General features: G+C 57.1%; 103 protein-coding genes, 2 tRNA genes and 1 pseudogene (2 of these 106 running past the window's edge). 46 read left to right on the forward strand and 60 right to left on the reverse strand.

The window, feature by feature from the left end; translation table 11 throughout:
- From RB602_RS01095 to RB602_RS01140, 10 genes are all read right to left on the reverse strand, one after another.
- Positions 1 to 309 carry the start of an efflux transporter outer membrane subunit gene (locus tag RB602_RS01095; RefSeq protein WP_317082159.1) on the reverse strand. Its footprint begins 1146 nt before the window's first position, so 309 of the gene's 1455 nt are visible here — the first part of the coding sequence; its start codon is at positions 307 to 309; its stop codon lies off the left edge, out of view.
- Positions 306 to 3380, reverse strand: a complete 3075-nt coding sequence (locus tag RB602_RS01100; protein WP_317082161.1) for an efflux RND transporter permease subunit — start codon at positions 3378 to 3380, stop codon at positions 306 to 308. The genes RB602_RS01095 and RB602_RS01100 overlap by 4 nt, the downstream gene beginning before the upstream one ends.
- A 22-nt stretch (positions 3381 to 3402) precedes the next feature.
- Positions 3403 to 4455 (reverse strand): efflux RND transporter periplasmic adaptor subunit, encoded by a 1053-nt coding sequence (locus RB602_RS01105; protein ID WP_317082163.1) that lies wholly within the window; start codon positions 4453 to 4455, stop codon positions 3403 to 3405.
- Positions 4456 to 4970: 515 nt separating this feature from the next.
- A complete protein-coding gene (locus tag RB602_RS01110; protein WP_317082165.1) occupies positions 4971 to 5609 on the reverse strand; it encodes a CoA transferase subunit B in 639 nt (212 codons plus the stop codon).
- Positions 5609 to 6310 (reverse strand): CoA transferase subunit A, encoded by a 702-nt coding sequence (locus RB602_RS01115; protein WP_317082167.1) that lies wholly within the window; start codon positions 6308 to 6310, stop codon positions 5609 to 5611. The genes RB602_RS01110 and RB602_RS01115 overlap by 1 nt, the downstream gene beginning before the upstream one ends.
- Positions 6307 to 6576 carry a nitrate/nitrite transporter NrtS gene (gene nrtS / locus RB602_RS01120; RefSeq protein WP_317082169.1) on the reverse strand — a complete coding sequence of 90 codons (270 nt, stop codon included), beginning with the start codon at positions 6574 to 6576 and terminating at the stop codon, positions 6307 to 6309. The genes RB602_RS01115 and nrtS overlap by 4 nt, the downstream gene beginning before the upstream one ends.
- On the reverse strand, positions 6573 to 7787 hold the full coding sequence (gene pcaF, locus RB602_RS01125) for a 3-oxoadipyl-CoA thiolase (RefSeq protein ID WP_317082171.1): 1215 nt from the start codon (positions 7785 to 7787) through the stop codon (positions 6573 to 6575). Before pcaF ends, nrtS begins: the two co-directional genes overlap by 4 nt.
- Complete coding sequence (locus tag RB602_RS01130; protein ID WP_317082173.1) at positions 7784 to 8848, reverse strand: maleylacetate reductase; 1065 nt, start codon at positions 8846 to 8848, stop codon at positions 7784 to 7786. Before RB602_RS01130 ends, pcaF begins: the two co-directional genes overlap by 4 nt.
- On the reverse strand, positions 8845 to 9540 hold the full coding sequence (locus tag RB602_RS01135; RefSeq protein WP_317082175.1) for a dienelactone hydrolase family protein: 696 nt from the start codon (positions 9538 to 9540) through the stop codon (positions 8845 to 8847). Before RB602_RS01135 ends, RB602_RS01130 begins: the two co-directional genes overlap by 4 nt.
- A gap of 132 nt (positions 9541 to 9672) precedes the next feature.
- Complete coding sequence (locus tag RB602_RS01140; RefSeq protein ID WP_317082177.1) at positions 9673 to 10455, reverse strand: dioxygenase family protein; 783 nt, start codon at positions 10453 to 10455, stop codon at positions 9673 to 9675.
- Positions 10456 to 10731: 276 nt separating this feature from the next.
- On the opposite strand from RB602_RS01140, the gene RB602_RS01145 reads away from it, so the two are divergent.
- Positions 10732 to 11877, forward strand: coding sequence for a muconate cycloisomerase family protein (locus tag RB602_RS01145; RefSeq protein WP_317082178.1), 1146 nt, complete (start codon positions 10732 to 10734; stop codon positions 11875 to 11877).
- 26 nt (positions 11878 to 11903) lie between these two features.
- On the opposite strand, the gene RB602_RS01150 is transcribed toward RB602_RS01145, so the two are convergent.
- Positions 11904 to 12812: a LysR substrate-binding domain-containing protein gene (locus RB602_RS01150; protein WP_317082179.1), complete on the reverse strand. Its 909-nt coding sequence runs from the start codon at positions 12810 to 12812 to the stop codon at positions 11904 to 11906.
- 289 nt (positions 12813 to 13101) lie between these two features.
- Between RB602_RS01150 and RB602_RS01155 the strand changes: the two genes are divergently transcribed.
- From RB602_RS01155 to RB602_RS01180, 6 genes and pseudogenes are all read left to right on the forward strand, one after another.
- Positions 13102 to 14904 (forward strand): FAD-dependent oxidoreductase, encoded by a 1803-nt coding sequence (locus RB602_RS01155; RefSeq protein WP_317082181.1) that lies wholly within the window; start codon positions 13102 to 13104, stop codon positions 14902 to 14904.
- A gap of 78 nt (positions 14905 to 14982) precedes the next feature.
- Entirely contained in the window at positions 14983 to 17355 is a 2373-nt protein-coding gene (locus tag RB602_RS01160) for a TonB-dependent receptor (RefSeq protein WP_317082183.1), read from the forward strand.
- Positions 17356 to 17418: 63 nt separating this feature from the next.
- Entirely contained in the window at positions 17419 to 17799 is a 381-nt protein-coding gene (locus RB602_RS01165) for a DUF427 domain-containing protein (RefSeq protein ID WP_317082185.1), read from the forward strand.
- Between the two features lie 183 nt (positions 17800 to 17982).
- The gene (locus tag RB602_RS01170; protein WP_317082187.1) at positions 17983 to 18873 is read left to right on the forward strand and encodes a hypothetical protein; all 891 of its coding nucleotides are present in this window, start codon (positions 17983 to 17985) and stop codon (positions 18871 to 18873) included.
- Positions 18874 to 18975: 102 nt separating this feature from the next.
- Positions 18976 to 19918, forward strand: a protein-coding gene (locus RB602_RS01175) for an IS630 family transposase (RefSeq protein ID WP_317080531.1) whose coding sequence is annotated in 2 segments (ribosomal slippage) — positions 18976 to 19311 and positions 19313 to 19918 — 942 coding nt in all. Because the reading frame shifts where the segments join, the coding sequence is not laid out codon by codon here.
- Positions 19919 to 20264: 346 nt separating this feature from the next.
- Positions 20265 to 20531, forward strand: a pseudogene (locus RB602_RS01180) (transposase); the annotation flags it as partial.
- Positions 20532 to 20661: 130 nt separating this feature from the next.
- Here the strand turns inward: RB602_RS01180 and RB602_RS01185 are convergent.
- The 5 genes from RB602_RS01185 to RB602_RS01205 are packed head-to-tail and all read right to left on the reverse strand — an operon-like array spanning position 20662 to position 26141.
- Positions 20662 to 21849 carry a CaiB/BaiF CoA transferase family protein gene (locus RB602_RS01185; RefSeq protein WP_317082189.1) on the reverse strand — a complete coding sequence of 396 codons (1188 nt, stop codon included), beginning with the start codon at positions 21847 to 21849 and terminating at the stop codon, positions 20662 to 20664.
- Positions 21846 to 22778: a hydroxymethylglutaryl-CoA lyase gene (locus RB602_RS01190; protein WP_317082191.1), complete on the reverse strand. Its 933-nt coding sequence runs from the start codon at positions 22776 to 22778 to the stop codon at positions 21846 to 21848. The genes RB602_RS01185 and RB602_RS01190 overlap by 4 nt, the downstream gene beginning before the upstream one ends.
- Positions 22775 to 23392, reverse strand: coding sequence for a 3-isopropylmalate dehydratase small subunit (gene leuD / locus RB602_RS01195; protein WP_317082192.1), 618 nt, complete (start codon positions 23390 to 23392; stop codon positions 22775 to 22777). The genes RB602_RS01190 and leuD overlap by 4 nt, the downstream gene beginning before the upstream one ends.
- Positions 23392 to 24771 (reverse strand): 3-isopropylmalate dehydratase large subunit, encoded by a 1380-nt coding sequence (locus RB602_RS01200; RefSeq protein ID WP_317082194.1) that lies wholly within the window; start codon positions 24769 to 24771, stop codon positions 23392 to 23394. The genes leuD and RB602_RS01200 overlap by 1 nt, the downstream gene beginning before the upstream one ends.
- A complete protein-coding gene (locus tag RB602_RS01205; RefSeq protein ID WP_317082196.1) occupies positions 24768 to 26141 on the reverse strand; it encodes an alpha/beta fold hydrolase in 1374 nt (457 codons plus the stop codon). The genes RB602_RS01200 and RB602_RS01205 overlap by 4 nt, the downstream gene beginning before the upstream one ends.
- A 93-nt stretch (positions 26142 to 26234) precedes the next feature.
- Between RB602_RS01205 and RB602_RS01210 the strand changes: the two genes are divergently transcribed.
- From RB602_RS01210 to RB602_RS01225, 4 genes are read left to right on the forward strand one after another with little or no spacing between them, the layout of a single operon-like run.
- Positions 26235 to 26915, forward strand: coding sequence for an isochorismatase family protein (locus tag RB602_RS01210; RefSeq protein ID WP_317082199.1), 681 nt, complete (start codon positions 26235 to 26237; stop codon positions 26913 to 26915).
- Positions 26916 to 26928: 13 nt separating this feature from the next.
- Entirely contained in the window at positions 26929 to 27804 is an 876-nt protein-coding gene (locus RB602_RS01215) for a polysaccharide deacetylase family protein (RefSeq protein ID WP_317082201.1), read from the forward strand.
- Positions 27758 to 28714, forward strand: a complete 957-nt coding sequence (locus tag RB602_RS01220; protein WP_317082203.1) for a polysaccharide deacetylase family protein — start codon at positions 27758 to 27760, stop codon at positions 28712 to 28714. Before RB602_RS01215 ends, RB602_RS01220 begins: the two co-directional genes overlap by 47 nt.
- Positions 28714 to 30141, forward strand: coding sequence for an aldehyde dehydrogenase family protein (locus RB602_RS01225; protein ID WP_317082204.1), 1428 nt, complete (start codon positions 28714 to 28716; stop codon positions 30139 to 30141). Before RB602_RS01220 ends, RB602_RS01225 begins: the two co-directional genes overlap by 1 nt.
- 7 nt (positions 30142 to 30148) lie before the next feature.
- On the opposite strand, the gene RB602_RS01230 is transcribed toward RB602_RS01225, so the two are convergent.
- The gene (locus RB602_RS01230; protein WP_317082206.1) at positions 30149 to 30877 is read right to left on the reverse strand and encodes a hypothetical protein; all 729 of its coding nucleotides are present in this window, start codon (positions 30875 to 30877) and stop codon (positions 30149 to 30151) included.
- 98 nt (positions 30878 to 30975) lie between these two features.
- Here RB602_RS01230 and RB602_RS01235 point away from each other — a divergent pair, with 98 nt between their 5' ends.
- The gene (locus tag RB602_RS01235; protein WP_317082208.1) at positions 30976 to 31668 is read left to right on the forward strand and encodes a hypothetical protein; all 693 of its coding nucleotides are present in this window, start codon (positions 30976 to 30978) and stop codon (positions 31666 to 31668) included.
- 89 nt (positions 31669 to 31757) lie between these two features.
- Here the strand turns inward: RB602_RS01235 and RB602_RS01240 are convergent, their stop codons facing one another.
- The 6 genes from RB602_RS01240 to RB602_RS01265 are packed head-to-tail and all read right to left on the reverse strand — an operon-like array spanning position 31758 to position 38219.
- Positions 31758 to 32117 carry a hypothetical protein gene (locus RB602_RS01240; RefSeq protein WP_317082209.1) on the reverse strand — a complete coding sequence of 120 codons (360 nt, stop codon included), beginning with the start codon at positions 32115 to 32117 and terminating at the stop codon, positions 31758 to 31760.
- Positions 32118 to 32122: 5 nt separating this feature from the next.
- Positions 32123 to 33355: a class I SAM-dependent methyltransferase gene (locus RB602_RS01245; protein WP_317082211.1), complete on the reverse strand. Its 1233-nt coding sequence runs from the start codon at positions 33353 to 33355 to the stop codon at positions 32123 to 32125.
- The gene (locus tag RB602_RS01250) at positions 33352 to 34407 is read right to left on the reverse strand and encodes a nitrilase-related carbon-nitrogen hydrolase (protein WP_317082213.1); all 1056 of its coding nucleotides are present in this window, start codon (positions 34405 to 34407) and stop codon (positions 33352 to 33354) included. The genes RB602_RS01245 and RB602_RS01250 overlap by 4 nt, the downstream gene beginning before the upstream one ends.
- A complete protein-coding gene (locus RB602_RS01255) occupies positions 34404 to 35960 on the reverse strand; it encodes an FAD-binding oxidoreductase (protein ID WP_317082215.1) in 1557 nt (518 codons plus the stop codon). Before RB602_RS01255 ends, RB602_RS01250 begins: the two co-directional genes overlap by 4 nt.
- On the reverse strand, positions 35960 to 37240 hold the full coding sequence (locus tag RB602_RS01260) for an MFS transporter (RefSeq protein WP_317082217.1): 1281 nt from the start codon (positions 37238 to 37240) through the stop codon (positions 35960 to 35962). The genes RB602_RS01255 and RB602_RS01260 overlap by 1 nt, the downstream gene beginning before the upstream one ends.
- Before the next feature lie 52 nt (positions 37241 to 37292).
- The gene (locus RB602_RS01265) at positions 37293 to 38219 is read right to left on the reverse strand and encodes a DUF1838 family protein (protein WP_317082219.1); all 927 of its coding nucleotides are present in this window, start codon (positions 38217 to 38219) and stop codon (positions 37293 to 37295) included.
- A 115-nt stretch (positions 38220 to 38334) separates the two neighbouring features.
- On the opposite strand from RB602_RS01265, the gene RB602_RS01270 reads away from it, so the two are divergent.
- Genes RB602_RS01270 through RB602_RS01290 form a run of 5 tightly spaced genes read left to right on the forward strand, consistent with a single transcriptional unit; the run spans position 38335 to position 43166 of the window.
- On the forward strand, positions 38335 to 39147 hold the full coding sequence (locus RB602_RS01270; RefSeq protein WP_317082221.1) for an HpcH/HpaI aldolase/citrate lyase family protein: 813 nt from the start codon (positions 38335 to 38337) through the stop codon (positions 39145 to 39147).
- Between the two features lie 27 nt (positions 39148 to 39174).
- Positions 39175 to 39684, forward strand: a complete 510-nt coding sequence (locus RB602_RS01275) for a MaoC family dehydratase (protein WP_317082223.1) — start codon at positions 39175 to 39177, stop codon at positions 39682 to 39684.
- Positions 39685 to 39710: 26 nt separating this feature from the next.
- Positions 39711 to 40889 carry an acyl-CoA dehydrogenase family protein gene (locus RB602_RS01280; protein WP_317082225.1) on the forward strand — a complete coding sequence of 393 codons (1179 nt, stop codon included), beginning with the start codon at positions 39711 to 39713 and terminating at the stop codon, positions 40887 to 40889.
- Complete coding sequence (locus RB602_RS01285) at positions 40886 to 42082, forward strand: CaiB/BaiF CoA transferase family protein (protein ID WP_317082227.1); 1197 nt, start codon at positions 40886 to 40888, stop codon at positions 42080 to 42082. The genes RB602_RS01280 and RB602_RS01285 overlap by 4 nt, the downstream gene beginning before the upstream one ends.
- 4 nt (positions 42083 to 42086) lie before the next feature.
- A complete protein-coding gene (locus RB602_RS01290; protein WP_317082229.1) occupies positions 42087 to 43166 on the forward strand; it encodes a CaiB/BaiF CoA transferase family protein in 1080 nt (359 codons plus the stop codon).
- A 7-nt stretch (positions 43167 to 43173) separates the two neighbouring features.
- Here RB602_RS01290 and RB602_RS01295 read toward each other — a convergent pair whose 3' ends face one another.
- Positions 43174 to 43920: a GntR family transcriptional regulator gene (locus RB602_RS01295; RefSeq protein ID WP_317082231.1), complete on the reverse strand. Its 747-nt coding sequence runs from the start codon at positions 43918 to 43920 to the stop codon at positions 43174 to 43176.
- A 23-nt stretch (positions 43921 to 43943) separates the two neighbouring features.
- On the opposite strand from RB602_RS01295, the gene RB602_RS01300 reads away from it, so the two are divergent.
- The 9 genes from RB602_RS01300 to RB602_RS01340 are packed head-to-tail and all read left to right on the forward strand — an operon-like array spanning position 43944 to position 52720.
- Positions 43944 to 45176 (forward strand): MmgE/PrpD family protein, encoded by a 1233-nt coding sequence (locus tag RB602_RS01300; RefSeq protein ID WP_317082233.1) that lies wholly within the window; start codon positions 43944 to 43946, stop codon positions 45174 to 45176.
- Positions 45173 to 46507 carry an MmgE/PrpD family protein gene (locus RB602_RS01305; protein WP_317082235.1) on the forward strand — a complete coding sequence of 445 codons (1335 nt, stop codon included), beginning with the start codon at positions 45173 to 45175 and terminating at the stop codon, positions 46505 to 46507. Before RB602_RS01300 ends, RB602_RS01305 begins: the two co-directional genes overlap by 4 nt.
- On the forward strand, positions 46504 to 47865 hold the full coding sequence (locus RB602_RS01310) for a phenylacetate--CoA ligase family protein (protein WP_317082237.1): 1362 nt from the start codon (positions 46504 to 46506) through the stop codon (positions 47863 to 47865). Before RB602_RS01305 ends, RB602_RS01310 begins: the two co-directional genes overlap by 4 nt.
- Entirely contained in the window at positions 47862 to 49070 is a 1209-nt protein-coding gene (locus RB602_RS01315) for an amidase (protein ID WP_317082239.1), read from the forward strand. Before RB602_RS01310 ends, RB602_RS01315 begins: the two co-directional genes overlap by 4 nt.
- 9 nt (positions 49071 to 49079) lie before the next feature.
- A complete protein-coding gene (locus RB602_RS01320) occupies positions 49080 to 49388 on the forward strand; it encodes an REDY-like protein HapK (RefSeq protein WP_317082240.1) in 309 nt (102 codons plus the stop codon).
- The gene (locus RB602_RS01325; RefSeq protein WP_317082242.1) at positions 49388 to 50191 is read left to right on the forward strand and encodes an SDR family NAD(P)-dependent oxidoreductase; all 804 of its coding nucleotides are present in this window, start codon (positions 49388 to 49390) and stop codon (positions 50189 to 50191) included. Before RB602_RS01320 ends, RB602_RS01325 begins: the two co-directional genes overlap by 1 nt.
- Positions 50191 to 51057, forward strand: coding sequence for a polysaccharide deacetylase family protein (locus RB602_RS01330; RefSeq protein WP_317082244.1), 867 nt, complete (start codon positions 50191 to 50193; stop codon positions 51055 to 51057). The genes RB602_RS01325 and RB602_RS01330 overlap by 1 nt, the downstream gene beginning before the upstream one ends.
- A complete protein-coding gene (locus RB602_RS01335) occupies positions 51054 to 51821 on the forward strand; it encodes an enoyl-CoA hydratase/isomerase family protein (RefSeq protein WP_317082246.1) in 768 nt (255 codons plus the stop codon). Before RB602_RS01330 ends, RB602_RS01335 begins: the two co-directional genes overlap by 4 nt.
- Positions 51818 to 52720: a VOC family protein gene (locus RB602_RS01340; RefSeq protein WP_317082248.1), complete on the forward strand. Its 903-nt coding sequence runs from the start codon at positions 51818 to 51820 to the stop codon at positions 52718 to 52720. Before RB602_RS01335 ends, RB602_RS01340 begins: the two co-directional genes overlap by 4 nt.
- 169 nt (positions 52721 to 52889) lie before the next feature.
- On the opposite strand, the gene RB602_RS01345 is transcribed toward RB602_RS01340, so the two are convergent.
- Genes RB602_RS01345 through RB602_RS01380 form a run of 8 tightly spaced genes read right to left on the reverse strand, consistent with a single transcriptional unit; the run spans position 52890 to position 58712 of the window.
- On the reverse strand, positions 52890 to 53867 hold the full coding sequence (locus RB602_RS01345) for a quinone oxidoreductase family protein (protein WP_317082249.1): 978 nt from the start codon (positions 53865 to 53867) through the stop codon (positions 52890 to 52892).
- Positions 53868 to 53880: 13 nt separating this feature from the next.
- Positions 53881 to 54198, reverse strand: a complete 318-nt coding sequence (locus RB602_RS01350; protein ID WP_317082251.1) for a YciI family protein — start codon at positions 54196 to 54198, stop codon at positions 53881 to 53883.
- Positions 54195 to 55013, reverse strand: a complete 819-nt coding sequence (locus RB602_RS01355) for an alpha/beta fold hydrolase (RefSeq protein ID WP_317082253.1) — start codon at positions 55011 to 55013, stop codon at positions 54195 to 54197. Before RB602_RS01355 ends, RB602_RS01350 begins: the two co-directional genes overlap by 4 nt.
- Complete coding sequence (locus RB602_RS01360; protein WP_317082255.1) at positions 55010 to 56377, reverse strand: MFS transporter; 1368 nt, start codon at positions 56375 to 56377, stop codon at positions 55010 to 55012. The genes RB602_RS01355 and RB602_RS01360 overlap by 4 nt, the downstream gene beginning before the upstream one ends.
- Positions 56377 to 56826, reverse strand: a complete 450-nt coding sequence (locus tag RB602_RS01365; protein WP_317082257.1) for a VOC family protein — start codon at positions 56824 to 56826, stop codon at positions 56377 to 56379. Before RB602_RS01365 ends, RB602_RS01360 begins: the two co-directional genes overlap by 1 nt.
- A gap of 22 nt (positions 56827 to 56848) precedes the next feature.
- Positions 56849 to 57922 carry an NADP-dependent oxidoreductase gene (locus RB602_RS01370; RefSeq protein WP_317082259.1) on the reverse strand — a complete coding sequence of 358 codons (1074 nt, stop codon included), beginning with the start codon at positions 57920 to 57922 and terminating at the stop codon, positions 56849 to 56851.
- Between the two features lie 18 nt (positions 57923 to 57940).
- Positions 57941 to 58414, reverse strand: a complete 474-nt coding sequence (locus RB602_RS01375; RefSeq protein ID WP_317082261.1) for a VOC family protein — start codon at positions 58412 to 58414, stop codon at positions 57941 to 57943.
- Positions 58407 to 58712: a DUF1330 domain-containing protein gene (locus RB602_RS01380; protein WP_317082263.1), complete on the reverse strand. Its 306-nt coding sequence runs from the start codon at positions 58710 to 58712 to the stop codon at positions 58407 to 58409. Before RB602_RS01380 ends, RB602_RS01375 begins: the two co-directional genes overlap by 8 nt.
- Before the next feature lie 168 nt (positions 58713 to 58880).
- On the opposite strand from RB602_RS01380, the gene RB602_RS01385 reads away from it, so the two are divergent.
- Positions 58881 to 61418 (forward strand): TonB-dependent receptor, encoded by a 2538-nt coding sequence (locus tag RB602_RS01385; protein WP_317082265.1) that lies wholly within the window; start codon positions 58881 to 58883, stop codon positions 61416 to 61418.
- 78 nt (positions 61419 to 61496) lie between these two features.
- Here the strand turns inward: RB602_RS01385 and RB602_RS01390 are convergent, their stop codons facing one another.
- Together RB602_RS01390 and RB602_RS01395 are read right to left on the reverse strand one after the other, a co-directional pair.
- Positions 61497 to 62354: a hypothetical protein gene (locus tag RB602_RS01390; protein ID WP_317082267.1), complete on the reverse strand. Its 858-nt coding sequence runs from the start codon at positions 62352 to 62354 to the stop codon at positions 61497 to 61499.
- Between the two features lie 146 nt (positions 62355 to 62500).
- Positions 62501 to 62592 (reverse strand) — tRNA-Ser (locus RB602_RS01395).
- A gap of 270 nt (positions 62593 to 62862) precedes the next feature.
- Between RB602_RS01395 and RB602_RS01400 the strand changes: the two genes are divergently transcribed.
- The 3 genes from RB602_RS01400 (at position 62863) to RB602_RS01410 (ending at position 68093) form a co-directional block, all read left to right on the forward strand.
- Complete coding sequence (locus tag RB602_RS01400; protein WP_406568383.1) at positions 62863 to 63696, forward strand: DUF1134 domain-containing protein; 834 nt, start codon at positions 62863 to 62865, stop codon at positions 63694 to 63696.
- A gap of 459 nt (positions 63697 to 64155) precedes the next feature.
- A complete protein-coding gene (locus tag RB602_RS01405; RefSeq protein WP_317082269.1) occupies positions 64156 to 65334 on the forward strand; it encodes an amino acid aminotransferase in 1179 nt (392 codons plus the stop codon).
- 14 nt (positions 65335 to 65348) lie between these two features.
- Positions 65349 to 68093: a DEAD/DEAH box helicase family protein gene (locus RB602_RS01410; RefSeq protein WP_317082271.1), complete on the forward strand. Its 2745-nt coding sequence runs from the start codon at positions 65349 to 65351 to the stop codon at positions 68091 to 68093.
- An 11-nt stretch (positions 68094 to 68104) separates the two neighbouring features.
- Here RB602_RS01410 and RB602_RS01415 read toward each other — a convergent pair whose 3' ends face one another.
- The 10 genes from RB602_RS01415 to RB602_RS01460 form a co-directional block, all read right to left on the reverse strand.
- A complete protein-coding gene (locus RB602_RS01415; RefSeq protein WP_317082272.1) occupies positions 68105 to 68977 on the reverse strand; it encodes an alpha/beta fold hydrolase in 873 nt (290 codons plus the stop codon).
- 143 nt (positions 68978 to 69120) lie between these two features.
- Positions 69121 to 69543, reverse strand: coding sequence for a 6,7-dimethyl-8-ribityllumazine synthase (gene ribH, locus RB602_RS01420; protein ID WP_317082273.1), 423 nt, complete (start codon positions 69541 to 69543; stop codon positions 69121 to 69123).
- 150 nt (positions 69544 to 69693) lie between these two features.
- On the reverse strand, positions 69694 to 71007 hold the full coding sequence (gene ribB, locus RB602_RS01425) for a 3,4-dihydroxy-2-butanone-4-phosphate synthase (RefSeq protein WP_317082274.1): 1314 nt from the start codon (positions 71005 to 71007) through the stop codon (positions 69694 to 69696).
- Positions 71008 to 71310: 303 nt separating this feature from the next.
- A complete protein-coding gene (locus RB602_RS01430) occupies positions 71311 to 71919 on the reverse strand; it encodes a riboflavin synthase (protein WP_317082276.1) in 609 nt (202 codons plus the stop codon).
- A gap of 26 nt (positions 71920 to 71945) precedes the next feature.
- Positions 71946 to 72896 carry a bifunctional diaminohydroxyphosphoribosylaminopyrimidine deaminase/5-amino-6-(5-phosphoribosylamino)uracil reductase RibD gene (ribD, locus tag RB602_RS01435; RefSeq protein ID WP_488663492.1) on the reverse strand — a complete coding sequence of 317 codons (951 nt, stop codon included), beginning with the start codon at positions 72894 to 72896 and terminating at the stop codon, positions 71946 to 71948.
- A 26-nt stretch (positions 72897 to 72922) separates the two neighbouring features.
- Entirely contained in the window at positions 72923 to 73381 is a 459-nt protein-coding gene (locus RB602_RS01440) for a hypothetical protein (RefSeq protein WP_317082280.1), read from the reverse strand.
- Positions 73382 to 73459: 78 nt separating this feature from the next.
- On the reverse strand, positions 73460 to 74152 hold the full coding sequence (locus RB602_RS01445) for an energy transducer TonB (protein ID WP_317082282.1): 693 nt from the start codon (positions 74150 to 74152) through the stop codon (positions 73460 to 73462).
- A 127-nt stretch (positions 74153 to 74279) separates the two neighbouring features.
- Complete coding sequence (gene gltX / locus RB602_RS01450) at positions 74280 to 75617, reverse strand: glutamate--tRNA ligase (RefSeq protein ID WP_317082284.1); 1338 nt, start codon at positions 75615 to 75617, stop codon at positions 74280 to 74282.
- Between the two features lie 267 nt (positions 75618 to 75884).
- Entirely contained in the window at positions 75885 to 76505 is a 621-nt protein-coding gene (locus RB602_RS01455; protein WP_317082286.1) for a Panacea domain-containing protein, read from the reverse strand.
- Between the two features lie 109 nt (positions 76506 to 76614).
- Positions 76615 to 78303 carry an NAD+ synthase gene (locus RB602_RS01460; protein WP_317084613.1) on the reverse strand — a complete coding sequence of 563 codons (1689 nt, stop codon included), beginning with the start codon at positions 78301 to 78303 and terminating at the stop codon, positions 76615 to 76617.
- A 214-nt stretch (positions 78304 to 78517) separates the two neighbouring features.
- Here RB602_RS01460 and RB602_RS01465 point away from each other — a divergent pair, with 214 nt between their 5' ends.
- The 3 genes from RB602_RS01465 to hisN are packed head-to-tail and all read left to right on the forward strand — an operon-like array spanning position 78518 to position 80688.
- Positions 78518 to 79453, forward strand: a complete 936-nt coding sequence (locus tag RB602_RS01465) for a ribose-phosphate pyrophosphokinase (protein WP_317082288.1) — start codon at positions 78518 to 78520, stop codon at positions 79451 to 79453.
- Between the two features lie 35 nt (positions 79454 to 79488).
- Entirely contained in the window at positions 79489 to 79896 is a 408-nt protein-coding gene (locus tag RB602_RS01470; RefSeq protein WP_317082290.1) for a hypothetical protein, read from the forward strand.
- 15 nt (positions 79897 to 79911) lie between these two features.
- Positions 79912 to 80688 carry a histidinol-phosphatase gene (gene hisN, locus RB602_RS01475; protein ID WP_317082292.1) on the forward strand — a complete coding sequence of 259 codons (777 nt, stop codon included), beginning with the start codon at positions 79912 to 79914 and terminating at the stop codon, positions 80686 to 80688.
- 2 nt (positions 80689 to 80690) lie between these two features.
- Here the strand turns inward: hisN and RB602_RS01480 are convergent, their stop codons facing one another.
- Positions 80691 to 81092: a DUF7674 family protein gene (locus RB602_RS01480; RefSeq protein WP_317082294.1), complete on the reverse strand. Its 402-nt coding sequence runs from the start codon at positions 81090 to 81092 to the stop codon at positions 80691 to 80693.
- 451 nt (positions 81093 to 81543) lie between these two features.
- Complete coding sequence (locus RB602_RS01485; RefSeq protein ID WP_317082296.1) at positions 81544 to 82200, reverse strand: uridine kinase family protein; 657 nt, start codon at positions 82198 to 82200, stop codon at positions 81544 to 81546.
- 140 nt (positions 82201 to 82340) lie between these two features.
- Between RB602_RS01485 and rpmI the strand changes: the two genes are divergently transcribed.
- The 5 genes from rpmI to pheT all read left to right on the forward strand — a co-directional run bounded on the left by rpmI (position 82341) and on the right by pheT (position 88092).
- Complete coding sequence (gene rpmI, locus RB602_RS01490) at positions 82341 to 82544, forward strand: 50S ribosomal protein L35 (RefSeq protein ID WP_317082298.1); 204 nt, start codon at positions 82341 to 82343, stop codon at positions 82542 to 82544.
- Positions 82545 to 82587: 43 nt separating this feature from the next.
- A complete protein-coding gene (gene rplT, locus RB602_RS01495; RefSeq protein WP_317082300.1) occupies positions 82588 to 82950 on the forward strand; it encodes a 50S ribosomal protein L20 in 363 nt (120 codons plus the stop codon).
- Between the two features lie 500 nt (positions 82951 to 83450).
- Positions 83451 to 84359 (forward strand): AraC family transcriptional regulator, encoded by a 909-nt coding sequence (locus RB602_RS01500; RefSeq protein ID WP_317082302.1) that lies wholly within the window; start codon positions 83451 to 83453, stop codon positions 84357 to 84359.
- A gap of 113 nt (positions 84360 to 84472) precedes the next feature.
- Positions 84473 to 85585: a phenylalanine--tRNA ligase subunit alpha gene (gene pheS / locus RB602_RS01505; RefSeq protein WP_317082304.1), complete on the forward strand. Its 1113-nt coding sequence runs from the start codon at positions 84473 to 84475 to the stop codon at positions 85583 to 85585.
- A complete protein-coding gene (gene pheT, locus RB602_RS01510; protein WP_317082306.1) occupies positions 85582 to 88092 on the forward strand; it encodes a phenylalanine--tRNA ligase subunit beta in 2511 nt (836 codons plus the stop codon). Before pheS ends, pheT begins: the two co-directional genes overlap by 4 nt.
- A 90-nt stretch (positions 88093 to 88182) precedes the next feature.
- Here the strand turns inward: pheT and RB602_RS01515 are convergent, their stop codons facing one another.
- Positions 88183 to 89415, reverse strand: a complete 1233-nt coding sequence (locus RB602_RS01515) for a flavin monoamine oxidase family protein (RefSeq protein ID WP_317082308.1) — start codon at positions 89413 to 89415, stop codon at positions 88183 to 88185.
- 63 nt (positions 89416 to 89478) lie between these two features.
- A complete protein-coding gene (locus RB602_RS01520) occupies positions 89479 to 90660 on the reverse strand; it encodes a flavin monoamine oxidase family protein (protein WP_317084614.1) in 1182 nt (393 codons plus the stop codon).
- Positions 90661 to 90782: 122 nt separating this feature from the next.
- Between RB602_RS01520 and RB602_RS01525 the strand changes: the two genes are divergently transcribed.
- Together RB602_RS01525 and RB602_RS01530 are read left to right on the forward strand one after the other, a co-directional pair.
- On the forward strand, positions 90783 to 92372 hold the full coding sequence (locus tag RB602_RS01525) for a peptide chain release factor 3 (RefSeq protein ID WP_317082310.1): 1590 nt from the start codon (positions 90783 to 90785) through the stop codon (positions 92370 to 92372).
- Positions 92373 to 92375: 3 nt separating this feature from the next.
- The gene (locus RB602_RS01530; protein ID WP_317082312.1) at positions 92376 to 92846 is read left to right on the forward strand and encodes a hypothetical protein; all 471 of its coding nucleotides are present in this window, start codon (positions 92376 to 92378) and stop codon (positions 92844 to 92846) included.
- Between the two features lie 534 nt (positions 92847 to 93380).
- Here the strand turns inward: RB602_RS01530 and RB602_RS01535 are convergent.
- The 3 genes from RB602_RS01535 to RB602_RS01545 form a co-directional block, all read right to left on the reverse strand.
- On the reverse strand, positions 93381 to 93560 hold the full coding sequence (locus tag RB602_RS01535; RefSeq protein ID WP_317082314.1) for a hypothetical protein: 180 nt from the start codon (positions 93558 to 93560) through the stop codon (positions 93381 to 93383).
- Positions 93561 to 93646: 86 nt separating this feature from the next.
- Complete coding sequence (locus RB602_RS01540; RefSeq protein ID WP_317082316.1) at positions 93647 to 94036, reverse strand: DUF4345 domain-containing protein; 390 nt, start codon at positions 94034 to 94036, stop codon at positions 93647 to 93649.
- A 57-nt stretch (positions 94037 to 94093) separates the two neighbouring features.
- Positions 94094 to 96487 (reverse strand): TonB-dependent receptor, encoded by a 2394-nt coding sequence (locus RB602_RS01545; protein WP_317082319.1) that lies wholly within the window; start codon positions 96485 to 96487, stop codon positions 94094 to 94096.
- A 189-nt stretch (positions 96488 to 96676) separates the two neighbouring features.
- Here RB602_RS01545 and RB602_RS01550 point away from each other — a divergent pair, with 189 nt between their 5' ends.
- Positions 96677 to 97345 carry a TetR/AcrR family transcriptional regulator gene (locus tag RB602_RS01550; protein WP_317082321.1) on the forward strand — a complete coding sequence of 223 codons (669 nt, stop codon included), beginning with the start codon at positions 96677 to 96679 and terminating at the stop codon, positions 97343 to 97345.
- Between the two features lie 14 nt (positions 97346 to 97359).
- Here RB602_RS01550 and RB602_RS01555 read toward each other — a convergent pair whose 3' ends face one another.
- The 3 genes from RB602_RS01555 to metX form a co-directional block, all read right to left on the reverse strand.
- Positions 97360 to 97935 carry a cytochrome b gene (locus RB602_RS01555; RefSeq protein ID WP_317082323.1) on the reverse strand — a complete coding sequence of 192 codons (576 nt, stop codon included), beginning with the start codon at positions 97933 to 97935 and terminating at the stop codon, positions 97360 to 97362.
- Between the two features lie 364 nt (positions 97936 to 98299).
- Complete coding sequence (gene metW / locus RB602_RS01560) at positions 98300 to 98893, reverse strand: methionine biosynthesis protein MetW (RefSeq protein ID WP_317082325.1); 594 nt, start codon at positions 98891 to 98893, stop codon at positions 98300 to 98302.
- A gap of 118 nt (positions 98894 to 99011) precedes the next feature.
- The gene (gene metX / locus RB602_RS01565; RefSeq protein WP_317084615.1) at positions 99012 to 100157 is read right to left on the reverse strand and encodes a homoserine O-acetyltransferase MetX; all 1146 of its coding nucleotides are present in this window, start codon (positions 100155 to 100157) and stop codon (positions 99012 to 99014) included.
- 354 nt (positions 100158 to 100511) lie between these two features.
- On the opposite strand from metX, the gene hisC reads away from it, so the two are divergent.
- Together hisC and RB602_RS01575 are read left to right on the forward strand one after the other, a co-directional pair.
- Positions 100512 to 101621 carry a histidinol-phosphate transaminase gene (gene hisC / locus RB602_RS01570; RefSeq protein ID WP_317082327.1) on the forward strand — a complete coding sequence of 370 codons (1110 nt, stop codon included), beginning with the start codon at positions 100512 to 100514 and terminating at the stop codon, positions 101619 to 101621.
- A complete protein-coding gene (locus RB602_RS01575; RefSeq protein WP_317082330.1) occupies positions 101618 to 102523 on the forward strand; it encodes a prephenate/arogenate dehydrogenase family protein in 906 nt (301 codons plus the stop codon). The genes hisC and RB602_RS01575 overlap by 4 nt, the downstream gene beginning before the upstream one ends.
- A 271-nt stretch (positions 102524 to 102794) precedes the next feature.
- Here the strand turns inward: RB602_RS01575 and RB602_RS01580 are convergent, their stop codons facing one another.
- The 4 genes from RB602_RS01580 to ftsE all read right to left on the reverse strand — a co-directional run bounded on the left by RB602_RS01580 (position 102795) and on the right by ftsE (position 105722).
- Positions 102795 to 103529 carry a lysophospholipid acyltransferase family protein gene (locus RB602_RS01580; RefSeq protein WP_317082332.1) on the reverse strand — a complete coding sequence of 245 codons (735 nt, stop codon included), beginning with the start codon at positions 103527 to 103529 and terminating at the stop codon, positions 102795 to 102797.
- Positions 103530 to 103535: 6 nt separating this feature from the next.
- Positions 103536 to 104066 carry a YdcF family protein gene (locus RB602_RS01585; RefSeq protein WP_317082334.1) on the reverse strand — a complete coding sequence of 177 codons (531 nt, stop codon included), beginning with the start codon at positions 104064 to 104066 and terminating at the stop codon, positions 103536 to 103538.
- 10 nt (positions 104067 to 104076) lie between these two features.
- Positions 104077 to 104904 (reverse strand): cell division protein FtsX, encoded by an 828-nt coding sequence (locus RB602_RS01590; RefSeq protein WP_317082336.1) that lies wholly within the window; start codon positions 104902 to 104904, stop codon positions 104077 to 104079.
- A gap of 65 nt (positions 104905 to 104969) precedes the next feature.
- Positions 104970 to 105722: a cell division ATP-binding protein FtsE gene (ftsE, locus tag RB602_RS01595; RefSeq protein WP_317082338.1), complete on the reverse strand. Its 753-nt coding sequence runs from the start codon at positions 105720 to 105722 to the stop codon at positions 104970 to 104972.
- A gap of 268 nt (positions 105723 to 105990) precedes the next feature.
- Here ftsE and RB602_RS01600 point away from each other — a divergent pair, with 268 nt between their 5' ends.
- The gene (locus tag RB602_RS01600; RefSeq protein ID WP_317082340.1) at positions 105991 to 106866 is read left to right on the forward strand and encodes a zinc-ribbon domain-containing protein; all 876 of its coding nucleotides are present in this window, start codon (positions 105991 to 105993) and stop codon (positions 106864 to 106866) included.
- Positions 106867 to 106882: 16 nt separating this feature from the next.
- Here the strand turns inward: RB602_RS01600 and RB602_RS01605 are convergent, their stop codons facing one another.
- A complete protein-coding gene (locus RB602_RS01605; RefSeq protein WP_317082342.1) occupies positions 106883 to 107143 on the reverse strand; it encodes a hypothetical protein in 261 nt (86 codons plus the stop codon).
- A 266-nt stretch (positions 107144 to 107409) separates the two neighbouring features.
- Here RB602_RS01605 and RB602_RS01610 point away from each other — a divergent pair.
- Positions 107410 to 107498, forward strand: a tRNA-Leu gene (locus tag RB602_RS01610).
- 345 nt (positions 107499 to 107843) lie between these two features.
- Here RB602_RS01610 and RB602_RS01615 read toward each other — a convergent pair.
- Entirely contained in the window at positions 107844 to 109400 is a 1557-nt protein-coding gene (locus RB602_RS01615) for a winged helix-turn-helix domain-containing tetratricopeptide repeat protein (RefSeq protein WP_317082345.1), read from the reverse strand.
- A 417-nt stretch (positions 109401 to 109817) separates the two neighbouring features.
- Between RB602_RS01615 and RB602_RS01620 the strand changes: the two genes are divergently transcribed.
- Positions 109818 to 115343, forward strand: the 5' portion of a protein-coding gene (locus tag RB602_RS01620; protein WP_317082347.1) for a hypothetical protein. It continues 3999 nt past the right edge of the window; the window shows 5526 of its 9525 coding nt (coding positions 1-5526); it begins with the start codon at positions 109818 to 109820; its stop codon lies off the right edge, out of view.

Consider the following 115343-nt stretch of genomic DNA (forward strand, 5'->3'; position numbering starts at 1 on the left):
AGGCGACCCTGCCTGCCGCGCCAAGGCCCAGCTGCGCTCGACATTGGCCGCGGCGGCGCGCAGATTGCGGTTATTTAGCTGCGCTTCTTCAACCAATTTGGTTAAAACAGGGTCATTATAGGCCTCGATCCAGCCAACTTTGACATCCCCCACACGCTCGCGCGCAGACGTCCATGCCTGTGGCAATTCAGGTAGGCTCGCCGCAGCTTTTTCCACGGTCTCGCGGTCGGTCGCCGGTTTGATGGTGGCACAGCCAGACAGCAGCAATGCCGTTGCCGCTATCGCTGCCAAGGAACCGAGCCGGATCATGCGGGGGCTCCTTTCTTGTCCGCCGTTTCATCCGGGCTGATGCCAAAGATCATGGCGTAGAAGATCGGAATCATCACCAGCGTCAGCAATGTGGCAAAGGTCAGGCCAAAGATCAGCACCACCGCCATGGATTTGAAAAACGCATCAAGCAGCAAGGGAATAACGCCGAGCACGGTGGTCATAGAGCCCATCATTACCGGGCGCACGCGGCTGGTGGCGGAATCGATCACCGCATCATAACGCGGTTTGCCCTCGCTAATCTCCAGGTCCATCTGGTCCACCAGAACAATCGCGTTCTTGATCAACAGGCCGGACAAGGACAACAGGCCCAATATCGCCATAAATTCAAAAGCGGTATTGGTGACCAACAGGCCCAGCACGACGCCTACCAGACAGAGCGGCACCACCAGCCAGATGACCAAAGGCTGGCGCAGCGCGTTGAACAGGAACACCACCACCAACACCATAGCGCTGAAGCCCAGCGGGAACGTTGTCGCAAGATTTTCATTGGCCTCGCTGCTGTCGCCATATTCGCCATTCCATTTGAAAGAATAGCCCTCAGGCAGATCAATAGCCTCAACCTCCGCCGCGATCCGCTCACGCAAAACCCCAGCCAGATCGCCTGGCGCCGGATCGCTCTGCGCATTGATCGCCCAGACACGATCAACCCGGCGCAGCTTGGCATTGTCGCGGATCGTCTCGAACCGATCGACCACCTCCAATATCGGCACCGAAGCACCGGTGACCGGGCTGACAATCTGGATACCGCGCAACGCCTCGGCATTGACCCGCTCACGTTCGGGCGCACGCGCGACAATCTGGATCAGCAAATCTTCCTCACGATAGACGCCGACAGCGCGGCCCGAAAAATTGGCGCGCAGTGCATCGGCCAAATCCTCACGCGATATGCCGAGGCGACGGCCATTATCCTCATTATAGACCGGGCGCACCACCGTGACCTGCTGGCTCCAGTCATCCTTGACCGAAACCGCGCCGCCATCGGCGACCATGATCGCCTTGGCCTTGTCCGCCAAGCCGCGCAGCACATCCGGATCGGGCCCGGAAAACTCCGCCTCAATCTTCGAGCCGCCACCCGGGCCTAGCTGGAACTGCCAGACCTTGGCCTGGGCATTGGGGTAGTTGGCGTCGATATGCTGTTGTATCTCGTTGAGCATATCGGGGATCAGGTCATACTCCTCCACCTTGATCAGAAACTGACCATAGGCGCTGTTCGGTGATTCCGGGCTATAGACCAACATGTACCGCAGCGTTCCCATGCCCACCAGCGTCTGCACCGTGTCGACGCCGTCGAGCTTTCTGAGATAGTTCTCCAGCTTGGTCATCTCGGCATTGGTGACGGCGATATCAGTGCCTTCGGGCAGGTTGAGATCAACCACCAGCTGCGGCGTTGTCGAGGGCGGGAAGAAGCCTGGCTTGATATAGTTGAAACCGAGAATGGCCGCGACAAACAGGCCCACCACGACAATGACGGTCAGCCGCGAGCGCGCCAGCATCGCCCGCAAAAACGCCTTATAGCGCGCAAAGAAAGGATGCTCGGGCTTTTCCTCTATCTCCCCTTCCTGCGGCTCAGGAAACAGCATATCTGCGAACAGTGGCACCGCGGTGATCGCAAACAGCCAGCTATAGAGCAGCGAGATCATCACCACCCAGAACAGATCGCCGGTATATTCCGCCGTCGAACCCGGCGCGAAACCCACCGGCGCAAAGGCGATGATGCCCACCAAGGTTCCGCCGAGCAGCGGCCATTTGGTTTTGCGGACAATCTCCTTGGCGATATCGAGCTTTTTCTGACCCTGTTGGGTGCCGACCAAAATCCCCTCGGTCACCACAATCGCATTGTCGACCAGCATCCCCAGCGCGATAATCAACGCGCCCAGCGATATGCGGTGCATCGGAATATTCATCACAAACATGGTGCCGAGGGTGGCGGCGATGGTGAGGATCAGCACCGCGCCGATAATCACCGCCGAGCGCAAGCCCATGAAGAAGAACAAGGTCACCAGCACGATAATCAGCGCGGCGATCACATTGACGACAAAGTCCGAGACCGCGACCTCGACAATTTTGCCCTGATGGTAAAACTCATGCACCTCTATGCCAATCGGACGCAGCGCCTTGGTCTCTTCCAGCTTGGCATCAATCGCATTGCCCATTTTGGCAACATTGGCACCGGAGATATTGGAGACACCGATACCAATCGCGGGTTTACCATTATGGCGGATGATCAGGCTGGGCGGATCGACATAATCGCGGGTAACCGTGGCAACATCGCGCAGGGTGACAATCCGGCCTGTGGCTGCCGTTGATACCACCAGGTTGCTGATCGCCTCGACCGAATTGATATTGCCGGTAGGTTGAATCTCCAGCCGGAAATCACCGAGCCTTATATCGCCTGCGGATACTACCGAATTCTGTTCGGCAAGATCTGCATAGATTTGCTGCACCGACAGGCCCAGCGCATTGGCGCGCTCGCGCGATATCTCGACATAGATAACCTCTTGCTGCGCGCCTATTGGCTGCACCTTGGCGACATCATCAACCGAGAGCAGATCGGTACGCAAATCGCGCACATAATCATAAAGCTCGGCATAGCTGAAGCCATCGCCGGTGACGAGATAGTAAAGCCCGTAAACATCGCCAAAATCATCATTGACCTGCGAGGTCTTTACCCCCGGCGGCAACCGCGATTGCGCATCCGCCACCTTGTTGCGCAGCTTGGTCCAGATCAGCTGCAGATCGTCTTTCTCCGGCGAGAAGCGATAGAGAATATCGACGCTGATCTCCGACCGACCGGCCGACGAGATGGAGCGGATTTCCTCGACTTCCTGCAACTGTTGCACCGCGCTTTCCAGCGCCTCGGTCACTTCATTGGCGACTTCTTCAGGGGTTGCACCGGGATATTCAGTAATAATCTGCGCCGTGCGGATGGTGAATTCAGGGTCCTCGAACCGGGCGATATTCTGATAGCTATACCAGCCGGAGAGCATCGCGATGGCGATCACGATGAAGCAGATCAAGCGGTTCTTGATCGAGAATTCGGCCAGATCCATGAGCTACGTCCCGCCCGGCACGCTATTCTTCATAGGCACGGATCTTCATGCCCTCATGCAGATAGGCCGCACCTGCCGCAACAATCGTCTCCCCGGGTTTGAGCCCGGCAATCACCCGCACCTGCTCATCGACGCCATTATCGACCTGAATGGTGCGCTTCTTGACCAGCATCGTCTTGGTATCAACGACCCAGACCGAGCGCTTCTTGCCATCTGATATAACCGCGCCCAGCGGGATGTTGAGGGCCTTGCCAGCGCCCTCACCCCGCAGCAGCGCGCGGCTGCTATACACCGTCGCGGTCATGCCCGGCAGCACGATCAAATCGCTTGGCGGATCAAAGGCAAAATTGACTTTAAAAGTCTGTGACTGGGTATCCGCCTGCGTCGTTGCCGCGAGAAAGCGACCCGGGATTTTGACATTGGGCGCGCTGCTTAGCACGACATAAGCTTCATCCACATTGGAGTTGGCACCGCCAATCTCGTCAGGGTCGGCCAGACGCGGTACCAGACTGGCGGGCACGCTGACTGAAGCTTCCGCCGCGCCTCTGGATTGCACGGTGACAATCGCCTGGCTGGGCGAAACGCTCTCAAACTCGGTAATATGCTTCTCCGCGACCAGCCCCGAAAACGGCGCGCGCAAAACAGTATCGGCCAAATCCTTGCGCGCGCTGTCGAGCTGCGCCATGGCGGTATCGCGCTGCGACTTGCGCTGCTCAACGACAAGCCGCGCAATCGCGTCCTGTTCCAACAGCCGCACCGCACTCTGATACTCCGCCTCGGCCGCATCATATTGCGCCTTGGCCGAAGTCACCGCATTGCGAAACCGCCGCTGGTCAAGCCGACCCAGAACATCACCGCGCCGCACCGCCTGGCCATTGCGGATCGGCAAATCCTGCAACAGGCCGCCCACCTGAAACGCCAGCGTAGAGGACTGGCTCGCCTCAATGATCGCCGGGAAGCTGGTGTCAAACGTATTGCTGGCGGACTGAACCACAAACAGCTTCGCCGGACGGGCTGGCTCCTCTTCGGCCGGTTTTTCGCCACCACAGGCTGTAAGCGCGACCAACAAAGCCATGACAAAGCATCTGGCCAACCCTTTTTGGAAAAATGCTGTCCGCATCTACTATCTATTTTTTCCCACTACATGCGAGGCACGGTAAGTGGCTTCTTGCAATGGATAAGCTGCGAAGACAACTGATTTTACGGATTTTATAAGGTTGCGAAAATGGCGGAGACGGAGTCGGTCAAGACCATTAGACATAATGGTTTTAAAAGTGATAATCTCGAACGCTAAGGTTAATTATAACATAAGCTCTCATATGAATGTTCGGTTATGCCGGGTCATGCGAGACTATATGATTGTCGGCTTGGCAGAACATCGCTCGTGCGCTTAAAAGGCTTGCTGGCAGAAATCTGAAGAATAGATCTCTAAAAATCACCAGCTTGCAGCGAGGACAGTGGGAGCCACCATAGAAATCGATAGGAATATGCTTTTCGGCTGTCATATCTGCTAGCGACCACTCGTCATCATGGATAGTGTGAACTGTCAATTCCGGTGCCGCTTGGCAAGGCACGGTGTCATATGCAATTTCAAGCCGCGCCTCCGCAAAGTTCACCGCCGGTCTTTTCCCTGGCCTCTTCAAGAGTCACTTCAGGCGCTAGTTCTACAACGTGGTAAGCGCCATCGTACACATCGAATACGCCTAGATCGGTGATGACCCGGTCAACGCAGTTCTTACCCGTGAGCGGCAATGTACATGCCTCGAGCAATTTGGGCCTGCCATCCTTGCTGACGTGATCAGTGATCACCACCACCCGTTTGACACCGGCGACCAGGTCCATGGCGCCGCCCATGCCCTTGACCATTTTTCCGGGGATCATCCAGTTGGCGAGATCGCCATTTTGCGCCACTTCCATCGCGCCCAATATGGCAAGGTCGATATGGCCGCCACGGATCATGCCGAAGCTGTCGGCTGAGGAGAAATAGGAGCTTTCGGACAATTCGGTGATGGTCTGCTTGCCGGCATTGATCAGGTCAGGGTCTTCATCGCCCGGCAACGGGAAGGGCCCCATGGCAAGCATCCCGTTTTCCGATTGCAGGATCACGTCCATGTCGTCGGCTATGTAATTGGCCACCAAAGTCGGTATGCCGATGCCGAGATTGACGTAGAAACCGTCTTCCAGTTCCTGCGCGGCGCGGCGGGCCATGTCTTCGCGTGACCAGGGCATCAGGCATTCTCCTGCCGGTTGGTGACGAATTCGATTCGCTTGGGCACCGCCGCCTTGACAATGCGCTGCACGAAGATGCCCGGCGTATGCACCTGGTCCGGCGGGATGGCCCCGTTGGGCACAATCTCTTCGACCTCGACAATGGTCAGCCGGGCGCAGGTTGCCATCATCGGGTTGAAATTGCGCGCGGTCTTGCGGAACAGCAAATTGCCCTGATAGTCGGCTTTCTCGGCCCGGATCAGCGCCACATCGGCGCGGATGCCGCGCTCCTGAATATAGGTTTCGCCGTCAAACTCTTCATGCTTCTTGCCCTCGGCAATCACCGTGCCGACACCGGTCTTGGTATAAAAGGCGGGGATACCGGCACCACCGGCGCGCAATCGTTCGGACATTGTGCCCTGCGGACTGAATTCCAGCTCGATTTCCCCCGCCAGATAGGCCTTTTCAAAGGTTTTGTTGTTGCCGACATAGGAGGAGATCATCTTGGCGATCTGGCCGCGCTCGATCAGCTTGGCGAGACCAATGCCATCGATACCGGCATTGTTGGACACCACCGTCAGCCCGGTAACGCCGGTCTCGGCCAGCGCATCGATCAGACTTTCGGGCATACCGCAAAGGCCGAAACCGCCACAGGCGAGCAGCATGTTATCCTTGACCTGACCGTCCAGCGCCGATGCAGCAGACTCGAATATCTTGTTCACGAAGTGCTCTCCAGCGATGACCGTCCGGGCGGTGCGTTTTGTATTTCGACGATAAAGGCGGCGGTGGAATAGGATGACACCGAATAGGGCACGGCATAGGTCAACACGATCTTCCACCAATAGGGCCAGTCCCCGATCAGGATGGCATCACCGTGGTTGAGCAGCACCAGCAACGTGCCGACAATCATACTCACTTTGATCGCGCGCCTGATCGTGACCGGCAGCAGCAGCGCACCCCAAAAACTGGTGTCTTGCGGCACCGTCATACCGCCTCCAGCGCCAGTGCCGCGCCCTGACCGACGCCGACGCACATGGTGGCCAGCGCCAATCGCCCCTTGCGGCGCTTGAGTTCACGCGCAGCCGTCATCGCGATGCGTGCGCCGCTCATACCCAGTGGATGGCCGAGTGCAATCGCGCCGCCATTGGGGTTGACATGATCGGCATCATCGGAAACCCCGAGCTGCCGCAACACCGCCAGCGCCTGCGAGGCAAAGGCCTCGTTGAGTTCGATGACGTCATAATCTTCGGTGCTGATGGCGTGGCGCTGATTAAGCGCTTCCACCGCGCCGACAGGCCCGAAACCCATGATACGCGGGGCGATGCCCGCACTGGCAAAACCGACAATCCGTGCCAGCGGCGTCAGGCCATGGCGCTGTATTGCGGTTTCGCTGGCGACGAGCATCGCCGCGGCACCATCATTGACGCCCGAGGAATTGCCGGCGGTGACCGTGCCGTTTTCGCGGAACGGTGTCGGTAGCCGGGCAAGTTTTTCAAGGCTGGTATCGGCACGCGGATGCTCGTCCGCCGTCACGGTCTCGATCGTGCGTTTATCGATACGCACCTCGATAGCGGCTATCTCCTCGCCCAGCCGTCCATCTTGCTGCGCCCTGGCCGCACGCTGTTGCGAGCGCAGTGCGAACGCGTCCTGATCCTTGCGCGAAATGTCGAAATCCGCGGCGACGTTCTCGCCGGTTTCGGGCATGGAGTCGGTGCCATAGGCCTTTTGCAAAGCGGGGTTGATAAAGCGCCAGCCGATAGTGGTGTCATAGACTTCGGGGGTGCGCGAAAAAGCCTTGGCCGGTTTCGCCATGACGAAGGGCGCGCGCGACATCGATTCAACCCCGCCCGCCAGCACCAGATCGGCATCGCCGGAGCGGATCATCTGGGCTGCGCTGGCGACTGCGTTGAGGCCCGATGCGCATAGCCGGTTCACGGTCACGCCGGGCACGGTTTCGGGCAGACCGGCGAGCAAGGCGGCCATGCGTGCGACATTGCGATTGTCCTCGCCCGCCTGATTGGCGCAACCGAAGATGATATCATCGATATCGTTCGGGTCGCATGACGATGCTTCGGTCAGAACCGCATTGATGGCATGTGCCGCCAGATCGTCGGGGCGAACAGACGACAATATACCGCCATAGCGCCCTATCGCGGTGCGTTTGTTTTCGCATAGAAAGGCTGCATGTGTCTGGGTCATTCGGGGCGCCTGCCTTCCCATGCATTGTGCAGAAGGGTCTCCAACGGTGCGGCTTCGAGCCGGCGCGGATTATAATAGGGGTTTTCCAGAGTGAGCTGGATGGCCCGCTCTATGCCATCCTCGGGCATGCCCAGTTCGCGCAGCGATGTCGGCACGCCGGCATTTTTCGCGATATCGAACAGCGCTGCTGCCGGATTTTCCGATCCGGTTGCGCGTTTTAAGCGCTCCACCGCATCGGGAATGGCGGGCATATTATAGGTCAATGCATGCGGCAGAACCACGGTGTGCGTTTCGGCGTGGGGCAAGTCGAAACTGCCGCCGAGAACATGGCACAGCTTGTGATGCAGCGCGACGCCGCCCAGCCCCAGACAGGTGGCGCAGAGCCATGCACCGTAAAGCGCATCACTACGCGCTTCGCGATCACGCGGGTCACCGGTTGACAGACGAGCAAGTGCGTCGGTGAGGGCGCTGATCCCGGCTTCGGCCATCAGGGACAGCACCGGATTGGCATTTTCGGCATAGATGGCCTCAACTGCATGGGCGATGGCGTTCATGCCGCTGGTGACGGTCATCGCTTCGGGCAGACCCAGCGTCAGGTCGACATCATAGATCACCGTTTCCGGGAGCACCCTGGGTGTCGACTGGGTGGTTTTCTGGCCGCCCTCAGTCTGGCCGATAATCGCCGTCATTTCAGAACCGGCATAGGTGGTCGGTATCACCAGCTGCGGCGCATCGTTGCGCAGCGCTATTGCCTTGCCCAAACCGATTGTCGAACCGCCGCCGAGTGAGACCACGCCATCCGCGCCGGACTCCTCGAAACGGCGCATGGCGCGATCAGTAACATCAACCGGAGTGTGCATCGCCGCTTCTGAAAAAACCCCTGCCGAACGCGCGCCCAGCGATTTTGATAGCGCTTGTGCATCCTCGCCCTGAAACTCTGTCGACAGTAGCAGCGCGCGATTGACGCCAAGGCGTTCGAGTTCGTCAGCGGTTTGCGATAATGTGCCCTCGCCAAAGATAACCCGCGCCGGGTTGGCGAGATAGGTGAAATTCCGGCTCACGCAGCTACTCGCGTAATATGAGAAAGCGCATCGCGGGCGATGTCCAGCTCGTCACTATTGTCGCTGTCGAGCAGCGGCAAGAAATTATGACCGACCTGCGGATAGACTTTAAGCGTCATCGCAGACACATCCGGTGCCATTTCGGTCAATTTGGCAATATTCTCGGTGCCGACCGAAGCATCTTCCTCGCCGAGCAGCATGGTGAACGGCTGGGTGACGCTGCTGATATAGTCGAACGGCACCTGCAAAGGGTCGCTATTGGGCAGGCCCTGGGGAAATCCGTAAAGCCCGACCAGATCGGCATCCAAGCCGCGTCGGGCCAGTTCAAAGACATAAAGCCCGCCAAGGCAGAAGCCGATAACCGCATCAATGCCTTGCTCTTTGGCAAAACTCTCGAAGCGATCAACAAACGCCTTGTCCGCTACCTGGTTGCGCCGCGCAAAGGCAGCTTCGCGGGTGTTTTCCGGAAGATCGCCCAGGCCAGCAAAGGTATCGACCAGGAAGACATCTGCACCGGACTGCTGCAGCAAGGTAGCTAGGCCGCGATAGAAATCGTTGCAGCCATAAATATCGGGCAGCAGCGCGACTTTACGGCCATCAGGATTGGCGAAATGATAGCCTTCCACCGCATCTTTGAATTCTGTTGAAGCACTGGGCTGCGGAAAGGCGTTAATGGGTGCGCCATGGCACATGACCGGTTCTCCCGTTCAGATCGAGACAAATATGCCGGGCCATAGCGACCCGGCGAGTTCTTTTTTGCACTGTCGGAACGATGCCCAAAAGGATACTGGGTCACCGTTCCGACAGTGCAGAATAGTTACGGCTTAGGCAGCCATCTGGCTTTCGGCTTGTGGCTCGATCACCAGATCAGCCTCCAGCACACGCTTACCGTCTTCGATAAGCTCGGGATAAATAAACTGCTCGGGGACAATGCCTTCGCAGCAATCGGAATGGGTATATTCATCCTCTGCGAAATACAGCTGCGTGGTGAGATCACGATAGCCCGGGTGACGCACTTTGAGGTGCACATGCGCAGGGCGCCAGCTATGCCGACCCATCATCTCGAGCAGCGCACCAGTTGGGCCGCTATCGGGAATCTTGTAGGCAACCGGAACCGTGCTCTCAAACTGGTACTGACCCTGCGCATCGGTGCGCACCTTGCCGCGATAATAGTCAACCGGAATACCCTCATGGATGCCGCCATATTTGCCATCGGGCGTGGAGTTCCACATATCGACGAGAACATCGGCGAGTGGCTGGCCGTCAACATCCTTGACCGTGCCGCGGACAATCATCGGCTGGTCATCGGCATAGGCATCCATCGTCTTCATCTTGCCGTCTTCGAGAACCGGCGCTGAATCGAGGAAATAAGGGCCCTCCATATCCGATGGTGATGCCGCGGGATGGGCGTTCTGGTTAATCACACTCACAATTGACGTGTTGAGGAAAACATCAATGAAGAGCGGCAGTTCGCCAGATTCCGCGATCTTCATCATATAGCCGATGGCGGCGCGATATTCCTCAAAGCTGATATTCTCATCGCGCACGGCACCGCGGACCGCCTCGACGATGGTGCTTACTACCTGATCCAGTCGATTATTAGCCATTTCCTGTATTTCCTCTCCGTCGTGAAAGTGACGAAAAGGGTAAGCGCGATGGGGAAAGGCGTCTAATACCTTTTCCTGTGGCCGAAAATACTGCGCGGGTATTGCATCATTCTGGTCAAGAGCGCCTTCAACCCTCGCCCACATAAGCACCAAATAACAATGTCGCCGCCCGAGCCCGAACTTGATGCGCAAGCGGTATCATATTCGTACACCGAGAGTATTTCCTGCCCTGCACGCGCCGCCTTAAGGTTCTATTGTGCAGAAGAAGGTATTCTTATGAGTAAAGTCCAAATCGAGCGCGTCGAGACCGTTATCGTGGATTTGCCACTGAGACGGCAGCAGCGTTTTGCCGCTATCGGCGCTTCGACAACGGCCATAGTGCTGGTCAAGATATGGGCTTCTGGTGGCATTGTCGGTATCGGCGAAGGCTGTACGCCCTCGGGACCGTGGTGGTCGGGCGAGAGCGTTGAATCGATCAAGCTGAATATTGACGCACATATCGCCCCCTTGATCATCGGCAGGGATGTGTTTGATCTGCGCGGTATATCTGCCGAGGTTGATCGCAAGCTGTTCGGTAATCCCTTTGCCAAGGCGACGGTCGAGATGGCGCTGCTCGATATTCAGGGCAAGATTGCCGGTGTTCCGGTTCATGATCTGCTGGGCGGCAAACAGCGCTCCTCGCTGCCTTGTTCCTGGCCCTTGGCAACCGGCGATCCGGGTGAAGAGATCGAAGAGGCAAAAGAACATCTGGCGCAAAAGCGGTTCAAGCTGTTCAAGCTCAAAATGGGTTTTCTCGAACCAGAGACCGATGTTGCGCGCGCCTGCGCCATCGCAAAGGCGCTGGAAGGGAAAGCAAGCGTCAGGGTAGACCCCAATGAAAGCTGGGACGAGGCGACCTGCAAATGGGCCATGCCCCGAATGGCAGACGCCGGCATCGCTATGGTCGAACAGCCCATGGCCCGCTGGAATGTTGACGGTTTTGCGCGCATCACCGCGCAGACAAAAATGGCCACAGCGGTCGATGAGAGCCTGTGCACCATGGATGATGCCTTGCGGCTTGGCCGTATGCACACCGCGGATCTGGTCTCTATCAAGGTGATGAAGCATGGCGGACTCACCAATGCTCGCCGCATAGCCGATATCGCCATTGCCAGCGGCATGTCGATTTATATGGGGACATTCCTCGAATGCTCGATCGGCACAGCCGCCGGTATGCAACTTGCCGCAACCTTCAGCGATCTGCCTTATGGCGGCGAATTGTCCGGAGCCAATCTGATCGCCGAAGATATTGCGGTGCGGCCAGCGCGCTATGAGAATTTTGAGCTGCAGCTGGAAGAAGGCGTTGGGCTGGCGGCGGAGGTCGATGAGGACAAGGTCGAGGCGCTACGCCGCGACCGCAGCCGTCTCTCCATCGCTGTCTGAAAAGCGATTGCGATACAGAGGCCGCTCTATCTGTCGATCGCAAAGCGATCCGGCTGCTGCCGAATAGACCGCAGAACACCGAGAAAACGCCGTAGTAACGCGCTGGTATCCGATTTTCGGTAAATGATGCTCACCGGGCAATCATCGGTCAGGGCGTCGGGCTGGAAGAAATCGACGCCATACCAGTTCATGCCGATCATCGAGATCGGGACAACACAGACACCGGCGCCAATCGCCACCTGCATCAGCGCCGCGCGGCCATCCTCAACCACCATGGATATCGTCGGCGAAACACCCTCGCGCTTCAACATCGCGACAGTGGCATCAGCGAAATTCGGTCGGCCTGCAGATGGGAACAGGATCAGAGGTAACATGTCAAAAACATCACGCCAGTTGCTTTCATCAACGGCAATGCCGGCACTGGTCGGTACGCATAGAGCGACGCCCTCATTGATTACTTCCTCGATAACCAGTCCTGGCTCATTCGGATAGTAGCGCCCGAAACCGAGATGCAGCTGCCCTTGCTTGAGCGCATGCACCTGCTCCTTCTTGCTCATCCTGCGCAGCGAGAGATCGACCAGCGGATTGTCCTGTTTGAAAAGCTGCAATATGTGGGGGACAATCGAATAGGAAACCGAGCCAAAATAGCCGATTTCTATAACCCCGAGTTCGCCTTTCTGGGCCGCTTTTGTCCGTTCGGCTCCTCGCTCCATCTGCGCCAATATGGAGCGCGCATCCTCGAGAAAGACCTTGCCCGCTTCGGTCAGCTCGGTTCCCTTGCTGGTGCGTTTCAGCAATAACACGCCAAGCTCATCCTCAAGCTTGTGCATCTGGCGGGTTATCGGTGGTTGCGAGACATTCAGACGGCGCGCTGCATGGCCGAAGTTTTTCTCTTCAGCAACGGCCACAAAATAGCGCAACTGTCTGATTTCCAAATCGGCCTCCCGGGTGTTGCAACCTGTCTAACAAGAGCAATGTTCCAATGTGGTAATACCTAATCGGTATGTAGCTGGCAAGCCGTGGACCGCTTGGCGATACCGTTCCTTTTCCGTCCTCCCCGGCAGTATCATGCTGTTTCATATAGAAAAAGCAGCCCGCCTGAATGGTTCGGAATGGCCGACACTTCCTTCCGGTATGGAAATGAAACGGACAAGGTATTGGCCAGAAAGCAGCAATATTCGCATTTTTTCGGAAAAATTAAGGCACATGCGAGAGGAGATTTTCATGGCGGAAACAGTGAATGTCGACGTGCTTGTCGTTGGTACGGGTCCGGCGGGTTCTGCGGCGGCATTAAGTCTGGCTCGCAACGGGATCAGAGCCCTGGTCATCAATAAATTCGGCTGGACGGCGCGGACGCCGCGCGCGCACATCACCAATCCGCGGACCATGGAGGTGCTGCACGATCTCGGTGTCTATGACGAGGCGCTCAAACATGCCGTTCCCAATCACCTCATGGGTGAAAACACCTATTGCACAAGCCTGAGCGGTATCGAGATCGGTCGGATTCGCACCTGGGGTAATTGCCCGGATCGAGACCATAATTACGCCATCTCTAGCCCCGAAAAAACCTGTGATATCACACAGAATCTGCTCGAGCCGGTCCTGCTGGGTTCGGCTGCGCATAGCGGTGCCCAGGTGCTGTTTCATACCGAGCTTATCGACTACACCCAGGATGATGGCGGGGTGACGGCAAAGCTGCGCAACAATGTGACCGGCGAAGAAACCACCGTGCGGTGTCAATATCTGATCGGGGCAGATGGTGCCAATTCCCGGGTCGCGGACATTGCCGACCTGCCGCTCGAAGGGGTGCATGGCAAGGAAGGCTCGATGAACATCGTTTTCGATGCCGACCTGTCGAAATTTGTCGAGCACCGACCCAGCGTTCTGTACTGGATCATTCAGGATGGCTCGGATGTCGGCGGCCTGGGAATGGGCGTGGTTCGCATGGTGCGCCCATGGAACCGCTGGCTCGCCATCTGGGGCTATGACCTAGCCGCCGGCCAGCCTGAAGTTGACGAAGAAAAGGCCATCAGCGTGGTGCACAAGCTGATTGGCGATGACACCGTTCCAGTATCCATTGACTCTATCTCCTTCTGGACCGTGAACGATGTCTACGCGACCCGGCTGAGCAACGGCCGGGTCTTTTGTATGGGCGATGCTGTACACCGGCATCCGCCGACCAAGGGGCTGGGATCAAACACGTCAATCCAGGATGCGTTCAACCTCAGCTGGAAACTCGCGCTGGTGCTGAAGGGGCAGGCTGATGCCTCACTTCTGGACAGCTATTCGGTAGAGCGCGCCCCGGTTGCGAAGCAGATTGTCAATGGTGCCAATCGCAGTATCTCGACCTTTTACGGCATTATGGGTGCGCTTGGTCTCGACAAGGCGGAGGGACCGGACGGTATGCGCGATGCCTTGCTTTCCATTGGCGATGATACGCCCGAAGGTGAAGCCAAGCGCGCCGCACTCGATGCAGCGGTCTATAACACCCGCGACGTTTACGACAATCCCGGCATCGAGCTGCAGCATCGCTATACGTCTGATGCTATCTATGCCGCAGGAGATGTTGATCCCGGCTATGCCGGCGATCCGGAAGTGTTTGTCGAACAGACGACCTATCCCGGCGCGCGGCTGCCGCATGCCTGGGTCACGGTAAATGGCCAGCGCACCTCGATCCTCTATCTCTGCGGCGGCGCGCAATTCACCTTGCTCACCGGAATATCCGGCGGCGGCTGGATCGAGGCAGCGGCTGCGATCAAGCAGACGCTGGGTGTTGATATCAACGTGGTCCAGATCGGGGCGTTGCGCAAAGTGCAGGATGTTTACGGCGAGTGGTCACGCGTGCGCGAGATCGAGGAAAGCGGTGCGCTGCTCGTCCGTCCGGACCAACACATTGCCTGGCGCGCAAAAAGCTGGACCGCAGACAGCATCGCAGACCTGAAAGAGGTGATGCAGTCCATTCTGGGTTTCAAAAATGGCGATGAGAGCGTCGGCGCAGCGCAGGAAAAAGAGCCGGTCAAGGCCTGAGCGCATGCGCAAGCCCGGCCCCGTGAGCGTCAAAAGACGGCGGGGGCTGGCAACATAAAAAGTCAACGGAGAGGGATAATGGCTAAGTCAAAAACAAGGATATATTTGCGCAATATGGGGATCGGCGTCTGCCTGATACCGTTCATCAATGGTGTCGCATTGGCGCAGGTTGATGCAAACGAGCCCCAAGCGGCTGAACAGGAACCCGATGAGAATGTTGTTGTTGTCACCGCGACCAGACGTGCGGAAAGTATTCAGGATGTCCCTGTTTCTGTGGCCTCTGTCGATGCCGAACTGATAGCCAATACCGGCTCGATCGATATTGCGGATATCTCGCTTTATGTGCCCAATTTCGAGTTTTCCGACTCAAGCATTCTGCCCAATCTCTACATTCGCGGCATCGGTTCGGGTACAACCCACTCAGTCGAGCAATCGGTCGGCCGGTTTGTCGATGATATCTATATCGGCCGTGCGGCGATCAATCTGCACCCGCTTTTCGATGTCGGCAATGTCGAAGTCCTGCGCGGACCGCAGGGCACATTGTTCGGTAAAAACACCATTGCCGGCGCGGTTATTCTCAACACTCAGGATCCAACAAGTTCCTTTGAAGCGGGCATCAGCGCCTTTGCCAGTGATTTCAGCACAGTGGGCGGAACCTATGGCTATGAAGCCTATCTTTCCGGTCCGTTGACCGACAATCTGAGAGGCCGGGTTTCGGCATTTTACCGTGATCGCGATGGCTATATTGAAAACCGGCTTCCTGGCCCTGATGGCGGAACGCGCGAGGACGTTGCCGTGCGTGGCAAGCTGCAATGGGACGCAGGCGTTAACACCACCGTTGATCTCAAGCTGGAATATTTCACCTTTGATGAGGAAGGCCAGACGCCATCTGAGGTCACAAGCGCGAATTTCCCAGGCGGGCCTCTTGCAGGGCAACCGGTTCCGGAGAGTTTCTTTCAGCGCTTCTCGCCTGATTTCAGCTATGATCGCGACTGGATGAGCGACTATGATTGTACTGCCCTGTTGGGCGGCCAGACATTCTGTCCGGAACGCAATCAGGACACGTTCAACGTCACATTGGGCATCAATCAGGAAATCCCGGGTTTCGGTACCATCACCTCAATCACCGGTTTTCAGACGGTTGAATTCCTGCACCGTTTCGTCGCGCTCGAAGGTGGCGTCGCGGGTGGCGGCCTGCGCGCGACGCGGGACGAGGAATATGAAGGCTTTACCCAGGAGATACGCCTGACCTCGGAAGAGTTTGACAGCTATGATTTCATCATCGGCGCCTATTATGAGAATAGTGAAGTTGTCCGTCTGCAATATGACGACACCGACGTCGCAACCTTCTTTGGTGGCGGTCCCGTCAACTCTTTAATCGAAGACTGGACACAGGACACAGAGACTATCGCCGTATTTGGCCAGTTCCGCTGGCGTTTTGCCGACAGATGGTCGGCCATTCTTGGCGGTCGCTGGTCCTATGAGGAAAAGGACTTTACCTTCTTCAGGCGCCAGGGTGCCTATGGCGCAAACCCGGCAGCCGAACGCGCAACCGCAGGGCAGGTTGCAGGAGATTTTGTCGACTCTTTGAGCCGCGACGAAAACCGCTTCACCCCGTCATTTACGGTACGATTTGAACCCAATTCCGATCATATGCTGTTCGCATCGGTATCTCAGGGACATAAGACCGGTGGTTTCTCCGATCGACCGGAGCTGAATGACCAAGGGCAGTTCGAGATCAGCGAGTTTAACGATGAGCTCAACACCGCATTTGAGGTCGGTGCCAAGAGTAGCTGGTTCGGCGGCGCGCTGCAGACCAATTTGGCGGTATTTTATATGCTGATCGAAGACCTGCAGGTGGCGCGTGCTGTGCCCAACCAGTTCACCAACACCTTCCAGGTTCTCAATGCCGCAGAGGCAACCAGTTGGGGTGTCGAGTTTGACGCCAACTGGTCGCTCTCCGACAATTGGACCATTGGCGGGAATATCGCCTATACCAATGCCAGCTATGACGATTTCCCGGGTGCATCGGAAGATTGCCCGCCCGCTGGCGGCACTTTGGAACCCGACCCGGTAACCGGTACACCCTTGTGTAACTATGCCGGACTGCCGCTGATCTTCGCCCCTGAATGGAAGGGCGGCGCGTTCGTTCAATATGAGCATGTCGACTTTCTCGGCGAATGGGATGTCTTCGCCCGCGGTGATGTTAACTATTCGAGCGGCTATTTTACCGAGCTGGAATATGTACCCGTGCTCGAGCAGGATGACTTCGCCACCCTCAACGCGAATATCACCTTCAGATCGCCCAATGATGATTTCTCGGTAGCATTTATCGGCAGAAACCTCACCGAGGCCTATTCGCTCGCATGGGGGCTACAGGCCGGACCAAGCACCTTCGTCGCGCCGAACGCGCCGCGTGAACTGATGGTGCGGCTGTCCTGGCGTTATTGAGGGGCGGAATTCGGCCATCTTTGGCGGTGTTTTGCCGAATATCTCGATTTGGATGGCAGTGGAATGTCTGGTTCGGACCTGAAAACCGAAACCGTTGGCACTCCGCTGCCGTCTGAACATTTCATGCATGCCAAGCCTGTGACACGCAAGATTCGCGTGCATCGCAGGGGCAAGCTGATTGCGAAGAGCAACAACGCGTTGCGTATCACCGAGGTCGCAAAGGGTCCGATCGATCCCGTGCTCTACCTCCCCAAAGAAGATGTGATCGCTCCATTAAGGCTAATAGAAGGGAAAACCACGCACTGCCCACTCAAAGGCGATGCGAACTACTACTCGGTCGATGCAACGGGTGAACCGATTGTGTGGACGTACACAAAGGCCTTTGACTTTGCCGCCGCTATCAAACGGGCTTGTCGCTTTCTATCCAGACGAAGTGACCGTTGAAGAAATCGGAGCCTCATCCTAAGCGTGTTTGCGCTAAAGTGCAGCAAACGCCTGCTGTTCAAGCCGAGGATCAGAGATATATGCATGGAGGGTAGCCCATTGGTTTCAAGACGAAAGATCTTTCTCGGCCTTATCATCTTGCTATTGGGCGCCGGCCTTACTGCGGCGGGCCAATCGCGGCAGGTGCAGAACCTGTTTTATGCTCTGACCTTTGAACGGACACTTGATCGCTACAGCCAAGCCGACACTACAGAAGTCGATGTAACAGCAAAAGTCGATCCGGCGGGTCGCACGGCGCAACTGCTATCTGCGTTCTTTGGTCTTGATGAGGGGCTACCCCGAATTGCCGATTGGGCCGTCTGCGACGGAGCGGGGGGCAAAGATGGTATGCCGGTCATTTTTTCGCATGAGGTTGGTCTTAACACGCTTGAACCCGGCGATTTTGCGATCAAAAGGCGGTCTGGAAAGCTGGGCGAAGTCACCTGTTTAACTTTGGCACCTGCAGATGACCCTGGCGAACTCCGGACTGTTCTGCTTGCGGGTCAGTTCGGCAGCGAGAGTGATCCACCTGTGTCAGTGGAGATAACAGGCGATATCATTTCGCTCGATCAAAGCGTGACCTTCAAGGGCGCTCAAGTGGCTGTGACGCCACTGGAAGATGGCCCCAGCTTGGTTTTGGCAGAAAAGGTCCCGCAAGGCCAATGGGAGCTTGGCAAGGCAGCAACCGGGATCCCATTTGGCGGCGGCAGTGGCTGCCCGGAAGGTACTGCGCAGGTGCTTCGCGTGACATGGGAAGGCGGTATTACCAAGCCCGATGGGAACGCCGCCGATGATCAAGAACGCAAACTCTATCGCGTGACCATTAGACAGGAAGATGGTTCTGAAGAGACGATTGCTCCGATGCATTTGGCAGACACCGGTGACGGCGACAATAATCACAAGCTATGTCTCGACCGGACGGAACCGGTTAAATCAATCGCATTCCCTGCTGGGGGCTTCACTGATCCGCGGGGTGACCTGAATCCGCCTACATACATTGGTGTTTCACAACGTCTCATAGACAAACAGAGCTAGAACATTGAGTCTAGAGTCTTTTTCATTTAGATTGAATCTGGGGATTCCCTTTTTTCGATATTTGTGATTCAAGCTGCTGGCTGGGCAAGGAGGCCAGCAGTTATGGCACGAGCTTATTCTGACGATCTACGAGAGCGCGCAGCTGCTGCGGTGGTTTCGGGACGCAGCTGCCGAGAGGTTGCTGATTTGTTTGGTGTGAGTGTGGCCAGTGTGGTGAAGTGGTCACAGCGCCGTCGCCGGGAGGGTAGCGCTGCTGCCCGGCGCATGGGTGGTTATCGCAAGCGTCAGCTTGAGCCGCACCGGTCGTTTATCATCGAGCGGTTGCAGGCTCAGCCTGATCTGACCCTTTACCAACTGACGGCAGAACTGTCCGAGCGCGGCATCGTCACCAGCCCGGCTTCGGTTTGGCGGATGGTTCGTTCGGCCGGTCTCAGCTTCAAAAAAAAGTCTCTTCGCCATCGAGCAACTGCGGCCAAAAGTGGCGCGGCGGCGGGCACAATGGAAGAAATATCAAGGCCGACTTGATCCCAAGCGCCTCGTCTTCATCGACGAGACCTGGACCAAGACCAACATGACACCGCTACGCGGCTGGGCACCGCGCGGCAGCAAGCTGATCCCTCGTGCGCCCTTCGGCAGTTGGCGTACACTGACATTCCTTGCCGCTCTGCGCCATGATCGCATCGATGCGCCATGCGTCATTGACGGGCCAATTAACGGCCAACTCTTTACTGCTTATGTCGAGCAGTTCCTTGTGCCTACACTCTCACCTGGTGACATCGTCATCATGGACAATCTGGGTAGCCACAAGGGACAGGCCGTGCGCAGGGCAATCCGCAGTGTAGGTGCCAGACTGTTCTTCCTCCCACCCTACAGTCCAGACCTCAACCCTATCGAACAGGCCTTTGCCAAGCTGAAAACCCTGTTGCGTAAAGCCAAAGAGCGATCCGTCGAAGCAACATGGCAGCGCATCGGGAAACTGCTCGATACCTTCTCTCCGCAAGAATGCGCCAACTATCTCAGAAACTCAGGATATGCTTCAATCTAAATGAAAAAGAGTCTAGGGGACTAGGAGCGCCGCCATAAGCCGCTCTGGTCTCTTTGAGTACTCTGGCGATTACCGCCAGCGATCGGGAAATGTACTCTTGGTGGCTGTTATCGCCGCAATGTCGAGGTTAGAGTCTGTCCCTGACTGATTGAATCGATTTGAGATTTCCATTTGCTTTGAGATGTGATTCAAGCTGTTGGTTGGGCAAGGAGGCCAGCAGCTATGGCGAAGGCATATTCATTGGATTTGCCAGAGCGTGTTGCAGGTGCGGTGTTGTCAGACCGATCCCGCCGGGAATAGTAGCAACGTCGGGGTGAGTGTATCGAGCGCAGTGCGCTGGTCGCGCCGTGGTGAAAAGCTGCTGGCCAAAGCTCCGTTCGGCAAATGGCGCACGCTCACCTTCCTGACCGGCCTGCGCCATGGCCGCATCGATGCCCCTTGTGTACTCGATGGCTCGATCAATGGCATAAGCTTTACCGCTTATGTCGAGCAGTTCCTCGCAGCCACTTTTTCACCCAGTGATGTGGTCATCATGGACAATTTTGGCCGTCACAAGGAGCATGCCGTGCGCAAGGCAACACGCAGCGCAGATGCCAAGCTCTTCTTCCTTCCAACCCGACGAATGCGCAAAATACCCCAAAAACTCTGGCTATGTTTCAATATCAACGTGACACACTCTAGATCGACAGGCTCGAATTATAAGTCGGAACAAAGCAGCCGAATTGAAACGCCTTCTCCTGCCCTTACAAAACCGCTTTGCTACCCATCAAATCCTCAATCATAGCCTCGGAGTAGTCCAGTGCTGCCAAGATAGTACGGCTGTTTGATCCGGGAGCGGGTAGGGTAGATTCTTGGGTCGGCCTTTGGCCTCCCATGGCTATAGGTAGCGATGGCAGCATGACTGCCTTTCCATCCGGGAGTGTGACGCGCTCCAACCCAGCACTGGCGTTGAGATGCGGGTCAGCAAACATATCCTCTGGCCGCGCAATGGGAGCAAAGGGCAAGCCGCTGCCTTCGAGCTTGGCGATCAGTTCATCACGCGAATATTGCGCAATGAGCTCGCGGATCTGCGGCATGATGCGATCACGCGCCGCCACACGGGCATTGTTTTCGCGGATGCTTTCATCGGCCCATAGGTCATCAAGCGCAAACAGGTTGCAGAATTTCTCCCAAAGGGCATCGGTCACCACGCCGATGAAAACTGGGTCATCTCGGGTTTCGAAGACGTCGTAAATGGCCCATGCCGATATCCGCGCCGGCATCGGTGCAGCCGCTTTTCCGGTCACCGCCATCTGCGCCATATGCTGCCCGATCAGATAGACGGTGGTTTCAAACAATGAACTCTGGACCAGCTGCCCCCTGCCGGTGCGGTGGCGTTCTTCTACTGCGGCAAGGATGCCGATCACACCAAACATGCCGCCGGTCACATCAATAACGCTCGAACCAGCGCGCAATGGTTTGCCGGGTGGACCGGTCATATAGGCCAAGCCGCCCATCATCTGCGCCACTTCATCGAGTGCGGTGCGGTTCTCATAAGGTCCGGGGAGAAAGCCTTTTTCCGAGCAATAGATAAGACGCTGATTATCTTGAGACAGGCTCTCATAATCCAGCCCCAGCCGATCCAGCGCGCCGGGGCGGAAATTCTCTACCAAGATATCGGCGTTCACGATCAGCTTCTTCGCAACTTCAATACCTTGCTCACTTTTCAGGTTGATGCAGATGCTCTTTTTGTGCCGGTTATACATCGGAAAATAACCCGAGCCTGACCCCACCAGAGTACGAGTGCGGTCACCGCCTATGGGTTCAACACGAATAACTTCTGCCCCCAAAGCTCCCAGGATGGCACCCACGGCTGGACCCATGACCATATGAGTAAACTCTATCACCTTGAGCCCGGCAAGCGGCGTCGGATTGTTGTGCGCTTCGCTCATGCCGCTGCCCTTTCAAAGCCCAGCGGCAGGCCGGCATCGGGGGTAAAGCCGTATAAAGGTTCATCTGGTAGCGCCTGCCGCAAAATCTCGCGCACCTGTAGCAGTTTCTCCACATCGATGCCGGTTTCCAACCCCATCGCCTCCAGCATGAAGACCAGATCCTCGGTCACAATATTGCCCGATGCGCCGGGCGCGAAAGGGCAGCCGCCAAGACCGCAGAGCGAGGCGTCAAAGGTGGAGATGCCTTCTTCGAGACCGGCCACCACATTGGCTAATCCAAGCCCACGGGTATTATGGAGATGCAAGGTGTTAAGCAGTGCATCGCCAATCGCGGCTTTTACCTTGCGCACAAGCCGCCTGACCTGCTGTGGATTGGCATAGCCGGTCGTGTCGGAAAGCCCGACTTCCGCCGCGCCTGCCTCTATCGTTGCTTCAGCAAGCCGCACCACCTGATCTTCGGCTACCGGCCCTTCTATTGTACAGCCAAATGCCGTCGACAGGCCGACCTCAAAATGCGGACGGCTGGCTTTAGGCTGGGCCGCTACCAATTCTGCTATAGCGCGGATTTCGGAAACCATCGCGGCATGATCCTTGCGCACATTTTTGATGGAGTGCGTCTCTGACATGGAGAATGGGATGGACATTTTGTCGACACCGGCGGCAATTGCACGTTCAGCGCCTTTAAGGTTCGGGATCAGCGCGACAACGTCCAGCCCGGGCAAGGTTTTGGCATAAGCGACTATCTCCGCCGTATCCGCCATTTGCGGCAGCAATTTTGGCGGCACAAAGCTGCCCACTTCAATTTCGCTGACACCGGCTTCCACTTCGGCTTTGATCCAGGCCTTTTTCGCCTCGGTCGGCATGACCATATTAATGCTCTGCAGGCCGTCCCGTGGGCCTACCTCGCTGATAAGGATGGTTTGCGTCACAGTCTCTCTCCAAGATATATCCAAGGCCTTTGCGTGCGATCAGCCTGTTGCCATGCCTGTATGTCATCCAGCCGTTTCATGCTGAGATCGATGGCATCAAGGCCTTCGAGCAGCATGGCGCGTGCTTCATCGTCTATCTCGAAATGCCAAAGGCCATCGTCTTCTGATCGCACACTGTTTTCCGTCAGATCGATGGTCAGCGGTGCATCGGCTTTGGCCAGAATAGCGATTGTTTCAGCGTCCAGAACAACCGGCAAAATACCGTTACGCACACAATTTCCGGCAAAGATGGGCGCAAAACTGGGGGCAAGTATCGCCCTGAAGCCATATTCGGCCAGCGCCCAGACGGCATGTTCCCGGCTGGAACCGCAACCAAAATTGCTGCCCCCCAATATGATCTGACTCTGTGCATATTCAGGCTGGTTCATGACAAAAGCGGGGTCAGCCTCGCGCCCACCGATCTGAGTATAGCGCCACCCGGCAAACAGGCCATCGGCGAGGCCAGTCTTGCCGGTGCTCTTCATCTCGCGGGAAGGGATGATCTGGTCAGTATCCACATTGTCGCGAATCAGCGGCATGGGGAGTGAGGTAAGCCGGGTGAAAGGTTCGGGCATCAGCTAAACTTTCTCGGATCGGAAATGGCACCATGGATCGCGCTCGCCACAACCGTCTCCGGACTGGCAATATGGGTTTTCACATTGGGGCCCTGGCGGCTCTCAAAATTGCGGTTGGTTGTAGAGATCACCCGCGAATTGGCGGCAAAGCTCTCACCCCCAGCGTAAAAACACATGGAACACCCGCTTTCGCGCCATTCAAATCCGGCTTCGACAAATATCTTGTCAATGCCTTCGGCCTCGGCTGCGCGTTTAACACGCGATGACCCGGGAACGCAGATAGCCTTGATGCCAGGGGCTATCTTTTTGCCCTTGAGCATATGTGAAGCGCGGCGCAGATCGGAGAGGCGGCTATTGGTACAACTGCCGATAAAGGCCGCATCGATCTTCAGGCCTTGCAGGGCTTGGCCTTTATCAAGGGCCATATATTCCAGCGCACGCACGCCTGCATTATCAGGAACGCGGCCTTCTATCCTGACGCTGCTTTCCGGGCTCGTCCCCCAGCTGACCATTGGTGCTATGGCATTGGCATCAAGCACGATCTCTGAATCGAAAACCGCCCCGTCATCGCTTTTCAGCGATTGCCATTGTGCCAGTGCCTGATCCCAAAGATCGCTTGTCGGCGCATATTGCCGCCCTTTGAGATAGGCGAACGTCTTTTCATCCGGCGCAATAAAGCCGGACATGGCGGAAAATTCGGTCGCCATATTGCACAGCGTCATCCGGCCTTCCATATCCAGCGCCATCACCGCATCACCGGCAAACTCGACAGCATGGCCCTTGCCTCCTGCAGCACCATGTAACGCGATCAGTTGGATGATCATGTCTTTCGGCGTTACGCCTTGCGCCAGTGAGCCGCTAAAGCTGACGCGCATCGATTTGGGTTTCTTCAATCGCAATGTGCCCGCGGCCATCGCATGCTCGGCCTCTGATGAGCCAATGCCCCATGCGAGCGCACCAAATGCACCCTGGGTGCAGGTATGGCTGTCGGGTGCAATCAGGGTGCAGCCTGGCAAGATGATACCCAATTCCGGCGAGATGACATGGACGATTCCCTGATCGGGATCATTAACGTCAAAGAACCGTATTCCCGCCGCTTTGGCCGCAGCGCGTGTTTCGCTGATAAATGCCTGCCCACCGGGCATCAGGGTCTGGTCAGTGCGCCCGGGTCGGGTGTCGACAATATGGTCGGCCACCGCGAAGACACGGTTCGGATCGACTACCTCTCTTCCTGCTTCAGCCAGCGACCGTAGAGCAGCCGCACCGGTTCGTTCGTGCAGGAATATCCGGTCAATCGCGATCAGCGCGCTGCCACTGCCGAGCCTGGCGATCTCGTGACCGTCCCAGAGTCTGTCGAAGAGAGACGCTGGCTGCTTCATATCTGCCTCCCGAGCAGAGCGGTATGATAAGCCTTGGCCGCGCGCGCATTGAGCAGGGCAAGATGGTCTTTTGCCAGCTTGTCCGGCGCAATATCGGCAGCATCAAAATCAATCGCATGGGCCACATTGGCTTCATACCATGGCCGGAACATATGCCGCGCTCGGACAATCTGCCATGCCTTGTTGAGATGACAACCAAAACGATCAGGAGAAAGGTCGGGATAGAGCTGATCCACATCTCCGGCTGGTGGCACGGCATAGGTGATATCGCTAGTGCCCAATGCATCCGCCACGGCATTCAGAACCGACAGCCAGTCTGCCCAGTCGGTCGGCGCCTCACCCTGCCAGTCATCGGACAATCCATGGCCGGGAAGATCAATCGCTAACGATTGGCCATGATCAACACTGTTTAGATCAAAGCCGGGAGCATGAAGCCGCAAAAGACCGCTTTGGCGATTGCCTTTCCAGTGGATCAAACCGTCAAAACCGGCAGCTTCAATAGGGCAGACCCCCTCTTCATCGGCTTCTGTGATCGCTTCAATTGTTGGCGTCTCCGACTTCAGCAGATGTTCAAGGCTTACGGACTGATGCTCTGCAGGGGTTTTGACTTTTTGTGTGGCCCAGCCTTTGGGCAGTGTTCCGAGCCGATCAAAATGCGTCTGTAAAGGATCGCCATCATAAGCGCTAATCAGGCATGGCGGAACTTCGGCATCGGATGCCGGGAGATCACGCGGTGCGTTCAACACGGCTCCATAACCCGCCCTATAGCTATCGCCTGCCTCGAGCATTTCACGCGCTATTACATCCACAACCTCCGGATCATCATGGGCAACGCTCAGACGATGGTCTTTATCGGCTGCGAACCAAGGGAAAAACCAGCTTTGTTCCAGTATCCGATTCCACAACCATTGCAGATGTTCGCCATAGGGTTGCGGGTGGAAGGGCGGGAGATATTGTTCACCAAACAGATCCTTCTCCTCCTCGGTCCACACCGCATAGCCGCCAATCGCCAGCGTTGAGAAACGCTCAGGATGCCGCTTGAGCGCGGTTACCAATATCATGCCGCCAGAGTGAAAGCCGTAGGCGGCGCATTTTTCTATGCCCAGTGCATCAAGAAAGCCGATGGTCGCATCAGCAAAAGCGCCAATATCTCCATCGGGCACTGCTTCGGACTGGCCGAAGCCGGGGATATCCATAGCGATACAGGTGAAGTGCTCGCCCCATTGCCGCATCAGCGTCTCAAATTCCTTTGAGCTGCGCGGGCTTTGATGCAGCATCAGCAAGGCAGGCCCGGATCCCGCTTTGCGAAAATGCATCCTGCGGGTTTCAGTGCCTTGGCCGACATCAATGAAATGGCGTGTCATCATCATGTGCTTCCGACTCTATTTGTCCGGACAAATTTGGCTCGACAAGTCTTTTTTGGTGATTATTGTGATTTTTCGAATCCGCCAAGAGGAGAGAAAATGGCACTGGTCGACACCAAGATGGTCAGCGATGGCCGCACAGCAAAAGAGATTTTTGAAGAAGTCATCAGCAACCCGGCGCGCAAGAAATTCGGCTTTGGCGAGAAGCTGGCGATTGTGAATGTCGATGTCCAGCAGGCCTATACCCGGACCGACATGTTCAAGACCGCCTATGAAACCGACCCCAAGCAGATCGACTATATCAACCGCATATCGGCCCTGGCGAGATCGCGGAACATGCCGGTCATCTGGTCCCGGGTTGCCTATAAGGGGGATGCAGGCGATGCGGGTGTCTGGGGTACGCGGACTGATACCGAAGACTCGCTGCAGAACATCAAATATGACAGCGAGCGCCATGCGCTTGATCCGCGCTGTGAGGTTGAAGATGATGATCTGCAATATACCAAGCGCATGCCGTCGGCTTTCTTCGAGACCCCTCTGGCGAGCTATCTCGTCTGGCACAAAGTCGATACGGTGGTGGTTACCGGAGGTTCCACCTCAGGCTGTGTCCGGGCTACGGCCGTTGATGCACTCAGCCATGGCTATCGTACCATCGTGCCGATTGAGACATGTGCGGACAAGCATGAAAGCTATCATTTCGCCAACCTTACTGACCTCCAGCTCAAATATGCCGATGTCGAGCCGGTACAGACGGTGATCGACTGGCTCGAAGCACGATGATGGTGAGCCGTTCATGACTCCTGACCCCAAGCTTTATGACTATGCGCCTTATCGCAATCGCCCGCCGCTGAAATGGCCGGATGGCAAGACATGTGCAGTATGGATTGCACCCAATTTAGAGTTTTACGAACTCGATCCGGCGGTGAATCCACACCGCAGGAGCTGGCCCAAGCCGCATCCGGATATTGTCGGCTATAGTCATCGCGACCATGCCAACCGGGTTTCGCATTGGCGCATGGCCGAGATGATGTCGAAATATGGCTTTCCCGGTTCGGTCAGTCTTTCTGTTGCTTTGTGCGATCATATCCCGGAAGTGGTGCAGGATGGCGCACAGCGGGGATGGGAGTTTTTCAGCCATGGCATTTACAATACCCGGTACAGCTATGGCATGAATGAAGCGCAGGAGCGCGCCATCATTGAAGACTCTATCGAGACGGTAGAGCGCACCACCGGCCAACGCATCCGTGGCTGGCTGGCCCCGGCGCTCACACATACGCCGCGCACGCTCGATCTGATTGCGGAATATGGCTTGGATTATACTTGCGACCTTTACCATGATGACCAGCCAACCGACATAAAGGTGAAATCCGGCAAACTCACCGCCGTTCCCTATAGCCTTGAGGTCAATGACCATTATGGCTTCTTCATCTACAATATGTCGCCGCGCGAATATGCCGAGACGCTGATCCGGCAATATGATCGTCTGGCCGAAGAAGGCGAGAGGAGCGGTACGGTGATGTGCATTCCGCTGCATAGCTATCTTATCGGTCAGCCGCATCGCATCGGGCCGTTTGAAAAGGTGCTGGACCATATCGCCAATGATGGCCGCGCCTGGATTGCCCGTGCCGGAGAGATTGTTGACGCCTATCGAGGTCAAAATGTCGCTTGATGCTGATTATCTGAAATATCCCATGCGCCGTCGCGGCATGGATCATGACTATTATCCGTACAGCAAATTCCCGGATCGCGATCCGGTGCAATGGCCGGGCGGCAAGACGCTGATGGTCTGGCCGGTGATCAGTCTGGAATATTTCCCGATGGTCCCGAATGATGATCCGTTCCGGGCGCCGGGTCATATGCAGACCGCCTATCCCGATTATCGTCATTATACTGCCCGCGAATATGGCACCCGTATCGGTATCTATCGCTTGCTCGATGCGTTTGAGAAAGTTGGCGCGACGATATCTGTCGCGGTGAACAGCGCGATTGGCGAGCGCTATCCTGAGCTAGTTAAGGATATTGTCGATGCCGGGCATGAAATCATCGCCCATTCGACCGATATGAACGGCACAATTGCCAGTGGCATGGATGAAGCGCGTGAGCGGGAGCTCATCCGGTCGTCGCTCTACACGCTGGAAAAAACCACCGGCACTCGGCCGCGCGGATGGCTCTCCATTGCCCGTTCGCAAAGCTTCAACACGGCACGCCTGCTGGCCGAAGCCGGCGTCGACTATATGTGCGACTGGGTGAATGATGAGCTGCCCTATATCTTCACCACCAGCGCGGGGGACATTGTCAATATTCCGCTCAACCATGAGCTTTCCGACCGTCAGATCATCAACGTTCAGCAACAATCGATAGACAGCTATACCCAGTCCATCCATGATGCTGCCGACTGGTTGCTGCAGGAGGCGGATCAGCACGGCGGCAGGATGCTGCCGATGCATCTCACGCCCTATATTACCGGCCTGCCCTATCGCATTGCCCGCTTTGAAGAGCTTGTCACGCAGCTCGCGGCGAACAGCGCCATCGGCTTTGCCAGAGGCGACGCGATACACGATGCGTGGCAGCGGGCATAATGCAAGTCCGTAACCCCCGCACTGGCGAATTCGACTATGAGATTGCCCCGCTTGACCAGGTGGCCATAGCCGATGAAGTCAGTCGCTTGCGATCAGCGCAGCTGGAATGGGGCGCCAAAACGCCGCAGCAACGCGCCGATATCATGCTGCTTTTTGCCGATGCTATTGAAGGGGCGGCGGCAGGGGCACTGATTCCAGCCCTCACCACCGATACCGGGCGCAGTGGCATCTCGAAAATGGAGGTGTTCGGCGCAGCAGGCCATATCCGGCGTTGGGCCAATATGGCCCCGGAAATGATCGCCAATGCCCAGCGCCAGGGCGAGCCGACATCGCACCCGACGATCTCGACATCGACGCGTCTTTCGCCCTATCCATTGGTTGGTGTTATCAGCCCGTGGAACTTCCCGATGACGCTGGCTTTGATTGACGCCGTGCCTGCATTGCTGGCGGGCTCTGCCGTCTTGATCAAACCTTCGGAAGTGACCCCGCGCTTCATCCGCCCGTTGATGGAAGCCGTCGGCACAGTGCCCGATTTGGCGGCAGTGCTTTCGATCATTGAAGGCGATGGTCCCACCGGGGCGGCGATGATCGATCAGGTCGATTTTGTTTGCTTCACCGGATCGGTTACAACAGGCCGCAAAGTCGGGGAAGCGGCTGCGCGGGCCTTTATCCCGGCCAGCTTGGAACTCGGCGGCAAGGATCCGCTGATTGTGCTGGCCTCGGCCGACATGGAACAGGCAGCCGCAACAGCGCTGCGCGGATCAATAGTGAATACCGGTCAGGCCTGCCAGTCGATAGAGCGGGTTTATGTCGCCAGCGAGATTGCAGAGTCGTTTCTGGAGAAGCTGGTCAGTCTGGCACAAGAGGCCCGGTTGAATCATCCTGATATCAACAAGGGCGATATCGGCCCGTTTATCTTTGCAAGACAGGCGGAAATTGCGCAATCGCAAATTGATGATGCAGTGTCACAGGGTGCCAAGGTGCTCGCAGGCGGTAAGGTCGAGACTCTCGATGGCGGACTATATCTGCGGCCCACAGTCTTGACCAATGTGCGCGAGCAAATGGCGATTATCGCGGAAGAGAATTTTGGTCCGGTGATCCCGGTGCAGACCTTTAACTCGATCGATGAGGCCATTGCGCTTGCCAATAGCGGTGAATTTGGCTTGTCCGCAGCGGTGATTGCCGCAACCGCCGAGGAAGCAGAAAGTGTGGCTGCCAGACTCAATGTCGGCGCGGTATCGATCAACGATGCTTCGCTGACATCCATGGTCTGGGAAGCGGAAAAATCGAGCTTTGGTTATAGCGGCATTGGCCCATCGCGAATGGGCGATAGCGGCCTGATGCGGTTTTTCCGGAAGAAGGCGCTGATCCGGCAGTCCGGACCGGCGGCGCGTATTTCCGATTTTTCCGAAGAAAAGCTCTCCTGAAGCCGGCTTACCGTTTCAACTCAACCAGTTCATACCAGGTCATCATATAGCCGCCGACACCGCCCTGGACGAAAATGCCATCGTCATCATCGGTGATCCAGACATCATAGGGCGGATGTTCTCCGGCCATCCCGCCGGTTCCGGGGATAATCGACGAGTCGTCAACAAACTGCAGATGCTTGCATTGGAAAGTGCCCGCCTTCACCGTTATTTCCTCTTTGCCAAGATAAAGCGCGCCAATCTTCACCTGTGCTATTTGCGGCGGCGTCGCGCCGCGATGATCAGGGGACGGCAGATAGCAGTTGAGCAGGTAGCGGTCGCTCGCATCCCAGTCTTTAGTCGAGAGCATATAGCCATCGGAGACGATGGGATGAGTGCCAAAGCCATCCAACGGCAATTCCGCCTGCACCTGCTGCGACAATCGACCGATTGAGGGGCCGTAGGACTCGCATTCAATCATCTCGCCATCAAAGCGCAGCCAGCCGGAACCCATAAAAGCATCGCCTACGGTCAGGCGGACATGCAGGTCCATCGGCTGATCATTTTCATCCATGGCGTAGATGATATCGCGCATCACCGTCGGTTCGGGTTCATAGATTTCGCAATGCGTCCGCATTGTCACCTTGCCATCGCTGTGATGGGTGAACATGAAAGTCTCAAAACCGCGATTCTGGCCTTCCATACCTTTCTTGCGGGATGTGTATTCCAGCCGTCCTTCAATAATGCGATGCTTCATGGGTTTTTCTCCGTAAAAACGATCATGCCAGTGCATTTTTCGCTTGCCAAGCAGAATTTGTCCGGACAAATTACGGCAAAGAGCAGGGGTGAGGATAGATGGAATTTCTTGTAGCAAATGAACTGACGATCCTTCGCTGGATTCACATTCTGGCGATGGTGTACTGGCTAGGCGGAGAATGGGGCGTTTTCCAGACCAGCTATCATGTGACCAACAGGGAATTGTCACTGGAAGAGCGCAAGCGTCATATGGAAACCGCGTATCGCATCGATATTTTGGCGCGCACCGGCATCGTCCTTTTGCTGCCTCTTGGTCTGCATATGGGCAAGATATATGGCTTTGTCCCGTTGCTTGATGGCCCGGGCATCTGGACCATGTGGCTGATTTTTGGCACATGGCTGGCGATGACCTGGACCGCATTCATCAAGCGTGAGACCGATATTGGTATCAAGGTGACCCGCACCGAGGAATTGCTGCGCTACCCGTTGATTGCCATCCTGTTCGGTGTTGCCTTTATGGCGTTTACTGGCAGCGGCCCGATTGAAAGCGGCGAAGGCAATTACTGGTATCCGGCGAAGATGGCGCTTTATGCCTTTGCGCTGATTATCGGTCTGTTCCTGCGGCTGGTGATGCGCCGCTGGACCGAACGCTTCCGTATTTTGGCAATGGGTCCCAACGCCGAACAGGAAGCAGCATTGGAACGCGAAATCGGTCAGGCGCGTATATCGGCCTATATCTACTGGATTACCATTGCCAGCGTGTGTTTCCTAGGCGCGGTAAAGCCCTTCTAACGCCGCGCGATATTGAGTTTGGAACCACTGACCTGTCATTCCCTTTGCGGGGATGACAGGTCTTTTTTTGGCAGAGTAGGCCCGTGACCCTAGCTGTTGATCAGTTCCTCGCTGATGCTCTCAACCGGCGGTTCGGTGCTTTGCAGTTCTTCCATCATCTGTTGCGGGCCACGCATGACGCGGAAGATATATTCGCGGATCATCGCGCCGCGCTCATAGGCGGCATCGGCATCAGGCGTATAGCTTTCTATATCCTCGCGCGAGATCGTGCCTTTGGCTTCGAGCAAACGCTCCACCGTATCCATCCGTTCACGCAGCACAGAGACCTCGCCAATCACAGCCAGCAGCATCGACAATAGCCGCTCATCATGCGGATCACCGAGAAAGTCTGGCCGCTTCCCTTTGGGCTTTTTGTTGGCCAGCGACATCCAGTCCAAAACGTCTTCCATAATCTTTACTCCGCGGCGATCTGGCTGGATTGCACATTCTTCCACGCGCCATAGGCGTGCCAAAAGGCAGCACGGCCATGGTCTTCATCTTCTCCGGTTGGTGCTTCGGGGAATATCTCCCGGTCGACCACCGCCCGGACGCCGGTTTCAAATAGATCGCCAGGGCCAAATCCGGCCTCGACCATCACGTCTTTCATGTCCAGAGCGTGCATCGCTGACCAGAATGGCTCATTATTGTTGAACGCGTCCCAGTCACGCAGAAACTGCTCGAACAGGGGCATCTCGTCGGTATATTCGGGCTGTTCCAGATGCAGCATCAAGCCGCCATCAGCGAGAACGCGAAAACCTTCTGCGATGATTTTCGGCAATGCCTTGCCGCTGGTTTCATGCAGGAACATCGTGGTCTGCACCCAGTCAAAATGGCCATCGGGCCAGCGCGACATATCCTCGGCATTGGCCTGGATGAAGCGGATATTTGTCGCGCCCAGCGATTGCGCCCGCGCATGGCCATAGCGAAGGATCGGCGCGGCGGTATCAATGGCGATAAACTCGCTATCCGGGAAAGCCAGCGCCAGTGGCACGATATTGTGTCCAACGGTGCAACCGATATCCAGCATACGCTTTGGCACCCAGCCGGGGCGTTCCTTCTTGATCCACTCGACAAGCGCTTGACCGCCGCCATCTGACAATGCGCCCAGACCGCCCGCCGTGGTGGCAAACAGGCCACAATCATAATTGGCTCCGGCAGACACATCGCCGGGCCGGGCTTCGCCATGATAACTGCCGGGCATGCAATGAATATCAACCGCAGACTGATAGCGCGGCACGTCTATTTCTGGGTTCAACTCCAGCGTCGCACGCCCTTCATTATATTGCCGCGCCTTGGCATCCAGCTCATCCAGTTGCCGCAACACCATCGACCGGCCATTTTGCTGGCGCATTTCCATTGAGTTGCGTTTGAGCGCTGACCAGAATTGGTGGTATCTATCCTGATTCATCGCGCGGCGGATTTCGAAACGGTCCTTCGGGTCGCGGCCATTCTCCTTCTGAAAGGCGGGCAGCACCCGCTTCTCATAGGCGAGCTGATTACCCGCTCCCAAAGTGCCGGATAGGAACTTGTTGAAGTTCGCAAGGAAATCAAAGCGCGAAATCTCGTCATGGCTCGGCTTTGGTGAAACGCCATGCTGCGCCACCGCATTATACGGTGGGGCAACGTCCAACTGTTGCTCTTTGCTCATATCAGACCATCCTTTATCAAGCGTTCAATCGTCTGTTCCTGTATCCGCAAAAAGTAATCGCGATCCGGCACAATAATTTCATTGTTCTGAATCAAACTATCGGCCTTTTGCGGGCTTTCCTGCTGATAGACATCGGCAAAAAGTTCCAGCCTTTGCCGGGCGAGAAAATTGGTCATTGCAGGCTTGCGCCGAGCGGTACGCAAGGCATTGAGATCAATATCGGCAAAGGCGGTGAACGTCTCGCCACTATTGGACTCGGCCAGTACGCGCCCTTTGAAATCCGCGACCATGGAATTGCCGTCAGCAGAGGCGAGCGGCAGGCTGGTATTGGTTATCCCCGCAGTGTTGGCGGAGACGACATAGGCCATATTTTCCTGCGCCCGTGCGCGTTTGGCGATGTCCTTGGGCGTGTCGAGCGGCGAACCAATTTCCGAGCTGCTATGGGCAAAAATCTCGGCACCGCGCAAAGCCAATGCGCGTGCTATCTCGGGGTAGAGAATCTCTTCAGAAGCAATCGCGGCCAGATTGCCAATCTCTGTCCTGGCAACAGGGAACACACCGTCAATACCGTAAATATCGAGATATTTTGACCAGACATCATGCGGCGTCGGCGCGAACATGGAATTGAGCCGACGATAGCGCAGCACCACTTCACCGGAGGGCGCGATGATAAAGCATGCCTGAAAATAGAGACCTGGGAAATGGGCATCCACTTCATAGGCATTGCCGGCAATGAACATGTTGAGCCGCTCGGCCAATGCGCCCAGAGCCGCATATTCCGGGCCGTCAATCTCCAGCGCCGCCTTGTCGGCAAAATCACCAATGCTTATGCGTCCCGGATAGCTGGTCAGCAGATATTCCGGCAACACCGCCAATCGCACTTTGCTGCCGGCATATTGCTCGATAAAAATGGCGGAAGAGCGGATTTTGCCTTCCAACTCTGCAATCATTACCAGCATCTGCTCGCGTGCCGCTGTACGATCAGGCGTGTTTTCGATCGAGCGCGCGGCAAGTTGCATCGCAACAGCGGCATAGACGGGAGTAGCCGTCATCGCTCTAATCCCAATGCACCGGGATTCATCAATCCATGCGGATCGACGGTCTGTTTGATGCTCTGAAGCAAGCTATCCGCCTCTGGTGTCAGGCTTTCACGATAGCGATAGGTCCGGCCAATCTGATAATGCACTGCACCCCATTGATGGAAAAGATCAACAAGCGCCTGTTTCAGTCGATGTGCCACCGCTCGCGCTGCTGGGTTGGCATCCGGCTTTGGCAGCTTGGCATAATGCGCCGCATCCATGGATTGTGCATGCACTCCATAGGATTCATCCGGCCAATAAATGCATGGCTCAATAATCGTGCCCGCGCCGCCAACAGCGGTAATCAGAGTGCCGGTGAACATGCCATGCTGATCCATCTCTTCACGGTGCTGCGCAAACAGCGCTTCAATCGCTTCATAGCAACCAGCCACCTTGGAATGCGGCAGTAAGCCATGGATTGGTGCCCAGCGCTGGCCTTCCGGGCCCAACATGCCGTTGAGCGGGCCAAAGGGATTGGCGCGGATGATTTTGGGGATGGTATTGTCGGTCTCGCTGGCACCATGCGCCATGGCAATGGTGCGCGCTGCCTCCAGATCGGCATCGGCCGCCGCCTGTATCCGCCCTTCGGTCAGCACATGCAGCGAGAATTTGGCTTCATCAAGAAAATCCCGCCCTGCCGCGACTACCTTCGCACCTTCTTTGAGCGCCTTCCAGACAGAGTCCTGCTTCTTCATCATCGTGCCGAGCGCCTTGGCGTCGCTGCTCAGGCTATCGCGCTTCATCCGGATGGCGTTCAGCCCGGGATCAAATCCGAAGCATTCGGTCGCTATGCCTGCGCGCTCAATCTCTGCGACCGCTCCGAGCACGTCCTGATGCGTCTCAAAAATAAAGCTCGCATAGCCATGCGCCTTTGCCTCGGGGATCAGCGGCATGGTAATCGTCGCCTTGATGCCCAACGCTCCGGTGTCGGCGAGAAAAATACCGGACAAATCAGGTCCATAGGGACGGGTGAATTGAGGACCGGTTTTGAGGATGCTGCCATCCGCCAGTACCACTTCCAGCGCATGGCAGTTTTGCGCCGCTGTGCCATAGCGCCCCGAGCCCCAGAAGATCGCATTCTGGCTCATCGATCCGCCAACAGTGGCTTTTAATCCAGACAGCGTGCCCCAATAGGGCGTTCTGAGGCCTAATGGCGCAAGCGTTTCATGCAGCTTGGCCCAGCTGCATCCCGCTTCGACAGTTACCGTCCTGTCGGTTTCGTTGATATCCAGAACCCGGTCCATCGCGCCGAGGTCAAACAACACTGCGCCCGGCTGGCTTGGGGTATAGCCGCCTGTATAGCTGACACCGCCACCACGCGGGATGACCGCCAGCCCCTGACCTGTCGCTGCGGCTACTGCTGCCGCCAGTTGGTCTTTGTCATCAGGGCGCACCACCGCACGCAGATCGGCCCCGCGGCCCATGATGTCATGCGCAAAAAATTCAAGGCTCTCAGCATCGGTGATGACCTCAGCCCCTGACCGGGCAATGTCATCCAGCACCGAATGATCCGCGAGCACCGCCATCAGGCCGGCTCCGCTTCAAGATTGCCGGTATCGTCGTCTATTTCAGGAAACTCCTGAGGATAGCGGCCAAGCAACAACAGCAATCCGCCGCCAGCAATGAAGGCAAAAATCGCGATGGTGAGGATCGGATTATAGCTGCCGGTGGTATCGCGCACATAGGCATAGATGATCGGCGACAGCGCATTGAACAGTCCGAAAGGCATATAGATCATGCCATATATCTTACCATAATGCGCCATGCCGAAATAGCGACCGGTGAGAAAGGCGATCAGGTCGCTTTCCGCGCCAGCGGCAAAACCAAGCAGGAACCCAGCGAGCGCTGCCGCGGTGAAACCAATATTATCGCCCAAAAGGATGATGCAGGAGATGGCCGGCAGACACAGCAACGGAAAGGCAACAAAGCCCTGCCAGAAGCGATCCAGCAACACCCCGGTCGCCAGCCGCCCGAGCAATATCCCGATACCCAATATGCCCATAACAGAGGCCGCTTGCTGTGCCTCCATGCCGCGATCACCCAGCATGGCGGGCAGATTGATAAATGCGCCACCAAAGGCCGTGGCGATGATGGCGATAGACAGCCAGATCAGCCAGAAGCGATAGTCTTTCAGCGCCGTTCCCAGCGTTACGCCGGTCAGCTTGCCGCTGTCGCTCAATATCGCCTTGGGGCGTTCTTCCGGGCGTGGTTCACGGAACAGCAGAAAGCCTATCGGCAGCCCGATAAGCAGCGGCAATGCTGCGACAACGGCAAACATGGCCCGCCAGCCATAGGCTTCAATCGCCCAGACGGCGAGCTTGGGCACCACAATCGCGGCGAGGCTGGTGCCGAGCAGCAATATGCCCAGCGCCAACCCGCGATTTTTGAAGAACCACAGATTGATTGCGCGGCTCCAACTGACCGGCGTGGAGCCAATCCCCACCAGACCAACCAATACCCACAGCGCATAATAGGTATAGAGAGTGGAGGTTGCCGCCGCGGTTGGCGTCAGCGATATCGCGGCAAAGGACAGGCCAAAGGCCGCCAGTGAATAGAGCGCAACCTTGCGCACCCCATATTTGTCCGCCAGCGACCCAAAGAACGGAGCAAGCAAGGAGGCGATGATGCCGAACAGCGTGATCGGCAGCAATATCTGGGTCCGGCTCCAGCCAAATTCCGCAATTAACGGCTCAACCGTAAAGCCGATGACATTGAACGGTATCGGCGATGCTCCACAGGCAACGCCCAACACTCCGGCCAACAGGACCTTCCAGCCAAGGGAGAATTCAGATCGTTCCTTGCCCATAAATGTGCTCAATCAACTGTCTAATGGGATACAGATTAACGCGATAGCGGGGTTAATGCCCGCCACCGGCCTTTTCCTCACCCTTTTCCTTGGCACGCTGCTCATCAATCATCTTCTTGAACACCGTCCAGGTGGTTTCGTTCTTGCGGCTATCATCCACTGGTGGCGGCGCATTGTAGATCGGGTAATTCAGCGCAATCTCGTCCTTGATGATAGCAGGCAGGTCATCATAGGATTTCAGCTTGGCACCAGTAGCATTGAACACCATCTGGCCCTGTCGTCCGCGCATCTTCATCCAGGGCAGCCAGTCAGAAACGCGCACCCAGGCAATCGCCGGATAGGCGGTGGAATTTTCTGAATCGAGCACCTCGGATGCGCGCATGGTGAAATCAAAAATCTCCATGGCATGATATTTGTTGCCAACATAATCCTGATAATCGCCGGCCAGCACATTGTGATAGAAAAGCGGTGCCTCAAACGGCATGAACAGCCAGTCATCCTGTTGCCGGAAATTGGGCAACGCATAGGGCTTGCCATCAGCTGAATAGGGATAACTCGCACGGCTGTTCACCGGGTCATTGGCGACATGCATCACATTGGTGGTTTCACCGGTCCAAGGGTTGTCCCATGTGCGCAAAATCTCATTGGTCTCAGGATCAACATAGAACATCACCTCTCGGCTGACCATGCGATAGCCTTTGCCACGCTCCGCGTCTTCCACGGTGATGCACTGGCGCACATTCATGCCCTGCAGTTTGAACAACAGACTGTCGGGCTCACCGCGCACCCTCGAATAGCCGCGGCCCGACCAGTGATACACTGCCGGCACATTGTCGGCCTCGCCGCATTGGGTCCGTTTCATGATCTCAACCGCGTCGGTCGGATCAGATGGATCAAGCTCACGCGCCTGTGCGCTATTAGCGGCGACAAACAGGCTGGCGATGGTCGCCAGTCCAGCGAATTTGAGATGCGCTTTCATGATGTTTCCTCTCCTGATCGGCAAAATGGCATTAAATTTTCATATTTCCGGTTGACTTTAAATTTGTCCGGACAAATTGTGAAGCAATAAATTTCAAAGGGTATATGATATCGGCATGCAGGGTTTTACCAACTTCTTATTTGCGCCAGGCAATCGGCCTGACAGAATAGCCAAGGCCCTGGAAACAAAAGCAGATTTGGTCTGCATTGATCTGGAAGACTCGGTTCCAGCGACAGAAAAGGACGCAGCGCGCGATGCAGCGCTGGATTCGCTAGGTATTGTATCAAAGACTCGAAAAGCCATTCGGACCAATGGTCTGCGGACCCAATCGGGCCTTAAGGACCTGTTGGCATTGGCCGAATCCAGGACTGTTCCGGAGTTGATATTCCTGCCGATGGTAGAAAGTCCGGCCGAAGTTGAGATTGCCCATGCTATTCTTGGGGGTAAAGGATGCGGTCTGGTTCCGCTTATCGAAACCGTCAAAGGCCTGCGTCGTGGCGATGCCATAGCCGGTTCTGACGGCGTTACGGCGATGATGTTTGGCGGCGGCGACTTCTCATCGCAAATCGGCACCAAGCTGGAGTGGGAGCCGCTGCTGGCGGCGCGGTCACAATTTATCATGTGCGGCGCAACGGCGCAGTTGCTGCTGATTGACGTGCCCTATATCGACCTCAACAACGAAGCGGGTCTCGCTGAAGAATGCCAGAAGGCAAAAGCACTGGGCTTTCATGCCAAGGCCGCCATTCATCCGAAACAGATTGAGACAATCGCCGCGAACATGCAGCCAAGTGCGGAAGAAATCGCAGAGGCAAAAGCCGCGATCGATGCATTTGAGGCAGGTGGCGGCAAAGCCATCGCCTTTAACGGCCGGATGTTGGAAGCACCGGTGATGTCGCGCTACCGCCAGCTATTGGCAGCGGCTAAATAATTACAGGATATTGAAGGAGTTATAATCATGCGTGAGGGTGTAGTAGAGGTCAGTCCGGGACGTTTCCGCGAGACTTTTGGCCGCTATTTCGAAGATTTTGAAATCGGCCATATCTATGAGCATCGGCCCGGGCGAACCATTACCGATACCGATAATGTGCACTTCACTCTGCTCACTATGAACACCCATCCGGCGCATTTCGATTATGAATTTGCCAAGAAGACCGAGTTCAAAAAGCCACTTATCTGCTCGCCGCTGACGGTTGCGTTGATGGTCGGGATGAGTGTTTCCGATACCAGCCAGAAAGCGGTCGCCAATCTGGGCTGGGACAAGATCCGTCTTACCCATCCGCTCTTTCCCGGCGACACGCTCTATGCCGAGAGCGAGGTGCTCGACAAGCGTGAGTCCTCGTCACGACCCGAACAGGGCATCGTTACCGTCAAAACCATTGGCAAAAACCAGAATGGCGATGTGGTGTGCACCTTTGAGCGCACCATGCTGATCTGGAAGCGCGGCTGCGGCCCGGTTGATGATTAGGACGACAGGATAGCAGGAGCGAAAACATGGCCAGTGCAGTAGAAACAGAGCAAAGAACCATTGATCCGGAAGATGAACGCGCCTTTCTCGAAGCGATAGAAAAATGGGTGGAAAGCGAAGTCATTCCGGTGGTCATGGAGCATGACCATGGTGATATCTGGCCGGAGAAGCTGGTTGAACAGATGACCGAAATGGGCCTGTTCGGCGCCACAATTGGCACCGAATATGGCGGTTTGGGCCTGCCTGCGACCACCTATGCCAAGATCATTGCCTATATCTCCTCCTATTGGATGGCGATCACCGGGATTGTGAATTCGCATCTGATCATGGCGACGGCGGTAGAACGCTTTGGCACGCCGGAGCAAAAGGCCAAATGGCTGCCCAAATTTGCCAGTGGCGAAATCCGCGGCGGGCTGGCGCTTACTGAGCCTAATGCCGGTACGGACCTGCAGGCCATCCGCACCGTCGCCCGGCGCGAAGGTGATGAATATGTCATCAATGGCACCAAGACCTGGATATCCAACGGTATTCAGGGCAGTTGCTTTGCACTGCTGGTCAAGACCGACCCCAAGGCGGAGCCGCGCTACAAAGGCATGAGCATGATGATCGCGCCCAAGGGCGAAGGCTTTGGCGTTGGTAAGAAATTCGACAAGCTGGGCTATAAGTCGATCGACAGTGCCGAACTGACATTCGACAATTACCGTATCCCGGCAGAGAATCTGATCGGAATGGAAGAGGGCCAAGGCTTCTTCCAGGCCACCGGCGGTCTGGAACTGGGGCGTATCAATGTCGCCGCGCGCGGCGTGGGTCTGGCCGAAGGGGCGCTGCGGCTGGCGACCGAATATGCCCAGCTGCGAGAAACCATGGGCAAGCCGATTTCAGAGCATCAGGCAATTCAGCTCAAACTGGGGGAAATGGTCACACGCGCTAGAGCGGCGCGGCTGCTGACGCTGGATGCGGCAGAAGCCTATGACCGTGGCCTGCGCTGCGACATGGAAGCAGGCATGGCCAAATATTATGCCTCCGAAGCGGCGGTGCGCAATTCTGAAGAAGGCCTGCGCATCCATGGTGGTTATGGCTATTCCAAGGAATATGACATTGAGCGCTATTATCGCGATTCCATCCTGATGTGCATCGGCGAAGGCACCAATGAACTGCAGCGGATGATCATCTCCAAGCAATGGGTGAAGCGGAATCCGGCATGAGCGCAGCGAAGCAACCGCTAAAGGGCTTCCGCGTCCTCTCCGCAGAGCAATATGGCGCGGGGCCCTATGGGACGATGTTCCTTGCTCAGCTTGGCGCGGATGTCATCAAGATCGAGCCACCCAAAGGGGGCGATACAGCGCGGCAGGTGGGCCCGCATTGGCTGCGTGAGGCAGAGAGTCTCTATTTCCAGAGCTTCAACCTCAACAAGCGATCGTTGACACTGGATCTGCGCAGCGAGAAGGGGATCGAGGTGCTGCATCGGCTGGTCAAGGACGCCGATGTCATGGCCAATAATCTGCGCGGCGATGTACCGGCGCGCATCGGGCTGGATTACGATAGTCTGAAATCGGTCAACCCGGCGATAGTCTGCGCCCATTGCTCCGCCTATGGCCGCGACAATGAGCGGGCGAAATGGCCCGGCTATGATTATCTGATGCAGGCAGAGGCGGGCTTTTGCTCGCTCACCGGAGAACCTGATGGACCGCCAGTGCGTTTTGGCCTCTCCATGGTCGATTTTATGTCCGGCACGCAAATGGCGGTCGGCCTTTTGGCTGCTTTGCTTGATGCGCAGCGTAGCGGTGAAGGCTGTGATGTCGATGTCGATCTGCTGTCGGCTGCGGTACATCAGACGAGCTATCCCGCCATCTGGTATATGAATGAAAATGATGTCACTGGTCGCGTCACCCGCGGCGCGCACCCATCGGCCACGCCCAGCCAGATGTTCAAAGCAGCAGATGGCTGGATGTTCGTCATGGCGCAGATTCCGAAATTCTGGCCTGTTCTTGCGGCAAAGATCGACCATAGCGAACTGATCGATGATCCACGCTTCGATACGCCTGCCAACAGGCTGAAGAACCGGGCCGAACTGACTGCGGTTCTCGATAAGGTTTTTGAGCAGCATCCGATGCAGCATTGGCAGCAATTGCTGCAAGGCCATGTGCCGGTAGCCCCGGTCTTTGCGCTCGATCAAGCGTTAGACAATCCTTGGTTAAAAACCATCGGTATGCGTGAAACCATCAGCCACAAAGACCGGCAGGAAATAGATGTCCTGTCCAGCCCGATCAAGCTGAATGGTGAACGGCTGCCCAACAAGGCGGGACCGCTGTTGGGAGAAGACAGCGACACGATATTGGGTGAAATCGGCTATGATGCTGATGCCATTGCATCGCTCCGCGCCGAGGGAATTGTCTAACCTGATGGGCAAGCTCTCTGGCATAAAGGTCGTTGACCTCTCGCTATTCTTACCGGGGCCAATGCTCACGCTGATGATGGCGGATCATGGTGCCCAGGTGATAAAGGTAGAGCCGCCAACAGGTGATCCGGTGCGTCAGATGGAGCCCATGGAGGCGGGCCAATCGGTGTGGTTCCGAAACCTCAACCGCGGCAAGCAAACTTTGTCGCTTGATTTGAAATCCGACGAAGGCCAGCAGCAATTATGGCAGCTTCTTTCTGACGCTGATGTCATGGTCGAAGGGTTTCGCCCCGGCGTTATGACGCGACTGGGTTTCGACTATGAGACCGTTGCCAAACATAACCCGTCCATCGTTTACTGCTCTATCTCTGCCTTTGGGCAGGAAGGTGAAATGGCGCACCATCCGGCGCATGATCTGGCGGTGCAGGCCCTTTCCGGATTTCTTTCAGTCAATGATGGCGCTGATGGTACCCCGGTGGTGCCGGGCGTGCCGTCCGCAGATATGGCCGCAGGTCTCAATGGCCTGTCAGGCATATTGATGGCGTTGCTGGGCAGGCAGCAGACGGGCAAGGGTGACTATATCGACATCGCCATGCTCGATAGCATGTTGCCCTGGTGCGCGCATATTGCAGGTTCTGCAATTGCCGGAGGAGACTCGCCGCGCTCCCAATCCCAGCGTTCACTTGGGGGCGCCGCTTTTTATAATGTCTATAAGACAGCGGACGATAAGCATGTCGTTCTGGGCGCACGCGAGATCAAATTTGCTCGCACTTTGTTGGGCGCATTGGACAGGCTTGACCTTCTACCGCTGGCGGAGATGGAAGCAGGGGAAGCGCAGGCACCGCTCATTGCATTTTTGCGCGAGACATTCGCCAGCAAAAGCCGTGATCAATGGGTGGAGTGGTTTGCTGACAAGGATGTCGCCTTCGCTCCCGTTCTGGATTTCCGTGAAGCTCTGGACCAGAATTTCATCGCCGAGCGCGAACTGTGGGTTGAGGTTGATGGCACCCATCAGCTTGCACCATCAATACGCTTTGCCTCTGAAGAGAAATGGTCTCCACCCTCGCCAGAGGCTGGACAATAAGATGGCTCTAATCGGCCTCGATATGCATGGAATAGGCAAAGCGCTCGCCGGGATGGTAGCTTGCGGAGATTTCAAACATGCGGTCATCCCGGTCAAAATAGCACCGCAATATGCGCAGGATCGGGTCGCCTTTCTCGATACCCAGACGGCGGGCAAAGCTCTTGCTCGCCGAGATAGCTTGAATGTCCTGGGTGATACGGCCAACAGACAGATTGCCCTTTTCTTCCAACTGGCTGAACAATGTCGCAGCTTCGGGATCAATCTGCGCCACCACATCGGCGAGATCAGGGTTGATCCATGCAATGGTTACGGCGATGGGTCGTCTGCGTCCGGCCTTCATGCGCTCGCCGTGGAAAACGAACCATTTGCGTTTGGGCGAAATCCCAAGCTGCTCGGTTATCTTCGCCGGAATATCCTGTGCCGGCATGGGAACAAAGCTGATCGTGGTATCGCGCGCATATTGCAGAATTTCGCTGATATTGCTCAGCGGTTGGTGCAATGCGCCACCGCGGGCAATGGCTGGTTGAACCACCGTGCCAGAACCGCGCTTGCGGGCGATCAAGCCCTCCATTGTCAGCTTGCGCAAAGCCTCTCTTACGGTGAAACGGCTGACACCATATTTCTTGCACAGCACAGATTCTGTAGGAAATTCGCCCGGATCAGAATAAGCTCCATTCAGCACTTCTTCACGAAGGTCATCGGCGAGCTCAATATAGCGGGGTTGTTTCTTGGCCCCTGTTTTCTGTCCAGACATGCGCTGTCATTAGGGCGGGGGCGATGATGACGCAAGAGAGCCAGACGCAGAAACTTGGGCACCATTTGCTTCGCCCGGTTGACGAGGCCACCCGGCAACGCGCCAGACTGCATCTGCTCGATTGGCTGGCATGTGTGGCGGGTGCACTGCAATCAAGACCGGCGCGCAATCATTTTGCCAAATATATTCACCGGTCGGCATGGCTTGGCAATGTGCTGGAAATGGACGATGTCCATCGCACTGCTATTCTCCACCCCGGCCCGGTCATCTGGCCGATGATGGAAAGCCCGACCAGATCGATGAATGCCATGCTCGATGCGGCGGTGCGCGGGTATGAGGCAATCATCGCTATCGGTTCTACCTTTGATCAGCGGCATTATGGCTTTTATCACAACACGGCGACGGCTGGCATCTTTGGCGCGGCTGTTGCCGCAATCACGGCGCAGCGCAGTGATCTGGACATGCTGGTCAATGCCATGGGCCTGGCGGGTAGTGTAGCCGGTGGCCTTTGGCAGATGCGCCACGAGGCATGCGATGCCAAACAATGGCATGTTGCGCATGCATTAAGGTCTGGCAGGGAAGCGGCTCTGGCTGCCGAGGCGGGCGCCGTCGGTCCGCGCTATGTTCTTGAGGGAGAGCAGGGGCTGTATGCGGCGACGTGCGATAAGGCCAAGCCGATGCTCCTTGCCGATGGCTGGCAAATGCACGCGGTCAGTTTCAAGCCATGGGGTGCATGCCGCCATGTGCACCCGGCCATTGATGCGGCGCTGCAGTTTCAGCAGCAATATGGTGCGCTTTCCGGTGAGATACTTGTAGAGACCTATGCCGATGCCCTGACATTTTGTGACCGGGCCGACCCCCAAAGCGTGGTCGAGGCCAAGTTTTCCTTACAGCATGGCGTTGCTGTTGCGGCAAGCAAGGGTGCTCCGGAACTGGCGGATTTTGAGGTCGCGGCCTTTGATCAATTTGCCAATCTCAGGAGCCAGGTGGTTGTACGCGAATGCCCCGACATCACTGCGCGCTACCCGGCCCATTTTGGTGCTCGCATAAGCGCCAATGGCCACCAGTTGGAGCTGGTCGACACGCTCGGCGATCCGGAAAGACCGATAGACCGCGCGCAGATTATCGACAAGATGCATGCCTTGGCGCTGTGGGGGGGATTGACCAAGAAAGACGCGGATCGCGCGACTTCTCTGGCGCTGGAAGGCGATGAGCCGGACGCCATTGCCCATATGCTTGGGGAGTGGTTGTTATGACCAAGACTGTGGCTGACCATAGTGCAGGCTATACCGCTGCGATTTGCAATTTTGCCGCAACCGGACATGTGTTGCCTGATGCGGCAAAAGCACATGCGGAGCGGCTATTAGCGGATACGCTTGCAGGCGGCGCGGCAGGTGCAGCATCACCTGAAGCCCAGCATATGCTCGCTGCTGTAAAGGGTTGGGGGCATTCAGAGGACAGCAGGCTATTGAGCTTGGATGGTCGCCTGCCTGCCCCATCGGCGGCATTCTTCAACGGTTTTGCCATTCATTGCCTGGAATGGGATGCGGTCCATGAACCGGCTGTGGTGCATGCGCTCTCCGTGGTGACCGCGGCACTTCTGGCAGCGTCAGATCGCAAGGGAGGCAGTGATAGTGAGGCGTTTCTGACAGCCCTGGCCATCGGTGTGGATATCGCCAGCGGCATTGGTCTTTCGGCTACCGGTCCCATGCGCTTTTTCCGACCGGCCAGTGCCGGAATAATCGGTGCGGCATTGGCGGTGGCGCGGCTCGAAGCGATTGCGCCCGTGCACTATCCCGATGTGATGGGGCTGGCCTACAGCTTTTGCAGTGGCACCATGCAGGCGCATGTCGAGGCATCGGTCGCGCTGCCGCTGCAAATTGGCAATGCGGCGCGCGCCGCGATCACCGCAGTTGATCTTGTCAAAGCGGACATGGATGGCCCGCATAACGCGTTGCAGGGGCCATTTGGCTATTCGGCGCTGATCGAAGAGATTGATCTTGCAGACTATGTCGCCAGTCTCGGAAAAGTCTGGCGGATCGCAGAGGTCAGCATCAAGCCTTATCCCTCCGGCCGCGCCAGCCATGGCGCTTTGGGCGCATTGGCCGGGATACAGGAAGAGCATGGCCTCAAACCCGACGATATTGACAGCATCGCGCTCTATGCCCCGCCGCTGATCCATCGGCTGGTAGGGCGCTCCTATAAAGCGGATATGTCCCCGGCCTATGCCCGGCTTTGTTTTGCCATATTGGCCCCGATGATGTTGCGCGACGGCCATATCGATCCGCGCCATTTTGATGCCGCAGGTCTGAATGATCAGGCGCTCGTCCCGTTGGCAAACAACACACAGGTTGTGCTTGATGATAATCCGGATGGCAATGCACTCGCACCGCAAAGGCTGGTGCTGTCCTGCCGCAATGGCAAGACGATTGAGCGCACCATAGACGCCAATCTTGGTAGTCCGGAAGCCCCTATGAACTCGGCGCAATACAACCAGAAATATAGCCTTTGCCGTGACCTCGCCGATACGCTTTGCGATCCACGTATCTTTGACCACCCACTAGTTTACGCAACGGAGCCAAAATGAGTTTCCCAACATATTTTGAAGCTTTTGATCCACACGCCATGCTTGAAGACTATCCGGTGGGTGAACAGTTTGTTGCCCGCTACACTCCCATGTCTCGCGATGAGCTCTATGCCCTGCAGGACAAGCAATTCCAAAAGCTGATGCGTCGTGGCTGGGAAATTCCGTTTTACCAGCGTCTCTGGGGCAATGCCGGGATTGAACCAGGTGATATCGCTGGACTGGCGGACATTACCAAACTGCCTGTCTACGATAAAAGCGATCTGATGGCGTCGGTGAACGATCACCCGCCTTATGGCGATTTTGATGGCCGCGGCGACAGCCCAGTCGTGTTTCATACCACCAGCGGCACAACCGGCAGACCGCAGCCGCTGATGTTCGGTCCCAAGGGTCGCGAAGTCACCAATTTGCTGGTCGGGCGGATGTATCGCTGGATGGGGCTGGGCCGCGATGATGTGGTGCAGTCGGTTTATGGCCATGGCATGATCAATGGCGGCCATTATATCCGCGAGGCGGTTACCAAATACACCAATTCGCTGTTCCTCAGCGCCGGGACGGGTATAGAAACCCGCTCGATCAATCAGGTCAGCCTAATGGCCGATTTTGGCGTGACCTGCATGGTTGGCTTTGTCGACTATATCCGCAAACTGGCGGACACCGCCAAATCCGAAGAGCTGCTCGACAAGATCAATCTGAAGATGATTATCGGCCATCTCGGCACCGAGGACCGCTCCTCGACCGAAGCGGCATGGGGCGGGGCGAAGGCCTATGACTGGTATGGCGTTGGCGACACCGGGTCCATCGCCGGTGAAGGCCCGGATCGCGATGGTCTCTATGTCTGGGAGGACGCACAATATCTGGAATTGCTCGATGTCGATAGCGGCGCACCGGTGGCAACAGGGGAAACCGGCGACATGGTTGTCACCTGTCTGTTCAAGGACGATATCGCACCGTGTATCCGCTTCAACACACATGACATTACCGAGGAGCTGAGCGGCAGCAACAGCACCGGCATGGTGTTCAAGCGTATCAGTGGCTTCAAGGGCCGAAGCGACAATATGGTCAAGTTGCGCGGCATCAATATCTTCCCGCACGCCATCGGCGCGATCATTGAGGGGCGCGATGATCTGACGGGGGAATATGTCTGCCGGGTAACGCGCGACGAGGCTGGCCGTGACAGCATGCTGGTGACATTGGAAAGCAAGGGCGCAAGCAGCGAGGAGGAGCTTGCCGAGCTGCTGCGTAAGGGTGTCGGTATTGAGGTCGGTGTCGCGCTGGTCGGCCCGGGAGAGACGGCCTCGGATACCCAGATCGACACCCGGCAAAAACCCATCCGCCTGATTGACAAGCGTAAGCTGTGATCGACTGGGCATCTCTCGAAGCGGCCAATGCCGCGCTGAATGCGTTCACGGACTTTGATCGCAAAGCGCGAGGCGGCGATGGACCGCTGGCCGACCTCACTGTTGGCGTAAAAGCCAATATCGCGGTGCAGGACATGCCTTGGACAGCTGGTCTGGATGCGTTCAGGGATCGCACAGCTGAGCGCGATGCCGAGGTTGTTTGCCGTTTGCGTCACGCCGGAGCAGCGATCATCGGCATGCTCAATATGGAAGAAGCCGCATTGGGCGCGAAAACCGACAATCCATGGTTCGGCGCAACCCAGAACCCGCACAAGCCCGGTTACACCCCCGGCGGTTCATCGGGCGGCAGTGGTGCAGCGGTTGCGGCAGGCCTTTGCGATATCGCGCTGGGCACCGATACTATGGGTTCGGTGCGAATTCCGGCTGCCTATTGCGGCGTTTATGGCTTCAAACCGGCACGCGGCGCGCTCAGTCAGGATGGGCTTGAGATTGTTGATGCCTCGCTCGATGGCATTGGCCCGCTCGCCAGATCGCTGGAGACTCTGGAACGCGCAGCACGGGTCATGATGGATTTTGCCGAACCGCAGGCCATTGAGAACATCGCACTGTTAGACAATCTGGGCGGGGTGGAATGTCAGCCGGGTGTGCTCAGCGCCTATCGCAAAGCGGCGGACTTTCTCGAGGCGCAGTCCAGCTTTGCATTGCCCTATGCACTCACCCGCATTCGGTTTGCCGGCTTTATCCTTTCTACGCTGGGCCTGTCGAAAGAGCTGCACGCAGAACTATCGGCCGGTGGGACCGGATTGTCAGATACGCTCAAAAAACTCATCAGCTATGGTACGAAGCGCAGCGAAGACGATTTGGCGGAGGATAAAGCCATCTTGCAGGAAACCAGCGATGCCATGATTGCCATTGTGGCTGAACATGGCGCAATCCTGCTGCCAACCGCGCCGCAAACGGCATTCCCGCACGCGCAACCGGCTCCGGCCAATCAGGCGGTCTTTACCTGCCTGGCCAATATATCAGGGCTTCCGGCGATCAGCATTCCGGCAGGACTGGACACCAATGGCTTGCCACTTGCGGTGCAACTGATCGGTGAGGCGGGGAATGAGGCAGGCCTGTTTGCTCTTGCACACAAGCTGGATGCCTATCTGGCGGGCTATAACAGGCCCAAAGTTTTCTGGGATAAACAGCAGAAGAAATAGGGAGAGAAGATGATGCGGATAATTGTGATTTTCAATCTGAAGGATGGTGTCAGCGCAGCCGATTATGAGCAATGGGCCAAAACGGCCGACATTCCCGTTGTCAACGGACTTGGTTCGGTAGAGAAGTTTACCGTCCATAAAGCGACCGGGCTGTTCGGTTCTGATGATCCCTCGCCATATCAATATGTCGAAATACTCGACATTACCGGCATGGACCCGTTTGTCGCCGACATTTCCACCGAGGAATTTCAGGCCATGGCGGCACCTTTTCAGGAATTTGCCGATAACCCGCAATTCATTATCACCGAGGATCTGTGATGAGCGGCAGATTTGCAGACAAAACCATCGTCGCTACTGGTTCCGGAAAGGAGAAGGGGCTGGGGCAGGGTGTATTGCAGCGCTTTGCCGATGAAGGCGCGCAATGCGTTGTTTCCGATCTCATCATTGATGCAGAGGCTGAAGCCGTCGCCGACGATTTGCGCGCACGCGGCGCGAAAGTGGCCACCATCGCCTGTGATGTCAGCAAGGCTGATCAGTGTCAGGCATTGGTAGAACAGACCATCGGCGAGATGGGCGGGCTGGACATTTTCGTCAACAATGCCGGTATCGGCTTTATGATGAAACCGCTGCTCGAAGTGGATACCGCCAAGGAATGGGATCAGGTGATTTCGGTCAACCTTTCCGGAGCATTTTATTGCACCCAGGCTGCAGCCAGAGCGATGGTCGCAGCGGGCAAGGGCGGACGGATTATCAATATTGCCAGCCAGGCAGCGAAGACCGGCTTTCCGCATCTGCCCGCCTATGTCAGTTCCAAACATGGCATGGTGGGCTTGACCCGGGCCAGCGCGGTTGAGCTTGGCGCGCATGGCATAACCGTCAATGCTATCTGCCCCAACCATGTGACTACAGCGCTCGGGGCAGAACAGAATGCCTATTTCTCAAAGCTGCTCGGCTTTGAAAGCGTTGAAGCCTATCTCGACAATATGAAGGCGAAAAACCCCATGGGTCGCCCCGGCTTGCCTTCGGACACGGCCGCAGCCTGTGCCTGGCTCGCCAGTGATGAAGCGATTTATGTCACCGGCGAAGCACTGAATGTTTCGGGTGGCGAGGAGATGCATTGATGCACGAAGAACGCATGGATTGGCCCGATGGTGCAAAAATGGCGCTCAGCATTGTTGTCAATGTGGAAGAGGGCAGCGAGATGACCGTCGCCCGCGGGGATCGCGGTATGGAACCGGTGGATGAACTCGGCATCCATATCAAATCACCGATCCGCAACTATGGCAATGAGAGCAATTATCTCTATGGCATCAAGGCGGGCGCGCCGCGGATCGTCAAGCTGCTGAAGCAATATGACATCATGGCCAGCTGGACCGTCGCCGCGCTCAGCCTGGAGAACCATCCCGAAATTGGCGCAGCCATTGCCGAGATGGGGCATGAACCGGTTAGCCATGGCTGGCGCTGGGTGCACCAGTTCAAGATGGATGAAGACAAGGAGCGCGAGTTTATTCGCAAGGCGGTGACTTCGATTGAGAAAACCACCGGCACCCGTCCCTATGGCTGGCTGTCGCGCTATTTCCATACCGACAATACCCGCCGTCTGCTGATCGAGGAGGGCTTTGCCTATCATATGGATAATTATTCCGGTGACGTGCCCTTTTGGGATAAGGAAACCGTACCGGACAAGCCGATCGCCATTGTGCCCTATCAGCTTGATAATAACGACATGAAGATGTGGACCGATCCGGCGATGACGCCGACGCAATGGCTGGAATATGCCAAGCATAATTTTGATCAGGTCTATAAGGAGGGCTGTGAGGGCAATCCCAGGATGATGTCGCTCGGATTGCACCTGCGTATTATCGGGCGGCCGGGTCGTATCTGGGCATTGGAGGCGTTCTTCCAGCATGTTCGCGAACACCAAGATGTCTGGGTGACAACACGCCACAATATCGCCAAGCATCTGGCAAAGGTCGACCCTGCATGACGCTACGACTGGAGAAAACCGGCCGTGTCGCGCATCTCGTCATTGACCGTGCGGACAAGCGCAATGCCTTCACCCAGGAGATGTGGGAGATGCTGCCGGGCCTGCTCGACCAAGCGATGCAGGATGATGATGTCCGCTGCATGATGCTGCGTGCCAGTGCGCGGGACAGTGCCTTTTGTGCCGGTGCAGACATCAAGGAATTTGCCACAGGTGCCCGCGATGCCGATTGGCGCGCCAGAAATCAGGCCGCGATTAACCGCGTCCAGCATGAACTGGCCCGCGCCGCCAAACCCACCATCGCGGTTATTGACGGCGATTGTGTCGGCGGGGGCTGCGGCCTGTCTTTGGCGTGTGACTTTCGCGTTGCCGGGCCGAAAGCGCGATTTGGCATTACGCCGTCCAAGCTGGGGCTGGTCTATCCGCTGCATGATACCAAGCTGCTGGTCGATCTGGTCGGCCCATCGCAGGCCAAGCGGATGCTGTTTACCGGTCAGCTGCTATCGGCTAAAGAAGCGCTTTCTATCGGTCTGATCACAATGCTCGAGGATGATCCGCATCAGGCTGCGGATCAGCTCGCACAAACCCTCACCGAAACATCGCTGCATAGCCAGACAATGAGCAAGGCGATCATTGGCAAGGTGCTCGATGGTCAGGTGGATGATGATGACGAAACCCGCAGGCTGTTTGATCAGGCCTTTTGGGGCACCGATTTTGACGAAGGCGTCAGCGCATTTCTGGAGAAGCGAAAGCCACAATTCAAATGAGTGACAGGCCCCAACATGGACAGATTATTGGCGGGCTCTCTGTGGTGCCGGACCTTGAAGCGGCGATCCGCGACTATCGCGACGTTCTGGGGCTTGAGCTGCGGCAAAGTGGCGCGCTGGATGAAGCTTTAGCGCTGAGTTGGGGTTGCCCGCAATCTGCGGGTCGACCGATGGCGGTGCTAGGTCCGGCCAGCGGTGCGGACTGTACCTTCCGGCTGGTCGAACAGGCCGATCATCCCGACTTTAGACCCACAACCAGCTTTGGCTGGGCGGCTTATGAATTGACGGTACAGCAAGTCTTTGGCTGGCCGGAGCGCCTGAATGGCAGCGGATTTGATATTGTCGGACCGCCCAAGGAACTGGAAGGCATGCCGTTTTTTGTGCCGATGCAGGTCTTGGGGCTGGGCCGCGAAATGCTTTATCTCAACGAAGTGCGCGAGAATATGCCAAGCTGCGATTTGCCCAAAGCACAGTCGCTGGTCGATCATATCTTTATCTGCATATTGGCAACGCCCGACAGAGAGGCCGCCGTGCAATGGTATGTCAACAAGCTCGGGCTTGAGGCGGCTGACACGCATAATCTTGCCTATTCCATGATCAACAAGGCCTTTGATTTGCCGGAGGATTTCCGCACCGATCTCACCATGGTCCTAAAGGGTCGGATGACGATATTGGAAGTCGATGATTATCCGCCACAAGCAACGGCACGTCCGCGTCATGATGGCATGCTCCCGCCGGGCAATGCGCTGGTGACGCTGGCCGTCGATAGTCTCGATTATCTTAACCTCGACTGGATCACACCACCTGCTGCTTATGATGCCATGCCTTGTAATGGTCGCCGCGCCGCCACGGTTGTCGGTCTGTCCGGAGAGCTATTGGAACTGGTGGAGTTTAGCTGAAGCAAGTAGCTGTCCTACAGCCTGTCTGGCTGCTATAATCAGTGCCGGTCTTGTTTGAAATATATCCAGCAATTCCAACACCATAATCCAACAAGAGCACGCATTTCTGCGGCTCGCGAGTGCAACTTTCGTAACCTTCGTCAAGTCGGCCTGACACTTCCATACACATCTAGGGTAGCAATATCGTTGATCCGACGGTCTTGCGGTTCTGCAGGTCTTTATGGGCTTGTGCTGCCTCTTCCAAAGCATAGCGCTGGCCAATATTGATGCTGATGATGCCCTTGCGGATCATATCAAACAGCTTCGCCGTGCCCCTGTCGCGATCTTCAGGCTCGGTATAATAATCCCATAAGGTCGGACGGGTGTTATAGAGCGACCCCTTAAGTGCCAATATACCGAGGTCAACGCCACCCACGGGCGAATCCGCGTTGCCGAAATTGATGATCAGGCCGCGGCGGCCACAGCTGTCGAGCGAGGCTTCCCATGTCGCCAGACCAACGCCATCAAACACGACCCTGACCCCGGCGCCATCGGTTATCTGCCGCACCCGTTGGGCAGTGTCTTCCTGTTGATAGAAGATGATGTCATCGGCACCGGCGGCCTTGGCTTTGTCGGCCTTTTCTTCGGTACTGACTGTGCCGATAACATACGCGCCAATATGTTTGAGCCACTGCACCAGTATCAGGCCGGTGCCGCCCGCCGCAGCATGGACCAAGACCGGCCAGTCTTTCTCCACCTTGGCGCAGCGCTCGATCAGAAATTCCGCAGTGCAGCCTTTGACCATCGCGGCGGCAGCAGTCTGATGATCAATATCATCGGGCAGTTTGCACAGCATCATATCCGCAGGCACGTTGCGGTGCGTCGCATAGGCACCAAGCGGCATGCCATAGGTCGCCACCCTGTCGCCGGGGGCAAAGTCACGGACACCCTCTCCCACAGCCTCGACAATGGCCGCTGCCTCTATGCCCAGCCCAGTCGGCAAATCGGTCGGATAGATGCCACGCCGATGATAGGTGTCGATAAAGTTGAGACCAACAGCCGTGTTTTTGAGCTGCACCTCGCCGGGTCCGGGCGCCGCTATATCGGCATCCTGCCATTGGATGGCTTCTGGGCCGCCATGTTGTTCTATAATCGCGACACGCACCATAATCCCCTCCTTATCAGTTTGTTCGCCAAATCGGTCCGCCAATCCAATCGCCGGTGGCAGCGATAAATTCTTCCATCACAATCGTATCATTGTCCCATATGCCAGCCACGAAATAGGGATCCGCTTCAAGAAAAGCCCATGCGTCACGCTTGCTGTTGGCGTTGATAATGTAGAGCGATCCTGTGATCTCGCCGCTATCATCTTTCAAAGGGCCCGCAACGCAGATTGTCGAGCCATTCTCTTCAACATAACGGAAATGGGCCTGCTTTGCCTCGTCACGCTTTGGCTTGCTGCCGGGTCGGTCGCGACAATAGATGACGTATCTGTTCATCGCTGATCGGCATCCAGAAAGGACAGTACGTCTTTGGCAATGCTCTGTCCCGCTTCATCCAGCACGGCCCGCTTAATATCCAGACGCTCAATCAGCTGCGCATGGGGAAGCATGTCTGCAGCACGCCTCGTCGCTTCCAACAGCGAAGACCGCGTCGCAATCACGCCCACATGATGACGCAATAGCGGCAGTCGGCTTTCTATCGCATAGGTGAAGCTGGCATGAAAAGCCGCGTTCATCTCGCGGCCATGGCGGAGCTGCTCGACAAACATGGCGAAGCTGCGGTCCATACCCTGACTGTCGATACGTCTAGTGATCCCTCGCTCCCAGGCCGGGGCCAGACAATAAAGTTGCGGCGTGAGCTCCAGAGGCGTTGCCAGTTGTGAGAGATATTTACGCCGTTCCGCTTCGGTAAAGGCCGGTATATCAACCAGCGCCAGCCGGTTGACTTTTGCAGCTTCGATCAGCGCCATCTCTGTCGCGACCAGGCAGCCGCTATGGAAACCCAGAATATCGACTGGATCATCGGATACATTGGCAACAACTGCCATCATCGCTTCGGCATAATCGGCAATGGAAGGCGTGGCGTGAAAATCGTGTGATCCGCCATGACCGGGAAAATCCGGAGCGATAACGCGCCTGTTCTGCACCAGATACGGCATGATCTGCGTAAAGGCGAGGCCGGAAAACGGAGCCGGATGCAGGCAATAGAGATCAGGCCGGTTTGCCTCGGCCTTTGCCGGAGCTAACCGCCAATGCAGCTGTCCATGCGGGCCATCACTATAGCCCTTGCGGATGGACGGCACTTCACTCATTCACTCGCCCCTGCCAGCCGCTCCATCTGTTCGCGATAAAGACGTCGTGTCAGCGGCATCATGAGAAACGGAACAACCGCGAAAATCACGGGCACACAGGCCACGGCGTAGCGCAGATTTTCTTCGCCAAAGACCCGGCTTGAAAGCTCGCCCACCACAATCGGCCCCAACGACCCGAACCAGCTAATACCGAGATAATAGAGCGCCACAACCTGGCCACGGATTTGCGCCGGGGTGATGACAAGCAGCGCGGTGATGCCAATCGCCGAGACGATGCCAATGCCAATGGTGTTGACGCACAATATCGCAAAAGCCAGCGTTCCGTTGGGCATGAACATCGGCAAAATCGCGCTGGGCACCATGATGAAAAAGCCGATATAGAGCAGCCGAAGCGAAGCGTCCTGAACTCCCTTTTTGGTCCACCAATCGGAGATGCTGCCCATGATCAGCATATTGGCCGGGCCAATGATAAGCAGCGCTACACCATTGGCATAGGCATAGGTCTGTGGCGACCAGCCCCAGCTACGCTCAAAGGTTGGTGCCAGAAAGCCTTGGCTATAGGCGATGGTCGTCATGGTGCAGATCACCAGAACGAAACCGATGTAGAGCAGCTTATTGTCCCAGATATATTTCAGCGCATCGAAAAACCCGCTGCCAGCAATAACATCTTTCGATGCGGTGACATTTCTGCGACTAGGCTCCTTGATGAAGAGGAAGAGCAGCGCCAGCACCAGCCCAGGCAAGCCGACGACGATCAGAGTAAATCGCCATGGCGACAGCTCGCCGAATAGCGGTAGCGTCTGGTTTCCACTCGCCGCGGTCCAGGCGATAATCGCGCCGCTGAGCAGCGACGCGATTCCCGCGCCCAAAGGCAGTGCCGATGAGTAAAAAGCGATGGGCTTGCCGCGCCTTTCGGTCGGGAAGCTGTCGCCGATTATCGAGAATGCAGCAGGACTGAGTGTCGCCTCACCAACGCCGACGCCCATGCGTGCGGCAAAGAGCTGGACAAAATTCTTGGCGGTGCCGGTGGCCATTGTTGCCGCCGACCACAATGCTACGCCGATTGAGACTATCCAGACCCGTTTGCCGCGGTCAATCAGCCAGCCCATGAAGATGCCGACAAAGCCATAGATCAGCGTGAAGGCGCTTAACAGCCAACCGATTGAGCTGTCTGTGAGGCCAAACTCCGCCTTTATCGGCTCAATCAGAAGCCCAAGGATATAGCGGTCAACAAAGCTGAAAATATAGGCGATGGTCAGCATCACCACGATGAACCAGCCTGCTGCTGCACTGGGATAAGGAGCGCTCGCCGCAGTCCCCGGAGCTTCTGTTTCGCTTTCCGAATATGCTATGGCTTCGGCCATTAACCGGCATCCTCGATCAGATAAATGACCACCAGATTATCATCGAAATCAACAATGCCTATCTCACGGCCGACCCGTCCGTCATGGGTGCGCAACACCTCCTCTTCATAAACATGCAGCCCAAGCTTGCGGGCTCCTGCCATCACCGCATCCGGATCGGCAACCTCCAGCACGATAGCGGAGCGGCGCGGATGCGGCACCGCAGTCAATTCTACGCCCTTCACCTCGGTTAGCGCCATGACACGGACCTGGCTTTCGGTCGAAAGCGTGACAAAAGCCAGTTCTGCGCCCACGGGCATATCAAACACCGCCAGCGAATAGCTTTTGGGATTGTGACCGAGACGAAACTCTTCGGTGAAACCCAGGACATCGCGATAGAAAGTCAGCGCCCGTTCCATATCGGCAACCAGAAAATTTGCCCGCTGGAACCGGACCTGTGCTTTTGTCATTCTGTTCCCTCCTGTTTTATTCTTATAGCCACTCGTCCGGCTCGCCGCGCACTGAACAGCATTGCACACCGACATTGCGGCCATGGTAAAGATTGGCGAGCGCGTGGGGCATATTCTCAAAACCCTGTTCGATATCCTGAACTGGGCGTAGCTTGCCATCATGAATCCAACCCGCCATGTCATCCATAACCCTTTCCCACTCATGCAGATGGTTATAGACAAAAAAGCCACGCATCAGGCTGTCAGTGGCACGCAAGCGGGTATAGTTGGATAAGCCAAAAGGGGTATCGCGGGTATATTCGCTGATCGAACCGCACAACACGATGCGGCTGTGCATACGCAGCCGTTCGAGACAGGCTTGCAAGGTCTCTCCGCCGACATTGTCGAAATAAAGGTCTATGCCGTCGGGACGCAGCGCATCGAGCCGCGAGGCGATATCCTCTGCTTTATAGTCAATCGCTTCCGAGCAGCCATGATTAAGAATGAAAGCGCATTTGTCTTGTCCTCCGGCAATGCCCACGACATCGCACCCGGCAACATTGGCGGCCAGCTGGCTGACCATGGAACCGACACCACCGGCTGCGCCCGACAGCACCATCCTGTCGCCCTTTTGCGGCGCACCGCATGCAAATAGGCCCGCATGGGCAGACAATCCTGTCATCCCCAAAACGCCCGCCCCCAAAGCCGCGGGTAGATCGTTATGGGGCATGGGGAAGAATTTTTCCTGTTCGCTGAGCGAGGAGACTTTATAGGTCTGCCAGCCAATCTGGCCCTGCACCATCTGACCTTCTTGCCAGTCCGGATGGCGCGATTTGACGACCTGCGCTACACCGCGCCCATGAATGACATCGCCAGGCTGCAAAACGGCCTCCCCGGCCGCACCAGTCCCCTGCATATAAAAGCGCATCACCGGCGCAAGGCCGAGATAATGGGTTTTGAGCAGCACCTCGCCCGTGCCCGGCTCAGGGATATCACCAACAGCCCAGGCGAAATCATTCGGCTTCACATTGCCAACCGTACGGCGTGCGACCCGCCATTGGTAATTGGCCTGATCATCTATCTGCTTGCCGGCAGACAGGGATGCAAAATCATCCATGGCGTTAGGCACAGTCACCTAGTCATGAACTTTCACTAGCTGATTCACCTCGAAAAAATAGCCATCAAGATCCCAGAATGAGCAGCCGATCATGTTCTTTTTCTTACCATCAGCGCCGGTGACTTCCCATTCATGCGGTTCACAATGAATGTGCGAGCCCAGCGCCCTTGCGCGCTCAACGGCTGCTGCTGCGTCGTCGGATGCGATAACAAAGATAGGCGCGCCAAAGGCGATCTGGCGTGGCAACTCTTCCGGCGCATCCTGTTTCGGGTCCAGCCATTCGAGCAAACCAATCATCCCGATCAGATCATCCTCACATTTTAGAATGATCAGTCTGGTCTTGTCGCCCTTCTTGCCTGCAGCCAGTTGCGTTCCCGACAGGGTAAACGGCGTATCCATCCAGCGCGTCATCCCGAAAACATGGCTGTACCATTGCGCGGCTTTCTCGGCATCGCGCACCATTAGGGTCGTGCGTTTGAGGATATCAGCCATTGATCTTCTCACTTTCAATCAGCACCACCTGGCATTCTGAAATGTCCTGACGCAATTTCCTTATTTCGGCATATTCCCGGCTGTTCCAAAACGCCATGGCAGCCTTTTTGTCCGGCCATTCGGAAATCACCATAGAGGCTGAATCGCCAAAATCCCCTTCGAGCAATTCTGCTCCTGGACCGCGTAAAACATATCGGCCGCCATATTTCTCAACCAGCTCACCAGCAGCGACGCCATATTCGGCGATGAACCTCTCGCGGTCGGATATCTGCGCCAGAACAATCATATAAGCCGGCATTGACGCTTTCCTTTCTCATCCCACTGCAATCGAATCAAATGGTGCATTTTTGTTACACACGCAGCGATGGTAATGCCGAAAACATAATTTGTCTGGACAAATTTTTTGAATCACGTTTAGACTGCAGGAAATGGAGAGGTTTTTGGGCCGCGGCCTTGGGAGGAAAGCATGAGAGGGACAATCAAAACAGCATTGTTGGGGGCAACCGCACTGGTTGCTGCGCCGGTCGGTGCACAAGCGCAAGTCGATGGACAAGGTCCTTCAACAGCAGAGGATGATGCTATAGTGGACGATGATTCCAACGTAATCATCGTGACCGCGCGTAAGGTGGCGGAGAATATTCAGGAAGTGCCGACATCCATTGCGGTAGTCGATTCTGAGAATATTCAGGATTTGGCACTCGACAGTCTGGCGGAGATATCGCGCCTGACGCCGGGCCTCACATTCGATGACAGCTTTGGGCGTAACTCCAATCGACCGGTTATTCGCGGCCAAGCCAACCTGCTGGGGGATTCCGGTGTCGCAATCTTTATCGACGGTATTTATTTCAGCGGCTCAATTGCCGATTTTAATGTCGATAATATCGGCCGTGTTGAGGTGGTTAAGGGCCCGCAAAGTGCACTTTATGGTCGTAATACCTATGCTGGCGCGATCAACATTATCACCAAAGAAGCAGCCGATCAGTTTGAAGCGAACATTCAAGCGGACATCTCTGAATTTGACCGCTATGAGATTACTGGTGGCATAAGAACACCGATTACGGACTCGCTAAGCGCCGCAGTTTATGGGCGTTGGTTTGATTTTGGCGGGCAATATACCAACCAGTTTGATGGCGAAAAGGTCGGCCAGCAGTCTTCCTATTCCATCTCGGGCGCGCTGCAATTTGATGGCGGTGGTCCGTTCACTGCATCATTGCGAGCGATGTACAACAATACCGAGGATGGCCAGCCAGCTTTGTTCTCACAGAGTGCCGATGCGAATAACTGCTTCTTTGATGATGGCGCGCTTTATGGCGGCGCGGGTCGTTACTTCTGCGGCACATTGCAGCCGCAGCAAATCAATACCGATTTTAGTCGTCAGTTCAGAGACCCTGATGAGGTTGGCCTGCAACTGGACACAGTCAATGTTGCATTCCGTATGGATTACGAGATCAGTGACCGCATAACTATCACATCATTGACCGGCTATAACAGCCAGGATGAAACCCTTAGACTTGATGGGGATTACTCACCGAACAGCTTCCAGACAGCAGTATTCACGCCGGGCGGTTTCCCTGCGGGCGCGCCATTGCCTCCTACCTTCAGTTCCTTTCCCTTTGGTTATGTAGGCACGACGGTTGATTTCACTTTTGAGGGCCGCAGCGAAACAGAGGATTGGTCTCAGGAACTGCGACTGGCCTATGACGGTGATGCGGTCGATTTCCTTGTTGGCGGCTATTATTTTGATCAAACCATCGACAGCCGCGACATACGCGAAGTCCCGGATGATGCTTTCGCGCGCGCAGCGGCTAGCTTCGGCCAGGCTTTTGGGGAGCAGCAGGCATTATGCGCGGCCAATCCAGCATGTGCTTCCATTGCGCCATTTTTCGGACCTTCCACTCCAAACCCGCGTAACGTCAATCAGTTGGATATTCGCAACTGGGCAATCTTCGGCTCAGCCAATGTCAATATTACAGACAAGCTGATCCTTGGCCTTGAAGGCCGTTATCAGGAAGAACGCATAAGGCAGTTTGCAGTTCTCCAGGCTGATGAAGATATCGTTCCGGATGATCCTGTAAGAGCGAGGGAAACGTTCAAGAGCTTCGCCCCTCGCGTTTCGCTCTCCTATCAGATGACACCCGATAATCTGCTCTATGCCAGCTTCGCACAGGGGCAGAAGCCAGGCGGCTTTAACGGTGTTCAGGCAATTCTTGCCAGCCAGGAGGATGTTAACGCCGAGACTGGCCAAGACATTGCCACTTTTGATGAAGAAGATGTCACCGCCTATGAAATTGGTATCAAGAATGTTTTCGGCAATGGCGCATTCGTCTTCAATGCCGCAGCATTTTATAATGATGTCGAGGGCTATCAGCTCACGCAAAATGTACAGGTGGGTCCGAATTCGCTTTCTGCCATCACTAATGCGGGTGATGCCCGTGTCCTTGGCCTTGAGCTGGAATTCCTGGCAAGGCCAACCGATGGCCTGACCATCACTGCCAATTACGCCTTGGCCGATACCCGTTTCACACAAGGTTTCGATGAGCAACAGGGCATTCTCAACGATGTTGCCGATGATCGGTTGATAAACTGCTCTACAGGTGATCAATTCCCCGACATCCCAGGCTGTGACTCAGCCTTTGGATCAATTAAGGGCAACAGCATTCCCAGGGCTCCGGTACACCAGATTTTTGCTGATGTCGATTATCGCACCCCCTTGGGCAATAACGGCTGGGAGATTTTTGGCGGCGCCAACATGACCGTAGTATCCAGCAGTTTCGCGCAAGTTCACAACCTGATAGAAACCGGCGGCTCATTGGTTTCTGATGCCCGCTTGGGTGTGCAGAATGAGAATTTCCGCATTCAGCTCTATGTTGATAATCTGACCGATGAGCGCGCTCTCGCTCAGGTATTGCGTTTTGCCGATGGCAATAACAGCTTCCGCCGTAACTTTGTCGGCGGCCTGCGCCCCGGTCGGCGCTTTGGCATCTTGTTCGCAGCCAGATACTGATCTGCATAGGCGCAAATCAGAAAACCCCGCCAACTAGCCATGGTTGGCGGGGTATTCTTTGTTAGGGCTTAAGGCTCCTCAGCGTATCGGCGACGACGGCGACTGCAATTCAGCGCCAACGACGGTACAACTCGCCTGCATCCAGCGCAAATTAATGCCGACGCGTGTCGCATCAACATCGGCCCAGCTATAGCTGACGGAGCGGTCCGGATTGTCTGGCTTAGAGATGTAAAGCACCAAGCTTGGCCGATTGCGGCTTGGCTGAGGCCAATAAACCTGCCGCATGCGCAATATGGCCTCTTCTGCGCCGCTTTCATCGCCACCAATACGCACGCGTCCGCCCTGATCATGAATCTCCAGCTTGTTGGCAAAATACCAATCGGTGCTGCCACCTTCCTTCTTCTCTTTTTTGGGAATGGCAGCCCAGCATTGGACCTGCCGCGCACGTTTCAAGGAGCTCTCCTGGCCGTCAACAAACTGCACTGTGAGACCGCCATCATCTATGCGGCTTATGGTGTAACGCTGATGACAGGCCGTAAGATGCTGTTCCGGCGCATAGCTCCATCCCTCCTCCTGCCAGACATAATCATGCTTGCAATCGCCTAGGCTGAGGACTGCACGATTGTTGGTAGCGGCAAAAGAGACCTGCTGCGGCTGCGCTAGCTCAGCACCATATGCGTCCACTTCGCGAAGCCAGAGTACATCTTCTTCTTCAGAAATATTCAGCGACATCCATGGTGGTGCGGGACGATCTGCTTCCTTCTCAAAATAGACATGCTCTTCATTGCTGAAAGTGCCTTCCAATAATGAGAGTGCGCTCTCATCGGCTTCAGGCATCCCCAATAGGGGTGCGCCGTCATCTTTTGCAAAGGCCAGAGCCGGAACACCGGCAGCCAATATGGCCGAAGATGCCACCGTCATCATATTTTTCAACATCAATCTCTCTCCCACAAAACATGCTTGAGAGCTTCGCACAAAATTTGTCCGGACAAAAGCCACTGAAGTGATCTTCCCAGATTCTATAACTGAGGCGAGATTTGTCATAATCTCTGTCGACAGCAAGGAAGCGCAAGTCAGAAAAATGGCGGACACGGAGGGATTCGAACCCTCGAAGCCCGTTACCAGGCTTGCCTCCTTAGCAGGGAGGTGGTTTCAGCCGCTCACCCACGTGTCCTTGCCATGCGATGCGCAGTGCGGCTGGGCATCAAGGCGGCGGCTATAGCCAGCCAAGGCGGTGTGATCAATGGTTTAGACAGGGCTTTGGACGCAATTTTGCCCTCAACCGCGCTTTGCCGGGCCTGGTCGATAGCCAAAACAGCACAAAACCGGCCTTTCAGACTCGATAGGGCGCAATTTCGACTCGGGTCATCGCGCATTCATTGTTGCTGGCGCACAAAAAGCGGAAAAATGACGATACACGCGTAAACAACAAGGACATGCTGTCATGAATATGCGGATTAACGGGTCTTGGCTGAAGCGCCGCGCACTGGCGATTACCGCCTCACTGGCTATCGGGGCGATGGCGGTGACCAGCCCGGCCATGGCGCAGATGGAGACCATCGACCCGAATGAGGCGATTGATGCCGATCTGATGGACCCGCAGCCCAGCGAGGCGGCACAAGCGGCGGAAGATGTGGTGCAGTCGGCCGACGATGCCGTGGCCGAGGGTACAACCGAAGCAGTGCCCGCCGATGCGCAGAATCCTGACGTCGCGGCTGATGGCGGCTCTGGCGATGCCCTGCCGGGCGATCCGAACAACCCTGACGGCCCCGCCGGAGAAGAGGTCGCCAATGATGGCACCTATCAGAAAGACGATTTGATCGGCGCGGCGGAAGGCGTGTTTGGCAAGGGTGCCGAGGGTCTCGCAGGCGTCATTGAGGATATCCTCAAGGATCAGGGTGAGCCCAATGGCTATATTGTCGGCCGCGAGGCAGGCGGCGCGCTGGTCGTCGGCCTGCGCTATGGCTCGGGCAAGCTCTATCACAAGGTCGAGGGCGAGCGCGATGTCTATTGGACCGGGCCGTCCATCGGTTTCGACGCCGGAGCAAATGCAGCGAAGAGCTTTACCTTGGTCTATAATCTCTACGATACCGAAGACCTGTTCAAACGCTATGGCTCCGGCGAAGGCGCGGCCTATTTTGTTGGCGGGTTTAACGTAAGCTATCTGCGCCGCGGCGATGTGGTGTTGATCCCGGTGCATCTGGGCGCGGGTGTGCGGCTTGGGGCCAATGTCGGCTATCGCAAGTTCAGCAAGAAACAGCGCTGGTTGCCTTTTTGATGGGCTGCGCTTGGCTGCTTTTTTCATAAAAGCCACAAAGGAAAAAAGAGAAAAAGGTCATGGCGGCATCCTATGCTTGCCAGTTGAGGCGCCTTGGCGTTCGGAAGACTCTCCCATGCTTTTTCGCTTCGCGGCTTTTATGAAACCTATTCTCCTCGTCGAACCATCCGGCTTTGTTGGGTAGGCTGAAATTTGACTCGCACAAAGACACGAAGCCACAAAGAGATTGGGCAGCCAAATACCCTTCTTTGTGCCTTTGTGGCTTTGTGTGAAAATCCGAAAAAGGAAATCCGGCAACCGGCCACTCCATCACCCGCCATTTGCACGGCCTAACAATCGGAAGACCCTTGTACTCTTTTTCCCTTTTTGGCTTTTATGAAACCAAAACCGGTTGGCGAATGGCGCAGCGCCTGCTTATAGGATGAAACGATAGCAACCCGGCCAAAGGAAAGCCCGTCCATGCTCGAAAAGCTCGCCCCGCAAAAGCCCGATGCCCTGCTCGCGCTGATCAAGCTCTATGCCGCAGATGACCGTGCCGACAAGATTGATCTCGGCGTCGGTGTCTATCGCGATAATCAGGGCAATACGCCAGTGTTCAAGGCGATCAAAGCGGCGGAGCAGCGGCTGTTCGACACCCAGGACAGCAAAAGCTATCTCGGCCCTGAGGGCGATATGGGCATGGTCTGCGGCCTGCTCGGCCATATTCTCGGCGAAGACCTCGCCAAAGACCTCACCATTGATGGCCTGCAGACGCCGGGTGGCACCGGCGCGGTGCGGCTGGCGGCGGATACGCTTTATGCCGCGGGTGCACGGCGCATCTGGCTCGGCACGCCGAGCTGGCCCAACCATGCGCCGATTTTCACCGCCTCGCAGTTTGAGGTGCTGACCTATCGCCATATGGATGTGGCAACGCAGAGCCTCGATATGGAGGCGCTGCTCTCCTCGCTCTATAAGGCTGAGGATGGCGATGTGGTGCTGCTGCATGGCTGTTGCCACAACCCGACCGGCGTCGATTACACCGCCGAGCAATGGGCGCATATTGTCGAGATTATGGCGGAAAAGCGCCTCTTCCCGCTGGTCGATTTTGCCTATCATGGGCTGGGTCAGGGCTTTGAGGAAGACAGTGCGGGCCTCAAAACCGTGCTCGCCCGCCTGCCCCAGGCGATGATCGCCTATAGTTGCGACAAGAATTTCGGCATGTACCGCGATCGCGTCGGCGCGCTCTATGCCGTTGCGCAAGATGACGCGGTGATGGCCACCACCAAGTCGAACATGGCAGCGCTGGCGCGGGCCAACTGGTCGATGCCGCCCGATCATGGCGGCGCGGCGGTGCGGATCATCCTCGACGATGCCGAGCTGACCCAGATGTGGCGCGATGAAGTCGCCGAGATGCGCAGCCGCATGCGCTGGGTCCGCGATACGCTTGCCGCGGCAGGCACCGCTGGCAGCGTCGATTTCGCCCCGCTGGCGACGCAGAACGGCATGTTCTCGATGCTGCCGCTCTCCCCCGAGCAAATCCAGGCGCTGCGCGATGACCATGCCATCTATATGGCCGGCTCCGGTCGCATCAATATCGCCGGGCTGACCGAAGGGAATATCGGCAAGTTTATCGAGGCGGTTGCGGCTGTGAGTGGGTAGCCTGCGTCTACACAGTGGCTGAAGCAAACGACACAGACAGCGCTCCCCTGTTCGGCGCTCTGCAATTTGCGGGCACATGGCGCAGCTATCAGCAGCGCGTATTGGACGAGCTAGACGAGTATCTTGATGATAGAAGGCTGCATATTGTCGCAGCGCCTGGCTCCGGCAAAACCGTTCTTGGCCTTGAGGTCATGCGGCGCCTTGCGGGTACAACTGTCATCCTCTCCCCGACGCTGATCATCTGTCAACAATGGCCACAAAGGCTGCATGAAATGTTTGGTTACAAACAGGCAGTCACCAAACCATCGATTTCGGATGATCTGCGTTCACCGGGGGACATAACCAGCACCACCTATCAAGCACTGCATGCACTTTGGAACGTCACGCGTTCTTCTGATGAGGGCGAGGTACGCAGGGATTTTGAGGCCTTGGTCACCACCCTAACACAAAAGTCAAAACTGACCCTTATAATGGACGAGGCACATCATCTGCGACGGGAATGGTGGCGCGCCCTGAATGATTTCGTTTCAGAACTTCCGAATGCCACTCTTGTCGCCTTAACTGCTACGCCACCTTATGATGCGACCTTTGCAGAATGGTCGCGTTATGATGCCCTTTGCGGCCCGGTTGATGCGGAAATATCTATTCCCGAACTGGTCCGAAATGGCGACCTGTGCCCACATCAGGATTATATCTGCTTTTCTCGACCATTGCCGAACGAATGTCAGCTGCTCAACGAACGATTGCGCAATGTCCAAGGCTTTGTCGACGGACTGCTATCCAATGACAGCCTGCTCGATCAATTGGTGGGCCATCCATGGCTAACCCAAACGGATTATCATGAAGCTGACATTCTGGATGACCCGGAGTTCCTCTCTTCCATGGCGATCATACTCACGGCAGCTGGTCGCAGTGTAACTGAAGAACCGTTGAACCTTCTGGGCGTGTCAGCGCCGGATATGCCTGCATTGTCGCCGCTCTGGCTGGAGGCGTTCCTTAACGGCTATCTGTTTAACCATAAGAATCATTTCTCAGGCAGTGATGACACTCCCCAGAAAGCTATAGCCAATGATGCGCGAAAATTTGGCATGATCGAAAATGGCCGTGTGCGCATAAGGGATAGCCGGAGTGTTGCGAAGCTCCTCGCATCCAGCTCTGCCAAACTGATGTCGATCGAACAGATCGTCGATAAGGAGTGGCATAATCTCGGAGCAGATTTGCGCATGGCGATACTGACTGATTATGTTCGTGCTGCAGATCTCCCGAAAAAGCAGGATGACATTTTCCAACCCGTGAAGATTGGTGTCGCCCCGATTTTCGAAATGTTGCGGCGAAGTAACAAAGATATACGCTTAGGTGTTCTGACAGGCAGTCTTGTGATCATTCCCAATGTGGCACGCGACACATTTAGCAAAGCGGCAAAAGCAGCAGAAGTTGATATGGCTGGCATTCGCTTCAATGCGTTGGGCCATTGCCCCGATTATTGTGGTGTAACACTTACCACCAAAGATGCTCGACAGATGGTGCGGATTGTAACTCGTCTGTTTGAGGCTGGCTCTATCCAGCTACTGGTTGGTACCAAGGCCTTACTGGGAGAAGGCTGGGACGCCCCTACGATCAACAGTCTGGTTCTGGCCAGTAATGTGGGGTCCTATATGCTGTCCAACCAGATGCGCGGGCGCGCCATTCGCCGCGATCCGGCAAAGCCCCAAAAGGTTGCCAATATCTGGCATTTGGTAACGCTGGAGCCGGGCGAAATGCAGTTTTCATTCCTGAAACCGCTGTCTGGCCATGGCAAGACCAGCAATCATCATGCGCTCACCGCTCTCGGTAGTGACATGGCTCTGATGTCGCGACGTTTTGAGATGTTCGATGGCATTTCGCTGGATGAAACTTTGCACATTGGTAATGGCCTCGATCGCTTGGCGCTTACCGACGGTAAGGGAGATGAAGCGCATATCGAAGCATTGAATAGGACCATGTTCAGGCATGCCTCTGACAGAAGCGCTACCGCGCAGAAATGGCAGGATTCGCTCGGTGATGCTCATGAAAGATCGCATGTCCATCAGGTTGCAGAGGCAAATTACGCGCCACGTGCAGCGTCCTATAACCAGACGCTGCAATATCTCTCGGTAACGGCCCTGATCAGCGCTGCCGGCTCAGCGGGTTTCGCCATGCGGAAATTCCAGTCGGTACAAACGCTTGGCATGTTGATCATGATTTTCGCTGGCCTTACGCTGATATACGCATTGCCAAAGCTGTTTCACGCAGGACGGCTGTTCATCAGGAATGGCAGTCTCGAACGTAGCCTCTCCCAGGTTGGCTGGACCATATTGGAAAGTTTCAGGGACTGTGGCCTCCTTAAAAAACCGCTGCATGATTATCATGTGGAAGTGACACGCGATCTCAAAGGGAACAATTCTATAGTCCTCCACAATGCCTCACGCATCGAAGAAAGGAACTTCTTTACGGCACTTGCACAAACCCTAGGACCGACCGAAAATCCGCGATACATTTTGCGCCGCTGTAGCTGGTTCAGACGCTGGGGACGAACTGACTATCATGCTGTTCCGGAACAGGTTGCGGGACGGAAGAAGGACGCAGAGGCCTATGCCAGAGCCTGGCAGCGCAACATTGGCCCGGCAGAACTGATTTTTACCCGCAACAGGGAAGGGCGAAAGTTGCTACTTCGCGCACGCGCTCGTTCAATGGCAGCAGGCTTCCAGCGCCGTGTCGACCGTCGTTCAGAGTGGCGTTGAGGTTTCGAGACTCACAAAAACCCCTCCAGCGTCTCCTTAAACAAATCAAACTGATCATGGTGCAGCCAGTGGCCGGCCTTTTGGAACTCACGCACTTCAACATTGTTACCGAAGTACGTAATCCGCCCGTCCTTTTCCGGGTTGCTGGCCCAGCTATCGGCACCGTAGAGCATCAGCGTCGGGCAGGTGATGGCGCGCCACATCTCTTCGGTCGCCTCATTGGGCAGGTCGTGCGGCCACCAGTTGCGCATCAACGGGTCGAATTTCCAGCTATAGCTGCCATCCTCATTGCGGATCACCGCATGGACGGTGAGGTGGCGCACCTGTTCGTCCGAGAGGTGCGGGTTTTCCTGCTGCATCCGCTCGAGCGCGGCGGCGAAGTCCTTGTAACGGCGCGGCGCGACATCGGCATATTTCTGCTTGGTCTCCAGCCAGCCGCGCAGCCGGTTGTTAAAGCCTTTCTCGGCCATTTCCTGCTGCACCTTGGGCGATGGCCCCAGCCCCTCAATCGCCACCAGTTTTTTGACCGTATCCGGGTAGAGCCCGGTATAGCGCGTGGCGATATTGCCGCCGAGCGAATGGGCGACAATGGTCACCGGCGCGAGGTCAAGCTGGTCAATCAGCTGTTTCAGATCATAGATATAAGCGAGCATCGGATAATTGCCGTCACTGGCCCATTGGCTATCCCCATGGCCGCGGAGATCAGGCGCGATGATATGGAAACGGTCGCGAAAGACTTGCGCGGTCCAATCCCAATTACGGCAATGATCGCGCCCGCCATGGAGCAGGATCAGCGGCGGCGCATCGGGGTTGCCCCAATCGACATAATGCAGCCGGTGGCGTTGCGAATAATAGCTGTTCGAGGCCGGACCGATCAGGGTCATAGGGGTGGGTTCTTTCTTTTTAACATGGCGTCATTGCGAGCGCAGCGAAGCAATCCAGAGCCGCATGAGCTTTACTCTCTGGATTGCCGCGTCGCTTCGCTCCTCGCAATGACGATTTTGGTTTTCCAGTGCACGCGTAGAAATCAGGTCTCGTCCATCTGGCCGAGATCATAAAGCCGGATCGCCGCCTTGGCTGCCTCGCCGCCCTTGTCCTTCTGCGCCGGATCAGCGCGGACGCGGGCCTGATCTTCGTTCTCCACGGTGAGAATGCCATTGCCGATGGGCAGGCCATCCAGCGTCAGCGCCATGATCCCGCGTGAGCTTTCGCCAGCGACAATCTCGAAATGATAGGTCTCACCGCGGATCACCACGCCGATGGCGACAAAGCCGTCAAAGCGGCCGCTATCAGAGAGGATCGAGATCGCCCCCGGGACTTCCAGCGCGCCGGGAACAGTGGTCACCTCATGCGTGTGCCCCGCCGCTTCCAAAGCCGCCTTGGCCCCGGCGACCAGCATATCGTTAAACTCATCATAAAACCGCGCTTCGACTATTCCAAAATGCGCCATATCTCGGTTTCCTTTTCCACAAAAAGCCTATGTCATTCCCGCGAAGGCGGGAATCCAGGGCAAACAGTCACCGCCATTAGCAGATGCTCTGGACCCCCGCCTTCGCGGGGGTGACGGTTACAGGGTTTTCATTCACTACAAACTAGCACTTCACTTGCCCACCGGCACCGCGCGAGACCCAACGATGCGCAAGCCATAGGCGTCGAGCCCGACCAGATCATGGCTGGAGTTGGTCAGCAATTCCATATCCTGTACGCCGAGGTCAGCCAGAATCTGCGCGCCGACGCCATAATCGCGCAACTGATCCGGCATACCGCCAGTCGACGGCGCAGGTGGAGGGGAAGCGGGTTTCTCTCCGAGCAGCCGCTTGACCTGTGACGACAGGAAGCTGCGCCCCGGCTGCGGGATCATAACGATCAGGCCCGCGCCTTCCTCGCCGATAATCTTCATCGCGCCCGCCAGCATGCCCGAACTTGGCCCTTCCAGCCCGAAAATATCATCAAACACCGCCAGCGCATGCATCCGCACCAGAGTCGGCTTATCCGGATCGATATGCCCTTTTTGCAGCACCAGCTGCTCGGTCTCTGTGGCGTGGTTATAATAGGTGATCGCGTTCCATTCACCGCCCCAGCGACTAGTAAAGCGCGCCTCGACCCGCTTTTCGGCGAGGTGATCATTGCGCAGCCTGTACGCGATCAGATCGCGGATAGTGCCGATTTTCAGCTTGTGGCGATGGGCAAAGGCGATGAGGTCATCGAGCCGCGCCATCTCGCCATCATCCTTCATAATCTCGCAGATCACACCCGCCGGATTGAGCCCCGCCAGCCGCGACACATCAACCGCCGCCTCGGTATGCCCGGCGCGCACCAGCACGCCGCCATTGCGCGCTTGCAAGGGGAAGACATGGCCGGGCGTCACTATGTCGGTGCTGTTCTTGCTGGGGTCGATGGCGACGGCAATAGTCCGCGCCCGGTCCCCCGCGCTGATGCCGGTGGTGACACCCTCACGCGCCTCGATCGAGATAGTAAAGGCGGTCTCATATTGGCCGCGATTATTCTGGCTCATCATGCCGAGGCCCAGCTCCTGCACCCGGTTGCGGGTCATCGCCAGACAGATCAGGCCACGGCCATATTTGGCCATGAAATTGATCGCATCGGGAGTCGCCATCTGCGCCGGGATGATAAGATCGCCCTCATTTTCCCGGTCCTCATCATCGACCAATATATACATGCGGCCATTGCGCGCCTCGTCGATAATCTCCTCGGCGCTGGCCATCACCGCGCCGCCATCCTGCGCCAGATAATGTTCCAGCTTGGTCAGCGTTTCGGCGGTCGGGTTCCAGTCATCATGCCCCAGCCGCCGCAGCGAATTGGCGTGCAGCCCGGCGGCGCGGGCCAGCCCGGCACGGGTCAGTTCACCGCTTTCGACGATATCGGTAAGTTGCTCGATCAGTTGCGCGCTCATAAGGCGACTCCATCACAATGTGCGATGGAGTTCATGTATCACATTGTGATGTGATTACAAGCAAGCCATTTCACATCGGGGGTTGGTTTGTTGAAATCCAAGTGTCTCATCTTCCCTATTCCGCGCAAGCGGAACCGGAGATTTGTCTCGCACAAAGGCGCAAAGGCACGAAGGGGTTACATCAAGAACGCCCCTCTTTGTGCCTTTGCGCCTTTGCGCCTTTGCGCGAGTCTATATAATCTTGGTCCCGCTGATGCGGGGGTGATATAGCAGAGACCACGCTTTTAGATTGCATTAGCTGCATCATGCAGCCGCCATATGGTCCTTCATCCGCCGCAAGTAGCGCGCGAGCACGTCGATTTCGAGGTTGACGCTGTCACCTGCTTTGATGTCACCCAAAGTGGTCACTTCGGCGGTATGCGGGATGATATTGAGCGCGAAGCTGGTGCCATCCGCACCATCCTCGACCACATTGACCGTCAGCGAGACACCATTGACGGTAATCGATCCCTTGGCGGCGATGAAAGGTGCCAGCGTGGCGGGGACAGCAACCTGAACATTCCAGCTATCACCGACCTTATCGACCGAAGCGATGCTGCCGACGCCATCGACATGACCGGTGACAATATGGCCGCCCATCTCATCGCCGAGCTTGAGCGAGCGCTCGAGATTGAGCCGCGCGCCATCGGCAAACTGACCATCGGCGGTGCAGCTTATGGTCTCACCGGAGACATCAACGGCGAACCAGTCCTCGCCCTTGTCCACCACGGTGAGGCAGACACCCGAACAAGCAATGGATGCGCCAATGGCAACGTCATGCATGTCGTAACCGCAGCCGATTTCCAGGCGCAAATCGCCGCGCTGCTCGCTGCTGCGGATGGTGCCGATATCGGTGACTATGCCGGTGAACATATGTGCTCGCTCCTGTGTTTGCGCGGCTAGGCGGCTCTGGTCCGCAGATAGCGTTCCATCTGGTCATTGCCAAGATGGCGCGTCTCGATACGGCGCCATTGACCATGCGCATCGGACAGGTTGGTAAGGCCGATATCGCCCAAAGCCGTGCGGCCCTCACCGATCAAAACCGGCGCACGATAGAGCAGCAATTCATCGACCAGATCGGTACGTAGAAACGCGGCTGCCGCTCCGGCCCCGCCCTCAATCATCAGGCTTTGCGCCTCAAGATCATGCACGGCTTCGGGCGCGGTAATACCGGTCCAGCCTTGTGGCGCAGGCGAGCGGCTCAGCACAATCCGCTCCGGGCTGCGCTCTTCCAGACCCGGCAAGCGCACATCAAGACGCGGCGTATCCTGCCGTAATGTCTCACGGCCGACCAATATCGCCTCAAAACGCGCCCGCTCGCCATGGGCATGGGCGCGTGATGCCTCGCCGGTAATCCATTGGCTGGTGCCATCAGTCATGGCGATCTGGCCATCGAGCGACGTTGCTAATTTGAGCATGATATGCGGGCGGCCGCGTTTCTGTTGGCTGAGATAGCCGGCGAGCTGATAGGCTGCCGCCTCTTCTGCCACGCCCTCCGCAACCGCGATCCCGGCGGCACGCATCCGCTCCGTGCCGCTACCTGCGGTGCGCGGGTCGGGGTCGGTCAACGCGATCACTACTCGCTCGGGCTGGGCCGCACTCAGCAGATCGGAGCAGGCTGGACCACGATTGGATTTGTGTGCACAAGGCTCCAGCGTGACGTAGACGGTCGCGCCCCTGGCCGCTTCCCCCGCCTGTTCCAGCGCCATAGCCTCGGCATGCGGGCGACCGCCTTTAGCGGTAACGCCGCGCCCTATAGCCACGCCATCTTTGACGACAATACAACCCACACAGGGATTGGGCGCGGCGAGTGCAGGGCTGCGCGCCGCGAGTGCAATCGTCGCCTGCATCCAGCGCAGATCGTCAACCTGCGTACTCACTCGTCATCCACATCAACGCCGGTGGCTTCGCCGAGCTCGCGATAGAATTGCTTCGAGCGCTCGAACCGTTCGCGATTGGCCTGAAGCCGGGCATCGCGCTCAATCCGGTTGCGCTCATAGCGCGCTTCTTTCTGCGCCTCGGTCTCATCCAGTGGCGGCAGGTCGACATAATCAATCTCAAATTTGCGCGGCTCAATCCGAAAGCCCGAAGACTCAATCATAAACCCACCCGCAACACAGACGGTCAGCGCGCCGGCGAGCGCCAGAAAGCGGATGCGCCATGGGCTGTCCCATTTGAGCATCTCGACCAGATCATTAATCGCACCGCTGGGTGAGACGCGTTTGAAGTAACGGATGCGTTCGGGCTGATCGCTATAGGCAGAGCGTAGCTTCGCCTCGGTCAGGGCCTGAGGCGTGCGGCGGCGCGGTGGTCGGGAAGGCGGCGGTGTGGTCATCGCCTCTGGATATAGTCATGGGGCTGGCAACAGACCAGCCCCATGATCGGTATTGGCTAATGTGCGCGCTTTTGTAGGCTAGTCATTGATGGTGAAATTCACCGTGAGCGCTATCCATTGCTCATCTGGCTCGCCATCGCGCGTGCCGGGGATAAAGCGCCAGCGGCGCAGCGCCTGACGCTCGGTCGCGCGCCAGAAAGCCAGATCGCTGGCCGCAATCTGCTTGACCGCCTTGACCCGGCCATCCGCAGCGACAAGCACGCTGATCCGCACCCGGCCCTCTTCGCCGCTGCGCAATTTTTGCGTCGGATAGGCGGGCTGGAAAAAGCGGGCATAGCGCGGATCGCGTTTCGGGGCGATAATCACCGGCGGGGGAAGGCGCACGCCGCTGTCGGTGCCGCTTCCATTCTCCGGTCCGATGATGTTTTCCGCCCCCGGATCACCGATCAGCGGCGGGGTAATATCCAGATCGGTAATTGGCGGTACCACCAACGCATTGTCATTGGGCATTGGCCGTGGCGGGATAGGCGTGGTTATGGCCGTGCTTGCCTCTTTCGGCTTCTCGACAGGGTCAACCGGCTCAGGCGGTGGGGTGGCGGGGATATTTCTGGCGGTGAAGCCCCCATCGATAATCGGGTCATCACTGACCACCGCAATCGGCACCAGGACCAGCGCCGCAATGACGCTGCCCTGCAAGGCTGCGACCATGATCGCGCTCTTGACGCGATCGCCGTTACTCGCCCCGAAACCGGGTTGATCGGCATAGCTCATACTACTCTCCCAAGCGTGTTTTTGTGGGTGCACGGTTTTCCGTGTCACCGCATATTATGCTGAGAGAATGTTCAAAAAGTCAATATTCCGTAGCGTAAACTTGGGTTTCCACTAGCAAGCCGACCAATTACTGCGCTGCGCGCTCCAACCGGCGCAGCGCCACATCGCGGCCCAAGATCGGCACCATCTCGGCCATATCGGGACCGTGATTCTGGCCAGTCAGCGCCTGACGTAACGGCATAAACAGCGCCTTGCCCTTGCGGCCGGTTGCCTCTTTGAGCGCGCCGGTCAGCGCGCCCCACACTGCATCGGACCAGTCGAGCCCGGTCAGCGTATCATGCGCGGTTTTCAGATAAGCGCGGGTCTCCTCGTCAAATTCGGGTAGTTCAACCGGCCCTTCGACAATCGCCCACCAATCGGCGACTTCGCCGAGATGCGCGACATTGGGGCGGATGGCATGCCAGGCTGCATCATCCATCGCCTTGGGCAAGCGCTCCGCAACAGCACCATAATCCAGCCCATGGACAATCTGGGTATTGAGCCGCGCCAGATCTTCGGGATCGAATTTGGCGGGTGCGCGGCCAAAGCGGCTGAAATCCATTGTATCAACCAAATGGGTTATGTCTGACTCAGCTATGACCGGATCGCTCGTGCCCAGCCGTGCCAGCAGCGCCAGCACCGCTTGCGGCTCGATATGCTGCTCGCGAAAATCGCTGACGCCCATGGAGCCGAGCCGTTTGGAGAGCTTGCCCTCCTTGCCCATCAGCAGCGCGCTATGGGCAAAGGTGGGAATATCCGCGCCCAGCGCTTCAAACATCTGGATTTGCGCCGCGGTATTGGCGACATGGTCCTCACCGCGCACGACATGGGTGACGCCATGGTCGGCATCGTCAATGGTAGACGGCAGCATATAGAGCCAGCTACCATCGGCGCGGCGGATCACCGGATCGGACAGCGCCGGAGGATCGAATTTTTGCGGCCCACGCACCAGATCATCCCAGACAATCGGCGCATCATGATCAAGCTTAAAGCGCCAATGCGGCGTGCGGCCTTCCGCCTCATAAGCCGCGATCTGCTCCGCCGTCAGCTCCAACGCGCCGCGATCATATACCGGCGCAAGCCCGCGCGAGCGCAGCACCTTGCGCTTCAGGTCCAGCTCCTGCGCCGTCTCATAACAGGGATAAACCCGGCCATCGGCTTTGAGTTTCTCAAACGCCGCCTCATAAGCGTCAAACCGCTCCGACTGGCGGAAACTGCTGTCCCAATCGAGCCCCAACCATTGCATATCGCGCTGAATGCCGGTGACATATTCTTCTTTGGAACGCTCCTTGTCGGTATCATCGATGCGCAGAACAAAATGCCCGCCGGTTTTGCGGGCCCACATCCAGTTATGCAGCGCGGTGCGAATATTGCCGATATGCAAATGGCCGGTCGGCGACGGCGCGAAACGGGTCTTGGTGGTCATGGGTGCTTGCTTTGATTATAGAAAAACAGAATTACTGACTATTTTGTTATAGAGCTTCGTTATTACAGCCTGTGAATGTTCCACAAATCTACAACGCCTTCTTCGTCATTGATTGTGAAAACAATTACTGCGCGAGGCAGACGCCTTAAATATGGAGATTCGTAGACCCACATGTCATCAATGTCAGGATGCGGCACACCCAGCATATAAGGGTCAAATTCGGCGAGATCCTCGAAGTTTCTTAATACCTCTTCAAATCCAACTGGATCAACGCTGTCCAGCCGACTGTAATAGGCTCTCTCGAAAAGTGGAGAGTAGCGACATATCCACGGCGTTTTTGTCCGATCTCGCTTTTTCAAACTCTCTTTGCCCCTCGCTAGCTGCGTCTAGAGCCTCTGGAGTTGGCTCATTAGGTATCAACAGTAACGCTGAATGATAGGGAATCTCTTTCCCCATATCAGCCATTTGCCAAGGTAATTTATGGCTATATTCGCTGATGCTTTTTGCGGTGTTATCCCTGCAAACGAAATCGATAATATCGTCAAGCAAATCGACTTCCATTTCAGACAGCACACCTTCAGGTTCTGTCGCTTTTGCCCTGTATTCGCGCTTTTGGTAGCCGTGATAATCCACTTCATTTATTTCTATCGCGCCAGCACGCTCCATCTCCCGGAGTTGAAACAGCAACTGATCGGAGGCAGGACCATATGGCCTTTTCCGATACGTAGCCCCAGTCACAACTTGCCTGTGGTGAGCATAAGACAACATATCTAGAAAATAGAGAACTTTATGAAGCTTAACCGCACCAAGATCGTCCGGAGAACAAGCATGGCAAACATGCAGTATAACTGCACGCATCTTGTTCCTATCAAACTGGATATCCGGCAAAACACACTCCAATGGCCTGTTCAAAAATATACTTACTGTATACTTTAAAATCAAGTCATTGAATATATGATAAAAAATAGACTCAGATTTCAATTGCTTGGGTGTCTATTCACACCGTCCGAAACGCATTGGTAATAGGATAGCGCCTGTCCCGCCCGAAATTGCGGCTGCCTAGTTTTACGCCCGGCGGCGACTGTCGGCGTTTATATTCGGCGATATAGAGCAGGCGCTCGATGCGGATAACCGTATCGCGGTCAAAGCCCTGCTCGACCAGATCATCGACCGACTGTTCCTTCTCGATCAAGCCATTGAGCAGCGGATCGAGCACTTCATAGGGCGGCAGGCTGTCCGAATCCTTCTGGTCAGGGCGCAGTTCGGCGCTGGGCGGTTTGGTGACGACATTGTCAGGCATCACCGGGCCGTCGGGGCCGAGGCCGAGCGAGGGCTTGTTGTGATTGCGCCAGCGTGACAGCGCGAACACTGTCAGCTTATAGGCGTCTTTCAGCACCGAATAGCCGCCCGCCATATCGCCGTAAATGGTGGCATAACCAACGCTCATCTCGCTCTTGTTCCCCGTAGTAAGCAGCATATGGCCGAACTTGTTAGAGAGCGCCATCAGCGTCACGCCACGGATGCGCGACTGGATATTCTCCTCGGTTATATCGACCGTCTCATCGGCAAAACTGTCCTCCAGCATTGCGTCAAAGCCTTCGACCGCCGGATTGATCGCGATGGTGTCGAGCCTTGTGCCGAGCATTTTGGCGCAGGCCTCGGCATCGTCGAGGCTCTCCTCGCTGGTATAGCGGCTCGGCATCATTACGCACCAAACCCGGTCCGCGCCTAATGCATCGACCGCCACCGCCGCTGACAGCGCGCTGTCTATCCCGCCCGACAGGCCGAGCACCACGCCGGGAAAGCCGTTGCGGTTCACATAGTCGCGCAAGCCAACAATCATCGCATTATAGATATCCGCCGGATGCTGATCCCATGACGCCACCGTCTCCGGCCCGGAACAATTGGCGCAGGTCCAGCCGCTGTCGCTGCGCTCCCAGATGGTGGTGCGGATATGCTCTTCCCAATCGGGCAGGCGATGCACCGTCTCGCCATCCGCATTGAGCACGAAGGAGCAGCCATCAAATACCAGCTCATCCTGACCGCCGACGCGGTTGAGAAAGAGCAGCGGCAAGCCGGTTTCCTTGACGCGGCTGCGAAACACCTCAACCTCGCGATGCTCTTCCTTGGCGATTTCATAAGGGCTGCCATTGACCGAGATCAGCAATTCGGCACCCTGATCGGCAAGATGGCGCGGTACCTTGGGCAGCCAGCCATCCTCGCAGATCGGCAGGCCGAGCTTGACCCCGCGAAACTCCACCGGGCGCGGCAAAGGCCCCTGTTTGAACAGACGCAGCTCATCGAAGGTACCATAATTGGGGAGTTCATGCTTTAGCCGCACATCAGCGATTGCGCCACCATCGAGAATCGCCACACCATTGTGCAGTTTGTCGCCATCCATAAATACGCTGCCAACCAGCATCGCCGGGCCGCCATCTGCCGTCGCGGCCGCCAACCGGTCCAGCTCTTCCGAGGCGCGATGGATCAGCGCCGGTTTAAGCACCAAATCCTCGGGCGGATAGCCGATCAGCTGCAGTTCGGGATAGATGATCAGGTCGGGCTGCGCATCGGCGGGTGCATCGCGCATCGCGTCGGCGCGCACCGCCAGCATGGCATCGGCATTCTCGCCCAGCGCCCCCATTTTCTGGTTGAGCTGGGCCATGGTGATAATCAGGCGATCAGTCATGACCGCCTGATAGAAAGCTGCGCCGCTGGCGGCAATGATTTTCACCCAAAGGCAAGCAGACCCTGCCAGCGCCGCCCCATGACCCCCAGATCATTGGAGGAGATTATCCACGGCCTTTTGCACTGTCACAAAAGTTTCGTCTTTCGCTTTCGGCGCGTGATGCTAAAGACTGGGCGCAGCGACAATCGGGGACCATTTCGGGGAGCGGGCACTCATGAAAATCATGTCGGGGAACAGCAATTTGCCATTGGCGCGGGCGATTGCGGGCTATCTGGAAATGCCGCTGACCGATGCCAGCGTCCGCCGCTTTGCCGATGAGGAAATCTTCGTCGAAATCCATGAAAATGTGCGCGGCGAGGATGTGTTTCTGATCCAGTCCACCTGTTACCCCGCCAATGACAATCTGATGGAATTGCTGATCTGCATCGACGCGCTGAAACGTGCCTCGGCGCGTCGGATCACCGCGGTTATCCCCTATTTCGGCTATGCCCGGCAGGACCGGAAGCCCGGCCCGCGCACGCCGATTTCGGCCAAGCTGGTCGCCAATCTGATCACTGTGGCCGGGGCTGACCGCGTTCTTTCAGTTGATCTGCATGCCGGGCAGATTCAGGGCTTTTTCGATATCCCGACCGACAATCTCTATGGCGCGCCGGTGATGGCGGCGGATATTCAGGCGCGTTTCGGTGCGCATGAGCTGATGGTGGTTTCGCCCGATGTTGGCGGTGTGGTCCGCGCCCGGGCGCTGGCCAAGCGGCTCAACAACGCGCCGCTGGCGATTGTCGATAAGCGCCGCGAAAAAGCAGGCGAATCGGAAGTGATGAACATCATCGGCAATGTCGAAGGGCGCTTCTGCATCCTGATCGACGATATTGTCGATTCCGGTGGCACGCTCTGCAACGCGGCTGATGCGTTGCGCGAGGCGGGCGCGGTCGATGTTGCCGCCTATGTGACGCATGGCGTGCTTTCCGGCGCAGCGGTCGAGCGGGTCGACAAAAGCACGCTGAAACAGCTTGTGATCACCGATTCGATTGAGGCGACCGAAGAGGTCAAAGCGTCGGATCGCATCCGCCCGCTGCCGATCGCACCGCTGTTGGGCGAGGCGATGCGCCGCATTGCCGAGGAAAGCAGCGTTTCCAGCCTGTTTGACTAACGCATACCCCGCTTCCAAAAGACAAGGACCTGACTATGCCGAGCCTCGCGCTCCTGTTCCGCTATCGCATCGCTATTGCGATATTGGCGATCATCATATCCGTCGGTGCCTGGGGCACAGAGATAGGCGAGCTGGTCTATGTCTGCCCCTATTGCCGGGCGCAGCGCACGGTCATCGGTCTTTTGGGCCTAATGCTGCTGGTCCAGCCGCAGCATTGGCTCAATCGCTGGATTGCTTCTGTCCTTGCGGTTTTCGGCCTTGTCGTTGCCGGCATGCAGCATTTTAATGGCTGGAAGAAGATCATGGCGGGCGAGTTTAGCTGGGGCGAATACTGGTATGCCAATGCCTGGATGCTTTCCGGCTTTGCGCTGTTTATCATTACCGGCCTGATCCTCTATCTCTGGGCCTGGCAGCCTGTTACAAATGAGGCTGAGGACGCTTAAACAAAAAGGGCCGCCATGACCCCTGCAGACATTACCCTTGCCGAACGTCTGGCTGACGCCGCTGCAGCCGCGATCCGGCCCTATTATCGAGCAGAGTTTGAAACCGAGACCAAGCGCGACAAGTCGCCGGTGACCGAGGCCGACAAGGCCGCCGAAAGTGCGATGCGTCAGATATTGGAAGCCGAGCGGCCTGAAGATGCGATTATTGGCGAGGAATTCGGCCGCAAATCGGGCATGTCGCGCCGCTGCTGGGTGCTCGATCCGATTGATGGCACCACCAGCTTTATCGCCGGGCGGCCGCTATTCGGCACGCTGATCGCGCTCACCGTCAATGATTTTCCGGTGATCGGCATTATCGATCAGCCGATTTCGGGCGAACGCTGGCTCGGCGTATCGGGCCGCGAAACGCTCTTCAATGGCAAACCTGTGCGCAGCCGCCCCTGCCCCAAGCTCGACGAAGCGATCCTCGCCACCACCAGCCCGCATCTGTTCAGCAATCAGGATGCAGATTATTTCTCCGCGCTGGCCAAGCAGACCGAGACCAAGCGACTGATCTGGGGCGGTGATTGCTATAATTACGGCCTGCTCGCCAGCGGCCATCTCGACATTGTCTGCGAAAGCGGCCTGAAGCTCCACGATTACGCCGCGCTGGTCCCGGTGGTCGAAGGCGCCGGCGGCATGATGTGCGACTGGTATGGCGACCCGCTACACGCCAAGTCCGATGGCCGGGTTCTGGCTATCGGTGATCCGGCAAGGCTGGAGGATGTTATCGGGGCGATGGCGACGGGATGACGCTATTTGGCGGGCCTATCATCAACAATAAGTTCGCCTTTCTCCCAAAAGGCCGCGACCTTATCCCACCAATACTTTGATTCACTTAAAAGCCATGGTTCAAAGCCGGATGGCTTGGTAGTGCTGTGCAGGCCCTCATTTTGCAAGTCTTCCAGCAAACCAACCACTGCGGCTTCTTGAACATAATGCTCACCTTCGAGGCACCAGCGATCCACAAGTTGAAATATCTGTCGGAATTTATCCGTCTCGCCTTTTGCAAGCATTGCAATGAGGTGTCGCGCCAAATCAGAAAGAACCAAATAGATCGGAAGGTCCGTGTCTCCCCCTTCCTCCTCATAGTCTTCCCACTCAACCAAGAAGTCTCCCCATGCCCCTTGGAAGCTTGGGTCAATATCGAGATACATCGGGATCATCTCATTGCGGAGTATCACTTCAGCCTCCCAAGGCCAGCAACCCTAGTCGCTTTAATCATAGCCTTTTGCCTAGGGTAAAGATAGCAACGCTATCGCCTTATTACGATGCTGGTTTATTGACTGATAGGTCCTCGCCTGATCAGGTTTCACGCTAAGGCCGCTAAGATTTTTAAGGGATATGTGCGGTTTTTTGACTAGCTTTGTCCCACTGGCCCCGCGCAAGCGGGAATTGAGGTTTGGCTCGCACAAAGCCGCCAAGAGACTCAGGCCAAGAACAACCTTCTTTGTGTCTTTGTGGCTTTGTGCGAGTCTATAACATATCCAATATTCCCGCTTGCGCGGCATTGAGGATGTAATCAGCGGGTACACCAAAGCGCAGACCTCTTAAAAATCTTAGCGCTCTTCGCGTGAAATACATTTGACCTACGGCCAGACTTGATGATCAACTATCGACATTACGCAGCACGGTATCAAAGCACTTATGCGGAGATAGTTCGGCAAAATACCAGTCTTCCGCCCGGTGCCATTGCCTTTCCCAATCCGTCAGTTCGCCTTCCCGAGCCAAGAGGCGGTGCATGCGCTCTTTCTCGGGCACTTCAATCAACACTGCCAGATCGACCATATCGCGCAAATCGGGGTGATAGCTGTAAACACCTTCCACAATCAGAAATGGCTGCGGTTCAACTACTGTTTTACGAGTTGCCAGCCTGCCGTCAAAGGCTTCCCAGTCAAAAGCGGCATAGGATGCCCATTGTCCGGATTTTAGCCTCTTGAGTACTGCGCGCAAACGCTCTCGATCAATGCAGATATCGGCAAGCGTCTCGGGAGGATGGGAATGCAGCTTCACCCCGCCCGCGTAAAAATCGTCGCCCGGAATAATGGTGCATGGCAGTTGGGATGCCATCATTGCAGCGATGCTGGTCTTGCCACTGCCGCTTCTGCCGTCGATCGCTAACAGGACAGGTTCGCCATTCTGCTGGTTTAGCTTCCTCAAGCCATCGATAATGGATGCGATGCGATCTTTGAGAAGTCTGGCCACAAGGCGCACATAGACATGTTTGCTTGCCAGGCGCAATCGCTGGGGCACGGTCCAAAACATGCACAGGCAATGCTTGCATTTTCCGTCGCACACCGCTAATGGCCGCGCTTCGCATGAAAATGTGAGAGAATCGGGACAGGCTGGCCGGTAGGGCTGCCATGTCTGTCCGTAATCGTCATTTTGACTTTAAGGAGACGAAAATGCCCAAGCTGAAGACCAAGAGCGGGGTCAAGAAACGCTTCAAGATCACCGCCAATGGCAAGGTGAAGCATGGTGTCGCGGGCAAGCGCCACCGGCTGATCAGCCATAATTCCAAATATATCCGCCAGAACCGTGGCACCACCGTCATCTCTGATGCCGATGCCAAGACCATCAAGAAATGGGCACCCTACGGCCTGAAATAAGCCGTGCGCCCAATTCTCAGCGACATTCTGAAAGGATAACATTATGGCACGAGTTAAACGGGGTGTTACCACCCGCGCCAAACACAAACGCGTATTAGAGCAGGCCAAAGGCTATTATGGCCGCCGCAAAAACACCATCCGCGTCGCGCGGCAGGCGGTCGAGAAGGCCGGTCAATATGCTTATCGCGACCGCAAGGTCAAAAAGCGCAATTTCCGCAGCCTGTGGATCCAGCGCATCAACGCTGCCGTTCGCGCTGAGGGCCTGACCTATGGCCAGTTCATGCATGGCCTGAAGCTGGCTGAGGTTGATCTGGACCGCAAGATTCTCGCCGACCTGGCGATGAACGAAAATGACGTGTTCAAGACCATCGTCAAACAGGCACAGGACGCACTGGCCAAGGCCTGAGCGTTTTCATAGCCAATCCAAAAGGCCGCCGCCCTGCATCAGGGTGGCGGCCTTTTGCTTTATAATATCCTCCCCAGGATGGGGAGGGGGACCGCCGAAGGCGGTGGAGGGGGCGAACTGCCAGACGCGGCGCAAGTGGATATCCCCCTCCGTCTCGCCTTCGCTAAAGCTACGGCGAGCCACCTCCCCGTAAACGGGGAGGGCCATATGAAAACGCCGGACCGGGCGGAACCCGATCCGGCGCCGACAACCATCTTGCTCCGCAGCAGAACAGGATGGCCCCCTGTCATCACATCACCGGCCGAAAGGGTCGCATTGTTCAACCGGCACTGCTTTGACGTGGTTAGCTGATGCCCCCTGTTAACGGACACCGGTTGCGGCAGATGTGATGAATGTCACTTATGGTAAAAAATCTCTTTGCCGCTCGCCTTGTAAATTTCCGACAATTGGTCCATTTTCGCGGACATTCTTGCTGCTTGGGATGGTGGTGCCCGGGAATAGTGACCGATTCTGCGTTGGATATGAGCGGCATTACGCTCCGGTTTTTCTCACCGGGTGACACACTTGCGCCCTATATATCCACGCTGTACCGATTGGACATTGAACGCGGCGACCGGCCCCGGCTGGAGGATTTTCTCCACCCGGAATGGGCTAATATCAGACTGGTTCGCGGTGAGGCCGTAACCGGCGCCATTGGCGACGCAAAGCCGCGCAAGCGATCGCGCATATTCATATCGGGCCCGACCAGCATATCGAGCTATTTCTCACCCGGTAACGCATCGATTTGGGGCATTGGGCTATTGCCTCTGGGCTGGCATATGTTTGTCGGGGCAGATGCCGACAATTATGCCGACCGCGCGGTCGATGCCGAAACCGACCCGGTCTTTGGCAATCTGCTTGCCGTGCTGCAGAGCATATCGCTGGACAAACCCGAAGATGACGAAGCGGAGGCAGCGGCCATCTTAAAGGCTCTGAATGCCATCGTCGCGAAGCAGCCTGAACCCGATCCGCGCATTGCCAAGGCGCATAGCGCGCTGGTGGATGATCGGCTCGTCAGCGTCACCGCGCTAGCTGAACGCCTGGCAATGACCGAACGCTCGCTGGAACGCTTTAGCCGCCGGGTCTTTGGCTTTCCGCCGAAATTGCTGTTGCGGCGTCAGCGTTTCTTGCGCTCGCTGGCACAGTTTATGATTGATCCTTCGCTGCGCTGGATCAACACGCTTGATCTGCAATATCATGATCAGGCACATTTCAGCCGCGACTTTCTGCGCTTTATGGGGATGCGTCCGGGTGATTATGCCGCCAAGCCTCACCCAATAATGATGGCGGCGGCCAAGGCGCGTATGGCCGCGGCCGGCGCGCCGATGCAGGTGCTGCACAAGCCGGTCGAAACCAACGACAGCGACTAAGCCGCGATACACCGCACAGATTCTTGCACCCCAATGCCCGCTGGCCTTGCTTTCACTGGCCAGCCTTGCTTTAGCGATCCGCGCATAAGCACCGCTGGTAAAGTGAAAGACAGATGAGCGATATAGAAACCATCCGCGATGGCTATCTGGCCAAAATCGCACATGCCGATCTTGAGGGCCTGGAGCAATTGCGCGTTGCCGCTCTCGGCAAGCAGGGCGAGATCAGCCTGTTGCTCAAAACGCTGGGCAAGATGACGCCGGAAGAGCGCCAGAGTGAAGGCCCACGCATCAATGGCGCGCGTGCCGCGGTGGCCGATGCCATATCCGCGCGTAAAGAGGCGCTGGAAGATGCGGCACTGGACGCCAAACTGGCGGCGGAATCGCTTGATCTGACCCTGCCCGTCGCGGACAATCCGAAAGGCAGTGTCCACCCGGTATCGCAGGTGATGGATGAACTGGCCGAGATTTTCGCCGATCTCGGCTTTGCCGTTGCCACTGGCCCGGAGATTGAGAATGACTGGCGCAATTTCACTGCGCTCAACATCCCGGAGACCCATCCGGCGCGGGCAATGCATGATACCTTTTACTTCCCCGACACCGATGGCGACGAACGCGCCATGCTGCTGCGCACACATACCTCCCCGGTGCAAATCCGCACCATGGTCGAGGTGGCCGAGCGCAGCCAGGGTAAGGGCGAACCGATCCGCATTATCGCGCCGGGCCGCACCTATCGCTCCGACAGCGACGCCACCCATACGCCGATGTTCCATCAGGTTGAGGGTCTTGTGATCGACCGCGATATCCATATGGGGCATTTGAAATGGACGCTGGAGACATTTGTCCGCGCCTTTTTTGAGCGCGATGATATTACCCTGCGACTGCGCCCCAGCTTCTTCCCCTTCACCGAACCTTCGGCGGAAATCGATATGGGCTTCACTGTCGAAAAAGGTCGCCGGATCATTGGTGGCGACCCCTATGGCCCCGATGGCGGCTGGATGGAGCTGGGGGGCAGCGGCATGGTCCACCCCAATGTCATCGCCAATTGCGGCCTTGATCCGGATGAGTGGCAGGGCTTTGCCTTTGGCTGCGGCATCGACCGTCTGGCGATGCTGAAATATGGCATGGACGATCTGCGCGCGTTCTTTGATGGCGATCTGCGCTGGCTCGGCCATTATGGCTTTGGTGCACTCGACACGCCGACATTGTCCGGGGGGGTGGGCGCATGAAGTTCACGCTAAGCTGGCTCAAAGAGCATCTCGACACCGAGGCGAGCCTTGAGGAAATCACAGACAAACTGACCGCTATCGGCCTTGAGCTGGAGGGCGTGGAGAACCCCGCCGATGCGCTGCGTCCGTTCCGTGTCGCCAAGGTGCTGGAAGCCGGGCCCCACCCCAATGCCGACAAGCTGCAACTGCTCAAGGTCGATGACGGCTCGGATCAGCCCTGGCAGGTGGTCTGCGGCGCGCCCAATGCGCGTACTGGTATGGTCGGCGTATTCGGCCCGCCGGGCACCTATATTCCGGGTAGCGATTTCACGCTGAAACCGGCCAAGATTCGCGATGTCGAGAGCTTCGGCATGATGTGCTCGGCGCGTGAGCTAGAGTTGGGCGAGGATCATGACGGCATTATCGAGCTCGACGTTGATGCGGAAAGCGCAGTGGGACAGAGCTATGCCGATTATGCCGGGCTTGATGATCCGGTGATCGATGTGTCGGTAACGCCGAACAAACAGGATTGCATGGGCGTGCGCGGCATTGCCCGCGATCTGGCGGCATCGGGTATCGGCACGCTAAAGCCGCTGAACGCCGATGCTGTCGAGCGTTCAGGCACTGGCCCGGATATCCGTATCAGCGATAGCGAAGGCTGTCCGGCTTTCTACGCCTGCATCGTATCGGGCGTCAGCAATGGCGCGGCACCAGACTGGATGCAGCAGCGGCTCCGCGCCATCGGCCAGAACCCAATTTCGGCACTGGTCGATATCACCAACTATGTGATGTTCGATCTCGGCCGCCCGCTGCACGTCTATGATATCGCCAAATTGAACGGCCCGCTGGAAGCGCGCAAGGCCAGGCCGGGCGAGAGCCTGACTGCGCTGAATGGCAAAGAATATACGCTCGACGAGACCATGACGGTGATCGCCGATGGCAATGGCGCGCATGATATTGGCGGCATTATGGGCGGCGAGGCCACCGGCGCGGCGGATGACACGACAGATGTGCTGATCGAATGCGCCTATTTCACGCCCGAGCGGATCGCCATGACCGGGCAGAAGCTGATGCTGACCTCCGATGCGCGGCAGCGCTTTGAGCGGGGCGTCGATCCGGCTTTTCTTGATGATGGTATCGAAATTGCGACCGCCTATGTCGTATCGCTCTGCGGCGGCAAGGCGAGCGAGATCACCCGCACCGGCACCCCGCCGACCGAGCAGCGCAGCATCAACTATGATCCATCGCATTGCCTGCGCCTGGGCGGTGTCGATGTCGCGCTCGATGAGCAACAGGCGATATTGGAGCGGCTCGGCTTTGCAATAACCCGTCATCCCCGCGAAGGCGGGGATCAGGCTTCTTCTGCAAGCACACAAGAAAAAAGCCGTGCCCCCGATCAAGTCGGGGGCGACGAGAAATGGGACATATTGGTCCCTACATGGCGGCGCGATGTCCATGGATCAGCCGATATTGTCGAAGAAGTTATCCGCATCACCGGGCTGGATGCGGTGCCCTCTACGCCGCTGCCGCGCGCACCGGGCGTTGCCAAGCCGACAGCTTCCCCCGCCCAGCTTATGGAACGCAAAGTGCGTCGTGCTGCGGCTGCCCGGGGCCTTAACGAGGCGGTCAACTGGTCGTTTATCTCGGAGAAGGAAGACGCAGCCTTGCGCGGTCAGGGCAACCCGGGGGGCGACAACACCGTCCCCTGGGTACTCGCCAATCCGATCTCGGAAGACCTCAAGGTTATGCGCACCTCGATGCTGCCCGGTCTGTTATCGGCCGCCAAGCGCAATATGGATCGCGGCGCGACGTCAATCTGTCTGTTCGAAGTTGGGCGGCGCTACTTTCGCAGCGGCACCAATGCCAGCGACGAGCGCGCCACTATCGGGCTGGTGCTGGCCGGCGAGGCAACCCCGCGCCAATGGCAAACCGGCAAAGCTGTCGGCTTTGATCCTTATGCGATCAAGGCTGAAGTTCTGGCGCTTCTCGAAGCGGCAGGCGCACCGGTTGGCAATCTAATGGATTTCGTCCCCGATGATGCCGGGCCGGGCGGGCATTATCATCCCGGCCAGTCGGCCACCTTGCGCCTCGGCCCGAAAAAGCTGCTCGCCGCATATGGCACGCTACACCCCAAAACCGCCAAGGCATTCGGCCTCAAAGGTGCGGTCATGGCGGCAGAGATTTTCCTCGACGCCATCCCCGCCAAACGCAGCAGTGACCATATGCGCTCAGGCTATGCGCCGCCCGCGCTGCAGGATGTGACGCGCGACTTTGCCTTTGTCGTGGATGCAGCACTGCCCGCGGGTGATCTGGTCCGGTCGGTCAAGAGCGCAGATAAAAAGGCGATTGTCGGCGCAAGGATTTTTGACGTGTTTACCGGCGCAGAACTGGGCGACGACAAGAAATCCCTCGCGCTCGAAGTCACACTACGCCCCGGCACGACGAGCTTCACCGATGAAGAGCTGAAAGCGATTTCCGACAAGATCATCGCCAATGCCACCAAGCTGGGCGCAGAGTTGCGCGGCTAACGAAATAGCCCCGTTCGTGTCGAGCGCAGTCGAGACACATCCCTCCACTTGCTACGGCCTCTCGACTTCGCTCGAGGCGAACGGAAGGTATTAGCCAGGATAAGCCCGCGCCAGCGTCGCCAGCGCCTGCGCCACCATATCCTCATCACTCTGCCCCGCCAGTGCCAGGGCCGATGATCCGCCATTAAACGCGGCCAATACCGGGCTTCCGGTAAAGCGGTGCTGGTTGAACCAGATGTTGAACTGACCGCGCGGCAAGCCGTTTTCCGGCGTCGCAATCCAGGTCGCGTCATCCCAAAAGGCGCGATCAAACAGCAGATAGACTTTATCAAGCGTACCCATGCCGAGCCGGTCAATCGCCTGTTGCTTGCGCTGCGGCAAAGGCGGATCAAAACGCACAGAACCCTTTTTCAATACGCCCAACGGCAAGGTTACGATCACCGCGTCGAAAACCTGTTCTGCTCCAGTATCCAGGCCAATGGTCACGCCCTCGGCGTGCTTCTCCACGCTGGTGACAATGGTTTCAAGACGCAGCGTGTAATCCGCTTTCAGCGCATCCAATATCCCGGCATAGCCTTTGGGGAAGATGACATGTTTGCCGCCATAATCATCCTGATAATTATAGGCGCCGAAATCGATCTGGCTGCTGTCTGCGGCATATTCATTCTGAATCTCGCCAACCGTATAAAGCCAGTCCGGCGCATTGCGGGTGCGGATTCTGCGACCATCGCCGCCCCGGATCCAATAGCTTTCATTGGTGTGCACAAAAGACTGGTCCGAACGCTCGGCCAGATCAACCAGCGGGTTGCCGCGCATGCCATGTATCCAGCTGGCACCGAGATCGAGCGGCACGCCCAGACTATTATCGGTCCACATGCGACCACCCAGCCGATTACGCGCTTCAAACACAGTGACGTCGCGACCTCTCTCAGCAAGATAATGCGCTGCCGAAAGCCCGCTGATCCCTGCGCCGATAATCGCAATACGCTGCGCATCCCCTTTGCTGACAGCACGCGCCGCTCTTTGCCCTGATTCATAGGCAGCATGGACGGTGCTGGTGTGGTCGGTGTTGGTCGCCTCTCCGGCAAAATGGAGCCAGTCACCCACCGGCTTGGCCAGCGCGCGTAAATCGCGGCGGTTGGAGCCGCGGGCGAAATAGGAATAGGCCCCGAAACTGAACGGATCGCGGCTCCAGTTTGTGCGGACATAGCCAAGCAGCTTGGCCCCTCGCGGCCCGGAGCGGGTCATTGCGGTAAGCGGCGCAGGCAGCGCTGTGATCAGGCCGCAAAGGGCCAGGTTCTTGAGAAGGTCACGTCTTTGCATTGCGCAAAGACTAGACCAAATCACCATAGGGAAAAAGCGGTCCGGTCCATAGCGGACATCACTTTACTTATCGGACGGATATGCACGCTCCAATGTGGCCAGCGCCTTTTCCAGCAACGCTTCATCCGAATCCTCCGCCAGGGCAAGCGCCGCCGGGCCGCCGTTAAACGCCAGGATGACAGGAGCATCGAGATATCTGTGGAAGGTCATCCAGTCATTGAACTGCCCGCGCGGCAGGCCATTTTCCGGGGTGGTAATAAATGTTGAATCATCCCAAAATGCTTCGTCAAACAACAGGTAAAGCTTGTCGAGCGTTCCCATAGCCATGGCATCAATCGCGTCCCGTTTTTCTGCAGGCAGCGCTGGATCAAAAGCTATCATACCCCGTTTGAGCACACCGAGCGGAACAGTGACAATAGCCGCATCGAAATGCTCTTTCGCCTGACCGGCATCCCGGATCGTCACGCCTTTCTGGCCATAGGCAATAGCCTCGACCGGGGTGGAGAGCTTCACCGCATAGTCGCCCGTGAGAGCCGAAAGGATCGCCGCATATCCTCCAGGGAAGATGACATCCGGCCCGGCATGGCCATCCCCTTTCTCATACAGCGCCAGGTTCAGACGTTCAGGATCGGCACCAAGGCTGTTTTGCACATCAGTGACGGTGGTCAGCCAGTCCGGCGCAGACAGGTTGGAAATACGTCGCCCGTCACCACCGCGAATAGTCAGGCTCTTGTCATTCTGAACACGCCTGATGCCCTTGTTGTCTGCCAAATCGGTGAGCGGATTTCCCTCCATGCCATGAATCCAGCTGGCACCGAGATCGAGCGGTGGCCCGAGATCATGATTGGTCCAGACACGGCCACCAATTCGCTCACGTGCTTCATATATGGTGACGGCCGCGCCGGTTTCCGTCAGTAGCTGCGCCGCGGCAAGGCCGCTGACCCCGGCACCGATAACAGCGATATGGGCATATCCCGCATCTTTGATCAACGCCGCGACCTTTTGCCCGGATTCCAGCGCTGCATGCACCGTGCTGTTATAGTGCGGGTGCATGGCCTCACCGGCGAAAAACAGGCGGTCAACCAGCGGTTTGGCGAGCGGCGCGACCAGTGTGCGATCGGTACCTTTGGCAAAATGGGAATAGGAACCATAGCTATAGGGGTCACGGCTCCAATTGGTCCGGAGATAGCCCAGAAGCTTACGCTCGCCAAAGCCCCTTTTTTTATCTGCCCTGCTGTCAATCATCACGGCCACGCCTTTTTTGATCCTGTCTCTCCGGCCCTTACTCCGAGCCTAACATGCATGCCGTCAGCGACATAGCCGCCATGGTCATTGCCAGTGGCGGAAAATCGGCTAGAGACAGCCGCATGAACCAAGCCAACACCCATAGCCGCCGCACCTTTGCCATTATCTCGCATCCCGATGCGGGTAAGACGACGCTGACCGAAAAGCTGCTCTTGACCGGCGGCGCGATCCATCTCGCCGGTGAGGTGAAGGCGCGCGGACAGGCGCGGCGGGCGCGTTCTGACTGGATGAAGATCGAACAGCAGCGCGGCATCTCGGTCACCTCCAGCGTGATGACCTTTGAACGTACCGGTGCCAATGGCGAGACCATCACCTTCAACCTGCTCGATACGCCGGGGCATGAGGATTTTTCCGAAGACACCTATCGCACGCTGACCGCAGTCGACAGCGCGATCATGGTGATCGATGCGGCCAAGGGGATCGAGCCGCAGACACGCAAGCTGTTCGAGGTCTGCCGCCTGCGTTCGGTGCCGATCATCACCTTTATCAACAAAGTCGATCGCGAGGGCCGCGATCCGTTCGAGCTGATCGATGAGGTCGCCGATATGCTGGCGCTCGATGTTGTGCCGATGAGCTGGCCTGCGGGTATGGGCGGATTGTTTGAAGGGATATGGTCGCTGGAAAGCCATCGCCTCAGCCAGCCCGAGGGCGAGGCCAAAGAGTATCTCGGCAATGCGCAGGCCTTTGATGGTTTGGACGATCCCGAGCTGGCCGAAACGCTTTCCGCCGATGCGCTGGAAAAGCTGCAGGAAGAGGCAGGGCTGGCCGCCGAAGCCTATAGCGATTTTGACGTCGAGGCCTATCGCGCCGGTGATCTCACCCCGGTCTATTTCGGCTCGGCGCTGAAGAATTTCGGGGTTGAGGAACTGATCGAGGCGATTGCCACCCATGCTCCGCCGCCAAGGCCGCAGCCTGCCGAACCGACGGAGATTGCGCCCGATGGTAAAGATGTGACCGGCTTTATCTTCAAAGTGCAGGCCAATATGGACCCGCAGCATCGCGACCGCATCGCCTTTATGCGGCTGTGTTCGGGCACGTTCAAACGCGGCATGAAGCTGACGCCCAGCGGCCATGGCAAGCCGATTGCGGTGCATTCGCCAATCATGTTTTTCGCCCAGGACCGGGAAATTGCCGATACCGCTTTGCCCGGCGATATTATCGGCATCCCCAATCATGGCACGCTGCGCGTCGGCGATACGCTCTCTGAGAAGAACGATGTCCGCATCACCGGCCTGCCCAATTTCGCACCGGAGATACTGCGCCGCGTTGCGCTCAAAGACCCGACCAAGACCAAGCAACTGCGCAAGGCGCTGGATGATCTGTCTGAGGAGGGCGTAATTCAGGTCTTCTACCCGGAGATTGGCGGCCAATGGATTGTCGGCGTGGTCGGCCAGCTCCAACTCGATGTCCTGGTGTCACGGCTATCGGCGGAATATAAGGTCGAGGCCATGCTCGAAGCCGCCCCCTTCGAGACCGCCCGCTGGATCAGCGGCGAGGACAGCGTGCTCGACAGCTTCGCCCGCATCAGCCAGGCCAATCTCGCCAAAGACCGCGACGGCAACCTCGTCTTCCTCGCCAAATCCACCTGGGATGTCGGCTATCAGGAAGAACGCAATCCGGAAATTGCGTTTAAGGCGACAAGGGAGCGGTAGTTTATGGACGAGCTGAAAATCAATATAACCAGATCGCTCTTGCCGCTGGCTTTGATGTCATGTGGAGAGCAAACTGAAAATACTGGCTATCAAGACATGTTAGCCCGCAAAATTGAGAGCACTATAACTCTACCAGATGACGCCTATGAAATGGAACAATACGCTCGCGTATATTTTTTGGCATCAAATGATGAAGTTCATGCTCGATACATCCGTAATTTTGACAATGCTCTCAAGCCTGATGAAACATGCGAGCAAGAAGTGCTTCTGAATAATGGTGAAAGCACAACAAGGCCTGTGCCATGCCCCGAGTTTCTTTATGAAAAGCCACAGTTCCAAACAGACCAAAGCGTCTGGGTAGATGATGAAACCGAGTTTCCAGGGATAGATGACGGTGGCTGCATTCTTGTCAGCATCATTTATGACTTGAAGACGAACTCATTCAAATCTGTGAGTTGCAATGGGCAGGCATAAAGGTGTGCGCCCTTAGCTACGGTTATCCTCACACTTCATTATAGATTCCCGCCTTCGCGGGAATGACGGGGTTACTATTTTGGAGCCTTTGTGGCTTAGTGTGTGAAAATTTCTCACTAAGCCACAAAAGCACAAAGCAGGCCAAGACCTCTAGCTCTTCAAAATCTTCTCGGGCTTCGCGTGAAACAAAGTAACGGCCCTTCGACAAGCTCAGGGCGAACTGTTTTGGTGCAAGCAGCGATTATAGTCAGTAAATATCCGGTTGGGGCCCGATATCCAGGTCGAAAGCACTTCGATCAAAATCGCATTCGATTACAAGTTCAGGATATTCTGCGACCAAAGCCGCTTTTGCTTCTGGTCGAGACGCATATAATCCTGAGGGCGGGTAATCATTCTCCCAAACCTTCTCAGGCAGATCATCACAATATTTCAGCCTGTCAATCGAGAAGTAGTATCGATCGTCGTTGCGCCGTTTACATATGCGACCGCGCAAATCATTGGCGGTGTTCCGCAGAGCATATACAGTTCGTACTTTCATCCTTCTTTGTCTGAAGCGGCTTTGTCGACGTTATGCCTAGCGGCAATTACTTCTTTACGGATTTCATTTTGACCAGCACGCCTTTCGCCTCTCCAGAACTGTCTCTTGGCAAAGGCTCGCAAGTGTTTAGCCCATTCGGGGGAAACGGTGAGTTGTCCCTTTTTCTTCGTGGCCATTCCCTTAATCCTCGGCAAGAACAGGCGTTTCCAACATTCGATGATTAAGTCGACAATGCGCTATTTTCAATGCCTCGTTGCTGCCTCTACTGCGCGTGACCCAAAGTCGCCTTATGCCACCACCAGAGCAGCGGCGGCAGCAGCAGTTCCACAAACATCAGAAAGATAAACAGCGCAATCGGCGGGCCGACCATGGCCCAGGAGATAATCCGCGCCACGCCGCTGAAGAAGAATATCAGCAGCAAAAAGCCGAATACCCGTATCCGCTCGGCCTCATGCAGCGCGCGGGCGCACCAGATCAGGGCTATGCCGAAGCCGAGGAACAGTGTCGCATAGAAGCGGTCCTCGCTGTCCATGGTGGCGTTGACCGGGATCGAACCGGGGATCGATTTCGGCCCCAGTGCGATATGCGCCAGGGCGATCAGGCAGCATACGCTGCCGAAAAAGATGACGAAATACTCAAGCCATTTGCGCATGATCGACTCCCCTGATTTCGGGGAGCCTATCATGCGCCTTTGAAGCCCTCAATCGGCTTAATAGTTAAAGCCCAAGGTAATGGTGAAGGTGCGCGGATCGCCGAAATAGACGGTCTGGATATTGCCCACTGAGCTGAACTCCTGCCCGTCGGTGCGATAGAGCGTATCGGTGAGGTTGCGCGCGCCACCGCGGATGAAATAGCGGCCATCATCAAACGACGCCTGAACATAGGCGTTGAGCAACGCATAGCCATCTTCACGCAGGCCTTCGCGGTTATCCACCGAAAGGAAATGCTCGCCGACATAGCGGGCTTCACCGCCAATGGAGATATCGGCTGAACCGAGCGAGAAGGTATAATCGCCCGCAATCCGCGCATTGATTGGCGGCGCGAAAGCGGGTTCGCAGATGATTTCCTCGCCGGTCGGGTTACAAGAGAAGCTTTGCGGCGGCACCCGGCGGCCATCGTTAAACTCATTATACTGCGCTTCGAGATAGCCGAGCGAGCTCATCAGCGTCAGGCCCTCGAGCGGCTTGACCGTGGCCTCCAACTCAAAACCGTAAATCTCCAGCTCACCGGCGTTAAGCACGGGGAAGACGCCGACACCGGCGCCGCCATCAATGCCGCCACCAACACGCGCCTGGAAATCCTGATAATCGGAATAAAAGGCCGCAGCCGAAACAACAACATCGCCATCGAGGAATGACGCCTTGCCGCCAATCTCATAGGTCCACACGGTTTCCGGCTCGAATGTCGTGACCAGTTCGGGGTTGCCATCCACAAACAGCGTCAGGTCGGCCAGCGAGTTGGCGCGACCGTTAAAGCCGCCCGATTTAAAGCCACGGCTGGCGCTGGCATAGATCAGGCGATCCGGTGCGGGCGTATAGCTGATGGTCAGGCTGGGGGTAAACGCATCGAAGGACTGGCTGTCATCCTCATTCAGCGGCGGCGGCAGGTCGCCGGGAAAGCTGAAATCCAGACCATTAAACGGTGCCAGATCAGACTGGGTGGTGGTGAAGCGGTTATATTGCCGCTCCTCATAAGTGTAACGCAGACCGGCCGTGATCGACCAGTAATCGCTGAGGTCATAGGTTAGCTGACCAAAGGCGGCATAGCTGTCGGTTTCCTGCTCATCATTGATCAGCCGGGTAAAGCTGATCGGCGCGCCACCAAAGGCGAAGAGATCATCGGCAAAGGCTTCCTGATCCGAAGTCACGCGTTCGTTGAGATAATAGAGGCCGAAGACACCGTTCAGATTATCGCTGCTATAGCGCAACTGCAGTTCCTGGCTCCATTGCCGTTGGTCCGTGCCGACAAAGACATCGCCAATCTCTGCCTGGGTGGCATCAATATCGATAAAGAACTCGGTGTTTAGATCACGATAAGAGGTGATCGATACCAGCTCCAGATTGTCTGAAAGCTGGAAATTCGCATTGAGCGCCAGGCCCCAGTGGTCCAGTTCCTGGCCCTCACCATTGGTGAAGCTGGTAGCCGATTCAAAATCAAACGGACCGAATTGATCAGGCTCGACCAGAACTTGGGGGCCTAACGCCAAATCTGTCTGGATAATCGGTGCTGTTGGCGCGCCGAGGTTCAGGGCATTGCGCTGGCGGGTATAGTCACCTGACAGGCTGAGCTCGATCGAATCAGACGGCTGCACCCGCAAGATGCTGCGAAAGGTCAGATTATCGCGATCGTTGAAATCCTCGCCGGTCAGCGGATTGGTGATAATGCCATCACGCGTATCATAAAGCCCGGCGATTGAGAGCGCGACGCTGTCCTCGGCAATCGGCGCCGAGACATAGCCATTGACGGTAAACTGGTCGAAGCTGCCATAGGTGACATCGCCACTCGCCTGAAACTCATCAAGATCGGGCTTGCGCGAGACGATATTGACCGCGCCGCCAATAGTGTTTTTGCCATAGAGCGTACCCTGTGGTCCGCGCAGCACCTCGACGCGCTCGACATCCGAAAGGGTCAGCAAAGCGCCCTGAATACGGCTGAGAAAAACGCCATCAACATAGACGCCGACAGCCGGGTCAAAGGTCTGCAGCGCATCGGGCTGGCCGACGCCACGGATAAAGATATTGGCACTGGTCGCCGAACCACGGCCCTGCACCAGATTGAGGTTGGGCACCGCGCCCTGAATGCCGGACAGATCCTGCGCCTGCAGATCGCGCAGCTGGTCCTGGCTGAAGGCGGTGACCGCAACTGGCACATCAATCAGCGCTTCCTCGCGCCGCCGCGCGGTGACGATGATAACATCGCCATCATCCTCATCACTTTGCGCCACATCCTGAGGCGGTGGCGGCGTATCCTGCGCCATGGCCGGGGCGGACAGGCCCGCGAACATGAATGCCATCATGGCGGCGCTGCCGTGCAGGCCCCGTTTCCAATAGGCTTTTGATTCGATACCGGCTGGAGCCACGCGATGCTTGGCGATCCGCAACATAATCCTCTCCTGCATTCTCTCGCGATCTGATGCCGCGCCTGATTAACTGAGACCGCCTATAATGAAAGATGAACCACCTTTCAACTTTTTGTTTGCGCCCCTTGATTTCATGGCGTAAACTGATGCAATCAGGACACAGGTGGCGGCAGGCCAACTGCGGACAGTTCTAGCGGAAAAGGGAGTGCGTCTGTGGATCAGCAGGCCAGCAGCAAGGCAGAGGCACAAGACCCTGAACTGCGGAAAACGGGCAAAGAGCCGCGCACGTCACGCGGGCGTGCGACACAGAAAAAGCTGCTTGATGCGGCTGCGCTGGAATTTGGCGAAAAGGGCTATCATGAGGCTTCGGTGAGCAGCATCACCCGTCGCGCCGGCACCGCCTTGGGCAGCTTCTACACCTATTTTGACAGCAAGGATGAGATCTTCCGCGCCCTGGTGCAGCATATGTCCAAAGAGGTGGGGCATCATGCCGCAAGCGCTATGTCTGCTGCAGACAATGCCTTGGAACGCGAGCAACTGGCACTCGAAGGTTTCCTTGCCTTCACCCGCAGCCATAAAGAGATTTATCGCATCATTGATGAAGCGGAATTTGTCGATCCAGACAGCTATCGCAGCCATTATGAGACAGTCGCCGAGCGCATTGCCAGCCGCCTCCAGGCCGGAGCCGAATCTGGAGAGATGCGTGGTGATATGGGCGAATTGGAAGCCTGGGCCCTGATGGGAATGAATGTGTTCCTTGGCCTGCGCTATGGTGTTTGGAACGAAGACGAGACGCTCAGCGACGCAGACATTGCCGAGATCGGCCAGCGCGCCAACCGCTTTCTGCGAAATGGCATCGGCCCGGAAGAGCCGGTCGGCTAAGCTATAGCGTTGCTTTAGTCGCTCGATCCGCCGGGCATCATGCGTTCGACCGTATTGTCGAAACCGGAAACCAGGTGGTACGCGGCAGCGGTAATGTGCAGCACGATTAATCCAGCCATGACATAGCCACCCCAGCTATGGCCCTGATGCGCCATCTCCCAAAGCGCCGATTCACGCTCAATCGGCACCTTGGGAAGCTCGACACCAAACCATAGCATCGGCCGACTGCCGCCTGACGACATCAGATAGCCGCCAATCGGCAGGCCAATCATCAGCGCATAGAACAGCCAGTGAACCGCTGTCGCCAGCGTCTTCTGCCAAGCCGGGAGCGGCGGTGTATAGGGGGGCGGCTTATGCGTCAGCCGCCAGCCGAGCCTGATCAGCACCAGCGCAAAGACCGTAATCCCGAGCGACTTGTGCAATCGCATGGTCACGCCCTTCACCTCATCGGTCCAGCCCTCATGAAACAGGCCGATCACCACCATGGTGATGATCATAAGGGCCATCAGCCAATGCAGGAGCTGGGCAACGCCGTGATAACGGTCATTCTGACCGCTTGCGGAGGATGAGGAAAGGGCTTCTGAATTCATAATGCGCATCATTAGCAGCGACCTTTGGCGATGGCCAGTATTTTGCGTGATGCTTTGGTTTCTCGCGAAGAGCGCGAAGATTTTTAAGAGGTGGGTTTTTGGCGGTTGGGTGTCCGCATATGCGCGCAGACATCATTCTCCCTCGCCTAGACTGTTTTTCACTTAGCTTGAAACACGTCATTGCGAGCGTAGCGGGCCGAAGGCGACCGAAGGTCAACCAATCCAGGGCAACACGCACCTGCTCTGGATTGCCGCGTCGCCCGAAACAAGTTCGGCCTCCTCGCAATGACGATTCAATGTAAATGAAATCAACTCTAAGGGGAGAGGGCTTAATCTCCGCGGCTTCGTGTCTCCGCGCGAAAACCTAGCCCCGAAGCAGAAACACCGCATGTTCAGCAAGCAAATTGCCCATCATATGACCAGTCGTCGCATCACCGCTAAGGAACCATCTACCCTCAACCTGCCAGCCGCGCTCTGCGATCAGATCTTCAAAATCGGCAATGGTGACATGGTGGATATTGGGGGTGTTATACCAGCGTTCCGGGATCAGCCGGGTGACCGGCATGCGCCCACCGGTCAGCAGGTTCAGTCGGACGCGCCAATGGGCGAAATTGGGGAAGCTGACGAAAGCGCGCGCACCAATCCGCAATAGCGATTCCACAATGCGGTCAGGGTGATCGGTGGTCTGCAGCGTCTGGCTCAGCACCGCATAATCAAAGCCACCCGCCGGATAATCAGCAAGATCGGTATCGGCATCGCCCTGCACCACGGACAGGCCTTTGCCCATGGCCGTAGCGACCTTGACCGGATTGATCTCCAGCCCTCGAGCATCCACCGCTTTGTCTTGCCTCAGCGCAGCGAGCAACGTGCCTTCGCCACAGCCAATATCCAACACGCGTGAATTGGGGGCAATCTGGTCATAAATGACGGCCAGGTCAGGGCGGAGGTTGGTGGTCATCCTACCCACCCTAATTCGTCATGCTGAACTTGTTTCAGCATCCCGAGCCACAAGTTCCGCAGCGCCGGCATGGGACCCTGAAACAAGTTCAGGGTGACGAAGTTTGTATATAGGTACATCACACCTCGCCCCCATTACCAAGGAAGCCACTGACGACGCGGTCCATTTCGGGATTCTCCAGCAAAAACGCATCATGGCCAAAGGGCGAGGACAGCTCGACAAAGCTGGCCTCCGCCCCGGCGGCATTGAGCGCATGGACGATGCGGCGCGATTCCGCGGTCGGATAAAGCCAGTCGGTATCAAAGCTTATCAGGCAGAAACGCGCTTTGGCCCGTCCCAACGCCTGTGCCAGCGAGCCATCGCCCTGATCGGCAAGATCAAAATAGTCCATCGCTCGGGTGATATAGAGATAGCTATTGGCATCAAAACGATCGACAAAGCTGATCCCCTGATGCCGCAAATAGCTCTCGACCTGAAAATCGGCATCAAAGCCGAAACTCTTGGCATCTCTGTCCTGCAGACGCCGCCCGAATTTTTCGGTAAGGCCCGCTTCAGAGAGATAGGTGATATGCGCCGCCATACGGGCCACGGCCAGCCCCGATGCTGGCGCATCGCCATCGGCATAATAAGCGCCACCGCGCCAGCGTGGATCGGCCATAATCGCCTGGCGCCCAACCTCATGAAAGGCGATATTCTGCGCCGAATGGCGCGCTGCCGAGGCAATGACCAAAGATGCCTGCACCCGATCAGGAAACAGCACCGGCCAGCTAAGCGCCTGCATCCCGCCCATCGAGCCGCCAACCACCGCCGCCAGCTTTTCTATGCCCAGATGGTCGAGCAGCAACGCCTGCGCGCGCACCATATCGGCAATGGTGATCACCGGGAAATCCATGCCCCAGGGCGCATCGGTCGCAGGGTTGATCGTCGCCGGGCCGGAGGAGCCCATACAGCTGCCAATGACATTGACGCAGATAACGCAAAAGTGATCCGTATCCACCGGCTTGCCGGGTCCAACCAGCCGTGCCCACCATCCGGGCTTACCCGTTACCGGGTGCTCGCTGGCGACATATTGGTCACCGGTCAAAGCATGGCAGACCAACACCGCATTGCTGGCATCGGCATTGAGCGTGCCATAACTCTCATAGGCCAGTTCCACCGGGCTGAGTTCCGCGCCACAATCAAGCGGCAGCGGACCCATGAGCGACACCTTTCGGTCACGGCCAAAGCGGCTATCATCAGCGGCAGGGGAAGCGGCGGAAGTCATTGCCATGGCGCTAGAGCGGTTTGGCTCTGGCTGTCAATGATTGCCAATAAGCCCCTCCTCTTCAGAGAGTTGTCAGTAAAGCCGAGGTAAAACATGCTCCCAGCATGTTTTAGAAATTGCCGGGGGCAATTTCGACCTCAGCTTTCCTGTCAACTGGTTGGGGTGGTGGCGATACTTTAGTATCGCTCGCGCCAGCGAATTCTTTCTTTGCTGCGGCACCACCCCGCTGCGACTAAGGGCCTTACGGCCCTAAGTCTCACTGCCCCTCCTCTGAAGAGGAGGGGAGAAGCAATATATTCACAATGACTCAAAGCCTCGCTAAGGGCCTGATATGGCAAGACAGAAGAGAACCGCATGACTGCCCCGCAGCCAAAACCCTGGATCAGCGCGATATCGGCCTATAGCCCGGGCAAGTCGAAGCTCGCCGGGGATCGGGTGCCGGTCAAGCTGTCGTCTAACGAGAACCCGCTGGGCGCGTCCGCCGCTGCAATCGCAAGCCTGGCGAGCGATGCTGAGGCCAAAACCGCGCGCTATCCTGACCCGGATTGCATCGCTTTGCGCGCGGCTCTCAGCGAGTTGCACGATTTGCCAATGGATCAGATTGTCTGCGGCACCGGCTCGGATGAGCTGCTTAATCTTGCGGCGCAAGGCTATGCCGGGCCGGGCGATGCAATCATCCATGTGCGTTATGGCTTTTCGGTCTATGATATCGCAACGCGGCGTATCGGCGCGGAACCGGTGATCGCGCCGGACACAGATTATGGCAGCGATGTTGATGCAATCATCGCCTGTATAACCGACAAGACGCGGGTAATCTTCCTCGCCAATCCCAATAATCCCACCGGCACGCTATTGCCTGATAGCGAGATAGAGCGGCTGCACGCCGCCCTGCCCGCCAATGTGCTGCTCGTGCTTGATCAGGCATATGAAGAATATCTTGATCCACTCCCCGGGCGCGATCCGTTCGCGCTGGCACGCGAATATGACAATGTGCTGATCACCCGCACATTCTCGAAAATCTATGGCTTGGCAGCGCAGCGTATCGGCTGGGCCTTTGGTGCGCCGGAGCTGATCGACACCATCAACCGCATCCGTGCGCCGTTTAATGTCACCTCTTCCGGGCAGGCCGCAGCGATGGCCGCGCTGGAGGATCAGCGTTTTGTCGCCCGTTCGCGCGCGCATAATGCTGAATGGCGGCAATGGTTGGCCGATGAGATTGCGACACTGGGCAATCACGGGCTACACGCTATTCCCAGCCACGCCAATTTCCTGCTGGTTCGCTTTGATGGCACGTTGACCGCAGAAGCCGCCTATAACGGGCTGGCCGCTGCAGGCTATATCACCCGCTGGCTGCCCGGTCAGGGGCTTGCCAATTGCCTGCGCATCAGCATCGGCACCGAGGCGGAGATGCGCGGGCTGATACAAGCCTTGCGCGCGCTGCTTGAAAGCGGGGTGCACTCATGAGAGCCTTTACCCATATCGCGATTATCGGCACCGGCCTGATCGGCAGTTCGGTTGCGCGCGCGGTGCGTGAAAAGCTGCCCGAAAGTCGGTTAAGCGGCTTTGATCGCGACCCCGCGACACGCCAGCGCGCCGAAGAGTTGGGACTATTTGACGCGGTGCATAGCGATTATGCGCCGCTCGCCGAGGCTGATCTGGTGCTGCTATGCGTCCCGGTCGGTGCGATGGCGGCGGTGGGACGCGATATCGCGCCGCATATCGGTGCAGATGCGATCATCAGCGATGTCGGCTCATGCAAGGCCAGCGTGCTCAATGATCTGCGCAGCGCCCTGCCCGATGCCACCATCATCCCGGCCCATCCGGTGGCGGGGACCGAGAAAAGCGGGCCGGATGCCGGTTTTGCCAGCCTGTTTGAAGGCCGCTGGTGCATCATCACCCCCGATGACAACACCGATGAAAGCGATATTGCGCGGCTGGAAGCGTTCTGGAGCGCGCTCGGTGCCAATGTCGAGCGCATGGATGCCGAGCATCATGATCTGGTGCTCGCCGTCACCAGCCATTTGCCGCACCTTATCGCCTATACCATTGTGGGCACTGCCAGCGATCTGGAGAGCGTGACCCGATCCGAGGTGATCAAATATTCCGCCGGGGGTTTCCGTGATTTCACCCGCATTGCCGCTTCTGATCCGGTGATGTGGCGCGATGTATTTCTTTCCAATCGTGAGGCGGTGCTGGATATGCTGCAACGCTTCACTGAAGACCTGACCGCCCTGCAACGCGCCATCCGCCGCGATGAGGGCGACACATTGGAAGACCTCTTCACCCGCACCCGCGCCATCCGGCGGGGGATTATTGATGAAGGACAGGATGTGGCCGAACCCGATTTCGGACGGGATCATGGGTGAGAGTTTTCTTGGCTCGTTGGCAGGTGGGATCGCACCAAGGCAGGTTTCATAAAAGCCACAAAGGGAAAAAGGAAAGAAGAGGGCGTATCCAGCCGATCCCTTGGCTAGCAATCGAGACCGATGTTCCATGTGCAGAACAAGCAAAAAAGCCTCCGTCCCCTTTTGGGGACGGAAAATACTATGGCCCGCTCAGCAGGTAAATCGTCAGCGCCTGATCAGATTCCCCCGCAACAAAGCACAATCCCTTTTATACTTTTTCCCTTAGTGGCTTTTATGAAACTTTATCAGCCACATCCTCGCCATTAAGCGCATTGATCGCTTCCGTCACCCGCGCTTCCATCTCTTCCCGATCCAGACCCGGCGGGATAGGCTCACCAATCTTATAGGTTATAACGCCCGCATATTTTATCCGATTATACGGCCCCAATAGCCGCCCGCTATTCACCGCAACTGGCACGACCGTAAGGCCGAGCATGCGATAGAGCCCGGCAAAGCCCGATTGCAGTTTACGCTGCTCGCCATGACGCATTCTGGTGCCTTCGGGGAAGATAATCAGCGGTCGACCATCATCGGTATAGCCCTTTGCCGCCTTCAACATCGCCCGCAGCGCTTTGGCACCACCCGAACGGTCGACATAGATCATGCCATAACGCTCAGCCACCATGCTCCATAGCGGGACGCCGGAAAGCTGTTTCTTGGCTATCGGCACCGGACGATCGTGCAAGCGCAACAGCTCTATCGCCTCAAAAAAGGATTCGTGGCGGATGGCATAAAGCACCGGACCGTGCCGGAAATGGCCATCGATCTCTACCCGGATACCCAGCAGCCAGCGGACACAGCCATAGTGAAAATGCCCCCAGCTATGCGCAACCTTGCGCAATAGCGGCATGGATAAGGGGGCCATGATGGCCGCGATAATGACAAAGGGCACCGAGCCGAGATAAAAGACAAGTGTGAACAGCGCCGTGCGGATCGCAGCGATGAGTGTCGACAATGCGGCCAACATGTGCGGTCACACCCCGGTTAGCGCCCCGGCAAGACGCAGCAGATATTTGTTATATTCCCTGAACAACGTTTCCAAAGATGGCTGACCACGCACCGCATCCTGATAGATGGTGACATTGTCCGGCATTGCCCGGCCAATCTCAAAGGCGGCGCGATGCATGTGCCAATCCGAGGTAATCAGCCGCACGCTGTCATACTCGCCCTTCGCCACCCAGCGCGCCATTTCCAGCGCATTGGTGCGGGTATCGACAGCCGCAAAACCAAGATCAATGCAGCAATTGAACGTCGCTTCATGATCGGGATATTGCGCCACAAGTTCCTCGCGCAGCACCTGGCGGTCGACCCCGGTGATCAGCATCGCCTTGGACCAGTCTTTCTCAACCGCTTCCAGCCCGCGATCAATCCGCTTCGGTCCACCCGTCAGGACAACAATGGCATCGGTCTTCTGCTCCTCAAGCGGCAGCGGAAGCGACACAGCGAAGACGACAAAGCCGATAATCCAGCTCAGCAGGAGAAGGGCAAAAATACGGATAATCATAAAGCGATAATTATAGTGTTTTCTTCAGGGCGACCAGCACTGTGATGCGCGCGGTGATAATCGTCAGCGCAATAACCGCTATCGGCACCAGTGCAAGCACAACCAGATCCATCCACTGCAATTGCCCGGCATTCAGCAATCCCGCATCAAGCTGCATCACCTGCTGACCGAGCAAAAGCAGCAGCAGCGCGGCAATGCCTGCGCCCACAAGGCTGCCAAAGGCGGCGTCCAGCGCCACCCTGCGCTGGAACAACCGTGCCACCTGAACATCCGTCGCGCCCAATAAATGCATGACATTGATGGTGTCGCCATGGGTGTTCAATGCACTGCGCACCGAGAGCATCACCGCAGCAACCATGGCGATCACCAGCAGCAACACCAACAGGCCAACCAGAATCTGCAAGGATTGCAACAGGTCAAAAACAGGGCGCAGCCAAGCCCCATGCGCATCAATGCGCGCCGAGGGCGCCTCTTCGCCAAGCGCTTCACGCAACGTGCCTAAGGCCGCTTCATCGGCTGTGCCGACAAGATCAAGGTCGATCATCGTCGGGATGGTGATGGTGTCGGCCATATCCTGCTCGCCAAGCCAGGGAGTCAGCAAATCATCAACCTCCGCATCGCTCAGGGTCTTACGCCGGTCAACAATATCCAGCCCATCGAGAATCTTCTCCGCCGCTTGGCGCTCTGCCTGTTGCTGCACCGGATCGGCGGCGACAATCTGCACCGTCACCCGCCCGGCAAGCTCGGCATTCATGCCTTGCGCCGCACTGCGTAAAGCCAACCCGCTGGCGACGGCCAATAAGGTGAAGACAATCATGATCGCGATGACCCAGGGCATGGGGCCAGATAGCCGCCCCTCTGGAATCAGTCGTTTTTCCGCTGCTGTTGCTTGTAAAGGCCCGATCATTGCAGCGCCTCAGGCAAGCCACCGGGATCAGCTGCGGGAATGTCACGATCAGACGGTCTTGGCGGATTGCGCAACGCCCCTGTCGGGTCAGACAAGGCACCCCGATTGAGCCGCATCATATGGGCATCGCGCACTTGAGAGAGCAGGTGCACGTCATGGGTGGCGACCACCACGGTCGTCCCCAGACGGTTCAGCGCTTCAAACAGTTTCAGCAGCCGCAAGGCCATATCCGGATCCACATTTCCGGTCGGCTCGTCAGCGACCAAAATCTCAGGTCGCGCAATCACGGCGCGGGCAATGGCGACGCGTTGCTGCTCCCCGCCGGAAAGCGTCGCTGGCCGGGCGTCAGCACGGTCATCAAGGCCCACCCAATCCAGCATCTCGCGGACCGGTCCCTGCAAATCCTGCTCTACGACCCCCGCGACGCGTAAAGGCAGCGCGACATTGTCAAAGGCTGAAAGATGCGGCACCAGCCGGAAGTCCTGAAACACCACGCCGATACGCCGCCGGAAACCGGGGAGCCGATCGCGGGTCAGCGTGACAATATCGGTATCAAACATATGGATGACACCGCGGCTCGGTCTCTGGGCCAGATAGAGTAATTTGAGCAATGAGGTTTTGCCCGCGCCCGATGCACCGGTGAGAAAGTAAAAGCTGCCGGGAAACAGGCGAAAGCTGATATCGCTGAGCACTTCATTGCCTGTGCCATAGCGCAGGCCAACATTATCAAATGTAACGATTTCCTGCATCTACGCTCTGTATTGGCTAACGCCCTTCCCAACTGACATTCCGATTTCGGCACCTATTTGCACCATATTGGATGCTGCTATACGCGCCAGAACCTGCCCTGCAAAGGTTGCATGGCACCCAACGCCGCCAAGCAGCCAGTGCGTCAAGGCTAGGTGCAGGTTTTTTGGCGCATAACTGATGTGAAACTCTTGCGGGGATTCCTCCCAATGTGGTTAGAATCTTTCGCGATGGAACGCACCCTATTAGCATGAGGTTTTTGCGCGTAACATGATTATTGCCTGTCCATCCTGCGGTACACGCTATGCGGTTCCGGATACCGCGATTGGCGCCACCGGGCGCACGGTGCGCTGTGCCAAATGCGGCCATAGCTGGCATCAGCAAGGGCCGGTGCTGGAGCTTGAGAAAGACACGGTGCTGCCAACTGCCAGCAGAGAAGAGCCGGTATCAAAGCCAACGGCTCCGGCAGAATCCGCGCCATATCAGGAGCCGGACGCGGAGGATACGGTTGCGGCACAGGATGCTGAGGATAGCGACAAGACCATTGCCGCACCGGCGACATCGCCTCCACTTCATAATGCACCACCAGGCCAAGACGTAAGTGCTGCGACCGAAACCCACAGCGATGCGCCTGCCTATGGCGATGATAGTCCCTATATGGACGACTTTCCGGCAAAAGACCCTTTCGCCCATGAGCCGCCATTCAAGCCCCGCCGCAATCCAGCGAAGCTGTGGACCCGGGCAGCTATCGGCTTTGCACTGATTGCCGCGCTGCTGATCGGATGGCTGTATGTCTATGGCCTGCCAGCGGGTTTCTCTTTCGGCCAATCCGTGCCCGAGGCCGCGGTTGTCGGGCTGGAAATAAACCTGCCGATAGACGAGGATGACCGCCGCACCCTGCCCGATGGCACCGAGCTGTTCGCCGCCAGCGGCAGCGTCATCAACAAAAGTGCGGAGCGCCGCGATGTCCCCGATATGCTGATCGTATTGCGCAATGCCGATGATCGCATTGTCTATGAACAGGAAATCCGCGCGCCGGTCGCCAGCCTCGGACCCGGCGAAGAAGCGCGCTTTGACGAAGCCCTGCTGGACATTCCAAGATCAGCAGTAAAGGCTGAGATCAGCTGGGCGCCGGGAGCGCTCTGACGGCTCGGTTGCAAGCCTAGCGATACTCGACCAGCAATGCGCCCTTTTCTGTGCGCCGGATTTGCGCTGACGCCTTTATTAGCCGCTTGTGATCCACACTCTGCTGTGTCTGCTCCATCACCATGCCGCGCGCGGAGTCCGCTCTGACAATGGTTGCGGTCGCGACGGCGCTCGCTTTGGCCGCACCATGTCTTGGCGACTCTGCAGTGGCGGTCGCCGATAAGGCGGCCCCTTGTAGCAGCAACAGCGTGATCGACGAGACAGGCATGCCGCGCATTAACCGGCTGTTTACCCTGTCTGTCGAGCGGCAAAGACAGTTAACGGAACGAAAACGGGCACAGAAACGCTTGGTTTTCCGACATATCCGCTGATCTGCCCCATGCTGGCACACCCCGCAACGGATTCATAAACCAAAGGCCATGCATAAAGCGCGCATAAGGCGGCTTGCGCACCGGCGGCGGACTTGCTAATGGCTCGCCCCTGCCGCTGACAAGCGGTGCTACCAGATACTGGCCATGGCGCCGGTTTTCACCATCGAAGTGTGCGGTCGTGGCGGAATTGGTAGACGCGCAGCGTTGAGGTCGCTGTGGGGATAACACCCCGTGGAAGTTCGAGTCTTCTCGACCGCACCATTATTCTAACATCGCAGCAGAGCTAACCCAGTGGTAATATTGGCGGCTATAAAAACAGCGCCAAGTCTTTCATGCACTAGGGTCAGGATGCATTAAATTGATGGGCGAGGCGTCAAAATGACGAACATATCGGGCGAAAACACGCGCCGGGAAGGCTGGTTGCCTTTCCAAGCGTGTTTTTGGTCGAGATGGAAGTCATTTTGACGTTCCTTCGGGATTTGACCAATTTGCCCCTGTGCCACGTCAGAAAAGCTTGCGATAGAACCACTATCGACTGCGCTTTCCTTCCTCGCACAAGGGCAAATTGCTTCAAACCTCGCTCCAGCAATTTAATGCATCCTGACCCTAGGCATCAAGGCCGAATTCGGAGAACGCCTCGTCAAACGCGTCTTTGAAACGTTGGAGCATGGGCATTTTTCGGCTGATTTCGACAACGCTGAATTCAGGCTTCATTTGCTTGAGCTGATCCGCCAATTCCATCCCGCGCTCCTTATGGTCAGCTTGATGATAGGTCAGAAGCGCCATGGCATAGGTCGGCATGATGGCCTTGGGCGAAGCTATGGCACGCTCTGCATGTTCAATGGCCTCTTCGGCGCGGCCAAGTTGGAGCAGCGCGCCCATTTGCGTGGCCAGCCAGGTGTGCATATTGGGGTCTAGCGGACTGAGCGCGATGGCTTCGGAATTGGCATCGATGCTGGCCTCTGCCTCACCCAGTAGCATGTGCAGGCCAGCCAGATTGGTGAGCGCTGCGGTCGAGCTGGGCGCGACCTTGAGAGCGTGCCTGAACTGGTCCTTCGCGGTGTCGATCCGCCCGGTAAACCAGCTCGCGCGGCCCATGGATACCAGCACGGAAGGGTCACCGGGATCAATCTGTTCGGCTTGCTTTGCCGCCTCGATCATCCCGGTCAATTCCGCTGCTTTCTGGTCGAGCTCCAGCTGGAGCGTGCGCAGCCAGCGGGTGTGCACCAGCCCGGTATAGCCGCGCGCGAAACGCGGGTCGAATTCGATACAGCGCGAGAAATCGGCAAGCGCGCCATCCAGGTTTTGCGTGTTATGGCCGAGCACCTTGGCGAGACCATTATGATATACGCCCCAGGCATCCAGGCTATTCGGGTTCTTCAGTCGGGCCTGGGCAATTTCATGATCGGTGATCCTGCGATCAAGCTCGCTGGCAATGCGCGAGACGATTTCCTGACGCAATTCATGCGCGCCGGTGATTTTGGTGGTGAAGCTGTCGCGCCAAAGGATCGTCTCGCCAACAGTCTCTGCCAGTTCGACGGTGATCCGCAGCTTGTCGCCCTCATCTCTGACCTCGCCCGAGAGGCAATAGCGCACCTGCAACTCGCGTCCGATCTCTGTCAGGCTGTGCTGATAGGATGGAAAGCGGAAGGTCGATCCGCGTGCGATGACGAACAGCCAGCGGAGATTGGTGAGTTCAGAGATTATATCATCGGGAAGTGCATCAGAGACGGCGACTTGTTCTGGCGACCCGGAGCTTTGCTTGAAAGGCAGCACCGCGATTGATGGCCGCCCTCTGGTCTGCTCCTTTTGGCCAGCTGCCTCCTCTGCCCGATCCGCCAATGTGATGCGTGCGCTATCAAGCTCCACCTCGCCGACAAATTGCACCCCCTTGCCATAAACCGTGCGCACAGGATTTGGTCGCTTGGCGCTGGCGAGCGCGCGGCGCAGATCGCTGAGCCGCGCGGTCAGCGTGTGATCGGCCACAAGATGGTCGGGCCAGGCGGCCTTTGCCAGCTCCTCGCGTGTGCAAACGCGATGCCGATTGTCGATCAGATGCGCCAGCATGGCGCGCACGGTGGCAGGCAGCGCGACAATATCGCCCTTGCGCCGCAGCTCGCGATTGATCGGCGAGAACTCAAACTCATGAAAACGATAGCGCACCAGCACGTCACCCAAATGTCAGATTGCTGCCGCCCAATCGATGGCGGCATGCAATTTTGGAGGTTCTTGGGAGGTTTATCCCAATCCCTCATAAATATGAAGTGATTAGCAGGAATCCGTCGCCTCCATTAGCGCCTATTTTACCGCGCGTTAACGAGAGAGACTTGCGTTAAAGGTTGAAATATAACGCGTTTTTTTGAATTCTCCGCTTGTGACATCTGTAAAACCTGCAACGGTTTGCACAAGAGTGATGGAAGGCGGGGAAGAGATGATGAGCCTGGGTCCAGGCGTATTTTACCGCAGGGCTTGTCCCAGCCTGTCACGCGCCGCGATGCGCGCGCCTTCATCAACCACGCAACGCACGCAAAAATCTTTTCGGTCGCCCGTGTCGCGCCAAGAAAACAGGAGTATTACCCCATGAGGAACATCCGCAATTCGCTTTTGCTCAGCACCATATTGACGGCGGGCACCACCACGCTGCTGATCACGCCGCAGGAAGCGAGGGCGGAGGATTGTATCCTCGACACCAATGGCGATGGCACCGCAAATGGTACCGGCGGGGCCAACAGCGCCAGCGGCAGTGGCCGTCTTGCCTGTGGTCCAAACGCAATCGCCAGCGGCTCAGCGAGCACCGCAGTTGGCCCCAGAGCCGAGGCATCGGGCACCGACTCGGTGGCCATTGGCGGCGATGGCGGCGACGCTGATGATGAAGGCGCGCTTGCTGCGGGAAACCAGTCTACTGCGCTGGGCAACGAGGCCAAGGCTTATGACAATGGCGCAACGGCTATAGGGTTTGACGCGCGGGCAGGCAGCAATGATGGGAACCCGGGCAACGCCATCAACGCCACCGCCATCGGCAATGCGGCCAGAGCGTCAGCCACTTCGTCCACCGCATTAGGGCAAGGCGCTGTTGCCAGCGGTGTGCGCTCCAGCGCCTTTGGCGCAAACGCGTCCGCTACCGCGCCCGATACCACAGCCAGCGGCCAGAACGCCCAGGCTATCGGGCAACGCTCAAGCGCCTTTGGCGTGGGCTCGTTAGCGGGGCGCGATGATGCCACTGCCATCGGTCAAGGCGCGCGGGCTGCGGGCTTTAATGGAACAACAGCAGTCGGCACAGGTGCGAACGCCACGGGCAATGAAAGCACCGCGATTGGCTTCAATTCGGTGGCGAACTTACGTGCCACCGCTCTGGGAAATGGTGCACAGGCAAGCCGTGGGGGGTCCACCGCGATTGGAAGCGCTGCTGTTTCGAGCGGCCTTAACTCTATCGCTATCGGACAAGGTGCCAATGCCAGCGGTGACCAATCATTCGCTGCAGGGCAGGGGACCATAGCCGATTTCAACGACACGACTGCGATTGGGCACAGCGCCGATGTGGGGGCGATCAATGCCACGGCGCTGGGTGCCAATGCGAATGCGGGCGGGCAAAGTGCGATCTCCATAGGTACAAGAAGCGCAGCGACCGGCGAGAACTCGGTCGCAATTGGCGGCGACGGAACCGACGGAGGGAACCAGGGTTCGATCGCATCGGGTGCCAATTCCGTTGCACTTGGAGGCGATTCCCAAGCCAATGGCGAGGACGCCACCGCTATTGGCGCAGGTGCGCAGGCAGCGGCGTTCGGCACCGCATTTGGCCGCCTCGCCATTTCCAGCGCCAGCGAGGCACTCGCAATCGGCCAGAACAGCGATGCAACCGCAGTCACCGCGACCGCTGTGGGCACCGACGCGCAGGCCACAGCCATTGGCGCGGTGTCGCTGGGCCGCCAGGCCAACGCTTCGGGCACCAACGCTCTGGCATTGGGTCGCTCAAGCGTGGCCAATCAGACCGGTTCCATCGCCATTGGTGGCGACGGTAACGATACTGGGAATGAGGGTGCGCAGGCCACCGGGGACGCGGCCATTGCTCTCGGCATGGACGCCACAGCGAGCGGCAACAATGCCACCGCAATCGGCAATAGCGCCGCTGCTGCGGGTGTAGATGGCATCGCAATAGGCAGAGGCTCCGGCATTGGCACCTCCGGCCCCGACAATATCGCCAGTGGCAGAAATTCGGGCCGGGCTGTCGATGGCAGCTTCAATATCGCCAGTGGCTATTCCGCAGGCAGAAATATCACAGGTATCGCCAATACCGCCATCGGCATAAATTCCGGCAGAGATGTTGTTGGCAGTTCCAACATCGCTTTTGGTCCCGACGCAGGCCGCGATGTCGACGGCGGCTATAATACGGCCATCGGGGAAGGCGCAGGCAGATATATTGACGGAAACTACAACCACGCCTCCGGCTATTATGCGGGTCGGAACGTTACTGGAAACACCAATATTGCCAATGGCAATTTCGCTGGCGGTAGTATTTCGGGCAGCAGGAATATCGCTATCGGCAGACTTGCAGGCACCAATGGTTCGGGCGCTGGTCCCACGCTGAATATCGACCGCACGGTTGCCATTGGCGATGCGGCCATAGCCAGAGCCGATGACGCGGTTGCATTGGGTGCAGGCTCTATAGCGGATACCGCGAATACCGTTTCGGTCGGCGCGGCCGGTTCGGAACGCCGCATCGTCAATGTCGCGGATGGCACGACCGACACCGACGCCGCCACTGTGGGCCAGCTCAACGCCGCGATTGCGGGAGCGGGCGGGGGTTCGATCTATCTCGACGTCGATTCAACCACTGCAGCGGCCAGCGCAGGCGGCACCGGCGCGATTGCCATTGGCGGCGACAGCACCGCAGGAGATTCGCGCGCCATTGCCATTGGCGAAGACAGCAACGCCAGCGCCGAAGACACAACGGCCCTTGGCGCGGGCGCACAAGCCAGCTTCGGCGAATCCACCGCTATCGGCAGCGGCGCGCAAGCAGTTCGCTTTGGCAGCGCCTTGGGCTTCAATTCGGAAGCGGGCGCACAGGGTTCCGTCGCCATCGGGGCAAACACGCGCGCCCTGGCAGGTAACGCCATAGGGATAGGCAATGGCGCTGTGGCCGCTGGTACGGCCGGAGTCGCGATCGGCAATAATGCAGGTATTGGCACCACGGGTGCGGGCAATGTCGCCAGCGGCGAAGCTGCGGGTCAGGATGTCGATGGCAATGGCAACATAGCCGGTGGCCGTTTTGCCGGCGGAAGTGTCACTGGTGATGCCAATATTGCCTTTGGCACCACTTCCGGCACCAATGTCTCAGGCAGCTACAATATTGCCACTGGCACATTTGCAGGCCAGAGCGTGACAGGCGACTATAACTTTGCCAGCGGCAGATATGCCGGACTCGCTGTCTTGGGCGATCACAATATTGCCAATGGCTATTCTGCTGGCAGAAATGTTACCGGAAACGATAATATTTCCAGTGGTTATTCTGCAGGTAGAAACATCTCCGGCGATAGCAATATCGCTTTAGGCAGAAATGCAGGCACCAATTCTCCGGGCGGTGCCACGCTGAATATTAACCGCACAGTTGCCCTTGGTGATGAGGCTGTCGCCAGCGCTGATGATGCGGTTGCCATTGGTTCAGGAGCGCGAGCAAGCGGCCAGTCATCAGTGGTCATTGGCGATAGTGCCTTTTCTTCAAGTGATGGTGGCGTGTCGATAGGCAATGCTGCTGGCGCCAACAGCACAGGTGAAGTCAATATCGCAACCGGCGCAGGTGCGGGCAGCTCTGTTTCCGGGGGGTATAATCTCGCCAGCGGCGTCTCTGCCGGCACACGCGTTACCGGCTATAATAATATTGCACTGGGCAGATCAGCCGGCCGTTTAGTCGATGGCGAGAATAATATTGCCAGCGGATATGCGGCAGGGCTTGCGGTTGACGGCAACCGCAATATTGCCAGCGGTGTCGATGCCGGTGGGTCAGTGACGGGAGATGACAATATCGCCACGGGCATCAGAGCAGGCACCAATGTCGCAGGCAATAGCAATATCGCCATCGGTAGCCTTGCAGGTACCAATGGCTCGGGCGGTGCGACGCTGAATATTAACCGCACGGTTGCCCTTGGTGATCAGGCCGTTGCCCGCGCCGATAATGCGGTTGCTCTGGGCGCTGGCTCTATAGCCGATACTGCGAACACGGTTTCGGTCGGGTCCTCCGGCAGCGAGCGCCGCATTGTCAACGTCGCCGATGCGACGGGCGATAATGACGCGGTTAACCTGAGCCAGCTCAACGCCGCGATTGCCGGTGCGGGCGGTGGATCGATCTATCTCGATGTGAACTCCACCGGCGCAGCCGCCAATGCTTCGGGAGCTGATGCCGTCGCGATTGGGTCCAATGCGCGCGCAACAAACACGGATACGATTGCGATCGGCCGAGATGCTGAGGCCAATAGCGACAGAGTGATCGCCCTCGGCGCGGAATCGGTGGCCAGCGGCGCGCGAAGCACCGCGATTGGCAACCAAGCCAATGCCTCTGACGAGGGGAGTCTTGCGGTTGGTTTTCGATCCGATGCCTCTGGATTTGGCAGCGTGGCGCTGGGCGGTACGAACGGAGGCGCGGATGGCGCGCAGGCCAGCGGGGAATCGTCCACCGCCGTCGGCTCCGCCTCGTTGGCGAGCGGGGAATTGTCCTCGGCCTTTGGCAGCGGATCCGAAGCAAGCGGAGAACTCTCCCTAGCAGTTGGTGCCCTTGCCGATGCCTCAGCCAACAACGCGACCGCCTTGGGTGCCAATGCGTTCGCCATGGCAAGCAACGCCACCGCCGTGGGACGAAACGCCAACGCCAGCGGGACCAGTTCGGTCGCGGTCGGCGCGAATTCCGTCGCCAGCGAGGGCGGCGCCGTCGCGCTGGGCCGCAACGCCAACGCTTCGGGTGTTCAAGCTCTCGCTTTGGGGCAGTCAGCCACAGCCAATCAGCAAGGAACGATCGCCTTGGGCGGCGGCTCTGTTGCAAGCGGAATTGAGAGCATTGCGATCGGTCGCCAGTCCGACGCCACAGAGAACGGGAGCGTAGCCATCGGCGGCGATAGCGATTCTAGCGGTGACGGCGCCCAAGCCACGGGCGAGCTTGCCACGGCCATCGGCTCCGATGCGGTGGCGAGCGGCGAATTGTCATCCGCCTTGGGACATCTCGCTACGGCAAGTGGGGTCACTTCCTTGGCGTTGGGTCAAGACTCCAGAGCGACCGACACTAGCGCCGTCGCGGTGGGTCCCACCGCCCGCGCAACCGCTCGCAACAGCGTGGCGCTTGGCGCTGGGTCCCGGGCCGATCAGGCGAACACGGTTTCGGTGGGCTCCGCAACCAATCAACGCCGCATCGTCAACGTCGCGGACGGCACAGGCGATAATGACGCGGCAACCGTGGGCCAGCTTAACGCGGTGTCGAGCGTTGCCGATGCCAACAGCGCTGAACTGGCGTACTTCGATGTGAACTCAATCGGCGCAGCGGCCAGCGCTACAGCAACGAACGCGATCGCAGTAGGACCTGGATCTCAGGCAGTCGGCGTCAATTCTTTGGCGCTTGGAAACGCAGCCGGAGCCAGTGGTGCGGAATCGATAGCCCTCGGCGGCATTGCCGCCGCCGTCGCCGATGGCAGCATAGCCATTGGCGGCGATGGCGATTTTGATGGCGACGGCACACTGGCTTCGGGAGAGCAATCGACCGCGATTGGGTCCGATTCTTTGGCGAGTGGGGAACGCTCGGTTGCCTTGGGCAGCGAGGCGGTTTCGAGCGGGGAGAGCACGGTTGCGGTCGGTGCGAATTCTGCCGCCAGTGGAGCCGGGGCAGCCGCACTGGGCCGCAACGCCAACGCTTCGGGCCTTCAAGCTCTTGCTTTGGGGCAGAACTCCAGAGCGACGAACTTCAGCTCTGTTGCGCTGGGGTCAAATGCCCGCGCAACCGTCAACAGCAGCGTTGCTCTCGGGGCGAGTTCTGTAGCCGATCAAGCCAACACCGTCTCGGTCGGCTCGCCTGGTTTCGAACGCCGCATCGTCAACGTCGCGGACGGCACAGGCGATAATGATGTGGCA

It is taken from the genome of Parasphingorhabdus sp. SCSIO 66989 (assembly GCF_032852305.1).
In the GTDB taxonomy this organism is placed as follows: domain Bacteria; phylum Pseudomonadota; class Alphaproteobacteria; order Sphingomonadales; family Sphingomonadaceae; genus Alterisphingorhabdus; species Alterisphingorhabdus coralli.

Excerpts from the sequence above, each read along its gene's own strand:
- RB602_RS01100 (WP_317082161.1), bottom strand. The coding sequence starts at position 3,380 with ATGGATCTGGCCGAATTCTCGATCAAGAACCGCTTGATCTGCTTCATC.
- RB602_RS01105 (WP_317082163.1), bottom strand. The coding sequence starts at position 4,455 with ATGGCTTTGTTGGTCGCGCTTACAGCCTGTGGTGGCGAAAAACCGGCC.
- RB602_RS01110 (WP_317082165.1), bottom strand. The coding sequence starts at position 5,609 with ATGCCCTGGTCACGCGAAGACATGGCCCGCCGCGCCGCGCAGGAACTG.
- nrtS (WP_317082169.1), bottom strand. The coding sequence starts at position 6,576 with ATGACGGTGCCGCAAGACACCAGTTTTTGGGGTGCGCTGCTGCTGCCG.
- pcaF (WP_317082171.1), bottom strand. The coding sequence starts at position 7,787 with ATGACCCAGACACATGCAGCCTTTCTATGCGAAAACAAACGCACCGCG.
- RB602_RS01135 (WP_317082175.1), bottom strand. The coding sequence starts at position 9,540 with ATGTGCCATGGCGCACCCATTAACGCCTTTCCGCAGCCCAGTGCTTCA.
- RB602_RS01140 (WP_317082177.1), bottom strand. The coding sequence starts at position 10,455 with ATGGCTAATAATCGACTGGATCAGGTAGTAAGCACCATCGTCGAGGCG.
- RB602_RS01145 (WP_317082178.1), top strand. The coding sequence starts at position 10,732 with ATGAGTAAAGTCCAAATCGAGCGCGTCGAGACCGTTATCGTGGATTTG.
- RB602_RS01155 (WP_317082181.1), top strand. The coding sequence starts at position 13,102 with ATGGCGGAAACAGTGAATGTCGACGTGCTTGTCGTTGGTACGGGTCCG.
- RB602_RS01160 (WP_317082183.1), top strand. The coding sequence starts at position 14,983 with ATGGCTAAGTCAAAAACAAGGATATATTTGCGCAATATGGGGATCGGC.
- RB602_RS01165 (WP_317082185.1), top strand. The coding sequence starts at position 17,419 with ATGTCTGGTTCGGACCTGAAAACCGAAACCGTTGGCACTCCGCTGCCG.
- RB602_RS01185 (WP_317082189.1), bottom strand. The coding sequence starts at position 21,849 with ATGAGCGAAGCGCACAACAATCCGACGCCGCTTGCCGGGCTCAAGGTG.
- leuD (WP_317082192.1), bottom strand. The coding sequence starts at position 23,392 with ATGCCCGAACCTTTCACCCGGCTTACCTCACTCCCCATGCCGCTGATT.
- RB602_RS01200 (WP_317082194.1), bottom strand. The coding sequence starts at position 24,771 with ATGAAGCAGCCAGCGTCTCTCTTCGACAGACTCTGGGACGGTCACGAG.
- RB602_RS01205 (WP_317082196.1), bottom strand. The coding sequence starts at position 26,141 with ATGATGATGACACGCCATTTCATTGATGTCGGCCAAGGCACTGAAACC.
- RB602_RS01210 (WP_317082199.1), top strand. The coding sequence starts at position 26,235 with ATGGCACTGGTCGACACCAAGATGGTCAGCGATGGCCGCACAGCAAAA.
- RB602_RS01215 (WP_317082201.1), top strand. The coding sequence starts at position 26,929 with ATGACTCCTGACCCCAAGCTTTATGACTATGCGCCTTATCGCAATCGC.
- RB602_RS01225 (WP_317082204.1), top strand. The coding sequence starts at position 28,714 with ATGCAAGTCCGTAACCCCCGCACTGGCGAATTCGACTATGAGATTGCC.
- RB602_RS01230 (WP_317082206.1), bottom strand. The coding sequence starts at position 30,877 with ATGAAGCATCGCATTATTGAAGGACGGCTGGAATACACATCCCGCAAG.
- RB602_RS01235 (WP_317082208.1), top strand. The coding sequence starts at position 30,976 with ATGGAATTTCTTGTAGCAAATGAACTGACGATCCTTCGCTGGATTCAC.
- RB602_RS01240 (WP_317082209.1), bottom strand. The coding sequence starts at position 32,117 with ATGGAAGACGTTTTGGACTGGATGTCGCTGGCCAACAAAAAGCCCAAA.
- RB602_RS01245 (WP_317082211.1), bottom strand. The coding sequence starts at position 33,355 with ATGAGCAAAGAGCAACAGTTGGACGTTGCCCCACCGTATAATGCGGTG.
- RB602_RS01250 (WP_317082213.1), bottom strand. The coding sequence starts at position 34,407 with ATGACGGCTACTCCCGTCTATGCCGCTGTTGCGATGCAACTTGCCGCG.
- RB602_RS01255 (WP_317082215.1), bottom strand. The coding sequence starts at position 35,960 with ATGGCGGTGCTCGCGGATCATTCGGTGCTGGATGACATTGCCCGGTCA.
- RB602_RS01260 (WP_317082217.1), bottom strand. The coding sequence starts at position 37,240 with ATGGGCAAGGAACGATCTGAATTCTCCCTTGGCTGGAAGGTCCTGTTG.
- RB602_RS01265 (WP_317082219.1), bottom strand. The coding sequence starts at position 38,219 with ATGAAAGCGCATCTCAAATTCGCTGGACTGGCGACCATCGCCAGCCTG.
- RB602_RS01270 (WP_317082221.1), top strand. The coding sequence starts at position 38,335 with ATGCAGGGTTTTACCAACTTCTTATTTGCGCCAGGCAATCGGCCTGAC.
- RB602_RS01275 (WP_317082223.1), top strand. The coding sequence starts at position 39,175 with ATGCGTGAGGGTGTAGTAGAGGTCAGTCCGGGACGTTTCCGCGAGACT.
- RB602_RS01280 (WP_317082225.1), top strand. The coding sequence starts at position 39,711 with ATGGCCAGTGCAGTAGAAACAGAGCAAAGAACCATTGATCCGGAAGAT.
- RB602_RS01285 (WP_317082227.1), top strand. The coding sequence starts at position 40,886 with ATGAGCGCAGCGAAGCAACCGCTAAAGGGCTTCCGCGTCCTCTCCGCA.
- RB602_RS01290 (WP_317082229.1), top strand. The coding sequence starts at position 42,087 with ATGGGCAAGCTCTCTGGCATAAAGGTCGTTGACCTCTCGCTATTCTTA.
- RB602_RS01295 (WP_317082231.1), bottom strand. The coding sequence starts at position 43,920 with ATGTCTGGACAGAAAACAGGGGCCAAGAAACAACCCCGCTATATTGAG.
- RB602_RS01300 (WP_317082233.1), top strand. The coding sequence starts at position 43,944 with ATGATGACGCAAGAGAGCCAGACGCAGAAACTTGGGCACCATTTGCTT.
- RB602_RS01305 (WP_317082235.1), top strand. The coding sequence starts at position 45,173 with ATGACCAAGACTGTGGCTGACCATAGTGCAGGCTATACCGCTGCGATT.
- RB602_RS01310 (WP_317082237.1), top strand. The coding sequence starts at position 46,504 with ATGAGTTTCCCAACATATTTTGAAGCTTTTGATCCACACGCCATGCTT.
- RB602_RS01320 (WP_317082240.1), top strand. The coding sequence starts at position 49,080 with ATGATGCGGATAATTGTGATTTTCAATCTGAAGGATGGTGTCAGCGCA.
- RB602_RS01325 (WP_317082242.1), top strand. The coding sequence starts at position 49,388 with ATGAGCGGCAGATTTGCAGACAAAACCATCGTCGCTACTGGTTCCGGA.
- RB602_RS01330 (WP_317082244.1), top strand. The coding sequence starts at position 50,191 with ATGCACGAAGAACGCATGGATTGGCCCGATGGTGCAAAAATGGCGCTC.
- RB602_RS01335 (WP_317082246.1), top strand. The coding sequence starts at position 51,054 with ATGACGCTACGACTGGAGAAAACCGGCCGTGTCGCGCATCTCGTCATT.
- RB602_RS01340 (WP_317082248.1), top strand. The coding sequence starts at position 51,818 with ATGAGTGACAGGCCCCAACATGGACAGATTATTGGCGGGCTCTCTGTG.
- RB602_RS01345 (WP_317082249.1), bottom strand. The coding sequence starts at position 53,867 with ATGGTGCGTGTCGCGATTATAGAACAACATGGCGGCCCAGAAGCCATC.
- RB602_RS01350 (WP_317082251.1), bottom strand. The coding sequence starts at position 54,198 with ATGAACAGATACGTCATCTATTGTCGCGACCGACCCGGCAGCAAGCCA.
- RB602_RS01355 (WP_317082253.1), bottom strand. The coding sequence starts at position 55,013 with ATGAGTGAAGTGCCGTCCATCCGCAAGGGCTATAGTGATGGCCCGCAT.
- RB602_RS01360 (WP_317082255.1), bottom strand. The coding sequence starts at position 56,377 with ATGGCCGAAGCCATAGCATATTCGGAAAGCGAAACAGAAGCTCCGGGG.
- RB602_RS01365 (WP_317082257.1), bottom strand. The coding sequence starts at position 56,826 with ATGACAAAAGCACAGGTCCGGTTCCAGCGGGCAAATTTTCTGGTTGCC.
- RB602_RS01370 (WP_317082259.1), bottom strand. The coding sequence starts at position 57,922 with ATGGATGATTTTGCATCCCTGTCTGCCGGCAAGCAGATAGATGATCAG.
- RB602_RS01375 (WP_317082261.1), bottom strand. The coding sequence starts at position 58,414 with ATGGCTGATATCCTCAAACGCACGACCCTAATGGTGCGCGATGCCGAG.
- RB602_RS01380 (WP_317082263.1), bottom strand. The coding sequence starts at position 58,712 with ATGCCGGCTTATATGATTGTTCTGGCGCAGATATCCGACCGCGAGAGG.
- RB602_RS01385 (WP_317082265.1), top strand. The coding sequence starts at position 58,881 with ATGAGAGGGACAATCAAAACAGCATTGTTGGGGGCAACCGCACTGGTT.
- RB602_RS01390 (WP_317082267.1), bottom strand. The coding sequence starts at position 62,354 with ATGTTGAAAAATATGATGACGGTGGCATCTTCGGCCATATTGGCTGCC.
- RB602_RS01400 (WP_406568383.1), top strand. The coding sequence starts at position 62,863 with ATGAATATGCGGATTAACGGGTCTTGGCTGAAGCGCCGCGCACTGGCG.
- RB602_RS01405 (WP_317082269.1), top strand. The coding sequence starts at position 64,156 with ATGCTCGAAAAGCTCGCCCCGCAAAAGCCCGATGCCCTGCTCGCGCTG.
- RB602_RS01415 (WP_317082272.1), bottom strand. The coding sequence starts at position 68,977 with ATGACCCTGATCGGTCCGGCCTCGAACAGCTATTATTCGCAACGCCAC.
- ribH (WP_317082273.1), bottom strand. The coding sequence starts at position 69,543 with ATGGCGCATTTTGGAATAGTCGAAGCGCGGTTTTATGATGAGTTTAAC.
- ribB (WP_317082274.1), bottom strand. The coding sequence starts at position 71,007 with ATGAGCGCGCAACTGATCGAGCAACTTACCGATATCGTCGAAAGCGGT.
- RB602_RS01430 (WP_317082276.1), bottom strand. The coding sequence starts at position 71,919 with ATGTTCACCGGCATAGTCACCGATATCGGCACCATCCGCAGCAGCGAG.
- ribD (WP_488663492.1), bottom strand. The coding sequence starts at position 72,896 with ATGCAGGCGACGATTGCACTCGCGGCGCGCAGCCCTGCACTCGCCGCG.
- RB602_RS01440 (WP_317082280.1), bottom strand. The coding sequence starts at position 73,381 with ATGACCACACCGCCGCCTTCCCGACCACCGCGCCGCCGCACGCCTCAG.
- RB602_RS01445 (WP_317082282.1), bottom strand. The coding sequence starts at position 74,152 with ATGAGCTATGCCGATCAACCCGGTTTCGGGGCGAGTAACGGCGATCGC.
- gltX (WP_317082284.1), bottom strand. The coding sequence starts at position 75,617 with ATGACCACCAAGACCCGTTTCGCGCCGTCGCCGACCGGCCATTTGCAT.
- RB602_RS01460 (WP_317084613.1), bottom strand. The coding sequence starts at position 78,303 with ATGACTGATCGCCTGATTATCACCATGGCCCAGCTCAACCAGAAAATG.
- RB602_RS01465 (WP_317082288.1), top strand. The coding sequence starts at position 78,518 with ATGAAAATCATGTCGGGGAACAGCAATTTGCCATTGGCGCGGGCGATT.
- RB602_RS01470 (WP_317082290.1), top strand. The coding sequence starts at position 79,489 with ATGCCGAGCCTCGCGCTCCTGTTCCGCTATCGCATCGCTATTGCGATA.
- hisN (WP_317082292.1), top strand. The coding sequence starts at position 79,912 with ATGACCCCTGCAGACATTACCCTTGCCGAACGTCTGGCTGACGCCGCT.
- RB602_RS01480 (WP_317082294.1), bottom strand. The coding sequence starts at position 81,092 with ATGTATCTCGATATTGACCCAAGCTTCCAAGGGGCATGGGGAGACTTC.
- RB602_RS01485 (WP_317082296.1), bottom strand. The coding sequence starts at position 82,200 with ATGTTTTGGACCGTGCCCCAGCGATTGCGCCTGGCAAGCAAACATGTC.
- rpmI (WP_317082298.1), top strand. The coding sequence starts at position 82,341 with ATGCCCAAGCTGAAGACCAAGAGCGGGGTCAAGAAACGCTTCAAGATC.
- rplT (WP_317082300.1), top strand. The coding sequence starts at position 82,588 with ATGGCACGAGTTAAACGGGGTGTTACCACCCGCGCCAAACACAAACGC.
- pheS (WP_317082304.1), top strand. The coding sequence starts at position 84,473 with ATGAGCGATATAGAAACCATCCGCGATGGCTATCTGGCCAAAATCGCA.
- pheT (WP_317082306.1), top strand. The coding sequence starts at position 85,582 with ATGAAGTTCACGCTAAGCTGGCTCAAAGAGCATCTCGACACCGAGGCG.
- RB602_RS01515 (WP_317082308.1), bottom strand. The coding sequence starts at position 89,415 with ATGCAAAGACGTGACCTTCTCAAGAACCTGGCCCTTTGCGGCCTGATC.
- RB602_RS01520 (WP_317084614.1), bottom strand. The coding sequence starts at position 90,660 with ATGATTGACAGCAGGGCAGATAAAAAAAGGGGCTTTGGCGAGCGTAAG.
- RB602_RS01525 (WP_317082310.1), top strand. The coding sequence starts at position 90,783 with ATGAACCAAGCCAACACCCATAGCCGCCGCACCTTTGCCATTATCTCG.
- RB602_RS01530 (WP_317082312.1), top strand. The coding sequence starts at position 92,376 with ATGGACGAGCTGAAAATCAATATAACCAGATCGCTCTTGCCGCTGGCT.
- RB602_RS01535 (WP_317082314.1), bottom strand. The coding sequence starts at position 93,560 with ATGGCCACGAAGAAAAAGGGACAACTCACCGTTTCCCCCGAATGGGCT.
- RB602_RS01540 (WP_317082316.1), bottom strand. The coding sequence starts at position 94,036 with ATGCGCAAATGGCTTGAGTATTTCGTCATCTTTTTCGGCAGCGTATGC.
- RB602_RS01545 (WP_317082319.1), bottom strand. The coding sequence starts at position 96,487 with ATGTTGCGGATCGCCAAGCATCGCGTGGCTCCAGCCGGTATCGAATCA.
- RB602_RS01555 (WP_317082323.1), bottom strand. The coding sequence starts at position 97,935 with ATGAATTCAGAAGCCCTTTCCTCATCCTCCGCAAGCGGTCAGAATGAC.
- metW (WP_317082325.1), bottom strand. The coding sequence starts at position 98,893 with ATGACCACCAACCTCCGCCCTGACCTGGCCGTCATTTATGACCAGATT.
- metX (WP_317084615.1), bottom strand. The coding sequence starts at position 100,157 with ATGACTTCCGCCGCTTCCCCTGCCGCTGATGATAGCCGCTTTGGCCGT.
- hisC (WP_317082327.1), top strand. The coding sequence starts at position 100,512 with ATGACTGCCCCGCAGCCAAAACCCTGGATCAGCGCGATATCGGCCTAT.
- RB602_RS01575 (WP_317082330.1), top strand. The coding sequence starts at position 101,618 with ATGAGAGCCTTTACCCATATCGCGATTATCGGCACCGGCCTGATCGGC.
- RB602_RS01580 (WP_317082332.1), bottom strand. The coding sequence starts at position 103,529 with ATGTTGGCCGCATTGTCGACACTCATCGCTGCGATCCGCACGGCGCTG.
- RB602_RS01585 (WP_317082334.1), bottom strand. The coding sequence starts at position 104,066 with ATGATTATCCGTATTTTTGCCCTTCTCCTGCTGAGCTGGATTATCGGC.
- RB602_RS01590 (WP_317082336.1), bottom strand. The coding sequence starts at position 104,904 with ATGCCCTGGGTCATCGCGATCATGATTGTCTTCACCTTATTGGCCGTC.
- ftsE (WP_317082338.1), bottom strand. The coding sequence starts at position 105,722 with ATGCAGGAAATCGTTACATTTGATAATGTTGGCCTGCGCTATGGCACA.
- RB602_RS01600 (WP_317082340.1), top strand. The coding sequence starts at position 105,991 with ATGATTATTGCCTGTCCATCCTGCGGTACACGCTATGCGGTTCCGGAT.
- RB602_RS01605 (WP_317082342.1), bottom strand. The coding sequence starts at position 107,143 with ATGCGCGGCATGCCTGTCTCGTCGATCACGCTGTTGCTGCTACAAGGG.